The sequence below is a fragment of the Lelliottia jeotgali genome, from assembly GCF_977070485.1.
The window spans coordinates 1-112,912 of the sequence record NZ_CDRVFO010000015.1; the positions used below are offsets into that span (position 1 = coordinate 1).

The 112,912-nt window shown below is 56.6% G+C and carries 111 protein-coding genes and 4 pseudogenes (1 of these 115 cut by a window edge); 56 read left to right on the top strand and 59 right to left on the bottom strand.

Features of this window, described 5'->3' with window-relative positions; all coding sequences use genetic code 11:
- Positions 1–75 precede the first annotated feature (75 nt).
- Genes ACW4TB_RS20405 through ACW4TB_RS20415 form a run of 3 tightly spaced genes read left to right on the top strand, consistent with a single transcriptional unit; the run spans position 76 to position 3,722 of the window.
- Positions 76–315, top strand: coding sequence for a ribbon-helix-helix domain-containing protein (locus tag ACW4TB_RS20405; protein ID WP_003089107.1), 240 nt, complete (start codon positions 76–78; stop codon positions 313–315).
- Positions 315–725 carry a putative toxin-antitoxin system toxin component, PIN family gene (locus ACW4TB_RS20410; RefSeq protein ID WP_003150546.1) on the top strand — a complete coding sequence of 137 codons (411 nt, stop codon included), beginning with the start codon at positions 315–317 and terminating at the stop codon, positions 723–725. The genes ACW4TB_RS20405 and ACW4TB_RS20410 overlap by 1 nt, the downstream gene beginning before the upstream one ends.
- 3 nt (positions 726–728) lie before the next feature.
- Positions 729–3,722, top strand: a complete 2,994-nt coding sequence (locus tag ACW4TB_RS20415) for a Tn3 family transposase (protein WP_003089110.1) — start codon at positions 729–731, stop codon at positions 3,720–3,722.
- 12 nt (positions 3,723–3,734) lie between these two features.
- Here ACW4TB_RS20415 and ACW4TB_RS20420 read toward each other — a convergent pair whose 3' ends face one another.
- Genes ACW4TB_RS20420 through ACW4TB_RS20430 form a run of 3 tightly spaced genes read right to left on the bottom strand, consistent with a single transcriptional unit; the run spans position 3,735 to position 4,593 of the window.
- Positions 3,735–3,947, bottom strand: a complete 213-nt coding sequence (locus tag ACW4TB_RS20420; RefSeq protein ID WP_003089113.1) for a GDCCVxC domain-containing (seleno)protein — start codon at positions 3,945–3,947, stop codon at positions 3,735–3,737.
- A gap of 7 nt (positions 3,948–3,954) precedes the next feature.
- Positions 3,955–4,230, bottom strand: a complete 276-nt coding sequence (gene merP / locus ACW4TB_RS20425) for a mercury resistance system periplasmic binding protein MerP (protein WP_003150552.1) — start codon at positions 4,228–4,230, stop codon at positions 3,955–3,957.
- Between the two features lie 12 nt (positions 4,231–4,242).
- On the bottom strand, positions 4,243–4,593 hold the full coding sequence (locus ACW4TB_RS20430) for a mercuric transporter MerT family protein (protein WP_009682418.1): 351 nt from the start codon (positions 4,591–4,593) through the stop codon (positions 4,243–4,245).
- 74 nt (positions 4,594–4,667) lie between these two features.
- On the opposite strand from ACW4TB_RS20430, the gene merR reads away from it, so the two are divergent.
- The 5 genes from merR (at position 4,668) to ACW4TB_RS20455 (ending at position 6,948) form a co-directional block, all read left to right on the top strand.
- Positions 4,668–5,066 carry an Hg(II)-responsive transcriptional regulator gene (gene merR, locus ACW4TB_RS20435; protein ID WP_455828510.1) on the top strand — a complete coding sequence of 133 codons (399 nt, stop codon included), beginning with the start codon at positions 4,668–4,670 and terminating at the stop codon, positions 5,064–5,066.
- A gap of 59 nt (positions 5,067–5,125) precedes the next feature.
- Positions 5,126–5,980 (top strand): LysR family transcriptional regulator, encoded by an 855-nt coding sequence (locus tag ACW4TB_RS20440; RefSeq protein ID WP_280093858.1) that lies wholly within the window; start codon positions 5,126–5,128, stop codon positions 5,978–5,980.
- 7 nt (positions 5,981–5,987) lie between these two features.
- Positions 5,988–6,245, top strand: coding sequence for a sigma 54-interacting transcriptional regulator (locus tag ACW4TB_RS20445; protein WP_323370650.1), 258 nt, complete (start codon positions 5,988–5,990; stop codon positions 6,243–6,245).
- Positions 6,246–6,440: 195 nt separating this feature from the next.
- Positions 6,441–6,698, top strand: coding sequence for a hypothetical protein (locus tag ACW4TB_RS20450; RefSeq protein WP_009682452.1), 258 nt, complete (start codon positions 6,441–6,443; stop codon positions 6,696–6,698).
- Between the two features lie 10 nt (positions 6,699–6,708).
- A complete protein-coding gene (locus ACW4TB_RS20455; protein WP_009682451.1) occupies positions 6,709–6,948 on the top strand; it encodes a hypothetical protein in 240 nt (79 codons plus the stop codon).
- Here the strand turns inward: ACW4TB_RS20455 and ACW4TB_RS20460 are convergent.
- The 15 genes from ACW4TB_RS20460 to ACW4TB_RS20530 all read right to left on the bottom strand — a co-directional run bounded on the left by ACW4TB_RS20460 (position 6,945) and on the right by ACW4TB_RS20530 (position 22,634).
- The gene (locus ACW4TB_RS20460; RefSeq protein WP_009682450.1) at positions 6,945–7,334 is read right to left on the bottom strand and encodes a hypothetical protein; all 390 of its coding nucleotides are present in this window, start codon (positions 7,332–7,334) and stop codon (positions 6,945–6,947) included. The two genes, ACW4TB_RS20455 and ACW4TB_RS20460, sit on opposite strands and share 4 nt — an antisense overlap.
- Positions 7,335–7,380: 46 nt before the next feature.
- Positions 7,381–8,292: a hypothetical protein gene (locus ACW4TB_RS20465; RefSeq protein ID WP_172828426.1), complete on the bottom strand. Its 912-nt coding sequence runs from the start codon at positions 8,290–8,292 to the stop codon at positions 7,381–7,383.
- 25 nt (positions 8,293–8,317) lie between these two features.
- Positions 8,318–9,082: a hypothetical protein gene (locus tag ACW4TB_RS20470; RefSeq protein ID WP_031325694.1), complete on the bottom strand. Its 765-nt coding sequence runs from the start codon at positions 9,080–9,082 to the stop codon at positions 8,318–8,320.
- A 28-nt stretch (positions 9,083–9,110) separates the two neighbouring features.
- Positions 9,111–9,617 (bottom strand): hypothetical protein, encoded by a 507-nt coding sequence (locus ACW4TB_RS20475; RefSeq protein WP_009682447.1) that lies wholly within the window; start codon positions 9,615–9,617, stop codon positions 9,111–9,113.
- Positions 9,618–9,738: 121 nt separating this feature from the next.
- Complete coding sequence (locus ACW4TB_RS20480) at positions 9,739–11,916, bottom strand: DotA/TraY family protein (RefSeq protein ID WP_455828509.1); 2,178 nt, start codon at positions 11,914–11,916, stop codon at positions 9,739–9,741.
- On the bottom strand, positions 11,913–12,506 hold the full coding sequence (locus ACW4TB_RS20485) for a hypothetical protein (RefSeq protein WP_009682444.1): 594 nt from the start codon (positions 12,504–12,506) through the stop codon (positions 11,913–11,915). The genes ACW4TB_RS20480 and ACW4TB_RS20485 overlap by 4 nt, the downstream gene beginning before the upstream one ends.
- Positions 12,506–13,750, bottom strand: coding sequence for a conjugal transfer protein TraW (gene traW, locus ACW4TB_RS20490; protein WP_023662981.1), 1,245 nt, complete (start codon positions 13,748–13,750; stop codon positions 12,506–12,508). The genes ACW4TB_RS20485 and traW overlap by 1 nt, the downstream gene beginning before the upstream one ends.
- Positions 13,747–16,830, bottom strand: coding sequence for a conjugal transfer protein TraU (locus ACW4TB_RS20495; protein WP_023662980.1), 3,084 nt, complete (start codon positions 16,828–16,830; stop codon positions 13,747–13,749). The genes traW and ACW4TB_RS20495 overlap by 4 nt, the downstream gene beginning before the upstream one ends.
- A gap of 9 nt (positions 16,831–16,839) precedes the next feature.
- On the bottom strand, positions 16,840–17,559 hold the full coding sequence (locus tag ACW4TB_RS20500; RefSeq protein ID WP_033690307.1) for an HNH endonuclease: 720 nt from the start codon (positions 17,557–17,559) through the stop codon (positions 16,840–16,842).
- A gap of 45 nt (positions 17,560–17,604) precedes the next feature.
- A complete protein-coding gene (locus ACW4TB_RS20505; RefSeq protein WP_009682439.1) occupies positions 17,605–18,051 on the bottom strand; it encodes a DUF6750 family protein in 447 nt (148 codons plus the stop codon).
- Positions 18,052–18,070: 19 nt separating this feature from the next.
- Positions 18,071–18,604, bottom strand: coding sequence for a conjugal transfer protein TraQ (gene traQ / locus ACW4TB_RS20510; RefSeq protein WP_009682438.1), 534 nt, complete (start codon positions 18,602–18,604; stop codon positions 18,071–18,073).
- Positions 18,605–18,614: 10 nt separating this feature from the next.
- Positions 18,615–19,340, bottom strand: coding sequence for a hypothetical protein (locus tag ACW4TB_RS20515; protein WP_009682437.1), 726 nt, complete (start codon positions 19,338–19,340; stop codon positions 18,615–18,617).
- Positions 19,341–19,361: 21 nt separating this feature from the next.
- Positions 19,362–20,717 carry a conjugal transfer protein TraO gene (traO, locus tag ACW4TB_RS20520; protein ID WP_023662978.1) on the bottom strand — a complete coding sequence of 452 codons (1,356 nt, stop codon included), beginning with the start codon at positions 20,715–20,717 and terminating at the stop codon, positions 19,362–19,364.
- Between the two features lie 8 nt (positions 20,718–20,725).
- Complete coding sequence (locus tag ACW4TB_RS20525; protein WP_009682435.1) at positions 20,726–21,874, bottom strand: DotH/IcmK family type IV secretion protein; 1,149 nt, start codon at positions 21,872–21,874, stop codon at positions 20,726–20,728.
- 10 nt (positions 21,875–21,884) lie between these two features.
- A complete protein-coding gene (locus tag ACW4TB_RS20530; RefSeq protein ID WP_009682434.1) occupies positions 21,885–22,634 on the bottom strand; it encodes a DotI/IcmL family type IV secretion protein in 750 nt (249 codons plus the stop codon).
- An 879-nt stretch (positions 22,635–23,513) separates the two neighbouring features.
- On the opposite strand from ACW4TB_RS20530, the gene ACW4TB_RS20535 reads away from it, so the two are divergent.
- Positions 23,514–24,734, top strand: coding sequence for a replication initiation protein (locus ACW4TB_RS20535; RefSeq protein WP_280093859.1), 1,221 nt, complete (start codon positions 23,514–23,516; stop codon positions 24,732–24,734).
- Positions 24,735–25,607: 873 nt separating this feature from the next.
- On the opposite strand, the gene ACW4TB_RS20540 is transcribed toward ACW4TB_RS20535, so the two are convergent.
- Positions 25,608–27,989: an aldehyde dehydrogenase family protein gene (locus ACW4TB_RS20540; protein ID WP_082422831.1), complete on the bottom strand. Its 2,382-nt coding sequence runs from the start codon at positions 27,987–27,989 to the stop codon at positions 25,608–25,610.
- Positions 27,986–29,635 carry a GMC family oxidoreductase gene (locus ACW4TB_RS20545; protein WP_054902275.1) on the bottom strand — a complete coding sequence of 550 codons (1,650 nt, stop codon included), beginning with the start codon at positions 29,633–29,635 and terminating at the stop codon, positions 27,986–27,988. The genes ACW4TB_RS20540 and ACW4TB_RS20545 overlap by 4 nt, the downstream gene beginning before the upstream one ends.
- A 67-nt stretch (positions 29,636–29,702) precedes the next feature.
- Between ACW4TB_RS20545 and ACW4TB_RS20550 the strand changes: the two genes are divergently transcribed.
- Positions 29,703–30,341: a TetR/AcrR family transcriptional regulator gene (locus ACW4TB_RS20550; protein WP_121757885.1), complete on the top strand. Its 639-nt coding sequence runs from the start codon at positions 29,703–29,705 to the stop codon at positions 30,339–30,341.
- A gap of 352 nt (positions 30,342–30,693) precedes the next feature.
- Positions 30,694–32,391, top strand: a pseudogene (locus tag ACW4TB_RS20555) (Tn3-like element IS1071 family transposase); the annotation flags it as partial.
- Between the two features lie 144 nt (positions 32,392–32,535).
- Here ACW4TB_RS20555 and ACW4TB_RS20560 read toward each other — a convergent pair.
- Positions 32,536–33,321 (bottom strand): annotated as a pseudogene (locus ACW4TB_RS20560) (IS91-like element ISCR8/ISPps1 family transposase); the annotation flags it as partial.
- Between the two features lie 408 nt (positions 33,322–33,729).
- Here ACW4TB_RS20560 and chrA point away from each other — a divergent pair.
- From chrA to ACW4TB_RS20580, 4 genes are all read left to right on the top strand, one after another.
- On the top strand, positions 33,730–34,935 hold the full coding sequence (chrA, locus tag ACW4TB_RS20565; protein ID WP_017735062.1) for a chromate efflux transporter: 1,206 nt from the start codon (positions 33,730–33,732) through the stop codon (positions 34,933–34,935).
- 10 nt (positions 34,936–34,945) lie between these two features.
- Entirely contained in the window at positions 34,946–35,251 is a 306-nt protein-coding gene (locus ACW4TB_RS20570; RefSeq protein ID WP_017335982.1) for a PadR family transcriptional regulator, read from the top strand.
- 582 nt (positions 35,252–35,833) lie between these two features.
- Complete coding sequence (locus ACW4TB_RS20575; RefSeq protein ID WP_017735063.1) at positions 35,834–37,321, top strand: SulP family inorganic anion transporter; 1,488 nt, start codon at positions 35,834–35,836, stop codon at positions 37,319–37,321.
- An 11-nt stretch (positions 37,322–37,332) separates the two neighbouring features.
- On the top strand, positions 37,333–38,184 hold the full coding sequence (locus tag ACW4TB_RS20580; RefSeq protein WP_017735064.1) for a universal stress protein: 852 nt from the start codon (positions 37,333–37,335) through the stop codon (positions 38,182–38,184).
- Between the two features lie 102 nt (positions 38,185–38,286).
- On the opposite strand, the gene ACW4TB_RS20585 is transcribed toward ACW4TB_RS20580, so the two are convergent.
- The 3 genes from ACW4TB_RS20585 to ACW4TB_RS20595 are packed head-to-tail and all read right to left on the bottom strand — an operon-like array spanning position 38,287 to position 41,933.
- Positions 38,287–41,280: a Tn3 family transposase gene (locus ACW4TB_RS20585; protein ID WP_017335985.1), complete on the bottom strand. Its 2,994-nt coding sequence runs from the start codon at positions 41,278–41,280 to the stop codon at positions 38,287–38,289.
- Between the two features lie 3 nt (positions 41,281–41,283).
- A complete protein-coding gene (locus ACW4TB_RS20590; RefSeq protein ID WP_017335986.1) occupies positions 41,284–41,694 on the bottom strand; it encodes a putative toxin-antitoxin system toxin component, PIN family in 411 nt (136 codons plus the stop codon).
- On the bottom strand, positions 41,694–41,933 hold the full coding sequence (locus ACW4TB_RS20595; protein ID WP_017335987.1) for a ribbon-helix-helix domain-containing protein: 240 nt from the start codon (positions 41,931–41,933) through the stop codon (positions 41,694–41,696). Before ACW4TB_RS20595 ends, ACW4TB_RS20590 begins: the two co-directional genes overlap by 1 nt.
- Before the next feature lie 149 nt (positions 41,934–42,082).
- On the opposite strand from ACW4TB_RS20595, the gene istA reads away from it, so the two are divergent.
- Together istA and istB are read left to right on the top strand one after the other, a co-directional pair.
- Positions 42,083–43,588, top strand: a complete 1,506-nt coding sequence (istA, locus tag ACW4TB_RS20600; RefSeq protein ID WP_121757886.1) for an IS21 family transposase — start codon at positions 42,083–42,085, stop codon at positions 43,586–43,588.
- A 20-nt stretch (positions 43,589–43,608) separates the two neighbouring features.
- The gene (istB, locus tag ACW4TB_RS20605) at positions 43,609–44,364 is read left to right on the top strand and encodes an IS21-like element ISPre4 family helper ATPase IstB (RefSeq protein ID WP_034000379.1); all 756 of its coding nucleotides are present in this window, start codon (positions 43,609–43,611) and stop codon (positions 44,362–44,364) included.
- Between the two features lie 52 nt (positions 44,365–44,416).
- Here istB and ACW4TB_RS20610 read toward each other — a convergent pair whose 3' ends face one another.
- Positions 44,417–44,743, bottom strand: coding sequence for a hypothetical protein (locus tag ACW4TB_RS20610; RefSeq protein WP_225786277.1), 327 nt, complete (start codon positions 44,741–44,743; stop codon positions 44,417–44,419).
- Between the two features lie 928 nt (positions 44,744–45,671).
- On the opposite strand from ACW4TB_RS20610, the gene ACW4TB_RS20615 reads away from it, so the two are divergent.
- Positions 45,672–46,757, top strand: a complete 1,086-nt coding sequence (locus ACW4TB_RS20615; protein WP_020302085.1) for a hypothetical protein — start codon at positions 45,672–45,674, stop codon at positions 46,755–46,757.
- Between the two features lie 60 nt (positions 46,758–46,817).
- On the opposite strand, the gene ACW4TB_RS20620 is transcribed toward ACW4TB_RS20615, so the two are convergent.
- The 3 genes from ACW4TB_RS20620 to ACW4TB_RS20630 form a co-directional block, all read right to left on the bottom strand.
- Positions 46,818–48,104 (bottom strand): OmpP1/FadL family transporter, encoded by a 1,287-nt coding sequence (locus ACW4TB_RS20620; RefSeq protein ID WP_020302086.1) that lies wholly within the window; start codon positions 48,102–48,104, stop codon positions 46,818–46,820.
- Between the two features lie 121 nt (positions 48,105–48,225).
- Complete coding sequence (locus tag ACW4TB_RS20625; protein WP_010799689.1) at positions 48,226–51,255, bottom strand: Tn3 family transposase; 3,030 nt, start codon at positions 51,253–51,255, stop codon at positions 48,226–48,228.
- The gene (locus ACW4TB_RS20630) at positions 51,239–51,841 is read right to left on the bottom strand and encodes a recombinase family protein (RefSeq protein ID WP_010465829.1); all 603 of its coding nucleotides are present in this window, start codon (positions 51,839–51,841) and stop codon (positions 51,239–51,241) included. The genes ACW4TB_RS20625 and ACW4TB_RS20630 overlap by 17 nt, the downstream gene beginning before the upstream one ends.
- Positions 51,842–52,032: 191 nt before the next feature.
- Here ACW4TB_RS20630 and ACW4TB_RS20635 point away from each other — a divergent pair, with 191 nt between their 5' ends.
- The 5 genes from ACW4TB_RS20635 to ACW4TB_RS20655 are packed head-to-tail and all read left to right on the top strand — an operon-like array spanning position 52,033 to position 53,794.
- Entirely contained in the window at positions 52,033–52,410 is a 378-nt protein-coding gene (locus ACW4TB_RS20635; protein ID WP_003151133.1) for a type II toxin-antitoxin system RelE/ParE family toxin, read from the top strand.
- Complete coding sequence (locus ACW4TB_RS20640; protein WP_001172026.1) at positions 52,391–52,726, top strand: helix-turn-helix domain-containing protein; 336 nt, start codon at positions 52,391–52,393, stop codon at positions 52,724–52,726. The genes ACW4TB_RS20635 and ACW4TB_RS20640 overlap by 20 nt, the downstream gene beginning before the upstream one ends.
- 14 nt (positions 52,727–52,740) lie before the next feature.
- Complete coding sequence (locus tag ACW4TB_RS20645; protein ID WP_000741275.1) at positions 52,741–53,076, top strand: hypothetical protein; 336 nt, start codon at positions 52,741–52,743, stop codon at positions 53,074–53,076.
- 23 nt (positions 53,077–53,099) lie between these two features.
- Complete coding sequence (locus ACW4TB_RS20650) at positions 53,100–53,426, top strand: hypothetical protein (RefSeq protein ID WP_000091614.1); 327 nt, start codon at positions 53,100–53,102, stop codon at positions 53,424–53,426.
- Positions 53,423–53,794 (top strand): hypothetical protein, encoded by a 372-nt coding sequence (locus ACW4TB_RS20655; RefSeq protein WP_023103794.1) that lies wholly within the window; start codon positions 53,423–53,425, stop codon positions 53,792–53,794. Before ACW4TB_RS20650 ends, ACW4TB_RS20655 begins: the two co-directional genes overlap by 4 nt.
- 29 nt (positions 53,795–53,823) lie before the next feature.
- Here ACW4TB_RS20655 and ACW4TB_RS20660 read toward each other — a convergent pair.
- From ACW4TB_RS20660 to merT, 6 genes and pseudogenes are all read right to left on the bottom strand, one after another.
- Positions 53,824–54,330 (bottom strand): annotated as a pseudogene (locus ACW4TB_RS20660) (EAL domain-containing protein); the annotation flags it as partial.
- 35 nt (positions 54,331–54,365) lie between these two features.
- Positions 54,366–54,602, bottom strand: coding sequence for a broad-spectrum mercury transporter MerE (gene merE, locus ACW4TB_RS20665; protein WP_003132004.1), 237 nt, complete (start codon positions 54,600–54,602; stop codon positions 54,366–54,368).
- Complete coding sequence (merD, locus tag ACW4TB_RS20670; RefSeq protein WP_000995360.1) at positions 54,599–54,964, bottom strand: mercury resistance co-regulator MerD; 366 nt, start codon at positions 54,962–54,964, stop codon at positions 54,599–54,601. Before merD ends, merE begins: the two co-directional genes overlap by 4 nt.
- Before the next feature lie 17 nt (positions 54,965–54,981).
- Entirely contained in the window at positions 54,982–56,667 is a 1,686-nt protein-coding gene (gene merA, locus ACW4TB_RS20675) for a mercury(II) reductase (protein ID WP_003156770.1), read from the bottom strand.
- Positions 56,668–56,738: 71 nt separating this feature from the next.
- Positions 56,739–57,014, bottom strand: coding sequence for a mercury resistance system periplasmic binding protein MerP (gene merP / locus ACW4TB_RS20680; RefSeq protein WP_003131987.1), 276 nt, complete (start codon positions 57,012–57,014; stop codon positions 56,739–56,741).
- 12 nt (positions 57,015–57,026) lie between these two features.
- Entirely contained in the window at positions 57,027–57,377 is a 351-nt protein-coding gene (gene merT / locus ACW4TB_RS20685; protein ID WP_003131974.1) for a mercuric ion transporter MerT, read from the bottom strand.
- A gap of 71 nt (positions 57,378–57,448) precedes the next feature.
- Between merT and ACW4TB_RS20690 the strand changes: the two genes are divergently transcribed.
- The 10 genes from ACW4TB_RS20690 (at position 57,449) to ACW4TB_RS20735 (ending at position 66,345) form a co-directional block, all read left to right on the top strand.
- Positions 57,449–57,883 (top strand): mercury resistance transcriptional regulator MerR, encoded by a 435-nt coding sequence (locus tag ACW4TB_RS20690; RefSeq protein WP_003131969.1) that lies wholly within the window; start codon positions 57,449–57,451, stop codon positions 57,881–57,883.
- Positions 57,884–58,392: 509 nt separating this feature from the next.
- Positions 58,393–58,692: a hypothetical protein gene (locus ACW4TB_RS20695; RefSeq protein WP_023662976.1), complete on the top strand. Its 300-nt coding sequence runs from the start codon at positions 58,393–58,395 to the stop codon at positions 58,690–58,692.
- Positions 58,693–58,950: 258 nt separating this feature from the next.
- A complete protein-coding gene (locus ACW4TB_RS20700; RefSeq protein WP_023662975.1) occupies positions 58,951–59,802 on the top strand; it encodes a hypothetical protein in 852 nt (283 codons plus the stop codon).
- Between the two features lie 347 nt (positions 59,803–60,149).
- Positions 60,150–61,106 carry a replication initiator protein A gene (locus ACW4TB_RS20705; protein WP_009682532.1) on the top strand — a complete coding sequence of 319 codons (957 nt, stop codon included), beginning with the start codon at positions 60,150–60,152 and terminating at the stop codon, positions 61,104–61,106.
- On the top strand, positions 61,107–61,529 hold the full coding sequence (locus ACW4TB_RS20710) for a hypothetical protein (RefSeq protein ID WP_009682531.1): 423 nt from the start codon (positions 61,107–61,109) through the stop codon (positions 61,527–61,529).
- Between the two features lie 136 nt (positions 61,530–61,665).
- The gene (locus ACW4TB_RS20715) at positions 61,666–61,980 is read left to right on the top strand and encodes a hypothetical protein (protein WP_009682530.1); all 315 of its coding nucleotides are present in this window, start codon (positions 61,666–61,668) and stop codon (positions 61,978–61,980) included.
- Positions 61,981–62,080: 100 nt separating this feature from the next.
- Positions 62,081–62,272 carry a hypothetical protein gene (locus tag ACW4TB_RS20720; protein WP_125854362.1) on the top strand — a complete coding sequence of 64 codons (192 nt, stop codon included), beginning with the start codon at positions 62,081–62,083 and terminating at the stop codon, positions 62,270–62,272.
- Between the two features lie 269 nt (positions 62,273–62,541).
- Positions 62,542–63,681, top strand: coding sequence for an AAA family ATPase (locus ACW4TB_RS20725; RefSeq protein ID WP_009682528.1), 1,140 nt, complete (start codon positions 62,542–62,544; stop codon positions 63,679–63,681).
- A gap of 124 nt (positions 63,682–63,805) precedes the next feature.
- Positions 63,806–64,801, top strand: coding sequence for a ParB/RepB/Spo0J family partition protein (locus ACW4TB_RS20730; RefSeq protein WP_009682527.1), 996 nt, complete (start codon positions 63,806–63,808; stop codon positions 64,799–64,801).
- 632 nt (positions 64,802–65,433) lie between these two features.
- Positions 65,434–66,345: a DNA cytosine methyltransferase gene (locus ACW4TB_RS20735; RefSeq protein WP_228393790.1), complete on the top strand. Its 912-nt coding sequence runs from the start codon at positions 65,434–65,436 to the stop codon at positions 66,343–66,345.
- 185 nt (positions 66,346–66,530) lie between these two features.
- Here the strand turns inward: ACW4TB_RS20735 and ACW4TB_RS20740 are convergent, their stop codons facing one another.
- On the bottom strand, positions 66,531–66,836 hold the full coding sequence (locus ACW4TB_RS20740; RefSeq protein WP_009682525.1) for a hypothetical protein: 306 nt from the start codon (positions 66,834–66,836) through the stop codon (positions 66,531–66,533).
- A 14-nt stretch (positions 66,837–66,850) separates the two neighbouring features.
- Here ACW4TB_RS20740 and ACW4TB_RS20745 point away from each other — a divergent pair, with 14 nt between their 5' ends.
- Together ACW4TB_RS20745 and ACW4TB_RS20750 are read left to right on the top strand one after the other, a co-directional pair.
- A complete protein-coding gene (locus tag ACW4TB_RS20745) occupies positions 66,851–69,289 on the top strand; it encodes an ATP-binding protein (RefSeq protein WP_009682524.1) in 2,439 nt (812 codons plus the stop codon).
- 110 nt (positions 69,290–69,399) lie between these two features.
- Entirely contained in the window at positions 69,400–69,891 is a 492-nt protein-coding gene (locus ACW4TB_RS20750; RefSeq protein WP_455843065.1) for a single-stranded DNA-binding protein, read from the top strand.
- 323 nt (positions 69,892–70,214) lie between these two features.
- On the opposite strand, the gene ACW4TB_RS20755 is transcribed toward ACW4TB_RS20750, so the two are convergent.
- The 3 genes from ACW4TB_RS20755 to ACW4TB_RS20765 form a co-directional block, all read right to left on the bottom strand.
- The gene (locus ACW4TB_RS20755; RefSeq protein ID WP_009682522.1) at positions 70,215–70,685 is read right to left on the bottom strand and encodes a hypothetical protein; all 471 of its coding nucleotides are present in this window, start codon (positions 70,683–70,685) and stop codon (positions 70,215–70,217) included.
- Between the two features lie 96 nt (positions 70,686–70,781).
- Positions 70,782–72,065, bottom strand: a complete 1,284-nt coding sequence (locus ACW4TB_RS20760; protein ID WP_009682521.1) for a Y-family DNA polymerase — start codon at positions 72,063–72,065, stop codon at positions 70,782–70,784.
- Positions 72,055–72,483, bottom strand: a complete 429-nt coding sequence (locus ACW4TB_RS20765) for a LexA family protein (RefSeq protein WP_009682520.1) — start codon at positions 72,481–72,483, stop codon at positions 72,055–72,057. Before ACW4TB_RS20765 ends, ACW4TB_RS20760 begins: the two co-directional genes overlap by 11 nt.
- A 156-nt stretch (positions 72,484–72,639) precedes the next feature.
- On the opposite strand from ACW4TB_RS20765, the gene ACW4TB_RS20770 reads away from it, so the two are divergent.
- Positions 72,640–73,140, top strand: coding sequence for a hypothetical protein (locus ACW4TB_RS20770; RefSeq protein ID WP_009682519.1), 501 nt, complete (start codon positions 72,640–72,642; stop codon positions 73,138–73,140).
- An 80-nt stretch (positions 73,141–73,220) separates the two neighbouring features.
- On the opposite strand, the gene ACW4TB_RS20775 is transcribed toward ACW4TB_RS20770, so the two are convergent.
- Entirely contained in the window at positions 73,221–73,622 is a 402-nt protein-coding gene (locus ACW4TB_RS20775; RefSeq protein ID WP_009682518.1) for an AsnC family protein, read from the bottom strand.
- Positions 73,623–73,851: 229 nt separating this feature from the next.
- Between ACW4TB_RS20775 and ACW4TB_RS20780 the strand changes: the two genes are divergently transcribed.
- From ACW4TB_RS20780 to ACW4TB_RS20795, 4 genes are read left to right on the top strand one after another with little or no spacing between them, the layout of a single operon-like run.
- The gene (locus ACW4TB_RS20780) at positions 73,852–74,706 is read left to right on the top strand and encodes a DNA sulfur modification protein DndB (protein ID WP_255751494.1); all 855 of its coding nucleotides are present in this window, start codon (positions 73,852–73,854) and stop codon (positions 74,704–74,706) included.
- Between the two features lie 53 nt (positions 74,707–74,759).
- A complete protein-coding gene (locus tag ACW4TB_RS20785) occupies positions 74,760–75,173 on the top strand; it encodes a hypothetical protein (protein WP_009682516.1) in 414 nt (137 codons plus the stop codon).
- A gap of 30 nt (positions 75,174–75,203) precedes the next feature.
- On the top strand, positions 75,204–75,440 hold the full coding sequence (locus tag ACW4TB_RS20790; RefSeq protein WP_009682515.1) for a hypothetical protein: 237 nt from the start codon (positions 75,204–75,206) through the stop codon (positions 75,438–75,440).
- Complete coding sequence (locus ACW4TB_RS20795; protein ID WP_125854363.1) at positions 75,437–75,778, top strand: hypothetical protein; 342 nt, start codon at positions 75,437–75,439, stop codon at positions 75,776–75,778. Before ACW4TB_RS20790 ends, ACW4TB_RS20795 begins: the two co-directional genes overlap by 4 nt.
- Here the strand turns inward: ACW4TB_RS20795 and ACW4TB_RS20800 are convergent.
- The 7 genes from ACW4TB_RS20800 to ACW4TB_RS20830 form a co-directional block, all read right to left on the bottom strand.
- Complete coding sequence (locus tag ACW4TB_RS20800) at positions 75,760–76,707, bottom strand: tyrosine-type recombinase/integrase (RefSeq protein ID WP_009682513.1); 948 nt, start codon at positions 76,705–76,707, stop codon at positions 75,760–75,762. The two genes, ACW4TB_RS20795 and ACW4TB_RS20800, sit on opposite strands and share 19 nt — an antisense overlap.
- Entirely contained in the window at positions 76,707–77,231 is a 525-nt protein-coding gene (locus tag ACW4TB_RS20805; RefSeq protein WP_009682512.1) for a hypothetical protein, read from the bottom strand. The genes ACW4TB_RS20800 and ACW4TB_RS20805 overlap by 1 nt, the downstream gene beginning before the upstream one ends.
- Before the next feature lie 71 nt (positions 77,232–77,302).
- Positions 77,303–77,551, bottom strand: a complete 249-nt coding sequence (locus tag ACW4TB_RS20810; RefSeq protein WP_009682511.1) for a hypothetical protein — start codon at positions 77,549–77,551, stop codon at positions 77,303–77,305.
- Positions 77,552–77,586: 35 nt separating this feature from the next.
- Complete coding sequence (locus ACW4TB_RS20815) at positions 77,587–78,087, bottom strand: hypothetical protein (RefSeq protein WP_009682510.1); 501 nt, start codon at positions 78,085–78,087, stop codon at positions 77,587–77,589.
- Between the two features lie 99 nt (positions 78,088–78,186).
- Positions 78,187–78,816, bottom strand: a complete 630-nt coding sequence (locus tag ACW4TB_RS20820; protein ID WP_009682509.1) for a hypothetical protein — start codon at positions 78,814–78,816, stop codon at positions 78,187–78,189.
- A complete protein-coding gene (locus ACW4TB_RS20825) occupies positions 78,809–79,513 on the bottom strand; it encodes a nucleotide-binding protein (protein ID WP_009682508.1) in 705 nt (234 codons plus the stop codon). Before ACW4TB_RS20825 ends, ACW4TB_RS20820 begins: the two co-directional genes overlap by 8 nt.
- An 11-nt stretch (positions 79,514–79,524) precedes the next feature.
- Complete coding sequence (locus ACW4TB_RS20830) at positions 79,525–79,953, bottom strand: hypothetical protein (RefSeq protein WP_009682507.1); 429 nt, start codon at positions 79,951–79,953, stop codon at positions 79,525–79,527.
- Positions 79,954–80,199: 246 nt separating this feature from the next.
- On the opposite strand from ACW4TB_RS20830, the gene mobA reads away from it, so the two are divergent.
- The 6 genes from mobA to icmT are packed head-to-tail and all read left to right on the top strand — an operon-like array spanning position 80,200 to position 85,537.
- A complete protein-coding gene (mobA, locus tag ACW4TB_RS20835; protein ID WP_009682506.1) occupies positions 80,200–80,502 on the top strand; it encodes a plasmid mobilization protein MobA in 303 nt (100 codons plus the stop codon).
- The gene (gene traI / locus ACW4TB_RS20840; RefSeq protein WP_193936644.1) at positions 80,502–82,715 is read left to right on the top strand and encodes a TraI/MobA(P) family conjugative relaxase; all 2,214 of its coding nucleotides are present in this window, start codon (positions 80,502–80,504) and stop codon (positions 82,713–82,715) included. The genes mobA and traI overlap by 1 nt, the downstream gene beginning before the upstream one ends.
- 60 nt (positions 82,716–82,775) lie before the next feature.
- A complete protein-coding gene (locus ACW4TB_RS20845) occupies positions 82,776–83,234 on the top strand; it encodes a DotD/TraH family lipoprotein (protein WP_009682502.1) in 459 nt (152 codons plus the stop codon).
- 14 nt (positions 83,235–83,248) lie between these two features.
- Positions 83,249–84,109: a type IV secretory system conjugative DNA transfer family protein gene (locus ACW4TB_RS20850; RefSeq protein ID WP_009682501.1), complete on the top strand. Its 861-nt coding sequence runs from the start codon at positions 83,249–83,251 to the stop codon at positions 84,107–84,109.
- On the top strand, positions 84,106–85,284 hold the full coding sequence (traJ, locus tag ACW4TB_RS20855) for a plasmid transfer ATPase TraJ (RefSeq protein ID WP_009682500.1): 1,179 nt from the start codon (positions 84,106–84,108) through the stop codon (positions 85,282–85,284). The genes ACW4TB_RS20850 and traJ overlap by 4 nt, the downstream gene beginning before the upstream one ends.
- Positions 85,274–85,537, top strand: a complete 264-nt coding sequence (gene icmT / locus ACW4TB_RS20860) for an IcmT/TraK family protein (protein WP_033690317.1) — start codon at positions 85,274–85,276, stop codon at positions 85,535–85,537. Before traJ ends, icmT begins: the two co-directional genes overlap by 11 nt.
- A gap of 41 nt (positions 85,538–85,578) precedes the next feature.
- Here icmT and ACW4TB_RS20865 read toward each other — a convergent pair whose 3' ends face one another.
- Entirely contained in the window at positions 85,579–86,271 is a 693-nt protein-coding gene (locus ACW4TB_RS20865; RefSeq protein ID WP_009682498.1) for a hypothetical protein, read from the bottom strand.
- Entirely contained in the window at positions 86,258–86,788 is a 531-nt protein-coding gene (locus ACW4TB_RS20870; RefSeq protein ID WP_009682497.1) for a hypothetical protein, read from the bottom strand. Before ACW4TB_RS20870 ends, ACW4TB_RS20865 begins: the two co-directional genes overlap by 14 nt.
- 212 nt (positions 86,789–87,000) lie before the next feature.
- On the opposite strand from ACW4TB_RS20870, the gene ACW4TB_RS20875 reads away from it, so the two are divergent.
- From ACW4TB_RS20875 to tnpC, 5 genes are all read left to right on the top strand, one after another.
- Complete coding sequence (locus ACW4TB_RS20875) at positions 87,001–90,117, top strand: LPD7 domain-containing protein (RefSeq protein ID WP_455828505.1); 3,117 nt, start codon at positions 87,001–87,003, stop codon at positions 90,115–90,117.
- Positions 90,118–90,152: 35 nt separating this feature from the next.
- Entirely contained in the window at positions 90,153–90,662 is a 510-nt protein-coding gene (locus ACW4TB_RS20880) for a hypothetical protein (protein ID WP_009682495.1), read from the top strand.
- A gap of 398 nt (positions 90,663–91,060) precedes the next feature.
- Positions 91,061–91,393 carry an IS66-like element accessory protein TnpA gene (tnpA, locus tag ACW4TB_RS20885; RefSeq protein WP_009682494.1) on the top strand — a complete coding sequence of 111 codons (333 nt, stop codon included), beginning with the start codon at positions 91,061–91,063 and terminating at the stop codon, positions 91,391–91,393.
- A complete protein-coding gene (gene tnpB, locus ACW4TB_RS20890; protein ID WP_009682493.1) occupies positions 91,390–91,725 on the top strand; it encodes an IS66 family insertion sequence element accessory protein TnpB in 336 nt (111 codons plus the stop codon). The genes tnpA and tnpB overlap by 4 nt, the downstream gene beginning before the upstream one ends.
- Positions 91,726–91,786: 61 nt before the next feature.
- On the top strand, positions 91,787–93,334 hold the full coding sequence (gene tnpC, locus ACW4TB_RS20895) for an IS66 family transposase (RefSeq protein WP_034128274.1): 1,548 nt from the start codon (positions 91,787–91,789) through the stop codon (positions 93,332–93,334).
- Positions 93,335–93,466: 132 nt separating this feature from the next.
- On the opposite strand, the gene ACW4TB_RS20900 is transcribed toward tnpC, so the two are convergent.
- The 11 genes and pseudogenes from ACW4TB_RS20900 to ACW4TB_RS20950 all read right to left on the bottom strand — a co-directional run bounded on the left by ACW4TB_RS20900 (position 93,467) and on the right by ACW4TB_RS20950 (position 108,912).
- Positions 93,467–94,015 (bottom strand): methyl-accepting chemotaxis protein, encoded by a 549-nt coding sequence (locus ACW4TB_RS20900; protein WP_230633870.1) that lies wholly within the window; start codon positions 94,013–94,015, stop codon positions 93,467–93,469.
- A pseudogene (locus ACW4TB_RS20905) lies at positions 94,010–94,786 on the bottom strand (PAS domain-containing protein); the annotation flags it as partial. The gene ACW4TB_RS20900 and the pseudogene ACW4TB_RS20905, both read right to left, overlap by 6 nt.
- 152 nt (positions 94,787–94,938) lie before the next feature.
- Positions 94,939–97,008: a putative bifunctional diguanylate cyclase/phosphodiesterase gene (locus ACW4TB_RS20910; protein WP_033690316.1), complete on the bottom strand. Its 2,070-nt coding sequence runs from the start codon at positions 97,006–97,008 to the stop codon at positions 94,939–94,941.
- 586 nt (positions 97,009–97,594) lie between these two features.
- Positions 97,595–102,610, bottom strand: a complete 5,016-nt coding sequence (locus ACW4TB_RS20915; RefSeq protein ID WP_023662969.1) for a DEAD/DEAH box helicase family protein — start codon at positions 102,608–102,610, stop codon at positions 97,595–97,597.
- A 98-nt stretch (positions 102,611–102,708) separates the two neighbouring features.
- Positions 102,709–103,014: a hypothetical protein gene (locus ACW4TB_RS20920; RefSeq protein WP_009682487.1), complete on the bottom strand. Its 306-nt coding sequence runs from the start codon at positions 103,012–103,014 to the stop codon at positions 102,709–102,711.
- Positions 103,015–103,249: 235 nt separating this feature from the next.
- Positions 103,250–104,701: a zeta toxin family protein gene (locus ACW4TB_RS20925; protein ID WP_228393789.1), complete on the bottom strand. Its 1,452-nt coding sequence runs from the start codon at positions 104,699–104,701 to the stop codon at positions 103,250–103,252.
- 75 nt (positions 104,702–104,776) lie between these two features.
- Positions 104,777–105,220, bottom strand: a complete 444-nt coding sequence (locus tag ACW4TB_RS20930) for a hypothetical protein (RefSeq protein WP_197884355.1) — start codon at positions 105,218–105,220, stop codon at positions 104,777–104,779.
- On the bottom strand, positions 105,213–105,596 hold the full coding sequence (locus ACW4TB_RS20935; protein ID WP_009682483.1) for a hypothetical protein: 384 nt from the start codon (positions 105,594–105,596) through the stop codon (positions 105,213–105,215). The genes ACW4TB_RS20930 and ACW4TB_RS20935 overlap by 8 nt, the downstream gene beginning before the upstream one ends.
- 8 nt (positions 105,597–105,604) lie before the next feature.
- A complete protein-coding gene (locus ACW4TB_RS20940) occupies positions 105,605–105,973 on the bottom strand; it encodes a hypothetical protein (RefSeq protein ID WP_009682482.1) in 369 nt (122 codons plus the stop codon).
- Complete coding sequence (locus ACW4TB_RS20945) at positions 105,970–106,383, bottom strand: hypothetical protein (RefSeq protein WP_009682481.1); 414 nt, start codon at positions 106,381–106,383, stop codon at positions 105,970–105,972. Before ACW4TB_RS20945 ends, ACW4TB_RS20940 begins: the two co-directional genes overlap by 4 nt.
- Positions 106,384–108,912, bottom strand: a complete 2,529-nt coding sequence (locus tag ACW4TB_RS20950; RefSeq protein ID WP_009682480.1) for a type IA DNA topoisomerase — start codon at positions 108,910–108,912, stop codon at positions 106,384–106,386.
- Between the two features lie 138 nt (positions 108,913–109,050).
- Here ACW4TB_RS20950 and ACW4TB_RS20955 point away from each other — a divergent pair, with 138 nt between their 5' ends.
- The 5 genes in view from ACW4TB_RS20955 to ACW4TB_RS20975 are tightly spaced (at most 10 nt apart) and all read left to right on the top strand, a layout consistent with a single transcriptional unit that may run on beyond the window.
- A complete protein-coding gene (locus ACW4TB_RS20955) occupies positions 109,051–109,467 on the top strand; it encodes a lytic transglycosylase domain-containing protein (protein WP_023662967.1) in 417 nt (138 codons plus the stop codon).
- Positions 109,468–109,475: 8 nt separating this feature from the next.
- The gene (locus tag ACW4TB_RS20960; protein ID WP_009682478.1) at positions 109,476–110,609 is read left to right on the top strand and encodes a secretion/conjugation apparatus DotM-related subunit; all 1,134 of its coding nucleotides are present in this window, start codon (positions 109,476–109,478) and stop codon (positions 110,607–110,609) included.
- A complete protein-coding gene (locus tag ACW4TB_RS20965) occupies positions 110,606–111,595 on the top strand; it encodes a DsbC family protein (RefSeq protein ID WP_009682477.1) in 990 nt (329 codons plus the stop codon). The genes ACW4TB_RS20960 and ACW4TB_RS20965 overlap by 4 nt, the downstream gene beginning before the upstream one ends.
- Before the next feature lie 9 nt (positions 111,596–111,604).
- Entirely contained in the window at positions 111,605–112,888 is a 1,284-nt protein-coding gene (gene dnaG / locus ACW4TB_RS20970; protein WP_009682476.1) for a DNA primase, read from the top strand.
- Positions 112,889–112,898: 10 nt separating this feature from the next.
- A protein-coding gene (locus ACW4TB_RS20975; protein ID WP_009682475.1) for a hypothetical protein crosses the window boundary here: on the top strand, positions 112,899–112,912 show its 5' portion. The gene runs 2,227 nt beyond the window's last position; 14 of the gene's 2,241 nt are visible here — the first part of the coding sequence; the start codon lies at positions 112,899–112,901; the stop codon falls past the right edge of the window.

The following is a 112,912-nucleotide window of genomic DNA, read 5'->3' on the forward strand; positions in this document are numbered from 1 at the left end:
TCGTTTTGTCGAACCATTGCATCGCCCTTTGTGATTGGCGTATAAACACACAAACACCTATTAGCGGAGAACGCTATGAATACCATTCGCTGGAATGTCGCCGTCTCGGCCGACACCGACCAGTCGCTTCGGATGTTTCTGGCCAGCCAGGGCGGCGGCCGTAAGGGCGACCTGTCGCGCTTCATCGAAGAAGCGGTACGGGCACACATCCTGGAGCTGAGCGCTGAGCAGGCCAAGGCCGCTAACGCCCATCTGAGTGAGGCAGAATTGACCAACGCGGTTGACGAAGCGCTCGACTGGGCACGTAAGCGCTGATGCGGGTCGTGTTGGATACCAACATCCTGTTCAGCGCCCTGATCTCGCCACATGGCGCGCCCGATGCGATCTACCGTGCCTGGCGGGCGGCGCGTTTCGAGGTGGTGACCTCGCGGATGCAACTCGATGAAATTCGTCGAGCCAGCCGCTATCCCAAGCTTCAGGCCATCCTACAGCCCGCCAAGGTGGGCGCCATGATCAATAACCTGCAACGGGCTGTGGTACTGGAGCGCCTGACCATCGAGGTCGAAGCCGATGATCCGGATGACTCGTTTTTGCTGGCCATGGCCTTGGCGGGCGATGCGGACTACCTGGTAACCGGTGATCGCCGCGCCGGCCTGCTGCAACGCGGGCACATCGAACGCACGCGGATCGTCACGCCCGCCGTGTTCTGCGTCGAGGTGCTGTGATCAATGCCGGTCGGTTTTCTGACTCAAGAGCAACGCGACGGTTTTGGCCGCTATGTTGATTCGCCCAGCCGTGAAGAGCTGGAACGTTACTTCCACCTGAGCGATGAAGACCGTGAAGCCATCCAGGTGCTGCGGGGTAGCCATAACCGTCTGGGTTATGCCGTTCTGCTGACCACCGTCCGCTTCGTTGGCGTTCTGCCGGACAAGCCCGCCGCCGTGCCGGTGGAAGTCCTGCAGGTGCTTTGCCGACAACTGGCGATTCCAGACCCCGACTGCCTCCAGCGCTATAGCGATCATCGCCGCTGGATACATGCCACCGATATTCAGAACCGCTTTGGCTATCGTCATTTCACCGATCCGGGCATCGGCTTTCGCTTGAGCCGCTGGCTGTATGCCCTCTGCTGGACGGGCACCGACCGGCCGGGAGTGCTGTTTGAGCGAGCCACCTCGTGGCTGTTCACACAGAAAGTCCTCCTGCCTGGTGTGTCTCAACTAGAGCGCTTTATCGCCCAGTTGCGCAGTCGGGTCGAAGAACGCCTCTGGTTTACGCTGGGCCGCAGCGTGACTGAGGAACAGCGATTGCAACTGCAAGACTTGCTGACGGTGGCCGAAGGCAACCGCAGCTCCCGGCTGGATCAATTGCGCTCCGGCCCGGTCATGGTCAGTGGCCCCGCGTTGATTCGGGCACTGCGCCGGCTCGATGACGTGCGCGGCATCGGCATCACCTTGCCGGCGGCGGCGCACATCCCTCCCAGCCGTATCGCCGCCCTGGCCCGCTTCGCCAACACGGCCAAGGTCACCGCGATTAATCGGCTGCCGGCGTCGCGGCGGATGGCGACACTGGTGGCCTTCGCACTCTGCCTGGAGGCGACTGCGCACGACGACGCACTGGAAGTCCTGGAGGCCTTGCTGCGCGACCTGTTCAGCAACGCGGAGAAGGCCGACAAGAAAGCCCGCATGCGCAGCCTGAAAGACCTGGATCGGTCGGCCGCGACGCTCGCCGCCGCGTGCAAGGTCGTGCTGGACAGCTCGATCAGCGATGACAACGTGCGCGCCCGGCTGTTCAACGACCTGCCGAGGACCACCCTGGAAAAGGCCCTGGAAGAGGTCAACGCGCTGATCCGCCCGGTAGATGACGTCTATTTTCTTGCATTGGAAGCGCGCTACCGCAGCGTGCGCCGCTTCCTGCCCGACCTGCTCAAGCACATCCGCTTCGGCTTCAGCCCGGCCGGCAAGGGCGTGGCGGCTAGTCTGGAGTGGCTGCAACTGAACCTGCCGCGCCGGAAGCCAGAGGATGACGCGCCGCAGGAGATCGTGGCCAAGGCTTGGCAGAAGCACATCACCCGCGAAGATGGCTCCCTCGACATGGGTGCCTATGTGTTCTGCACGCTCGATGCGCTGCGCACGGCCCTGCGCCGCCGCGATGTCTTCGTCTCGCCCAGTTGGCGCTATGCCGACCCGCGCCTTGGCCTGCTCGACGGTGCCGAATGGCTGGCGGCGCGACCGATCATCTGCCGGTCACTGGGCCTGACCATCGACGCCAAAACCACCCTGGACGCCTTGTCCGTCGAGCTGGATGCAACCTGGCTGGCAGTAGCCGCGCGCCTGCCCGACAACCCGGCGATTCAACTGAGCGAGAACACCGAGGGCAAGACCGAACTGTCGCTCGGGGCGCTGGACAAGCTGGACGAGCCCTGCTCGTTGCTGCAACTGCGGGCGGCCGTGTCTGACCTGATGCCGCGTGTCGATCTGCCGGAAATCCTCTTGGAAATCGCCGCCCGCACTGGCTTTTCCGAGGCCTTCACCCATGTCTCCGAACGCAATGCACGCGCCGACAACCTGGTCACCAGCCTCTGCGCGGTGCTGTTGGGCGGGGCCTGCAACACCGGCCTGGAGCCCTTGATCCGCACCGACAACCCGGCGCTGCGCCGTGACCGGCTGTCCTGGGTCAGCCAGAATTATATCCGCGACGACACCCTGTCAGCGGCTAACGCCATCCTGGTCGGAGCGCAAAGCCAACTGGAACTGGCCCAAGTCTGGGGTGGCGGCGAGGTCGCCTCCGCCGATGGCATGCGCTTCGTCGTACCGGTGCGCACCGTGCATGCCGGCCCCAATCCGAAGTATTTCGGCACCGGCCGGGGTGTCACCTGGTACAACCTGATTTCCGACCAATTCTCCGGCCTCAACGCCATCACCGTGCCCGGCACGCTGCGCGACAGCCTGGTGTTGCTGGCGGTCGTGCTGGAACAGCAGACCGAGTTGCAGCCGACGCAAATCATGACCGACACCGGGGCCTACAGCGATGTGGTGTTCGGGCTCTTCCGCCTACTTGGCTACCACTTCAGTCCGCGGCTGGCCGATGTCGGCGGTACCCGCTTCTGGCGCACGCGCCCGGACGCGGACTACGGCAAGCTCAACGGGCTGGCCCGCCAGTCGGTCAAACTCGACCTGATCGCCGAGCACTGGGACGACCTGCTGCGCCTGGCCGGCTCGCTCAAACTCGGCCGGGTGCCGGCGACTGGCATCATGCGCACGCTGCAAACGGGAGATAGACCCACCCGGCTGGCCCAGGCGCTGGCCGAATTCGGGCGGATCGAAAAGACTCTGCACACGTTGACCTATATCGACGACGAGTCCAAGCGCCGCGCCACCCTGACCCAGTTGAACCGAGGCGAAGGCCGGCACAGCCTGGCCCGCGCCGTGTTCCACGGCAAACGCGGCGAGCTCCGCCAGCGCTACCGCGAAGGCCAGGAAGACCAGCTCGGTGCTCTGGGCCTGGTGGTGAACATCATCGTGCTGTGGAACACCCTCTACATGACGGCGGCCGTGGAACGGCTCAAGCAGCACGGCTATCCAGTGCTGGAAGAGGATTTGGCCCGGCTATCGCCGCTGATCTACGAGCACATCAACATGCTCGGGCGGTATTCCTTTGCGGTACCGGAAGAAGTTGCGCGCGGCGAGCTGCGGCCACTGCGTAATCCAGACGACGACCTGTGATCCCCCTAAACGCTATGAGCAACACCCAAGCTGCTGCTGGATCGGCGGGCACTTCACCGAGCCGAACGAACAGAAAACGCAGCAATCCCCTGGGTTGGGGCGCAGCAGCGCCTTGCAGTTGCTGCACTCGTAATAGAACTGGCAGGCGTCCGTGGGCATGGTTTCCGGCTTGGCGAAGCCGCAGCGCGGGCAAGTCAGCACGGACTCAAGGACAATGGCGCTCATCGTGACCTCACTTCTGCACTGTGGAGGGGTATCCCGCGTTCGCGGTCGCCTCAGTCAGTGCCTCGGGCTGGGCCTTATCGGGATCGTAGGTGACGGTCGCCGTCTTCTGGTCGAAATTGACCTGGACGTCACTCACGCCGGACACCTTCTCCAACGACTTCTTGACCGTGATCGGACAGAGTCCGCACGTCATGTTCTGCACGTCGAGCGTGACGGTTTTCGGGGGAGCCGCCAGCGCCACGAAGGGCAAGGCGAAAAGCACGGCGATCAGCAGTTTGCGCATGGTTAATCTCCTTCAGTAGAACAGCGGGGCGAGCCACGGCACGGCCAATAGGCCGAGCAGCAGCACGCTGACGATCCAGAACACGAGTCGCTGTCGCACGAGCGTGCGCGGATTGGCGCAGGGTGTACCTGGCGTACAAACCTGTGGCACCAGGTAGAGCTTGCGGAATGCCAATCCCAGGAACAGTAGAGTCAACCCGATGAAGAGGGGGCGTAGTGGCTCCATCATGGTCAGAGCGCCCACCCACGTACCGCCGACACCGAGTGCCAACAGCACCAGTGGCCCGACACAGCACACCGACGCACCGATGGCGGTCAGCGAACTCGCGACCAGCGAGCCTTTCCCGGTGAGTTGCATCCCCATTCCCATCTCCTGAGCCTGATTGCCTAGGTGCTATTCTAAACTCCGTACCAAAGTACGGAATCAAGGAGAAAGTGATGGCCACAGAGCTGACCATTGGCAAGCTGGCAGACGCCGCCGGGGTGAACGTCGAGACGATCCGCTACTACCAGCGACGCGGGCTGCTGGATGAACCAGCCAAACTCTTGGGTGGCCATCGGCGCTATCCGGTGGACATGGTGAAGCGACTGCGTTTCATCAAGCGGGCTCAGGCGCTGGGTTTCACGCTCTCGGAAGTCGGTGGACTGCTGACGCTGGATGAGTCGTGCGCCTGTGCCGAAACGCGAGCACGGGCTGCACGCAAGCTCGCGTTGATCGAGCAGAAGATGGCCGACTTGGTCGTCATGCAGCAACTGTTAGGCGAACTGGTGCAGCAATGTGATGCGGGAGACGGCGGAACGATCTGCCCGATCATCGAGGCACTGATCAGAGAGTAATGCCTGGCGGGTGAGCTGGAGATCGGAAAGCCCCTTTACGGTGGGATTCAGAGCTTACGTTGGTTTTTGGTTCCATTGCTCCCCAAACCCCTGCCTCGGCTATTGATCGGCAGATTCTTAAGGTTGAGGAAGAGCTTGGAGTGCCCTTATTTGAGCGACTCCCAAGCGGTTTGAGGCTTACGTCCGCGGGCGAATTAGTATTGGCGAATGCCCGTCAGTGGCAGAAAGAATATGCTCGAACTCGTGAGCAGATCGACGAGATGCAAGGGTTGCGCCGCGGTCATATCGATATTGGATTGATCGACGCGCTTAGTGAGGGAATGGTGGCTGAAGCCATCTCGTCTCTCATGCAGCAGTACCCGGGCCTCACATTTGGTATGAAGGTTGCTGACAGCCAGAATGTCGCAAAAATGATTGCCTCTGCTGAGGTGGACTTCGGCTTCGTTCTGGATGCTGTTGCGGGGGCTGAGCTGTCGGTGACCGCGAGTGCGGTGATCAAGATGGGTGTTGCCATGCCCACTTCCCATCCACTGGCGGGAAGGAAAAGCCTACGTCTGAGCGATACTCAGGATGTGACAGTGATCTTCCCTGCTGCTCCCTTGGTTGTACAAAAGCACGTGCATGCGCTTCACGATCATTTGAGGCTTGATGTTCGGCAGCGAGTAGCGTGCAACGATTTGCGTATGATGCGTTCGTTAATTCGCGCCGGCGTGGGGGTGGGGATTCTGTCCTGGTTGGATGTCGCAAGCGAAGTAGAAGCGCAAACCATTGCCTTCGTTCCTCTTGACGGTATCCACGTCAGTCATCCAGTTCTTTCCATTTGTGTAGCTCCTCATCGCCAACTCTCACGTGCGGCACTGTTGGCATTATCGGATCTACAGAAACGTATGGCCGACCTGATTAGATCTCATTAATCGAAGCATTTCTGTGGACTTCCGGCTGGTAAGTGCATCATTACGTGAGTTGGACCGATTGATCCACGAGCAAGGTTTTCGTGAGGATTTGTACTACCGAATTAATGGCATGCGAGTGGTGATCGCACCGCTTCGCGAGCGTCAGGATATTCCCGAACTTATTAAGAAGTTGTTGCAGCAGCTCTCGCCAAACGAGCCCAAACAACTATCAAGCGAGGCTAGGCGCCGGTCCGCTCTCCTCTGCTGCAGCGCTGACTGTTGCTAGTAGCAACAGCACCAATCCTCCCCCTACCGAGATTGCTTGTTTCATTCCCTTCTCCTTCCGTGAGCGGTGATGCCAATTGGATCTAGAGATTTCTCTCTTTTGGCTGACAAGTCGTGCAACAAGATCTATTATAAGTACGTACGTACGTACTTTCAACATTCAAACGGGGCGGCTACCCCTCTCTAGGAGCAAGCGATGGAACTCAAAATCTCATGCGGCAATGTTTCCCAAGCACTGGCTGAGTTGAAGCCTGGTGAATCTCTGATCGTGCCGTGCAATGGCAAAACCACTCAATCAACTCAGTCGAGCATCGGGTCGATGCTCGCCCGCCGTCAGCTGGCCAGCGCGATGTACAGCCAGAGCAAAGCCCTGGTCGTACGGGACGAGCTGTCCCTTCCCATTCCGGTGATCATCGTTACCCGGCGTGCGGCAGAAATTGCCGGCGCAGCGTGAGGAGAAAATCATGAATACTCATCGTTGCGTTTTATTGCAGGGCGTTCAGAACATCAAGAATGCCTATGCACATCTGCTTCAGGCCCGCTCTGACCAGGCTTGCCAATCAAGCGCGTTGATCATGGTCGACGGAGTGGTCTGTACAGTCCCGCTGGGTCAAGGTCTCATTGACATCGACCGAGCAGAACCGGTGCAAGCAAAGGGCAAAGCCATCTGCCACAGCGTGGCCTGCCCTTTCATCATCCTTTAAGGGGAAGGCGCCCCTTTGGGCGCCTTGTACCTCGCCATTGGGTGTCTATTCAGTACGACCATCCCCGTCGGATGAACGTTAAACTCCAAGTAACTCGACTCGTAATCAGCCTTTGTAGCTCCGTCGAATACCGAGTCAGCCAACCACGCGGCCATAGCGGCTTGAATGGCGTGACGCCCCATGGCCTGCTCATCATTTTCTTCCATTGCTTTGACCAGTTCGCTGGCCCAGAACGGAACTGCACTCTGCGCAAAAGACTTCCCTTTTTCCCGAATCATTTCGCGTTTTGACTCTGCAACAGCAACCAATCCGCTCAGATCTATTTCGGTTTGAAAGAGAGCGGTTTCTTGTTGTTCGGTGTTGAAAAACTTGAATTGTAGAATCACATGCTTGCTCCAAATGAACGAGAGGGCCGTAGCCCTCTCTGGATGGTTATGCTGGCCGTGGAGCCCTGGGCTTCGGCGCTGGAGGGGCTTCCTTCCAGTGAATGCCATGCTCGGCCTGCCGCTGTCTGATCAGCTCAGAATGCCTCATCACCCCCACTGTCTTGTCGATGCTCTTCCCAGCCTCCTCAAAGCTATGGAACACCCCATGAGGCTTGCGCTCACCATCCACTGGTTTGCCTGGGATTCCAGTGCTGTAAGGAATGTGCGTGGAGGTTCGTACCTGGAACACTTCGAACTTGTCGCCCGGGCCTTCGGTATTGTGGAAGACGTCGAGGCGTTTTCCGTGGACAAGCCGGCCAGGCTCCCCGCGTTCGTTGAGCTTTGAAGGCTCGGACGTATGATCGAATTCACGTGACTTGAAAATAGTGGTACCGGCGATGACGCGTTCCCGCAGACGTTCGTCGCCCTCTGCAGGCGCTGCGGGCAACTTTTCAACGTTGAACACCCGATTCAGGCCTTGATCGCGAAAGGGAGCTTCGGATTCGTGCCCTTGGTGCTGAGCCAGCTTGGCCACCAACTGACGCGCTATGTGCTGGCTTTCAATGTCCTTGGGCTGCGCCTCGATCGCGGCGATGACCTCTTTGTATTCGCTACCCGTCAGGCGATGCCGTTTTTGTTCAGCAATGTCCTGCAGGACGCCTTGCCATTCTTGAATCGAGCTCGCACTCATCGAAGTCTCCTTCCCTTGTAAAATCCCGGTCGAGGGCGACGTAGAGTGCGGCGGCACCCGGCATCCCTTTCGGTTTTGAATTTCTTCATCGCTTGGGCGATTGGCCTGGTCGAACGAAAACGATCCATCGTCGTAGCGTTCGAGGTAGCCCCATGTGCAGTCTTTGTCACTTTGCCCAGGTTTGGGCGGTTGAGCCCACCACGGTTCGCGAGTCACTAAATGCTTCATAGGCCACCTCCTTTGCTTTGGATCGTCACATGGTGAAGTTCGCCATAACCTGATTAGTTTGTTGGTCGACCAGGTCGATCGAGCCGCGCACGATCTGACCGACTGCGGTGTTGCCATCAGCTTCCGGGATGTACAGGTACAAGGTGCCTCGAAGGTCAAGGCTGCCTTTTGCCCGGGCTTCTTCGATGATCCGAGCCTGGGCAGAGTCATTGACTTGCAGGCTGCATGGGAACGCCGATGGCTTAACCTGCAGGTTCATTCCTTGAGCGTTGCGAACAGGATTCGCCCAGCAGTACTGCCCGTAGCTGGTGAGGGGGAACGAATGCGTATTGAAATCGTATGGACCGACAGAAACGTTCTGCATGCTCAACACGCTTGATACCCCAAACCCGGAGATCGGCAGCGAGTAGTAATCATTGGCAGCATAGGATTTCAGCGAGGCCTCGAATGCCGGCCACTGGGCTGACTCGATGTCCTTGCGCTTGAAGGCGTCGCTGGTGGCCAGGTAGTCGGCGGAGAGGTAGCCCATCTTGTCCTCCGTCGTGGCCCCAGGCGCCTTAGCAAGCACCAGGAACGTGAGTGGCTTGCCGTTGTTACTCGCCAAGTCCTGGTACTGGTTCAGCGGAACAGAAGTGTCGATCACTTGTGCAGGCTTTTCCGGTGCCGCGGGAGGCGTCTGTGCGTTCTGGCTCTGCTTGGGTGTGGATACTGGTGCAGGTGCTTCCTTGTCATTGCATCCAGTCAGGAGCCCCATCACAACACATGCTGCAGCAGTCATTTTTAGGTTCATAAAGCATCAATTCCGTTGAATTTTTTGGTCAGCCGAACAAAGTGTGCATATCCGACTTCCAGGCCCCGAACTGGTTCGCCTTGATGCGTACCCCGATTTCATGCAGGTTCGGAACACGAGTGACTAACTTAAACAGCAAGAGCGGGCTTTTATCGGGTACCAGCTCCCAGCTGGACACCTGATCAAAGTCAATCAAGGTCGCGCTGTTCAAGTTGACGTCTACGTACAAGGCCTTCTTTGCTGCGGCATCAAAGCCGACGTAGCGGTTGAACATCACCGAGACGACTTCATGGCTCGGGTTGAAGCCCGTCATCTTGGCCTTCTCGACCATGCGATCGAGGCGCGATTTGAAATAACGTGGAGCCACCGAGAACAGCAGGTAACCGAGCCCGAAATAGACCAGCGCGATGGCCATGATCCCCAGCGATACCTCTGTGTCCCTGGAAAAGTGGGCACAGGCGATCAGGAATACGGCAATCACTGGCAACAGACCGAGCCAATAAAAAGGACGAAGGACCCACCAGATAATGTTCATATCGACCCCCTCAAAAGTCCGTATGAGATACACAATACGGAATTAGGTTAGGTTCATTCTACCATGACCCATTGACAGGTCAATCCTCAATTGATAAGGGGCCCGAAGGCCCCCGATTTGATCATCCCTTGATCCCATCTCCTCCCTGGGTGCGTCTGTTGTCGCCCCCAGCTCCCCCTCTGGGCGCCAAGTGCTCGAGGCGGCTACCGAAGATGTTCATCGCGTTGCGCATCCGCTCATTGTCCTCACGGCCCACCGATGCAGCGGCGTGACCACCGACCCAGTTAATGACCTGGTCGGGAACGATCAGGATCAGGTTGAAGCAGCTGTGGACCAAGGTCAAACACATGCTGCAGTAGATCGCCAAGTAGAAGATGATCGAGAACAATCCCGTCACAGAGTCGAACTGAGCATTGGCCAGGGCAATCCCGAAGCACTGGTTGAGCAACGTGCCTCCTGCGATCAGCGCGGCCCCGCCCAAGAAGAACCCGACGACCATCAGTGCAGGGCGGATCATCACGTTCAGCAGGAAAATATAGCCATGGGAGGTTTTGTGGCCCATGCCCTCCCCTTCGCTACCCAGATGCGTAAAGGCCCACAGTGGCGCCGCAATGATTGCTTCGCCAACCACTACCAGCCAGTTGACCGCGGCCCCAAACCAGATGATGAATGGAACCATGGGGAGATATGTCGAGAGCGTACCGCCCAGAATGAACATCGCCAGGACGAGGCCAATGATGAATGGTGATACACCTTCAAGCACGCCGCTCAAAGCATCTCCAACCGATGTCACGGCGTTTGCCACCTTGGCGAATACGCCGGCAACACTCCAGCCATCCTTGACCTTCTCGATGGCCTTCGCGGTCACATAGGCGCCCATGGCCGTTTCTGCCGCAACCATCGTGTAGTCGCCCAGGTTCTTCATCTTGATCAGGGGGTTGAGCTGACCCAGCCCTTCGCCGCCGGCATTCACGTCGATCAGGTAGTTCACGATTCGCTGGCCAGGCGCAGCGAACATACTCCCGATGATGTTGCCCGCATCCGCGCCTACGACGCCTTTGGAGTAGTCGCCGGTAGCACTGGTGCCTGCCGTAGGGGTGTAGGAGGTTGTTTCCTGCTGGGCCTTATAGGCCGCGTAGGCTTCGTCGTATACGGATACGACTGAGGGATCTCCGCTGGTCGACATACCGAACACAGTTGCTTTTGCGGCCATGGCGTCAGAAAGTTTGGTGTTCGCTTGAGCGAAAGTCTGATACCAGGCACCCAATACCCACCATCCCGATTTGCTGATGTTTGAGCTGAGTTCCTGAGCAAGTCGCTTGATGTCCCCTTGCTTAGTACCGGCGACCTTGTTCACCGAGTTTTCATAGGTCTGCGCTGCGATCTGGATGGCGTACTCGCTGTCGGGCAGAGCCGTTTTAGACCCACTGGCTCGTTGGACAGAGGCATTCACAAACGACTGGGCCGACTGGCTCAGGGACGCCTGCATAGCCTTCAGCGCATCCAGGTGCGCCTGCCTGATATCGGCTACATCGATCGTGCCGCTGATAATGTTCGTGGAGGCCGGCTGTGCTGTGAGGTCGCCACTGATGTCCGCTCCACCACAGACAAAGCTGTTGTTTTTGAGGATGAACCCTTTGTTAGTAGCGGTCTGTTGAATGTAGCCGCCCGGAATGACCAGGCCACCGCTCGCTTGGGCTTGAGCGATGCCGGCATTGATACCGTGCAAGCAAAGGTTGGCTTCATACACACTGTGCGCCAGAGCGGCAGTTGAGGGCATTACTGGCTGCACGACCATCGATTGGCCATCTTCAAAACTGGAGATCGCAGCATCGACGCCGAGGTTGGCCACACCAACCCCCATTACTGACGCCGACCACAGCATCAACAGCTGCGAGAGCGACCAACCGTTGGCAGTAGGGACCAGCGACACGACACCCCACACAAGTCGCACAGGTCCCCACGACGAGGACTGCTGACGGTCGAAGATCGATCCATCGTGGGCAGTGCGCGTCAGCTTGCGGAATACGATATAGCAGGCCCACATCGCACCCACGACAAGCAATGCGCTGTTAAACACCTGGAAGATATTCGCGAGGATGGTGTCGCCACTTCCGCCGGCCGAGGCCAACGGGTTGTTCACGACCTGGCCATAGATGGAGACAAGCGCTTCACGCGATTTATCGCCGCTGCGCTTGGCCGCTTCCGAGATTTCGCCCAGTGTGGTGCTGTCAGCCCAAGCCAAGGTGCTGCAGAGCATGGCAGCAATCACGGCAAATGCTTTGTGCTGAATTCTCATGGCCGGCCTCCTTTCCCGTGGCCGTATTCAGGATCGAGCAGCTGCCGGAACCAGTTCCGGTTCTCCCGAATGAAGTCCTTCAAGCCACCTTTTTCCTCCTTTGAAAGGCGCTGCGTCTTGAGCTGCCATAGCCGCAGCTGGGCGCTCAGAGCCATTGCGAAGAGTAGAGGCATTGCCGTGGCGATCGAGAGCAAGCCCTGGACCACCCCTTTCGACGAGTCGAAATGGACTCCAAGCAAAATGCCGAGCACTGCGAAGAGTCCCAAGACCAAGGCTGCCAGCTGGCAGGCGCGCTTGCGGGACAGAAAGTAGCGATAGAGCTCAGGAATGGACATGGCTCCAGGCTTGCGATTTTTCATCGCCTCGCTGAATGACAGCTGCTCACTATCTGCCTTTTCACGGCGGTCGCGCAGTGTTTCCTTTGCTTCGGCCGACAATTGCCGAATGACCTCTAAATGCTCCTTGGACCTGGAGACTTCGTTTTTGGCCAGTCGATAAGTCTGACGCATGGCCCAGAACGGAATCACTAGGTGGAGCCCGATGGACAGCCCCCGACGGACCTTGGAAGACTGCAGCTTTTCTTCACTCATCAGTTGGCCCCCCCCATACGACCGTTAACAGCCCGGTATTTTTCACCCAAGACAGGCTCGAATTCCTGCCGTGCAGAGCTGGCCAGGTTCAGACCGTTGATGATGTTCCCGCGGGTCACATCGTTGCGCAGTTCGAGTAGCAACCAGTTGGTCTGCGTTTGGACGCGGATCTGCTCACGCACCAGGTTATCGCCTGTCATGTTCTGCAGATCAGCTTGGTACTCTGTGTTTGCGTAGCGACGCCCCACCTCGAAATACTCGAATTCGCGGGCCGACATGGTTCCCGTGCGCTTAGCTTCTGCCGAGGCAATCTTTTGGTAGTAAGACTCAGCCGATTTTGAGGACCGTGCTTCTTTAAGCAGATCTTTAGTTGAGTCCAGTGGTTGGCTTGCGGCGATCATTTGATCTTGAGGATCCGTCGCAGCGGAGATGATCGAGTTGTACTGGTTCATCAGGCCGATGTACTGGACACCAGCGTCAGATTCGGCCTGCCCCTTCTTGAGCTGGGGAGCCACTGAACGCCGCGCGGAGTTCTGCGTGTACATCCTGGCTGCGTCGGTTTGCGCCTGAGTAAAGGTGAGGTCCTGGTCCTTGCCATCCTTGCCGGCGCCGATAGTCAACGAGTCGAGGCGTTTGTCGGCCCCGGGCATGGTAGTCGAAACGGCTGGGCAAGCTGTTGCTCCACCATATGCAGCGTAATCATCGGTATCGCAGTAGTCAGCATGAATGCTTGCCGAGCGCATGGCATCGATCGAGGGCGGCTGGGCTGGAGCAGTAAGAGCCTGGTTGATTTTGGTGCTGGCAGCTTTCCCCCCTCCACCTGTGCGGATAGAGGCTTTTACTGCGGCAACCCCCGCCCTGACTTCATTGAAACCGCCCGAACCGGATTCGCTGCAGATCGAGTTGGGCACGTAGTAGTTCTGGCGGGCATTCTCGTAGCGACGGCTACGCTCCTGATTCGCGTCAAACTCCCGTTGAACCCGAGCAGCAGTTTCAATGGTATTGGCAACCTTGCTTGCGCCTTGGGTAGTCGCGGTACCCACCTGGTAAAGCAGCTGGCTAACCGACAGGTTCATGGCGCTCACTGAGGCTGTTGTAGCGGCGATCGCCCCGGTCAACGTGACAGTTGAGGTTCCGATCGCGCCTACAACGCAGCCGTCGCAAAGTGCGTAAGCGGGAGTTGAAGCTGCGGAGCCGATCAGGAGAGCTACGGCCAGAGGAGTAATGCGGAATATGGTCTTCATGCGTGTTCTCCCCGGTGGCTTTGTTCGGCGTAGTACTCGGTTACCAGATCCTCTGCCAATTTCTTCACGACGCTCACCTTGGCGTTGGAGGTAGACGCGTACTCGAGTGCCTCAATGTGAGTCTTGGCAGAACCCAGAGGGAACCGCTTGGCGAGGACCTGGCGAGCAGCCATAGGACCGATCCGGTTGTACAACTCTTTTCGTAGCGCCATATCCTGCTGGGTGGTAGACATTGCCCAGAGTTCAAGCGGACCAGTTGTATTGGTCAAAATTTGGGTGATCGTGCCTTGGTTCGTCTTGAATAGGGCCAGCATATTTGCGCCATTGCGCCCAGGACCTATGCACTGCAGGTGCAGCTGCTGGATCGTTTCGTGAGAAACCTTGAAGGTTTCGCGCAGCACGTTTTCGTCATCCACATTTCCGCCGCGCAACACATAGACCGATGTGGCCGCGTTGAGCAGGGCCTGGGGAAAGTCTCGCAGATACTGTGAAATCACCATGATTCGGATACCCCACTTCCGGCCTTCACGACCGTCCTTCTTCAGCGTTTCCACTGGGGTATCCATGCCTTCGGTGTTGTGCCATTCGTCATAGGCTATGGTCTTCTGCTGCGAAGCCACATCTTCGGCACGCTTCAGGTGGTAGTCGAGGTACAGCGGCGGAGATACAAGGCGGATGTCTTCCTCGCGCAGGAAATAGTTCTTAGCCCCTAGGTGGCGGGCAAACATGTACATGCAGGAGGTTCTGATCGAGCCCTCTGGTGTTTTCGATCCAATTACGTCGTTGAGGTCCACCGAAATGACTCGTGTCGTCGAGTCAACTTCAAATCGTGTACGGCCGGAAAAGACCGCGTACGTCGTCGATGCTAAGGTGAAGCAACGCCCCATGTACTTCAGGAGTGACTCGCCGCCGCTGGCCATCTTGATATCTCCGAATGTCTGACGCACGCCTTCGTTGTTCAGCATCGCAGTGAAGTCGGGCAGTACAGGGGCCGCTTGGCGGTGAGCGTAGGTTGCTTCACGCACATAACCGGCAGCGAACAGCATGTCAGTCACTTCGTACCAGGTTGCAGCACTCCACCATTTCTCATCATGCTCAGCGCTGATCCCCGACTCGGCTAGCACCTTGTCCACCGCAGGCACTACATCAGGTTCATACAGATTGGCGCCTCGACCCGCTTTGTCGTCATACACAAGGGTCATCAGCATTTCGTTGACCGCGGCACAGTCGGAAGGCGTGCGGGCTTTAGCCCCGCCTTGACCATCACTGGCGACGCTGGCACAGAGCAAATTCAAGAAGTCGACGCAATATTCGCGTTCTCGGCGAGTGGGTTGACGCGCCCCAAGCTGAGGATCAAAAGGATTCGATGCGAAGTCGCGATTGTTCTGCAGCCTGATGTACGCCGCTTCGGACTTCCGATGATCTGGAAGCGAATCCTGGATCATTTGAATCAGACCTGAGGAGGATGGGCCAACATCCGCAATCGTTAGCAGAGGGAGCTGGGTCGCACCTGGACGATGCAACGTTGCGTTGTGCATGCAGTTCGCAGCGACCGACTTACCCGAGCCTGGGATGCCTGAGACAAGTTCGATCCAGGTGTCTTGGATCGAGCTGCCTAGCCCAATCGGATAAATCTTTCCATCCGGAGTCCGAGTGATCCACGAACCGTTATCTGGCCACGGGGTCGCAGGCCGCTGCAAAGGCAACATTTTCATGGCCTCTTTCAACGGTGGCAGAAGACGGTTAGCGGTGTTTTTTGTCGTGAAGCCTGGGATCGAGGATGCGAGAGCGGCCATGGGGTCGCCATGTGTTTTCTGTACTTGGCAGGTGCCCCAAGACTGGATTGCCTTCTCCAGGCGGGAAAGCCTGGTTTCGAGATCTGTCTTGGTATTGCTCCAGCAAGAGGCCATGACCTTCATCGACATGACGGCCTGATCTTTCGAAATTGCCTCTAAGTCTTTGAAAGAATCGCGGATCGCCCTGTTGTCTGGCAACACGCCGACAAAACCGACCATCAATTTGCGCGCACGCATCATTGAAAGCCCGCCCGGCGAGATATCGAAACGAATGCGCCACGGATCCTTTTTACCAACGGCGTCAAAAAGTTTTGAGAAGTGAACGACGTCTTGCGGGCCAAGCTCCATCGCAAGCGATCCATGCCACAGGCTGTCAGTCTTGACGTAGTTACCAACTGGCTCAACGTCGTTGCTGCAGACTTGATAGCAGAGGCGCGGGGGTACGAGTTCCGAATAGTCTTTGGCGTCGGTCGAGCCGCGAAGCATGAAACGGTCGCCGACGATTTGGGGCCGGAACTTCTGTGAAGTGCCTTCCCGATTCAACATGATCCTGATGCGCTTGATCGCCTCGTGGGCGCTCAATGGCTTCATCATGATCCCTTTCTTGCCCTCAACCCCACACGAGATGAAGTCGTCCATGAGCCGATCAATCATCGTGTCATGACGGTACTTGAGAGCAGCCAGGGCAAATGCGGGATTTTGCCCATAGGTGAGCCGCGGAAGCTTGTGCTTCGAGGCACTTTTAGCCAGTTCGCCGAGTTCGCGATCCTGTTCTTCCTTGCTCAAGGACGTGAGGTGCGTGTAGACGACCAGCAGGTTTTGCTCCCAGGCGCAATGCGGAGCGTTTCGCTTCACTCGATCAAGAATGATGTCCTCGCTTTTGAGGCCGATTCGTCGGGCGGTATTCAACAAGGGTTCGGCGAGGCGCATAAGCTCATCGGTAGCACGCTCAGGATCACGCTCGAAGCTGAACGTCAGGCTATGGCCCTTTTCACGCATATATCCGGTCATGCGGATGCGCAGGGACTCCAGCATCTCTGAAAACTCAGCTTCAGAAAGCATCTGGTACGTGCCCTGCAGATCGAATACTGTCAGCAGCGAGTAGTCACTGTTGACCAAGGTGTAGGGATCCTTCAGATCCGGGGATTTCTCGATATCAGCATCGGTCAGCCCCACAGCAGTGGCCAGTTCGCAGTAACTGGTCATGTCCTTGTGAATGAAGTGTTTTGCGAGGTACTCCAAGGTACCTTCCAGTGCGTCTACGCACTTATCGAGAAGTCCCATGCTGCCTCCTTAGCTCGGCGCGTTCATCACATCGTGATGTACTTGGGCCCACGTAGAAGTGGGAGCTGCGCCATACGCATCCTGTGCCCAACCCTTAACGACCTGGCTGAACTGAGCGGGATTGAAAATGACGCTCAACCCTTGGAAAACGAGGGAGTTAACATCGGCGTCAACCTTGCCGAGGCGAGTCATCGCCTCAGCGAAAATTTTGGGCGAGTGAGTGCCCCAGGCCTTTTCGGTGTATTCCCGATGGGAAGCCATCCAGTTGAGGATTTTCTTCGCGTCCGCCTTCGTTTGTTCGTCCCCGGTTTCCAAGGCGATCATGGTGGCTCGCTGCAGATGATTCGCATCCTGGGGAGACAAGCCCGGGAGGTAGGCGATGAAGGCTTGGCCGTCGTCGATTTCACCCAGGTGCTGCCACCCATGACACAGCGGATCTACAAGCCGGAGATTTTCCGGCCGCAGATCCTGATGGTTATGGTTAATGTTGTGAACATGACCGGCACGAGCGCGTACACCGCAGAAATAGCACTGCCCCTGCGCCTGACGGGTAATGGTCGCCCGCATTTCGGCCGTCAGTTGCTCCGGGTTGGGCTCGATCGCATTTGGAGTGGCATCCCCCCAAACCCGCGCTTTCGTGGCCATGGCCATCAGCGGAAGAACGGGTTTCTCGAAGTTTTGGCCAAGCCCCGATACCGGTACTGTCTGATCCTGTTTCACGTCGCTCATGCAGTCTCCAAGGCAGCCATGTTTCAGGCTGCCAAGTGGTCTTGATCAGTTAGGAACTTTGCCGAACTCGCTACCGCTGATACCCACTGTCTCGCCGGCAGTGGTCATCATGAAACCAGTGCCGCCCAGCGCTGCCCCGGCGAGCATCGGGCCCCAGATCTGCTTGCCAGTAATTCGCGAGTTCTCGTCGTTGGTTTTCTTCCACATGTTCATGCCACCGAAAGCAGCGCCGGCGAACCCAAGCGCCAGGAAAATTGGACCAAGGCTCTCTTTGATGGAGTCGCCCTGTTCACTGCCCTTCTCAGCCATACCGGCGAGACCGTCGGCATAAGCGGTTTTGGTGACCAGCAACGTTGACATGGTGAGGCCGGCAGTCATGAGCATGAGGCCGCGCTGCATGGGGTTGGCTTTGTATTCCTCAGCTTTGGTCAACAGGCGGATATGGCCACGACGCACAGCATCAACTGCAAACTCGATAGGGTTAAATTTCATGATGACGCTCCTTGTTTTGTTACCAGTAGAGTTGGAAGGTGGCCTGGAAGGCCTCGATCACCTTGTCGACATGTGTCAACGCAGCGCCGAAAATCATGTGGGTTAGGCCGCGCCAAATGGCGTCGTCGCCCCCCTGTGAGCTTTCTCCCTCTAGTGCTGCTTTCTTCATCAGCAGCAGCCCTTTGAAGAAGAAGCAACCGCCTGCAAATGAAGCAAGGGTCAGCACCGCGTTTACAGCATCCTTAAACCTGCCAAAGCTATCGGCTCCGCTGTAGGAAATGGCCCCGTAGGTGGTAGAGCCGCTACCAAAGCTCGTCCAAGTTGTGCTGATCATCCCGGACATGTTGAACAGAGCAGCGCCAATCACGAGCACTGCGAATGTGCTGCCGAGCGTGATTGGACGGTGGCCAGGTTCAATGGTGGCAAGCTGCATCCGACGCAGCACGGTCCCGGCGTAAACCATCCCGGCGAGAGCGCTCAAGGACCAGAGCAACCCCCACAGAACGGCGACCAATGAGTTGGCCGCCGAGATGATCATGCTTGCCAGATCCATATTCGGTTCCTTAGCGGATCACGCCACGAGAAGTGGTGACTCGACGTGCCACAGGGTCAATCCCCGTGATCTTCACGCCGTCTACGAGATCGCCTACCTGGACTACGAAAGTTTTTTCTCCGTGCTGAATCCAGGCTTGGTCTGAGTAAACGGTATTCAGGGTGTAGCCAGCCATTGCCGATGGTTGGCTCACCTGAGCTTGACGGCGTACAGCGGGGGAATGGACAACTTTCTTGCCCGCATCAGCTTTGTCCGATTCGAGAAGAGCGACCTTTGCTTCTAATTCGCTGATGGTTTTTTGCAGACCGACCACTACACCGCTCAGGCTCCCCACTTGCTCATTGAGGCCTTTCAGTTGTTCGGCAGATAGAGCGGACTGTTCCGGACTCGCTGCCGGTACCACTGCCTCTTGAGGCTCCGGTTCAGGGGCCGTCAAAACGTTGTTCACAGCGGCTTGTTGCACTGGAGTGGGCTGCTGTTGCGCGCTGGTTTGATGTTTCGGAAACAGCTTGGGCACCATCACGAAGAGGACTGCCAGCACTACTGCCAGTACCAAGAAATGCCAGCCCTCAATCCGGTTGACGAAATTGAAGATGCGCTTCTTGCGGTCGCCCTGGATCGCGTTAGCTGGAGATGTTTTCTTTGACGGCTCTTCGGCTTTCGGCGCCTCAACCGGTTTACCCGACTGAGCGCCAGTTTTGAAAATGTCCAACTCTTCCGCTGCTTGTGTAGTCATGTGAAAGTCCTCTGCCCTAACTCAGTAGCGAGTGGGATCGACGATGGTTGGCTGGCCCATGTACTGCTGGCCATATCCTGGCGAGACACCCTGGTACCCACCGAACCCGTTCGAGTTAGTAGCACCTGCGGCATTTGGTGAGAGGCGATACTGCTGCTGAGGCTGGCCACCTGGTTGGCCGAGGGTATTCAGCTCGGCTTTCTGGTTCGCCATCAGCGCGTCCTTTTCTAACTGGTCACTGGCCAGCACTGGTCCAACGAATTGAACACCGATCGTGGAGTTGATTGGACGGATCACTTGTTTCTGCGGCATGTTGGCGGCGTCATTGGCCAGCACCTGCCCGGCCTGTTGGCCGATACCGCCGGCAAAGGTGCCCGCGACGGCTTGACCACTAGGCGTCGTTGGATATGTCTGAATCACGGCGCCTTCGCTCGTGATGATGTTCTCCGAGGCGGAGCGCTCGTACAGCTGACCAGTTTTGCCGATCGCCAGAGCCAGGGCAGGGAGAATGATTCGGCTGAAATAGCGGTTGTTCACATCACCCGACAGCGCCGTACGCATGCTTTCAGGATCAACCGCTTTGGCTGTGATCTTGTAGCTACGGCCCTTCCACTCCATGTAGGTAAAGGTCATATCAATGGTTTCGTTGAGGCGCTTGTAGCCCATCGCGAACACCCTGGCGCCTGCGAGTCGGCCACCCGGGATCTCAGCTGTAACCATCGAGTTTTCGTCAGTGTCGAGCTCGGTTTTAAGCAGCGCAGGCGTGAGGAAGAAACCGTCCACGACAACCTGGTCCTGTGCCTTGCCAGCACGCGAGTTCGTAGATTGCGCAGTGCTCGCGGTACCAGCAGCACCTCCTGCGCTAGTCAGGGACGCGGGTTTGATAGACTGCGAGTACGCCTGTTCCTGGGTCGTGGTGCCGGTCCCATGGGTTTTCACCGTCCAGCCGGTCATGAAGGCACCCACCTGATTCGCGACAAGCTTGTCCATTTCTTTGTTGCGCTCGACGGGCTGTTGGGGCTGTGCCGCGGCTTGGTAGTAATAGTTGACCTGAGGCTGCTGCTGGCCCGAACCTGCCTTATCCGCAGTTCCCGCAGGGTTCGCTTGGGCGGTTGACATGACGGACATGTAGGACTGCCCGTTGGACTCTGCCTGCTTGGCGTTGTTGTGGTTGTATTTCTCCAAGACCCGGCGATAGGCCTCACTCTCTTCAGTGGTGCCCCCCTTGCCATCACCGTTGATTACCCCGAGGTTGGAGCTGGTTTGATGGCGGCTATTGAGCCAGGTGTAACCGGCATAGCCGAGGGCTGCGACAGCAATTACTGCCGCGAGGATGGTTACCTTGGTCTGCCTTCCAATGTCAGCTTGAGTGCTCATGCGCTACCTCAGTAAATGTCGAGTTGGAGGGTGACTTTTTGACCCATCTGGGAGAGGGTGATGAAGGGAGTCACGGGTAAGCGGTACACACGAGTACCGTCGCCGGCAGCGAGGGTGTTATCGAATGCAGTTTGAAAATCCTGGCGAGTACGGACGTAGAGATTTCCGTCGTATTGCCAGATCTGGGTATGCGAAGGCACTGCGCCTTGCGCCTTCACCTGTTTGGCGTCTTTTGGTGGAATCCCATCCAGAAAGGCCTGCAGGAGGTCGTCGTAGAGGGCAATCTTCCCCGGGCCCATCACAGCCGCCTTGGCCAGCGGGCCACGGCCTGGAACACGCAGATCAAGCCGAGCGTCATACACACGGGCTCGGTCCTTCTTCCCATCGGGTTCGCCACTGACGATTTTGACGATCACCGGTGTTGTAGCCCCTTCCAAGTACAGAGCTAGGCTGCCGGTCTCGTAAGCCGATGGAGTCGACACCACTACTGTATGGGTACCCTGCAGCCATTCCGCGCTATAGAGATCGGGGTTGGAAACACGAGGCGTAGCGGCCAGCGGCCACGGAGCTCCCGTTGAGTCCAGCACGATGAGGTTGGACAGCTCACCGGGAACCACGCGCAACACAGGCATCGACGCGCCAGGGCTCAAATCAACCGATACGCTGGAAATACGGGGGATTCCCCGTACTGGCTGCCAGGCCTTCGCCTTTCGCGTGTTCTCCAACGCCTGACGCATTTGCTTGATTTGCTCAGGGGTGAATGGCTGAGCGACCTCCATCGCCTCGTCGAAATGATCATTTTCAGGCGGGTTCAGGGGAGGCAGTGGAGCTGTACCGTTTTGCTGTTGAGGATCTCCAGCGGGTTGCCCTGCCACGGCGTAATTTGCTGGCCCGTAGTTGGTCTGTGGGAAAGCATTCTGCATCTGAGGATTCACGCCAGGCTGTGGAGCACCTGGCGCGGCGGGAAAGCCCGACTGCCTGCTAGGACCTTCAACCCGGACCCATTGCCCCCCGTTCGGCGCTTGAATGGGCTGCTGTTGGCCTTGCGTGGGTTGGCCTTGAGGTTGGGCTTGCGCACCATTGCCTTGTTGCTCTGCCTTAGCCGTGCCGATCGCTAGCGTCAAGACTGACGCGACGAAGACTGATTTCATCATCATGGGTTCCTCCTTACCGGGGCGTGGTGACAATGCCGTCCAGCCCTACGCCCACGATGGAATCCAGTGTGGGAATACGTGCGACAGGCACTTTGGCGATGAATCGCTTGGGTTGAAGGTCGGTGGTTTGGCCGACCAGCTTGATCTCGATCGGAACTTCGATATGGCGGACGAAAACACCGTCAACAATCTCGGATTTCACTAGCACGCCGGTTTCAGTGGTAACCGTCATGTTCATGCGCTTGGATTTAACGAGGTCCAGGTAGCCTGCTGACTGCAGCTGCTCCAAATACTGTGCAAACCCGCGCTTGGTCCAATCGCCACGTACGTCTTCAAGCTGTTGCCTGTAGTCGGTGAAGTTGATCGTCATCGAGCGGTTCAGCGCATCCCGTGCGAATTGAATCGCCTCGGCGTCGGTGATGTACGGCTCTTCAAGAGGAACCAGCCTGACGATCCGGAGGCCGTCGGCTGCGAAGTACACGTAGTGGGGGTGCATCACAAACCAGCCGAACACACAGTTCAGGCCTATCGAAATTGCAAGTCCCCAAGACAGGACCAGGTTTGATTTGACGATGCTGGACGTATGGCTGGCCAACTGCTTGCGATCTTCCAGATCACGTGCAACTGGATCGACTGCATCCTGGTTTTGATGCAGTTTTTCAGCGATTTCTATCAGCTCTTGTTCGTATGCTGCACGTCCGAGATCCTCCCTCGATCCAGGATGTTCGAGATGCGGCGCTGCTGCGTCCCTGATGTTGGTCATGTCTGGCCCTCCGTTTTCCGTATTCTAACCATGATGCGGAATCGGTCAACACAAAAAAACTTTTTGCCTGACCCGTAATAACGGGGGCCGTATGCTTTCTAGTTTTACGGCATACCTACAATACGAAATTGCCAGTAATGGCATTGTGATTTCATTACGACTCGTACTTCACCGATATTTTCTGGTATGGGTCGTATTTCACCGATGAAATGTGCGCAGGATTTGGCCTTCAACCCCCCCAAAACAGGGGCTTGCAGGTCAAATTTCGGGTGATCAAAACCCGCCCTGGGGCAGTGGCCTGCATTCGTACATCACCGATGCCAGTCGTATATCGCCGATGCTGTTTTTTTTCACTTGCTGTGGCTCGTATATCGCCGATTTTTCGGTTCGTACATCACCGACAGTTACGTCGTATATCGCCGATGCGAAATTTCGTATTTCACCGACGTACGAAGCGTTCGGATCCCCCGACATACAAGGGCAGTCGTGGGGAGGGGGTTCGGGATCAATGCGGCTACCCGCTTAGACAACGCAGCCCATTCTAATTAGAAAAACGGTTCTGAAATTTGGAGGGAACCCAGTAAATACGCGGGTTTCAGCGGGTTGACGGGGCGAAACTGAGCCTCTAGCCTTCGCCAAAACTTGCTCAACGAATGCCACTTTTTAGGAAGGTTTTATCGAAAGGTCGAGCGATTAAAAGAGGGATCCGGCCACCGTTGCCGGGCAAAAAAAAAGAGCCCACACATCTGGTCCTGGCAGATCGATGACGTGAGGGCCCCTTTCAGGTAATTCGAGTATGGACACCTGCACTCTGCTGCGCAATACGCGGCACGGGTTAATTCGCCCTGAATTTGTCAGCTTCTTCATTGAGGCCTGCTTGTGAGCAACCTCATCACGGCAGCTTCGACGGCGCCTGCGCACCCGGGTTATTACCAGCCGGCGTCAGCGATGAGCCGTATCCTCGAAGAGGCTTCTTATCTCGCACGCTGCAGTGACAATAAAACGGCGATGAGAGTACGGCCGCGTGAATACGCGATCCGCTACCCCTACATGCAGGTGAATCGTCCTGGCCGTGTGTCATGGCTCGTTTTCGATCTCGACCATACCAACTCCCTGATTTGGGAGGAGCATGGGCTTCCCCCCCCCAACTTCATTGTCCGTAACCGAAACTCAGGCAACTCGCACCTCTATTATGCGATTGCTCCGGTGTGTACCACCGAGCGAGCCCGTGAAAAGCCGATCCTGTACATGAAGGCTGTCTACGACAGCATGGCCGCACTGCTCAAGGCTGACCCCGATTACCACAGTGGTCCAGTTGCCAAGACACCAGGTCATCCTTGGTGGATCACCACCGAGCTGCACAATCATGTCTACGACTTGGGCGATCTGGCTGAAGAACTCGACTTGGCCAGGCCGATGCCTTTGTGGTCCAAAGGACCCGACATGGATGCAGTGTCCCACTCCAGGCATTGCACCTTGTTCGAACGTGTCCGTTTCTACGCATACAGCATCGTCAATGCTGAGCGAGCTGGAGGTTACTTCGAGTCGTTTTACTCTCGGGTCCTTGCGCAATGTCACAACGACAACCGTTTTCGCACGCGAGAACGTTGCAACGACCTGCCCTTGTCATCAGTGCGCGCCACGGCTAAATCGATTGCCCGATGGACCTGGTCCCATTACCGCGGAAGTGGTGACTATCACCGTGGTGTGATGGAGCTTGATCGATCGCTGCCACTCGAGGAGCGCCAGAGCCTCGCCGCCAAACGGACCCATGCAGTCAGGCAAAACCAGACCGCAAACAAGATCCGTGGGGCTTGCCGGCAGTTGATCGCTAAAGGGTCTCATCTTACCTACACCGCTATCGCCCTGACTGCAGGCGTCTCTCGCCAAACCGTGGCCAAGTACAAGGCGGTCATCACAGAAGCACAGTCGCCGTCGGTTGTTCCCCTTCGCCCTAAGGAGACCCCCCAGACCACCCCAGCAGCACAACCAGCCGGTCCAAACCATGGGGCTGAGCCAATTAAACCTGGTGTAAAGGATGCTGTATATCAGGTACCTGCCCCTACCGGGGCTGCTTTGCTTCCGCCTTTGCCTGATTAGTTATTCAGATGGTGGGTGTGCATGGGGAGTGATTCGACACACTGAACCTCCAGCCTGCTCTACATAACCTGCTCTCCTCCGTGCCACCTTCATTCCATCCTTGAATATCTCCGTTAGGTGCGGTGCCGCTCTTGTTAATGGGCGTGCTCCTACGTGGAATCTGGTGCATCTCACCCTTACGAATCGCTCAGATTGCAGCGTAGAGCGCCCTCTTTATTTCTGAGATGGACTTTGAGCTGGCATTTGTCAGGGATTGCCAGGTTGCTGCCTCGATCACGGACAGCGTGGTTAATCGGAAACCTTGCGGAATGTGTGGGTTCTTGGGCGGATGATCATTGACGTGGCCGGCGTCGTGACGAATCAGATTCGAGCGGAAATAACCCAAGAGGATTTCGAATCGGTCGTGACGGCAAGCTTCCAGTCACCTTCCAGGCCCAGGAGTGCCTTCACATGTACGACCGAATCATTCAACTGCTCATGCTGGCCGTTGCGACGACTAGCTTGATCATCACGTTGTTGCCTCCCCCTGCACCTATCTCCATTCCCAGAACCCTCTACGCGGGCATTAGCCCCGTTGCCGCCCAGGTATCGGCTCGCCCCGCCTATCCGCCGTGTGTCTGAGATCAGAGGGGAGCAGTGTTTCAGCACACGTAAGCTGGGCTTTCTTCTTAGGAGGGGGGCATAGAGAAAACGGAAAAAATCGTACGATAAGCCCTGCTGACAGCCTGCAAGCCCTTAGGTTGTGTAGTCGGTGTCCGAATGGGGTATAGGTCAAGCTGACACTATGTGGATTGTAAAATTTGCTCATTGCTGACTGCCATGAGTGTCAGTTGCTCGAAGTCCTGGTGAGGGCTACTTTTGAGTGCCAGTTAGTCATTTCGCGGCTGGCTTCATAGTGAGGAACTCTTGGGCAACCTTGACGGTTTCCAGCGGGGCCTCTTCCTGAGGGACATGACCGAGCCCGTTGAAGAACATGACCGTGCTGCCAGGAATGTCATGATGGAAACGTTCGGCATACTCAAGTGGTATCAGCCTGTCCTTTCCGCCCCAGATGATCAAAGTCGGTTGTTTTACCTCCTTGATCTCTCGCTCGAATTCGCCGCCCTTCATCTGGTTGAAACGGGCAACAACAGCCTCTCGATTGCCCGCGCGTAACGTGGTCTCGTAGTAGCGTTCAATCAACGCAGGCGTCACTTTTGACGGGTCACCGTACACATTGCGTACGCTGTTGGCGACGATGCTCTTTGGCAATATATGGGAGATGACTGGACTGAGGAGTGGGATGCGAGCCAGCCTGAAGCCGAGGGGAACCGATTGCGACTCGTATTTGTAGCCAGCGGCATCAATCAGAATCAATTTCGTGATTCTGCTCGGGTAGTCCACGGCTGTCTTCCACGCCACATAACCCCCCAGCGAATTACCCACCAGCACCGCATGCTGCACATGCAACTGACTCATCAGTGATGCCACAAAATGAGAGTAAGTCTCAATGTCGTACTTGCCATTGGGGTTCGGCCCCGTGAGACCGAAGCCCGGTAGGTCTACTCGGATCACGCGGCGCTGCGACTTCAATTGAGACACCCAACCATCCCAGGTATGGAGGCTGGAGGAAGTGCCGTGTAAAAGCACGATGGGCTCGGAATCGTCGCTTGGCCCTTCGTCTCTGACGTGTGCTTTCATTCCATCCACATCCATGAACTGTGATGGCGCAGGTCCCAAGGTAGGAATGAGTTCTTCAACGGGACGGTCTGGTGCCCAGACGGAAGCGATGCCAATAGCTCCGACGACCAGCAAGGCGGCTGTGATCTTGATGACTCGCCTGGACACTGGCGATGGATGTTTCACGGACTTGCCTATGAGGAGTGTCGCCATGCGATCCGTCCACTTGGTATAGGGCGGCTTGGTCAGTTTTCCAAAAATGTTTGCCGTCAGATCGCTCTGCAGAAGAACTCCCTTTTTCTTGGAAAAGGTGACGAAGCCATCAAAACCGTGGTACGCACCCTGTCCGCTTGGCCCGATTCCGCCAAACGGTAGGTCATGCTGCGCCAGGTGATAAATGCAGTCATTGACAGTGACACCGCCAGACACCGTTCGATCAATTACGCTGGCGATGCGGCGCCGATCATGATCAAAATAATACAGCGCCAATGGCCTGGGCCTGTCGTTGACCCACTTGATGGCATCCTCCATCGTTCGGTAGGTAAGCACTGGCAAGATCGGACCAAATATTTCCTCCTGCATCACTCGCATGGTGTCCGTAACCCCAACCACAATGACTGGTGCGAAAGCGCGATTTCCCGCAGGACGTGTCTCTTCGTTCTGAACGAGAGGTACGACAGTCGCCCCCTTGTCAAGAGCATCCTGCAGAAGCGCCTGCATCCTGTCGTACCCTGCTTGATTCACCATCCATGCGTAATCGGCACTCGAAACGGGGTTGGCATGACGGCGGAACGCCACCTTGGCAGCCTCCGCTTGAAATGCTTCAAGCTGATGTTCATGCACCAGGACGTAATCTGGCGCCACACAGGTTTGGCCCGCATTCCAGAACTTCGCGGAGCAGATTCGGTCGGCAGCCACTGCCGTGGAAAACGATTCGTGCACCAACGCCGGAGACTTGCCTCCCAATTCCAAGGTGACAGGCGTCAGGTTGGCCGCCGCCGCTTGCGCCACCAAAGTGCCCACCCGTGTTGACCCCGTGAAGAGGATGTGGTCAAAGGGCAATGCAGCAAACGCCGCTGCGAGGTCAGATCCCCCGGTCACGACGGCGACATGATCGTTCGCAAAACACTGCTGGATCATTCTGTGGATGACGTCTGCGGTGGCAGGGGCCAGTTCGCTAGGTTTGACGATCACCCGGTTGCCCGCAGCCAACGCGTTGGCCAATGGCGAGAGCGTCAGCATCACCGGGTAGTTCCATGCGCCTATGACACCGACCACCCCCAAAGGCTGATACACCACCCTGGCTTTGCTGGGCAAAAATTGCCAGTTCACGCTGGCACGCCGGGGCTTCATCCACTTGTGGAAATGGCGGCGGATATAGCGAATTTCGTCGACGACCGGCATGATTTCCAGAAGACGGGTTTCCTGCGTTGGGCGACGGCCGAAGTCCTGGTGCAGCGCGTCGACAAGTGCCCGCTCATTGGCAAGGATTGCGTTAAGAAGCCCGCCCAACGCTGCCATGCGTTGGGCGTAGTCAAGCACGTTTTCACGCGAGGCGTGCCGTTGCCGTTGAAAGAGGTCGTGCAGATTGTTCATGTGGCGTTCTCCATTCCAATGGCGTTCCAGTCCTGATGCTGCGCGTCAGGGATTTTTGACATTGCACGCTCGGTGAGCGCGGTAATGGTCAGACTCGGGTTTACGCCTAGATTGGCTCCCAGCATCGATCCATCGCAGACATACATGTTGCGGTAGCCAAACACGCGGTTTTGACCGTCGCACACGCCTTCAGCGGCGTTTCGTCCCATGGCTGCACCGCCCATGCAGTGCGCAGTCATGGGAACGTTGAGCAGGATTTCGGAGAGGGTTGTTTGCGCGATGCCGCCAGTGGCGCGGGCAGCCTTCACGGCAAAGTCATTGGCGGCAGGGATGAACGTCGGTATGGGCTGCCCGTGCGTCATGAGCGTCTTCTTGAACGGCCAGAACCATGGTCGCTCCCACCGCATCGTCAAATGCCCGTCCAGCGTTTGCATGCAAAGAAAGATCATGGTCTCGCGAGCGAAGCCGAAGGGCGACATCGCCCGTAACGTGGTCACTGGATGGGTGAGCAATTGCTTGGCGAGGGTGCCAATCCAAGTGAATACCCGTGTCCATCCCGGACGCCCCAATGTCATGACCGTGGTCATCAAGCCCATGGAATCAGACCCTTTGGGGTAGCGTACTGCTTCGATATGCGTGTGCGCGTCGATGTGGAGGCCTGATCCGATGCCAATGCCCTCCGAGAGGTCAAGCTTCGAGCCCGGGAATCGCACTGCGATGAGCGACTCTGCATTCGTTCTCACCCGTTGTCCCAAAGCCAGCGAAATGGCAGGCAACGAACCGCACTCTCTCAGCTGGAACAGCAATTCTTGCGTACCCAGTGACGAGGCCGCAAAGACGATACCTCGAGCGCGCATCTGTTTGCGCTGCTTTTTGCCACCGACGGCCGTGGAAACGGTTTCGATGATGTAGCCATCGGTGCCGTCTTTATTCCCGGCTGGTCGAACATCGACGACCTTGGTTTCTGGGAAGACCTTTGCGCCGCGTCGCTCGGCCAGAAATAGGTAGTTTTTGTCCAGCGTGTTCTTGGCGTCGTGTGGGCATCCCACCATGCATCCGCCGCACCCGATGCACGATTTACGTGATGGGCCCTCTCCGCCAAAGTAGGGATCGTCATGACTTGTCCCTGGCGTGGCGCCTTCTGGGCCAAAGAAGACCCCCACGTCAGTGGGATAGAACGTCGATTCGGCACCGACCACCTTGGCCATTTCCTGCAGTCGATGGTCGACGGGCCCCAAACGTCGGTTGACGGTCACACCCAACATGCGCTTGGCGCATTCATAGTGGGCGGGCATCTCCTTTTGCCATTCGCCCAGTCCCGCCCAACTGCCTTGCTGCCAAACATGCTCAGGGGGAACTAGCAATGTGTTGCCGTAGGTGATTGACCCACCACCCACCGCGCAGCCATGAAGCACGACCACATGCCGAAAGAAGCGCATGTTGAAGAACCCGCGCAGGCCCAAGGCGGGACGCCAAACCCATCGGGCGAGATTCCAATTGGTTCGAGGCAGATCTTCAGGAGTCCAGCGCCGCCCCTGCTCCAGCACTGCAACGCGGTAACCCTTCTCGGCCAAGCGAAGCGCAGAAACGCTGCCGCCAAAGCCTGAGCCGATCACAACGAAATCAAACTCACCAGGCGTCGTCACGAATGCACTCCTTGCCAAAGACTTTTATTGGCGATAAGTTTATCACCAATTGAGGTACAATGCATCTATGCCTCGTCTTCGGAACCACCCTGTCAATGTCGCTGCCAACCGTGCCACACGGGAACGACTGCTTGATGCAGCCTGTGAGGAGCTGGTGGAGGTCGGCTACTTTGAGACCGATACCAACAAGATCGCCAGACGCGGGGGCTTGGCACCCGCCACCTTCTACAAGCACTTCAGGAACAAGACCGAAGTCTTTGCCGCAGCCTTTGAGCGGCTGGCAGTGGCTGAGGCGCAGCAGCTCGGAGATGCCTGCTTGTCTTATCTGCAAGCGGGGACCGCTCTTGACGACGTAGCAGCACGGTTCGCGCAGGCACTCATTGAAAGCCGTCGCCACCTGGTCGTGCTGCGGTCCCACGCGACCGTACTTCAGAGCACTGAGCCTACGGTTCGAGAGGCAAAGGTGACGGTCCGTCGGCTTGCGGTCGAAGCGGCCACGGGATATGCCGCAATGGCAGGCTTGGAAACCTGTTCCTTGGAAGAACTTCACGTCCGGATGTACGTCATTGATGGTCTTGCAGACGCTGTAGCTCGCGGTGACTTCGGGCAACACGGCGTCACCGACATGACTGCGCACCGCGAAATAGTGACGCAATGGAAAGCTTGCTTTGTGTTGCCAGGAACATTCGAGCCCGACCAATCATGATCATGGTGTACCGGCCAGGTACGCATGATGCCCCTCGCCAGTCGACGGCAACCAGCAGCGTGCACCGCTACGAAACGCGGACTGGAGCGATTGCCGCAGAGACTTTGCTGTAATCGCCGGTACCGCATCAGTTCATCGACCAACTCGCTGGCGGCTGGCATCGGTCAGGTCTTAGCACCTTTGCCCAGAACCTCGAGCCACCAGCACTCCCGACCATCACCGCTGCGGCGTGCGAAGAAGCCTCCTATGGAGGCGCAGCAGCACCCAGATCGGCGCGGGCAGTTCAGGCCACTACGACGACCGTTGCAACTAGCTTAGCGTGCTTTATTTTCCGTTCTCTGAGGCGACCCCTTTATATCTCAAAGGATCCAGAAAGCTGCCAGTTGAAGTGGTGGCACCAAGTCTGGGAATGATCTGGCAGGTTTCGATCTCCAGCCCAGACCGGGAACGGGCGTTTCAGGCGTTGGAGGTGGCCACCCTGTTTGCCCTGCGCCGCGCGGTGCGCAATGGCTCGGTCTGGATTGAGCACAGCCTGAGCTTTCGGGGTCGTGCGCGCTTGTTCTTCACGGACGAGCGTTGGCAGGCAGAGTCCAAGAAACACTATGCCCGTCTATCGTTACCCAGCAAGGCTGCCACTTTCTTGAAGCCTTTGCTGGCCAGAGTAACTGCCGGTGTCGATGCGGTGGCCGCTGCAGCCCGCAGTGGCGTACTGCGCGTGGATGATGAACTCCATTTGTCGCCATTGCCCGCAGAGGACGAAGACCCAGAAGTGACCAAGCTGCGCGCGGCTTTGGATCACCGCATCGGTGAGGTTCAATTGCCGGAAGTGATTCTGGCCGTTGACGCCCAGGTGCGCTTTAGCTGGATCATGCTCGGACGTGAGCCGCGCTCTACCGACGAGCTGCTGATGGTCTATGCCGGCATCATGGCCCACGGCACCAGTCTGACTGCGGTCGAATGCGCGCGCATGATTCCGCAATTGTCTGCCACCAGCATTCGCCAGGCCATGCGCTGGGCGCGGGACGAACGGCGTCTGAGCCAGGCCTGCCAGGCTGTGCTGGAATTCATGCAGCGACACCCGATTGCCGCCACCTGGGGGCGGTCCGATTTGGCATCTTCTGACATGATGAGCATGGAGACCACCAAACGGGTGTGGCAAGCCCGGCTTGATCCTCGGCGCAACACACCTTCCATTGGAATCTACTCCCATGTAAAAGACCGGTGGGGCATCTTCCATGCGCAGCCCTTTGTGCTCAATGAGCGCCAGGCGGGCGTGGCCATTGAAGGTGTCATCCGCCAAGAAAAGCTGGAGACCAGCCAGCTTGCTGTGGATACCCATGGCTACACCGACTTTGCCATGTCACATGCCCGTTTGCTTGGTTTTGATCTTTGCCCGCGGTTGAAGGAACTCAAACAGCGCCACCTCTTTGTGCCACGCGGCACCAAAGTGCCCGCAGAAATCGCTGCGGTGTGCGAAGCCAATGTCGACGTCGCTTTGATCGAAAAGCATTGGGATAGTCTGGTGCACCTGGCAGCCTCGGTCATGAGCGGACATGCCAGTGCGGTGGCAGCTCTTGCGCGGTTCGGTTCTGCCGCCCAGGGCGATCCAATCTATGAGGCTGGCGTGCAATTGGGGCGGTTGCTGCGTACGGCGTTTTTGGCTGACTACTTTGTCAAGGACGCTTTCAGGAACGAGTTGCGCCGGGTGCTCAATCGGGGCGAGGCTGTTAACGCCCTCAAGCGCGCCATTTATACCGGCCGGATCAGCCCGGCGCAGGCCAAACGTGTCGATGAAATGCAGGCTGTGGCCGATGCGTTGAGCCTGATGGCCAACATCGTGATGGCGTGGAATACCTCACAGATGCAGGCGGTCCTGGATCGCTGGTCGAACCGCCGCCAGGTCATTCCACCGGAACTGATCGGGAAGATTGCGCCCACCAGGCTGGAGAGCATCAACTTGCGGGGTGTGTTTCGCTTCCCGGTTGACCGCTATGCTGACCAAATCCTGCCTTCGCGGCCAAATGCATCGATAACTGGCACCAATGGATGAAACCGACCACGGTTTGACGCCACGAATCGCAGATTTGAAAGTGAACAGGAAAGTCAATGAAATCAACGATCTACCAACACCACCTCCGCGCCAGTGCTAGCTTTTCGTACCGTCACTTATTGCACTGAAAACGAGGAGACCCCGGTTCAGGATGTGGCGGATTTCGGCGCTGTGGGTGATGAAGGCAATGATGCGCATCTGCCCACCGCACATGGGGCACAGCAGCGGAAATGCCTCGTAGATGCGGGCAATCAGCACCGCCCACAAGTAATGCGCCGCTCGCTTCGGGCGTGCTTCAGGTTCGGGTGTGGGTGTGGCCGCGTTGCCCGGCGCCGCCACCCCAGGTACGCCCGCGCCAGGTTGTGCAGTCTCCACCGTGGCTGGTTGCGACGCAGCAGGCTGAGCCAGCGCCGTTACCGCCGCTCTCAGCGGCGAGTTTGGTGCCAGCACACCAAAGTAGCGGTGCCGGTGGGTGCGTGGCGGTGGCACCAGCGCGGCGATGCGGTCGATCAGTTCCAGCGGTGTGAGGTGCAGCTCATCTGCCTTGGCACCACGCTTGTCACTGGTGGGCTCGCTGCGCTGTTTGGCACAGCGGTACACCAGTTTGCTTCCCTCTTTGCGTAGGCGCTCCATGGAAAACGGTGGACGCGCGCAATAGCGCAGCAGCCGCTCCAGCGCAGCGCGGTCGTGGGCTTCGATGCACACCCCCGCATCCACCGAGAAGCCGCTGTGTTTGTAGCCCAGCATGTCTTTGGCGTCACAGTTCTCCAGCAGGCCCCGAGCAACGAAGGCGCGCAGGATGCGTTTTTGCAGTGTGGTCTGCACTGGGGCCACGGTAGCCGCATCGATGCCGGTGGCCGCGTGAAAGATGACACCCGGCGATGAGATTCGAGGGGTCGCATCAGCATCGCCCTCGCCCTCCACTTCCTGGGGTTTGGGGAGCAATGGAACCAAAAACCAACGTAAGCCCGACTAGCTCCGTTCAGAGCCCTCTTCCCAGGCATCCGACTCGATAAAACCATTGCGCAACTTGACCACCCATTGGCGCCGTTATTGACCAGCCGGCTGCATTCTTGACCAGTTATTTGCATTCGGAGTGACCAGGAGGGGGGCAATAGAGAAAACGGAAAAAATCGTACGCTAAGGCCAAGCGTGTTTTGCTAATGAACTGTGCTAGCAGACAAAACCAGCGGCTAGCACAACATCGATTACTTGCATTGCGACACCCAGTACGAATTGCACGGTACTCCAGTCGTTTTGGGCAGCTATAAAATCGAATTTCGTTATCGAAGTTCGATTATTATGGATTAATCTGTGGAAAATCAGGTAGGCCAACGCATGACTAATACCTCCACCGATGACCGCAGCCCATGGTCGGTTTTTCTTATTTTTCTACGCCTTGGATTGACCTCCTTCGGCGGCCCCATCGTGCACTTAGGCTATTTCCGTGACGAGTTCGTCACACGACGGCGCTGGTTGTCTGAACGCAGCTATGCTGATTTAGTGGCGCTGTGCCAATTTCTTCCAGGCCCAGCAAGCAGCCAGGTCGGCATAGCGTTGGGGCTATCACGGGCTGGATATAGCGGGGCGCTGGCTGCTTGGACAGGCTTTACGCTGCCTTCGGCCGTAGCTTTAATCCTGTTCGCGCTGGGCATTTCCAACTATGGGGATTCCGTTTCGCCGGGCGCGTTGCATGGCCTAAAAGTGGTGGCCGTTGCCGTAGTCGCCCAAGCGGTATGGGGCATGGCGCGCAACCTGTGTACGGATGGGCTGAGAGTCACAATAATGGCGATTGCCGCCTGTGCTGTCCTGCTCGTACCGTCCGCGTGGGGGCAGGTTGGTGTGATTGCTGCCGCAGGCATCATAGGCCGACTATTGTTCAAGCCAGCACATACTGTTGAGCACGACCCACTACCTATCACGGTCAGTCACCGGGCCGGCGCACTTTGGCTATCGTTATTTTTTGCCCTGCTGATTGGCCTACCGATCTTGGCAAAATTGCTGCCAAGTCCAACGATGGTGGTAGTGGACGCCTTCTATCGTGTGGGGTCACTAGTGTTCGGTGGTGGCCACGTTGTGTTGCCGCTGCTGCAAGCCGAAGTGGTGTCCTCCGGCTGGGTCAGTAATGAATCCTTCCTCGCGGGGTACGGGGCGGCTCAAGCGGTGCCCGGCCCATTGTTCACATTCGCCGCGTTCCTTGGTGCTTCGATGAGCACCGCTCCCTCTGGCTGGGTCGGCGGTATTGTGTGCCTACTGGCTATCTTCGCACCCTCTTTTCTGCTGGTTGTGGGAGCCATGCCATTTTGGGAGCGCCTGCGTCGCAATACAGGCATGCAAGCCGCGCTGGCTGGGGTCAATGCGGCGGTGGTTGGCCTGCTGCTGGCCGCGTTCTATCACCCTGTATGGACTAGCGCCATATTTCAGCCGCAAGACTTTGTCTTGGCCCTGGTCGCCCTTGTCGCACTGATGTTCTGGAAGCTCCCGCCGTGGCTAGTTGTCGTCGGCAGCGGTGCAGCGGGTTGGCTGTTGAGTATCGCGCTGTGAGGCACGAAAAATGACAGATAAAGACCTGTACGGCGGGTTGATCCGCCTGCACATACTTCACCATGCAGCCGAGAAGCCCGTCTTCGGACTGGGAATCATCGAAGAACTGCAACGACACGGCTACGAGCTGAGCGCCGGGACGGTATACCCAATGCTGCACGGGCTGGAAAAGAAGGGCTATTTGACCTCACGCCACGAACGCACCGGGCGACGTGAACGGCGTGTCTATGAGATCACTGAGCAAGGCCAAGTTGCGCTGGTCGAGGCACGTGCAAAGGTTAAGGAACTGTTCGGCGAGTTGATCGAAGGTTGCTGAGTTTACGGCTTCAACTCGGCGTCAGGCGGTTCACTGGCACCGCGTCAGACTAGGGCCGCTTTCTGCATTTTCTGACGCCAAGGCGTCAATCTCTATGGCCTCAACCTGACAGGCCGAATGCTTAGCGTACGATTTTTTCCGATTTCTCTATCGACCCCAGGAGGATCTGAATTGATCTCTCCACCATGTGTACACTGCCTGACAGCGGAGTTCGTCGCGGTTTAATCTAGAAAGACTTGCCCTAGGGAGATCAGCACGGCTGGAAGAACTGACCCAAACGAGGCAGCAGGTCGCATTTGACGATATCTTCACTGTATACTTTATCGCTCAGCCATACCTCTTGAGCTACAGGAACACCAGCATGACTGTACTCCAAACGATCTACTGGCAGCCTACGCCGCCTTAGCGCTACGCCCCCTCGCAACATCTCGCTTCCGCTAGTTTCGCTCGCGGTCGCGTACTGCTGTATGCCCGGTTTTTACACCCAAGGCACACAGCCAAATAATCCTCACAACTTGAATTCGTATCGACGCGCTCGCCATCTGCCTGGTGTGCGTGTGGTGCATTGCCTTGGATATTCTGATGCTGCAATCGCTCAAACAAACGTGGTTTTCCAACGTCCGTGGAGACGTGCTCGCGGGGATCGTGGTCGCGCTCGCGCTGATCCCGGAGGCCATTGCTTTCTCTATCATTGCCGGCGTCGACCCCAAGGTTGGTCTCTACGCCTCCTTCTGTATCTGTGCTGTCATCGCCTTCGTCGGCGGTCGACCCGGCATGATCTCGGCAGCTACCGGTGCGATGGCACTGCTGATGGTCACCCTGGTAAAAGATCACGGGCTTCAGTATTTGCTGGCAGCCACCTTGCTCTGCGGGGCGCTTCAAATCCTCGCTGGATACCTGAAACTGGGCTCTCTGATGCGCTTTGTTTCGCGCTCGGTAGTCACAGGCTTTGTGAATGCATTGGCGATTCTGATTTTCATGGCGCAGTTACCTGAATTGACCAACGTGACCTGGCACGTTTACGCCATGACCGTAGTGGGCCTCGGAATAATCTATCTGTTTCCGTATGTACCGAAGATCGGCAAGCTGATTCCCTCGCCGCTGGTGTGCATCCTGGCCCTGACGGCCATTGCTATTTACCTCGGTCTGGATATCCGCACTGTGGGTGACATGGGCGAACTGCCGGACACGCTGCCGATTTTCCTGTGGCCTGAAGTCCCGCTGAACGTTGAAACTCTGCGCATCATCTTCCCGTACTCAGCCGCCTTGGCCGTAGTAGGTCTGCTTGAGTCCATGATGACCGCGACCATCGTCGACGATTTGACCGATACCACCAGCAACAAAAACCGTGAATGCAAGGGTCAAGGCATTGCCAACATCGCTGCCGGGATGCTCGGCGGTATGGCAGGCTGCGCCATGATCGGCCAGTCGATCATCAACGTGAAATCCGGTGGACGTACCCGTCTCTCCACATTGTGCGCGGGCATTTTCTTGCTGCTGATGGTCGTTTTCCTCGGCGAATGGCTCTCCAAGATCCCGATGGCTGCATTGGTTGCTGTGATGATCATGGTATCCATCGGCACCTTTAGCTGGGATTCCTTGCGCAATCTGAAAGAGCACCCACTGTCGACCAACCTCGTCATGGTCGCGACCGTTGTGGTGGTCGTGGCAACGCATAATCTGGCTTACGGCGTGTTGGTCGGCGTACTGCTGGCTTCGTTGTTCTTTGCGAACAAGGTCGGACATTACCTCGATATCAAGAGCAGTCTTGAAGAGACGGAGTCGCATCGGACTTACCGCGTGGTAGGCCAGGTGTTCTTCAGCTCGGCAGACAAGTTCACCGAAGTTTTTGACTTCAAGGAAGCGCTCAACAAGGTCACCATCGATCTGACACAGGCGCATTTCTGGGATATCACCGCCGTCGCCGCGCTGGATAAAGTGGTAATCAAGTTCCGTCGCGAGGGCGCCGAGGTTGAAGTGCTGGGTCTAAATGAGGCCAGCGCCACAATCGTTGACCGCTTTGGCGTGCATGACAAACCTGGCGCCATCGACAAGCTCATGAGCCACTAAGGAGATCGACAATGACCCACGTAATGGCATGTATTGATAACTCACAATCCTCATTGGCGGTCTGCGACTACGCAGCATGGGCGTCGCAGCGACTCAACGCGCCTCTTACCTTGCTTCACGTATTGGATGAAGAGAAATACCCAGCAGCAGCTGACCTAAGTGGAAATATTGGTCTCGGCAGTCGAGAGCATCTGCTGGAGGAGCTGGCTACATTGGATGCCCAACGCGCCAGACTCGCTCTGGAACAGGGCCAACACATGCTGGAAAAGGCCAGGGAGCGAACGGTCATTTCCGGCGCTGCGTTTCCTGAGCTGAAGCAGCGCCACGGACACTTGGTAGAAAGTCTGAGCGACCTTCAGGAGGATATTCGACTGTTGGTGATAGGAAGAGTGGGTGAAGACAACTCACGCAACGCGCACAGCCTTGGCAGCCAGATAGAAGCTGTAGTGCGAACAATTCACCGGCCTATCCTGATCACAGCCAACAGCTATAAAAAGCCCGAAAAGGTGATGCTCGCATTTGACGGCAGCTCCACAGCCTACAAAACCATCCAAATGTTTGCCGCCAGTTCGCTTTGCAAAGACTTGCCCATTCATCTTGTTACGGTCGGTGCAGATTCGGTGAGCAATCACGAGGCACTGGGAAAAGCACAAAGCATGCTTCTCTCGGCTGGCTTCCTAGTCCAAGCTGAAATCAGACAAGGTGAGGTGGAGTCGGCTCTGCACGATTATCAGACAGAGCACGGCATTGATCTGCTGGTCATGGGTGCCTATGGGCATTCACGCATCAGGCAGTTTTTGGTAGGAAGCACGACTACGACGATGCTTCGAACAGCCACCATGCCTGTATTGCTGCTGCGCTGAGATAACTCTCTAAGCCACAGTGTTTCTACTTATTGAGAAATGCTGTGGTCAATCCCATCTAAGCTATCTGACAACATAGCCCACTGAGTTCGACCTGCGCACCTAAATATCGTCGTCTGGATTACGCAGTGGCCGTAGCTCACCTCGGGCGACCTCTTCTGGTACCGCGAAGGAGTACCGTCCCAACATATTGATGTGCTCGAAGATCAGCGGCGACAAACGAGCCAGGTCTTCGTCCTGTACCGGGTAGCCGTGCTGCTTTAACCGCTCCACGGCAGCCGTCATGTAGAGGGTATTCCATAGCACAATGATATTTACCACCAGGCCCAGGGCACCGAGTTGATCCTCCTGGCCTTCTCGGTAGCGCTGGCGAAGCTCGCCTCGTTTGCCATGGAACACGGCGCGAGCCAGGCTGTGTCGGCCTTCGCCGCGATTCAGTTGGGTCAGGGTGGCGCGGCGCTTGGACTCATCATCAATGTAGGTCAACGTATGCAGGGTTTTCTCGATCCGTCCGAACTCTGCCAACGCCTGGGCCAGACGGGTCGGACGATCTCCCGTTTGTAGGGTGCGCATGATGCCTGTCGCCGGCACTCGGCCAAGTTTGAGTGAGCCAGCCAAACGCAACAGGTCATCCCAGTGCTCGGCGATCAGGTCGAGCTTGACTGACTGGCGAGCAAGTCCGTTGAGCTTGCCGTAATCCGCGTCCGGGCGGGTGCGCCAGAAGCGGGTACCGCCGACATCAGCCAGGCGCGGGCAGAAGTGATAACCGAGCAGACGGAATAACCCGAACACCACATCGCTGTAAGCACCGGTATCGGTCATGATTTGTGTGGGCTGCAATTCGGTCTGTTGTTCCAGCACAACCGCGAGCAATACTAGGCTGTCGCGCAGGGTGCCGGGCACCGTAATGGCGTTAAGACCGGAAAACTGGTCGGAGATCAGGTTGTACCAGGTGACGCCCCGGCCGGTACCGAAATACTTCGGGTTAGGGCCGGCATGTACGGTACGCACAGGTACGACAAAACGCATGCCATCGGCGGAGGCCACCTCGCCGCCGCCCCAGACCTGAGCCAGCTCCAGTTGACTCTGCGCAGCCACCAAAATGGCATTGGCTGCCGACAGGGTATCGTCACGGAGATAGTTCTGGCTCACCCAGGACAGCCGGTCACGGCGCAGCGCTTGGTTGTCGTTGCGAGTCAAGGGCTCCAGGCCGGTGTTACAGGCTCCTCCCAAGAGCACTGCGCACAAACTCGTCACCAAGTTGTCGGCCCGCGCATTGCGTTCGGACACATGGGTGAAGGCTTCAGTGAAGCCGGTACGAGCGGCGATTTCTAACAGGATTTCCGGCAAATCGACACGCGGCATCAAGTCGGCCACGGCTGCACGCAGTTGCAGCAACGAGTTGGGCTCTTCCAGCTTCTCCAGCGCTCCGAGGGACAGCTCGGTTTTGCCCTCTGTATTCTCACTCAACTGGATCGCAGGATTGTCGGGCAGGCGAGCGGCGACTGCGTACCAAGTCGCATCCAGCTCGGCAGACAAGGCGTCCAAGGTGGTTTTGGCGTCCACAGTCAGGCCCAGTGAGCGACAGATGATCGGTCGCGCCGACAGCCATTCTGCACCATCGAGCAGACCGATACGCGGGTCGGCATAGCGCCAACTGGGTGCAACAAAGACATCGCGGCGGCGTAGGGCCGTGCGTAGTGCATCAAGCGTGCAGAAGACATAGGCGCCCATGTCGAGGGAGCCATCTTCGCGAGTGATGTGGTTCTGCCAAGCCTTGGCCACGATCTCCTGCGGCACGTCATCCTCCGGCTTCCTGCGAGGCAAGTTCAGTTGCAACCAGTCCAAACTAGCCGCCACACCCTTACCCGCCGGGCTGAAGCCGAAGCGAATATGTTTCAATAAGTCAGGAAGGAAACGGCGCACGCTGCGGTAGCGCTCCTCCAGAGCGAGGTAAAACACATCGTTGGCCGGACGGATCAACGCATTGACCTCTTCCAGGGCTTTCTCCAGCGTGACACGTGGCAGGTCGTTGAACAGCCGGGCACGGACATTGTCATCGCTGATCGAGCTATCCAGCACGACCTTGCACGCAGCGGCGAGCATTGCCGCCGAGCGATCCAGGTCTTTTAGACTACGCAACCGAGCCTTCTTGTCAGCCTTCTCTGCGTTGTTGAAGATATCACGCAGTAGCGCTTCCAGAACTTCCAGAGCATCGTCGTGCGCACTGGCTTCCAAGGAAACCGCGAATGCCACCAACGTCGCCAACCGGCGCGACGCCGGCAGTCGATTGATGGCCGTGACCTTCGCGGTGTTGGCAAAGCGAGCCAGGGCGGCAATGCGGCTGGGAGGGATATGCGCAGCTGCCGGTAAGGCGATACCCAACCCGCGTACATCATCCAGCCGACGCAGCGCCCGAACCAGTGCAGGGCCACTGACCATCACCGGGCCGGAGCGTAGTTGATCCAGTCGGGAACTACGGTTGCCTTCGGCCACCAGAAGCAAGTCTTGTAGGTGCTGTCTTTGCTCCTCGGTCACGCTGCGGCCCAAGGTGTACCAGAGGCGTTCTTCAACCCGGCTACGCAGTTGGGCAATGAAGCGCTCTAACTGGGAAATTCCGGGCAATAGGACTTTCTGTGTGAGCAGCCATGAGGTAGCTCGTTCGAACAGCACGCCAGGACGATCAGTACCAGTCCAGCAAAGGGCATACAGCCATCGGCTCAAACGAAAGCCGATGCCTGGGTCAGTAAAGTGGCGATAGCCATAGCGCTCTTGAATATCGGCCGCATGTATCCAGCGACGATGATCGCTATAACGTACAAGACAGTCAGGGTCGGCGATTGCCAATTGCCGACAAAGCACAAGCAGGACTTCCACCGGCACAGCCGTGGGTTTGTCCGGCAAAACACCGACGAAGCGAACGGTAGTCAGCAGAACGGCATAGCCCAAGCGGTTATGGTTGCCCCGTAGTACCTGGACGGCTTCACGGTCTTCATCGCTCAGGTGGAAGTAGCGCTCCAGTTCATCACGGCTGGGCGCATCGATGTAGCGACCAAAGCCGTCGCGTTGCTCCTGAGTCAGAAAACCAACCGGCATCGATCACAGTACCTCGGCGCAGAACACGGCGGGGGTGACAATCCGCGTGCGTTCGATATGTCCGCGCTGCAAGAGGCCTGCGCGTCGATCACCGGTTACTAGGTAGTCCGCATTGCCCGCCAAAGCCATGGCCAGCAGAAAAGAGTCATCCGGATCATCGGCTTCAACCTCAATGGTCAACCGCTCCAATACCACGGCGCGTTGCAGGTTATTGATCATGGCCCCCACTTTGGCAGGCTGAAGGATGGCCTGAAGCTTGGGGTAACGACTGGCGCGACGAATTTCGTCGAGCTGTGCCCGTGAAGTCACCACCTCGAAGCGAGCTGAACGCCAGGCCCGATAGATCGCATCAGGAGACCCATGCGGTGAGATCAGCGCACTGAACAGAATGTTGGTATCCAATACAACCCGCATCAGCGCTTACGCGCCCAGTCGAGCGCTTCTTCAACCGCTTCGGTCAGTTCGGCCTCACTCAGATGGGCATTGGAAACCTTGGCCTGTTCGGCGCTCAGCTCCAGGATGTGTGCCCGCACCGCTTCTTCGATGAAGCGCGACAGGTCGCCCTTACGGCCACCGCCTTGGCTGGCCAGAAACATGCGAAGCGATTGGTCGGTGTCGGTGGAGACGGCGACGTTCCAGCGAGTGGTATTCATGACTTTTTCCAATGTTAGGTGTTTATGTGTTTATACACTCGATCCTCACTGCGCCGCAACGGTTCGATAAAACCCTGGTTTTATCGTACTCCCCAGACAGAGCGCTGGTTTGCGGGCAGGTACTGGGCTTAAGTGCGTTTACTGTTCCATTGCTCCCCGAACCCCGTCTAAAGTTCGACGCTGGCCTGTCCGTGCGCAAGATCGCCGCCAGCCTGCGCATCAGTAGCGGCAGTGCGGGCAATTACTTGCACCGTTTCAACGCTTGCGGGCTGAGTTGGCCGACATTGTTATCGGATGCCGAACTGGAGCGATGCCTGTTCCCTCCAGCACCAACAGTTCCCAGCGATCAACGTCCGATGCCTGACTGGTCTTGGGCGCATGCCGAGTTACGCCGCCCCGGCGTCACTTTGGCCCTACTCTGGCAGGAATATCGACTCGCTCACCCGCAAGGCTTCCAATACAGCTGGTTCTGCGAGCACTACCGCCTCTGGGCCGCCAAGGTCGACGTTGTCATGCGCCAGGAGCACCGTGCCGGCGAAAAGCTGTTCGTCGATTACGCCGGACAGACCGCGCCCATCATCGACCGACAGACCGGTGAAATCCGTCAGGCCCAGATCTTCGTCGCCGTCCTCGGCGCGTCCAGCTACACCTTTGCCGAGGCCACCTGGTCGCAGAAACTGCCCGACTGGCTGGGCTCGCACGCCCGCTGTTTTGCTTTTTTCGGCGGCACATCGCAGATCCTGGTGCCCGATAATCTGCGCAGTGGCGTCACCAAGGCGCATCGCTACGAGCCGGACATCAACCCCAGTTACCGCGATCTCGCCGAGCATTACGGCGTAGCCGTACTGCCCGCGCGTTCGCGTAAACCCAAGGACAAAGCCAAGGTTGAAGTGGGTGTGCAAGTGGTCGAGCGCTGGATCCTGGCAGTGCTGCGCAACCGCCAGTTCTTCTCGCTCGGAGAACTCAACACGGCAATCAGCCTGCTGCTCGAACGCCTCAATCAAAAGCCCTTCAAGAAGCTGCCCGGCTCACGCCGCTCGGCCTTCGAGACCATCGACCAACCCGCACTGCAACCGCTACCAGAACATCCGTATGTCTACGCCGAATGGAAAAAGGCGCGGGTGCACATCGACTATCACGTCGAGGTCGAGGGCCATTACTACTCGGTGCCGTACCAGCTGGTGAAGCACCAACTCGAAGTGCGGCTAACCGCTAAGACCGTCGAGTGCTTCCACGCCAACCAGCGGGTGGCCAGTCACCTGCGCTCGCTGCACAAAGGCCGCCACACCACCCAAACCGAGCACATGCCCAAGAGCCACCGGGAGCACGCCGAATGGACACCGCAACGGCTGATCCGCTGGGCCGAGCAGACCGGGCCTAACACCGCTGGCGTTATCGCCTACATCCTTGAGCGCCGAATCCATCCTCAGCACGGCTTCCGCGCCTGCCTGGGCATCCTGCGCCTGAGCAAGCAGCACGGCGAAGAGCGGCTGGAAGCCGCTTGCCAGCGAGCGCTGGCACTGGGCGCGTGCAGCTACAAAAGCCTTGAATCGATCCTGCGCCAAGGGCTGGAAAAGCTACCGCTGTCCCAGCAAAACCTGCCGCTACTGCCCGACGAACACATCAACCTGCGCGGCCCTGGCTACTACCACTGACCTGAAAAAGGAGCACCAAAATGCTGCCCAACCCGACACTCGACAAGCTGCAAACCCTGCGCCTGCACGGCATGATCAAGGCGCTGAGCGAGCAACACGCCACGCCCGATATCAATGATCTGAGCTTCGACGAACGCCTCGGCCTGATGGTCGACCGCGAGCTGACCGAACGTGAAAACACGCGTCTGAGCAGCCGCCTGAAACTGGCACGACTGCGCCATAACGCCTGCCTGGAAGACATCGATTACCGCAGCCCACGCGGCCTGGACAAGTCCCTGATCCTGCAACTGGGCAGCGGCCAATGGCTGCGCGACGGCCTGAACCTGATCATCGGCGGCCCAACGGGCGTAGGCAAAACCTGGCTCGCCTGCGCGCTGGCTCACAAGGCCTGCCGCGACGGTTACAGCGTGCGCTACCTGCGCTTGCCGCGCTTGATGGAGGAGCTGGGCCTGGCTCACGGCGACGGCCGTTTCGCCAAACTCATGGCCGGCTATGCCAAGACCGACCTGCTGATCCTGGACGACTGGGGCTTGGCGCCGTTTACCGCTGCGCAGCGGCGCGACATGCTTGAACTGCTGGACGACCGCTACGGCAACCGCTCGACGCTGGTCACCAGCCAGATGCCGGTGGACAAATGGCATGCGCTGATCGGCGACCCGACCTTGGGCGATGCGATCCTCGACCGGCTGGTGCACAACGCTTATCGGATCGAACTGAAGGGCGAATCGATGCGCAGACGCGCAACGAAATTGACGGCGACAGAGACTTCAGACTAACAATGCAAACCTGCGTCGCTGCGCTCCGACTGCCTGTCCAAGTGGACGTGGATCAGGTGTCCAAGTGAGCATGGAACGAGTGTCCAAATGATCGTGGGCTGAGTGTCCAAGTGTCGTGGAATCCGCACTCCAGAGAGGCAATACCCAGCGGACGCTGTCTGCCGTCGGCTTTGGGGATATAGACTCGCCGCGACGGCGTTGCCCGATAGGCTCCACTGTGAAGCCTTCCGTGCAAATCGTTCACCCGCTGGAGAAGACCTTCCTCATATTCTCGCCACGACATGCCGTCCACGCCCACCGCTGCATCGCGGCGCAGGGCATAGAAGCTCTGCGCCAATAACTGCGGTGTGATGTGGTGAAGCAATGCCGTGAACTGCATGCCCTTGTTCCTTCGGGCTGCTTCACGTACACCGTCAAGTCCCATCGACGCGCAGCTGATCCGGCTCAGTGTCCGGGGCGCGGGAGGCCTGTTGGTGTTTCCCTTGGCTACGTCCCTTTCCTCCACTATCTCCGCAGGGCCAGGCCCTTTGTTCGATGGCTTCTCAGGTACTACGGACGTATCCGACTTCTCAGCGACGTGAACAGCAGGGTTACGGCTTTTGGCCTTTCCTGCTCCGCCCGGTGCTTGCGCACTGGGCACCGCTGAGATCTCCCAGTTTCTGTGCGGAGGACTTCCCGACGTGCACAGGGTCTCCGACCGCGCGGGATCAGAGCATGACTGGCGTATAACGCCATGCTCCGTGTTGCCTTCTGCTTCGCTTAACAGCATCGGCATCCCGAATTCCTGATTACGCGGCTCAATGGCTGGCCCATCGGTTTCCCCTGTCAACGCTTCACCCTGCACCTCACGGTGCAACATGCATGACTCGGGGTCTGGTTGATTCGCCATTTCTTACCAGTATCGAACTTTCATCGACTATCCTCCGCCAGCTTTAACTGGCGCTCTAAGCGTCCGGGAAACACACCTAACTGATGCCATCGCTTGAGGCTATGGTGTCCACTCAAATTAAGTGGGCACCATTTTCAGCCATTCTAGGTGGGCATGCGCATTGGCACTGAAACCGTAATGGCGCGGGCTGTTGTAATGTTAGGTGCGGCGAGTAGGTACTGTGCTCATCTGTTTGCCAATTCCCGCACGACACGGCTCTGAAGCCGATTGGATGCCGAGCAACTTCAAGCTCTCGTGCTGGGGTGGGTAGCCTTGGAAAAGAATCGGTGCTGGTAGCTCAATCACGATGTTTTAGGCCATGGCCTTGGGGCCAATCTGTTAGTCGCCGCTGAGAGTCTGCTCTGGCACAATCAGCGGCATGATTTCTTCGACCAACCTCGACCAGGTGCCCCCAGAACAGTTTCGCGCCATGGCCGAACGGGGCATGCAGTTGCTGTTCCTAGTCGATGCCACCGGCAAGAAGAACCACCGTCTGAAACGAGTGTTGAATCGCGACGCTTTTCCGAAAGAATTGACTAATAAGAAACGATTTATGAGCGAACGAGCCCAACGCAAGTCAAATAGCCACAAACTGAATGAGATCCCCGAAGCTGTGATCCTGCAACTCGGCAAGCGCTCGGATCGCGATCTTTCGGTTGAATGTGGTATTTCGGCTTACTTCTTGAAGCAGAAGCGGCTTGCCTTGGGTATCGACCAGTTCAAACGTGGTGTATACCCGGAAGAAATGGTTCAGCTGCTGGGGAAGGTTACTGACCGGGAGGTCGGTGAGCAGTTTGGGTACCATATCGCAACCGTCTGTGCACTTCGAAAAAAAATGGGCATAGCCTCCACGGTTAAGCCTGCAACCACACCAACTCAAACGCCCAACGCAAAAAAACGCGAGATAGTAAAATTGCCGCAGGAGCTGGTCAGTCAGCTGGGGGTGCGATCTGATCAGGACCTATCCACTGAGTTCGGTTTCACCCTGCACTACCTGAAGAAAGAGCGCAAAGCCCGGGGCATTTCGAGTGTAAATGTGCCTAAGTACCCCGAAGAAATGTTGTCCTTGCTTGGGAAGGTAGCCGATCGTGATTTGGTGGCCAGGTTTGGCTACTCATCAACCACACTTTCAATACTTCGAAAGAAGTTGGGGATCAAGCGGCACCATAAGGTCTGGACGGCCGAACGCATTGCGTTACTGGGCAAAATTAAAGACTCAGAGGTCGCGGCCTTGCTCGGCGGCGCATTTACAAAAGGATCGGTCGGTCAATGTCGTCGCTCCCTGGGAATACCTATTTGCCGAGGACCAAGAAATGGCGCCCCAACTGCCCTTTTCCTCTCGCTCAGTCGGGGCTTAACCAGCGGGAAGATGGAAGCATTGCCAAGCGCACAACCAGGTGAGACCGGACAATTGACTCAATTTCCGCTAGTCCCTGGTTCAGAAGCCAATTCGTTTCAAGCCTAAGCCAAAGGATTAAAAAAAGCCCCAGCACATGGCTGGGGCTTTTGTTAGACCAACTAACGCTTAGAAGCGATAGGTCAGGCCGAGGCCGAGGCCGTGTGCGCTGTTTTCATACTTGGCGTTGTAGGTGGTGTTTACACCTGGGGCAAGAGGCTTCGAGCTGCTGACTTTAACGTCTTCCTCCATCAGGTAGGAGTATGCCATGTCGACAGTGATGTCTTCGGTTGGGCTCCAGCCAGCACCAAGGCTGAACACGGTGCGGTCGCCGGTCGGGATCCGTGGCGAACGATCTTCGTTGTTGGTAGGCGACTGGTCGACCGAGAGGCCGGTACGCAGAGTCCATTCTTTGTTGACCTTGTAGCTAGCACCGATGGCGTGGGCCCAAGTGTCGTGCCAGTTCTGTGGCTCACTGATAGTGCCAATTGCGCCAGAGCTGCCGCCCAACTGCGCAGGTACGCCACTATTGTTGACTGTGATGTCCTCCAGGCGGCTCCAGCGGGTCCAGGTGCTGCCGACGTAAAGGGTCACGTCGTCGGTCAGCTCGTGGGTAACCGAGAAATCCACGGACTCAGGGGTCTTGATTTTCAGTGAGGCATCAAACTTGGTGCCACTGAAAACGCTGAACGGAGCACCAGTGATCCTTGTTTTGCCGTCGAGCTTGTAATCAACCATCGAGTGGTAGGTTAGACCTAGACGCGTGCTGTCAGTGGCCTGGATCATGACGCCGATGTTGTAGCCAACGGCAGTGTCGTCCCCGCTGATTTTCACTTCGCCGTCGTTCGTACCAGCAAAGTTGCTGCGGACATCAGACTTCAATGTGCCGTCAATACGGTTGATGGTCGGACCGAAACCGATCGAAATCTTGTCATTGAAGGCGTAGCTGACGGTCGGCTGCAGAGTCACAACCGAAACTTTGCTGTAGCTACCGAAGTAACGGCCGGCAAATCCGTTTTCATAATCGGTGGCCAGGCCGAACGGTGCGTAAATACCAAATCCGACCGCCCATTGATCATCAATTGGCTTGACGTAATAGCCCATCGGTACGCCAACGGTGGGAACCATGTCGCCATCGAAGCTGCCGCCTGGGGAATTGCTGCCGTCTCTGCTGATATCTGACTTGGCGAGAATGGCAGCCGCGCCTACGGTCACTTGTTCCCGCTTAAGGCGTGCCATACCGGCTGGGTTACCAAATACAGTGCTGGCGTCATCGGCAGAAGAAGAGCGGCCGGCAAAACCAGTGCCCATCCCGCTGATGCTTTGTTCGTTAAGAGCGAATCCAGCGGCGAAGAGTTGAGTGGATGCCACGGCCACAGCGAAACCGATGGTGTTCTTGAGAAGCACTTTTTTCATTATTATTAATCCTTGGTGGTCAGCGCCGACGAAATTACCAATAAAATGCTCGCAACGCCATAGCCTGTATTGCCTGTATTGCCTGTATTGGGGTTGTACGCCGGAATCCCAGAAATTTCCGTCAGCCCAGCTCCAGTCCCGCCACGAGCGCATCCAGGTCGATGAACTTGCCGTCAGTCTGGAAGGTGTAATGCCCGTTCAGCAGGATGTGCCGCCAGGCCGCTGGCGACATCTGCGTGATCAACGCCAGCGCCTTGGCATTGCCAGCTGCCTCGTACTTCGTCAGCAGCAGGGACAGGATCGCCGAGTTGTAGAAGATGATCGCGTTGCCGATCAGCCTGGCGCACTGGTTGCTGATCTCGATTTCGATGTCGGTGCGGCCGGTCAATTCCTTCTTCCCACCGACTTGGGCGATGGTCGAGCGTAGCTGGTGATAGGACTCAATGCGGTTCTGCGAGCGGTGAACATTACGCTCCAGTTGCGGGTCGCGCAGGTAGCGCAGTGTGTAGATACTGCGGATGAGCTTGTCGAACTCGAAGATTGCGCGCCGCGTCGGGTTCGGCGCCGTATAGGTGCACAGCTTGCGGATCAGCGTGCCCTGCGTCATTTCCTTCAGGCCCAGTGTGGCGACGATTCGGTCGATGTTCGCCTTCTCACCGACGATGAGTTGCCGGTCGATCTGGCCAGCCGGCCGGATCAGGCATTTCTCGTACAATGCCAGATCATCGGCGCAATACAGCTCCTGCAACTGGTCGTCGAGGTCGGTGAAGCGCGGCTCGAAACGAAGTCCGAACCAGTGCAGGATGGCGAAGTTGGCCTTGTTGATGCTGTGCATGTCGCCGGTGATCGCGCTCGGCACGATGTCCGACGTGTTGCGGTACCAGATGTCGAACACGTGGTGAGCCTCGTACTCGTGTGCGCCTATCAGGTAGCCGTTCAACGGCACGTGATTGCACAGCAGCGTGTAGGCGACGACGCCCTTGCCGCGGCCGAAATATTTGCGCGAGTAGCGCGCCTTCACAGTTGGTCGCTCGACGCCGAATTTCTGCCCATCAACGGCACCGTACAACGAATCGAGGTCGAACGAGTAATGCGGGAAGATCGGCAGTGCGGCGATGGCGTTGCTGATGCAATCGTTGGCCACATGTAGCGTCGCCTGGCGCAGGTACTGCTGGTAGGTACTCTCCAGGACGTGGTACGGGATGTCGCTGGTACGTGCCATAACCTGGTTGCCGTGGTTCATGGCTTGGGCAATGATCACCGCCATCAGACTGTCGGCGTCGGCTACCTTCTTCGCATAGCGTGGCTGCAATGGTGTCAGCGCCGACAGGAACTGGCACTGACCGTTGACGAAGCGAAACACGTCGGCGACATCGCAGTATGGCAGTTGCTCGTAGAGAGCTTGCTCGCGCGCCTTCTGGTTCTCCCCCTTGGGCTTGCGCCAGGTCAGTCTCTGCGTGTCCTTGTCGTATTCCAGGTGCGTCAGCTTGCCCTGTTTCAGCTCGCGATTGAACGCCACCCATTGCGCACGCAACTCGGCCGCCAGTGCATCGAGCTGGGCACTGACCGGCTGCCGCAGGAAGGGGATGTCCATCTGCGCGAGCACGGCGGCTTTCTCGTCCATCGAAACCAACTCGTCGGACAAATGCCGGTGCTGCAAGCTGTCGTCAATGTAGAGCTCGCCCGCCTGGAAGCGTTTCCTGACCTGACGGTAAAGCCAGAATTCGTAACGATCGGCATGCAGGCCTGTCGGCGTGCCTTCGGCATCGAACATCAGCAGGTACGGACGCAAGCGTTTCGGCAGCGTTGCCGCCGGACATTCGTCGAGTGGCCGTTGTGATAGGCGCTGCTGCTTGGCGAACACGCTCTTGGCCCAAGTCAGCGCCGCGAGCCATGGGTTATCGGGGGCCGTGCCGGCGAAGTCGAGCGCGACGTACAGCGGCCGTAGATGGCGTCGAATGCGTTCGGCCAGGCCGTCCACCGCCTGCCAGTGCAGCGCCAGTTTGTTCAGTGGCTTGACGCTCATGCGCTGCGCCGTGTTTTGCAGCAATTCCCTGGACATGATTTTGTAGGCGCGTTGGCGCACCTCGCCGAACGGCGTCGGATCGGCCACGCTGTCGTCCACGTACAGCGACAGCAGGCGGCCAACCTGCGGCGTTTCCTGATGGCGTCGCAGCTGTTCGGCGACAAAGGACTGTTTCGCACCCGTGCGGCTCTCGTCCTCAAGTTTTTTCATGTGGAAGGCCATCGCGTCGACCAGGTTGTCGGTGAGCTGCCGGTAACGTACCCAGGCATAGCACAGCAGGTAGAGCCGGGTCTGCTCCGCCTTCAGGTGGCGCAGGTCATGGACGGTATAGAAGTTCGCCAGGCTCGCGTAGTACAGCAGGTTCTGCTGCGAGATGCCGAGCTTGGGCAGCAGCGCCTTGGCGATCCCGTGCAAGGACTTCAGCGTGGCGCGCTTCTCGCGCTCCCCTGCCATCTGACGCCAGCCGAAATCTTTAGCGTCCTGCTTGAGCGCTGCCAGTTGAGACAGGGTGTCGTCACGCACCAGGAGCTGGCCCAGCGCAGCTTTGGCCGATTCGTCCAACACTTCTGCCAGCAAGCCGCCCAAGCGCCTGCGTTCGGTGGACAGGGCTTCACTGACCAGCTCTTGTAAGGTGGTGTGGCCGGGCCGGATGATTTTGTGCTCGCTGAGCCAAACGATCAGTTCGGCGGCCACGAATCCTGGCATTACGTCGCGCCGCACGATCTGTTCAGCCTGCTGTGCCAGTTGCGGCAGGAAGCTAGCCGCCCACGACCGGTAGCCGAACAGTTCGGCGATCTGACCCCTCTGGCTGTAGTGCTCATGCTTGGTGATCGCCTTGCGTTCGAACGCTTCGCCGTGGAAATAGCGACTCAGCACGAAGGCGCAATCGTCCTCGACCTCATGCCAATCGAAGCGGAAGAAAGCATGCTTGGCCTTGAAGTAGCCGATCTGCAAGACGCAATAGACTTGGGCCTGCAGGCTAGGCCGGCTGCTGGCGAACGCCAGTTCAGATTCGGTCAACGCCAGGTATTCCAGCCGCTGAGCATCGTCGAAGTCCGGTAGGCCGTACAAGGCTTCCTGCTCTGCGTCAGAAAAGACGGTGAGTAGCTTATTCTTGTTGCTCATCGACCGTCCTTCCCGCACCACGCCAACCTGCTCGCGTCAATGTTTCGATCAACGTAGTGCGCTTGACATTGAAGTTGCGGCACACCGCCGCCTTAGACATGCCGCCATCGAGCGCGGCGACGATGGCGTCCAGCTTCTCACCAGTGATCGCCTGCGGCCGGCCGCCGATCCGGCCGCGTTTGCGTGCGGCGGCCAAGCCCGCGACGACGCGCTCCTGAATCAAGGCGCGCTCGTACTGCGCGAGCGCACCGAACACCTGGAACAGGAATTCGCCCGAGGGCGTCGTAGTGTCCAGGTTCTCTGTCAGCGAGCGGAACGCCACCCGCTTGTCCTTGAGCGAAGTCACAATGGCGAGCAGGTGCGACAGCGAGCGACCGAGCCGGTCGAGTTTCCACACCACCAGCACATCGCCGGCTCGAACGAACTCAAGCGCCCGCGCCAAGCCGGCACGGTCATCCTTCGCGCCAGAGGCACGATCCTCAAACAGGTGACGCGGATCGACGCCGGCGGCGAGCAGCGCGTCGCGCTGCAAGTCCGTGCTCTGGCGGTCGGAGTCCGACGACACGCGCATGTAGCCAACCAACATAGGCGGATAACCATCAAAAACAGGTTTCCGCATAATAGTGAATAGCGATAGAGTTTTCCGTACATTTTTGAGGGGGTGTTGCACAGGTAGCACAGCGGCGGCTGACAGCCTGTCGCAAAACAAATGTTTTACGACACCTCCTTGAGGTTGCCGCGTTTACATCATTACCTGAACAGGTATAAAATTCCGTCATGACAAACAAAGAAAAACCGCTCGAATGGATCGCGAGCAGCCACAAGGATTTGATGGCGTTGCCGTCCGACGTGCGTCGCCGTTTCGGTTACGCGCTCTCGTTGGCGCAGATAGGCGATCAGGATGACGCAGCAAAGGTGCTCAAGGGGTTCGGTGGTGCCGGCGTGCTGGAGGTCGTCGAAGACGATGCCGGCGGCACCTATCGAGCGGTATACACGGTCAAGTTTGCGGAAGCGGTGTTCGTCCTGCACTGCTTCCAGAAGAAGAGCAAGAGCGGAATCGCCACGCCAAAGGCCGACATGGACATCATCCGCGCTCGGCTGAAGGTGGCCGAGGTATTGGCACAGGAGCTACGAAATGCAAAAACGAATCATTGAAGGCGTCGAGGTTCAGCGCAGCTCGGGCAACGTCTTTGCCGACCTTGGACTGCCTGACGCTGAAAAGCTCAAGATCAAGACCGGCCTGGTGGTCGAGATCAGGAGGGCCATGCGCGCCCTTGGGCTGACTCAACAAGCGGCGGCCAAACGCATGGGCATCCCGCAACCGAAGGTGTCGGGCATGATGCGCGGCGACTTCACCAATCTATCCGAACGCAAGCTGATGGATTGTCTGAATCGCCTCGGCTACGACATCGAAATCAAGGTACGGCCAGCAGCCGAGCCGATCGGGCATCTAACGCTCGCAACCGCTTAATCGGAGCTCTCCTGATGGCAGCCCGCATCACCGACGACGAATGGGACGAACTGACTCCCGAGAATTTCGATACCACGGCACTGCTGCGTGCAGTCGATGCCGTGGACGTGCTGCGCGGCGATTTGAATGACAGCGCAGACGGCGCACCTCCGCAACTGCGCACCGACCTGTTGAAGCTGCATCAACTGGCAATGGCCGCGTTCAACGAGGGATCACGCAGCCGAGTGGCTGAGCTATTTGATCTCGCCGTGGATCTTCAGGATCAGGTTGATCATCTGATGACCTCGCTGGAACAAGTGCAAGAAACCCTGTCCCGGTTGACGGCGCTCTACCCAGAAAGCCTGTCCTGAATGTTCTTGGAGACAACCACATCATGAGCCGCAGCCGCCGCAAAACGCCCATCGTTGGGCACACGACCTGCCGTAGCGAGCGCGAGGACAAGAAACTCTGGCATCAGCGCTGGCGAACTCACGAGCGCACCGCGCTGGCCAGCGCGTCGCCGGAAGCTCTATGCGCCCATCTGCCTCTACTGGAAAACCAGGTCAGCAACGTCTGGTCGATGGGTAAGGATGGCCGCTCCTACTGGCCCATCAAGCGCCAGGCCGCCACGGCGGATCGCATTGCCAACCACAAGGGACGCAATCCGCAAGAGCGCGCCTCCCTGAAAAAGCGTCTGCTGCGCAAGTGGATGAGCAAATGAACCTGTCCACCATCGAGGCGCTGGCTATCGCTTGGGCGCGAATCGCTGAAGAAGCAGAACTCCCAGCCGGCTACGAGGGCACGGCGACGCCAGAGGCGCATCGGGCCTGCGAGGTGATCCAGGAGCGGATTCGAGAGCACGTCGTCGCCACCAATGACATGCGGCTGTTCGGCCTGCTGCACCTGCTTGGGCAGGCGTCGCTGCGCATGGAGCAAGCGCTGTGGCCGGAAGAATATGTGCGGATGACCCGCGAGGTCGAGGAAGCTCTCCGAGAGGCCGACGACCCCAACGCCAAGTCGTACACCCACGAAGAAGTCATGCGGGCGATGCAGGAACTCATCGACCAAGCGCGAGACAAGCCATGTTGATCGGCTGACGGAAATTTCTGGGTTTCCGGCTTACAACCCCTGATTGGGCAGCACTTCAGATGTTGCAGACAGGAATACCCCGTCCCGAAGTCATCGGCGGCGAAGCGCACACCGATCTGCCGCAAGGCGTCCAGGGCGGGGAAGATCGCCGGATCACCAAACGCGACCGATTCGGTCAGCTCGATTTCGAGATACTCGGCGGGCAACTCGGCATCAGCCAGCACGCCCTTTACCCACCCGTCGAAGTCCGGTCCCACTTGGCTCGCCGAAACATTGACGGCCAGCCGGAACGGTCGCCATGCCAGCATTCGCCAGTCACGCATCTGGCGGCAGGCTTCGCCCAGCACCCAAGCGCCGATTTCAGGCATCAGGCCGGACGATTCGACCACGGGCAGGAACTGGCCCGGTGGCAATAGTCCAAGCGTCGGATGACGCCAGCGCAACAGGGCTTCCGCGCCGACAATCCCACCACTGCGCAGATCGACGACGGGCTGGTAGTGCAGTTCAAGCTGCCCGCGCTCGACCGCTTGGGCCAGTTCCGGCGTCGTCCATCCATCCGGCCGGAAAGCGCTCATTCTCTTTCCCTGAATGCCCGCAACGCCCGCGACAGGGACAGAAGGAACAGGCCGGTCAAACCGAGCGCCGCGATGACCCAATGCTCGCCGAGGAAAGCACCGGCGGTTGTGCCGGCCAGCACGACAGCGAGGATGGGCAGGTGGCAGGGGCAAGTCAGCACAGCCAGTCCGCCCCACAGGTAGCCGGTGATCGGTTTGTGCGTCTCGGACGGCAAGCGCTCGGGGTTGTTCATGGCAGACTCTCCGCGTGCTGTGCCGGCTCGGTCGGCAGGGTGGCCAACTGCACTTCCAGATCGGCCAACGCTTCGCGCCGACGCTCGACGAACTGACGCAGCAGGGCAAGCTGCGCGGCCGCTTCGTCGCCGTCCGCCGCATCCAGCGCCCGGCACAGCCGCGCCAGCGCGTCGAGGCCGATGCCCGCCTCGAAGGCCGCCCGCACGAAGCACAGCCGTTGCAAGGCGGCGTCATCGAACAAGCCGTAGCCGCCTGGTGTGCACGCCACCGGGCGCAGCAATCCGCGCAGCAGGTAGTCGCGCACGATATGCACGCTCACCCCGGCATCAAGAGCCAGCCGGGACACCGTGTAGGCGTTCATTGAACACCTCCTTTTTCTCACCCGGCGCAGCAGGAAAGCTGCTTCACATCCTTGTTGAAGGTCTGCGCCGCGAGCTTCAACCCCTCGACCATCGTCAGGTAGGGGAACAACTGGTCGGCCAGTTCCTGCACCGTCATGCGGTTGCGAATGGCCAGAGCCGCCGTCTGGATCAGTTCACCCGCTTCCGGCGCGACCGCCTGTACGCCGATCAGCCGATGGCTGCCTTCCTCGATAACCAACTTGATGAAGCCGCGTGTGTCGAAGTTGGCGAGCGCACGCGGCACGTTGTCCAAGGTCAAGGTGCGGCTGTCGGTCTCGATCCCGTCGTGGTGGGCTTCCGCCTCGCTGTAGCCCACGGTCGCCACTTGCGGATCGGTGAACACCACGGCCGGCATTGCGGTCAGGTCGAGCGCCGCATCGCCGCCGGTCATGTTGATCGCGGCACGGGTGCCGGCCGCTGCCGCCACATAGACGAACTGCGGCTGGTCGGTGCAGTCGCCGGCCGCGTAGATGTTCGGGTTGCTCGTGCGCATGCCTTGGTCGATGACGATGGCACCTTGCGCATTGACAGTGACCCCCGCTGCGTCCAGCGCGAGGCTGCGCGTGTTCGGTGTCCGACCGGTGGCAACCAGCAGTTTGTCGGCGCGCAATTCACCGTGCGTGGTGGTCAGCACGAATTCACCGTCCATATGGGCGACCTGGCTGGCTTGCGTGTGCTCCAGCACCTCGATGCCCTCGGCACGGAAAGCGGCTGTCACCGCCTCGCCGATGGCCGGGTCTTCACGGAAGAACAAGGTATTGCGCGCCAGGACCGTGACCTTGCTGCCCAGCCGGGCAAAGGCTTGCGCCAGCTCCAGCGCCACCACCGACGAGCCGATTACGGCAAGGCGTTCGGGAATGGTGTCGCTCGCCAGGGCCTCGGTGGAAGTCCAGTAGGGTGACTCTTTCAACCCCGGAATCGGCGGGACCGCCGGGCTGGCACCCGTGGCGACCAGGCAGCGGTCGAACATCACGACGCGCTCGCCACCCTCGTTCAAACGGACGGTAAGGCTCTGGTCGTCCTTGAAGCGCGCCTCACCGTGCACAACGGTGATGGCCGGATTACCGCCCAGGATGCCTTCGTACTTGGCGTGCCGCAGTTCGTCGACGCGGGCCTGCTGCTGGGCCAGCAGCTTACTGCGGTCAATCGTAGGCACAGTTGCCGCAATACCGCCATCGAACGGGCTTTCCCGGCGCAGATGGGCGATGTGGGCGGCGCGGATCATGATCTTGGACGGCACACAGCCGACATTGACGCAGGTGCCGCCGATGGTGCCGCGCTCGATCAGCGTGACCTGCGCGCCTTGCTCGACGGCCTTCAGCGCCGCCGCCATCGCGGCTCCACCGCTGCCAATGACCGCTACCTGCACCGGGGGCTCGTTGCCACTGTGCTTTTCGGCGGCGGCCATCCATCCCCGCACCTTGTCGAGCAGTCCGACGCGGTTGTCCGCCAGTGGCGCATCGGCTAGCGTTGCCTTGTAGCCCAGTCCGGCCACGGCGGCAGTCAGCGCGTCCGGCGATGTGCCCGGCACGATGGCGAGTTGCGCTGTGCCCTTCGGATAGGACACCAGCGCCGACTGCACGCCTGGCACTTTTTCCAGCGCTTCCTTGACGTGCGCCGCGCACGAGTCGCAAGTCATGCCGGTGATTTTTAGATGGGTCATGCAACAGATCCTTTATCGTTTGTGGCGCCAGACAATGACGTCCGTTGTGCTGCGGTGCCGTTTTCAGTGACTCACTGCTTGACGCTGGACGGATAGCCCGCGTCTGCGGTTGCCTTGGTCAGCTTCTGCACGCTGGTCTTGGCATCGTCGAAGGTGACGACCGCTTGGCGTGTCTCGAAAGTCACGTCAACTTTGCTGACGCCTTCGACCTTGGAAATCGCCTTCTTGACAGTGATCGGGCAGGCGGAGCAGGTCATGCCCGGTACGGACAGCGTGACGGTCTGGGTGGCGGCCCAGACGGGGGCAACAACGGCGGCGAGGGCGAGGGAGGCAAACAGTTTCTTCATGGTGAACTCCGATCAGTAGAAAAATGGCATGACGTAGGGAAATCCGAGCGCGACCAGAACCAGCGCGGCCACGATCCAGAAAATGAGCTTGTAAGTAGCTCGCACTTGGGGAATCGCGCAGACCTCACCCGGTTTGCAGGCCGCTGCCTGCCGGTAGATGCGCCGCCAGGCGAAGAACAACGCCACCAGCGCCACGCCGATAAAGATGGGGCGATAGGGTTCCAACACCGCCAAGTTGCCGATCCAAGCGCCGCTGAACCCCAAGGCGATCAGAACCAACGGCCCGAGGCAGCAAGCCGAGGCGAGGATGGCGGCAAGCCCTCCAGTGAAGAGCGCGCCGCGCCCGGTTTTTGGTTCAGACATGCGCTTGTCCTTTCGAATTGAAATTGGATAGCGTAACCTTACTTCCGTACTCATGTACGGAGTCAAGCGATATGGAAAACAATTTGGAGAACCTGACCATTGGCGTTTTCGCCAAGGCGGCCGGGGTCAATGTGGAGACCATCCGTTTCTATCAGCGCAAGGGCTTGTTGCTGGAGCCTGACAAGCCCTATGGCAGCATCCGCCGCTATGGCGAGGCGGATGTAACGCGGGTGCGCTTCGTGAAATCAGCCCAGCGGCTGGGCTTCAGCCTGGATGAGATCGCCGAGCTGCTGCGGCTGGAGGATGGCACCCATTGCGAGGAAGCCAGCAGTCTGGCCGAGCACAAGCTCAAGGACGTGCGCGAGAAAATGGCTGACCTGGCGCGCATGGAGGCCGTGCTGTCTGAGTTGGTGTGCGCCTGCCATGCGCGAAGGGGGAACGTTTCCTGCCCGCTGATCGCGTCACTACAGGGTGGAGCAAGCTTGGCAGGTTCGGCTATGCCTTAGCGTGCTTTATTTTCCGTTTTCTGAGACGACCCCTTAGAAAGCCTAGTCAAAGAGCTGTCACGAGAACACCGTTAGCTTAGCGTACGATTTTTTCCGAATTCTGCGGTTCCCCCTCCAAGAGGTGCTGCGGCAGAACAGCGAGCTTATGACTCGCTTGAGCCCGACCAAAAGCCGGCATAGCAGTGCGACGGAGAAGCCTTCTGCCGGCAAACCTGATGAACCCAAGTAAGGATGCCCGGAAGGCGACCTTGAAAAATGGACTTACAGGGAAGTGAACACAGCATGAAAACGTCTACAAAGTTGATCCTGATCGGCACGTTCCTCATCGTCGGATATGGGCAGCAGAGGTACGAAAAGACAGCTGACCAGGCTGCGTATGAGGCGGAGTGCGCGGCGATAGCGGCTAACCCAAATCACCCCGCATCGCCGTGCGTGACTCCGAAGCGACCCGATCACCCGTTACCTGCACGCGGGTAGCGAATTGGAAACCCTTGTTGATGGAGGTTTTTATGACTCGTTCAGCAGCAATCATTGAACGGTTGACGACCGAAGAAGCCGAGCATCCCGGGCTCCCGCATTACGACTGCAAACCTGATGTATCGTGCTGGCCACTACAACCTGATGACGTCAAAACCGCGGGGTATTGGAAGAAGGAAGGTCGACGCGTCCCCAAGGGGGCGGATCCAGTTGCATTTGTGATCAGTGGCCAAGGCAGCTCTTTCCATGGGATCAAGCTGCTTACCCGCTGGATGCCCGCCTATCACCATAACCAGACTCTGCCGGTGAAGGCCAAGGCTAAGGCTGAATGATGAAAAAGGGGCCGCGCAATCGGCCCTCGGGGTTTCAGGCACTGACCGACCCCTCCTCCCTCCCTCCCCTCCTCTTACCAGCCCCGAGCTGGACCCGAAATTCAACTACCTAAGTTGATATCAACTGCGTTTGCACCAGGTGTCCGTGGTGAAATCTATTTGCTCTTTGCGTACGTACGTACGTATGTTATTCTTTGTTTTGAAGCGTTCCTGCTTCCCCGGCGGCTACCGGGTTGAATTTCTCTAGGAGTGCAGAAGATGAATCCTGTGCAAATGGGCTTGAGTTTTGATGAAACTGTCGCTGAAGCTGCTTTCGGCGGTAGCGAGAGCTGGTGCTCGCCTGAATATACCCATGATGCCTATAAGGCGATGCTTGACACTGCAGCTGCCCGATTGCATGACGTACCCGCCGAAGTCCGACCGCTGTTCGAGCAGAGCATCGAATCATGTCTTCAAGCATTGCTTCAGGAAAAGCGCTGCGGTACCGACACCGTTCAAACTGGCTCGTTTATGTGGCGATCGGCATTGCCTGTGTCCATGGACCAATGGGCGGATTTGTCATTCCTTGCAGACGCTGGTGGTGTGAATGGTTGCCGTTTCAAGCAGCGCCGCGCACCGCGCTCGCAAACCTTGGGCATCCATGTTCCTGGCGTCGGCTCAATAGTCGTGCAGGCCTGGCTGAAAAGCGCTGAACAGCGTTGCTGGTGTGAGTTCGTACCGTGGGAGTCGAGTTTCTTTCGGGCCAGTCATCGTGACGTTGTCCACCTGCATAAGCTTGACTCTCACCGCTGGGATGGTGCTGTTTGCCCTGCAGCGTTCGCAGAGGCGGGCGACAAGGTCCCGACTGTTCCAACGGTGAAGGTTAATGGCCGACAATTTGTGATCATGGGCGCTTCATATTCCCGTGAGTTTCGGGATAGCCATGGTTGGACGTTCGTTCGGCATTGTGACTGGCCGATGCAGACTTACAGCTATGCGGAGCTGTGCAAATTGTGGGATGCAGGTGTCCTGGAGCGAGGCGATTGCCGCGGCTTAATGGCCAAGGTGCAGGGGGAGCTGTGTGTAATGGCTGAGATGGTCATGCTCTACGACGATAAAGTCTTGCCGTAAGCAGAGCGAAGCCCGGTCGGCGGCTACCGGTTCCGGGCTTCTACCAGAAATGAACTCGTCTAGGAGCGTCTGGGTTCGCACATGATAACGACTGCAACCAGGTACCTCAACCGACCCTATTACGCTAGATGGGAACGTGGTGCGCGTTTCTACGAGCTGCGGATCCTCGTCGATCTGATTGGTCACACCGTGGCAATGCGGAACTGGGGAATCTCTGGAGAGCACGGTGTCGGTGAAATACGAACCGTATTGGCCTCGGATGAGGCCTGCACAAAACTGATACACAGGGTGAGTCGGCAGCTGCACAAGCGTTGCTATCTACCTGTGTACAATGGCGGGAACGCGTAATGATCGAGATGAAGATGGCCGATATGGCAGCGGAAGATGATAAGCCTCTCAAGAGAGGTCGAAAAGCGAACGTAGTACCCTACGTACAGACCGACATGTTCCAGGCGAACATTGTTGAATGGCCAGTTAAGGATGACCTGGCCAGCATGGAGTTTCCGCTTTTCAGCTTGTCGACCAAACCAGATACGAGCGTTCGTGAGTACAGCCAGCCCGGAACGAACAAGCGGGTACGCATCATCCCGCCAGTGATCGGTGCCGCCACCGTTTTCGACAAAGACCTATTGCTGTTCCTCGGATCGCAGATCATCGAGGCACGCAAAGCAGGGATGCCAATTTCCAAGCGCGTTAAGTTCGACACATACGATTTTTTGACAGGTACATCCCGCGATCCTGGTGGAAACGCGTATTCGAACGTCCTGGACATGCTTCGGCGATTAAAAGGGACTCAGCTCGAAACCAATATCGTTACTGGTGGTCAAGAGCAGACCAAGGGATTTGGCTGGATCGAGGACTACACCGTCACCAAGACCGCATCCAATGGCAAAGGCGTGTTGGAATGCGAAGTCGTGCTGTCAGAGTGGATCTACAACGCCTTCCTGCATTTTGAAGTGATGAGCATTGATCGGCGCTACTTTGGGCTGCGGATGCCTCTTGAACGGCGGTTATATGAACTCGCTCGTAAGCACTTGGGTAGCAAGATGATTTGGGCCGCGGACATTGTTGCGCTGCAGCAAAAATGTGGCTCAAAACAGAGCCTCACCCATTACAGAGCGGAGATCCGCAAGATTATTCAGCGAGACCTGTTGCCGGACTATCACATGGGGTTGGATACCAGTGTGAAGCCTCATCGGATCGTGTTCTACACGCGCGATGAGCAATCGCTCCTCGAGGAGCTGGCTGCCAAAGGGGAATTGGATTGGTTCGCTGCGCTTGAAAAGCGAGACATGGAGGGTTGAATGCCGGCGCGATCTAGGCTTGAGCAATACGATCATTTGATGGGGGAACGGACTGACCAGGCCATTGCTGAATTAGCTGACTGCAGCACGGAAGCTGTTCGGCGGCGCAGGCTCAAGATTGGCAAAGAACGATTTGCCCTCGCCGAGTCCACCCCCCCTGCCCTTCTCAAGTATCAATATCTTCTAGCAAAGCGCCCTGTGGCTGAAATCGCCGAGCTCGCTGGCGTATCGGCCTACTTCGTCATCAAGCGTATGAAGCAACTGGAGAAGCCCACCTTCAAGCGATCAGCAATCGCTAACTTCGACCATTTGCAGGGGGCGATGTCTGACCAGGCCTTGGCTGATCTTGCTGGCTGCTCAAAAGAGTGCGCACGGAGGCGTCGGCTCCAGCTAAATGTCTCAGCAAACCGCGACACCCGATAGAAAAACTAGCCGAGTCGTCGTATATCGCCGACAAATAGTGTTGTATGCGTACGTACATACGTATAGTGTGTGTAAGGAAACCCACCGAGTTGTGCCTGGCGGCTACCAGGCTAACCAAGCGTCTAGGAGCAATATCATGAAGCGCATTTCGCTATGGTCCGTTGATCGCGACGATACCCTCCACATCGATGATGAAATCAAAAAACTGGAAGAAGCCCATTCAGTAATGATCTCCGCGAATCGTGCCCTAGTAGAGGGCGATGATTTGGGCCTTACTCGTTTGGGATTCGATAGTGACCACATCGACGATCTGAAAGTGCGTCATTCCGAGGGTAAACCAGGCTTTCCTGCATATGTCTTGCGCAACCTCCAGGACACTATCCAACAGCTGTCCGACTTGAAGCGTGGCGCCAATGACGGCCGCGGTGCGAGGTTGGTTGAGCAGCAGTAAGGGGCTTAAATGATGCGTACGCATTGTACGTGCGTACGTATCTATAAATAAGCAAACGGTTTATCATTGTCGCGACTTCAATCCATATGGGGGCCTGTTCATGGCATCACGTAAAGACGCTGCGCCAGCACCTTCGCAACCTAAGCGGAGCGCCAAAACGATCACCATGCGCGACGACTACCATGAGCGCCTTCGCAAGCAGGCATTCGAACAAAACACTGCTATGTCATTCCTGATCGAGCAGGCACTTGAGATGATGTGGGGCATCGAGTCAACTCCACCCACGAAGTAACCCCTCAAAGCGGGTTCGCAATGAGCCCTGCTTAGCGCCTTTTTGCCACAAATCCCCTCCCCCTCCCCTTTCAGATGCTCTCAGCCTTCGCTTGCTGCGGCGTAGGCGCCTGCGCGAGTGCTTGGGCCGCTCATATCGTTGCTACTAGCAACACAATCGGCCAAAAGATTCAGGTTATCAGGCTAAAAAATGAAAATAACCTGAATTCCACGGTTTACAACAGGAGTTCAGGATCTATACTGAATGCAACAGCAAAACGGAGAAGTGCTATGAACTCGAATGTGGAAATGGTCGAAGATGTTGCAACCTACGTGGATTTCAATGAGTTGTTTTTCACGCCCCGTTTCGCCGCGGACTGCTTTGGCCTTACGACTCGGCGCCTGAAAGACATCGAAGAATCGAACAACATCGAGATCCGTCGTGTGCCGCGCGGAACCGTGACCTCCCGGGTTTATACGCCATCGGACCTTTTCGATTTGGCAGCACTTCGCCGTGAACTTGGTCACTTGAAGGGCTTGGCGCGCCAGGTGGTCATGTCCACCTACATCTCGAAGGGTGGCACCAACAAAACCACCACAGCGGTCGGCCAGGCCATTACCTGTTCTCTCGCCGGGTTGCGCGTTCTTTTGGTCGACAATGATCCCCAGGGTGATACGTCGAGCATGCTCGGCTACGACCCGGACGCTACTCCAGAAGATCTGCAGGAGCTTGGAATTCCTGCTGACCGCATCGTTGATGGTCACCTCGGCCACTTGATCAGCCCAATGCTTCGCATGCGTTCGTTCCAACCCAAAACGCTTGATGAAGTCATCAAGAAACCCTTTGGTGAAAATGGCCCCCACCTGATCCCAGCCGACGCATCGCTAGAAGACCTGGGCGTGGCGTTGGACGCAGCCAATAATTCGGATATGTGGTACGCGAAGTGGGTTGAAGATGGTAAAGCCGGCAAGATTTCAGGCTGCGACCTATCGCAATACGACGTCATCATTTTCGATAACGCCCCCGCAGGCTCGCGCCTGACCAAGAACTCGGTAGCGGCAAGCGATCTGCTCATGAGCCCAGTTCGAATGGACAAATTCTCATTCAAGGCGATCTTGCGACTGCATGACTGGTGCGCTGGTTTCGCACGCGAATACGGTTTCGCCCCTGAACTGGTAGCTGTGCCGACCATGTTTGCAAAGGGGCGTCCTCGGATGTTGAACAACCTGTACAGACTGAACCAGCTTTTCCCAGGTCGCGTGACAGAGGAAAAGATTTATCACTCTGCAGACTATGTGAACTCCCTCGATGACGGTGTCCCCCTGATGTTCTGGAAGGGTGCTAATCGGGACACCATCGACAACGCTCGCGCAGTGCATGCCGAGGTTCTGGAGAAGATCCGCCGTGTTGCTGCTCAGCCCCAAGAGTGAGTGTTGCTACTAGCAACAGGGCTCATATTCTCAAAGGTGTTGCTACTAGCAACACGCAACGATTTTGTTGCTAGTAGCAACAGCAGATTGGAGTGTTGCTAGTAGCAACACAGGAGGGTGATTAATGAAATCCACCGACTACCCAGGCAAGCCAAGCACGGCAATGGCATCACTGCGCAAGCCTACGGAAATGCCGCCAACCACAGGTAGCCGTGGCAGCAGGGCGGCGATGCTCCAGCAGGCCATGGGATCTGAGCATGAGACTGATAACAAGCATCTCATTGCTCAAGGCGCTCAAGAAGGTCAACTCATACTCAAGGACGAATGGCTCGAGGAGGTCCTGGTTGAGCAGATCGATCCCTCGCCGTATCAGCCAAGGATGTTCTTCGATCAAGCCAAGCTTGAAGAGCTCGCTGGCTCGATTGACTCTGTGGGCCTGGGTAAACCGATTACAATCCGGCCTGTAGGGGAGCGTTTCGAGCTTATCGGCGGTGAATGCCGATGGCGGGCTCACAAAATGCTGGGTCGCGACAAAATCATGGCTCATGTAAAGCCAATGTCAGACGACATGGCGATGCTTTTGGCAATCACCGACAACCTCCAAAATGAGCTCACTGATTACGAAAAAGCTGTGAGTTATCAGCGATACATGCTGAAAGGCGCTGATAAAAGCCAGCGGGCATTGGCTCGACGCCTTGGTGTAGATCACACAGTCGTGAACCGCTGCCTTGACCTTATTCAGCTGCCCGAACAGATCAAGGAAATTCTGGACACCAAACCCCACTTGATTACAGCGAACTATGCGAAAAAGTTTGTAGAGCATTCAAAGGCGGATGTGAACATCGTCCATCGCATTGTGATTCAAATGGCCGAGAAGGGGACTGGCCAGGAGGCCGCGCTTCGCATGATTGGGCAGAAGCTTGCTGCTTGTAGCGGTCCTAAGCCCATGATGGCAGAACCTCGGAAGCTGCAAGGGGTTGGCTCAGTTCGTTTGAATGGGCGCAAGCTTGAATTCAAGATCGATAAGGAAGTGGACCCTCAGAAAATCATGGACAAGCTCGCAGCTTTCCTTGATTCGATTGATGCTTCTGAATTTGCGACACAAGGCACGCGAAATTGAGCATGGCCAAGCCCGCCCCGATCGGGGTGGGTTCAATCAGCTAACGGAGCGAAACGCATGGGAATGCCTAGTGAACCACATCACGTCAGGTACGTTCTGAGCCTGGCTAGGCAATGTCCGTTTCCAGACTGGCTCTTGCTAGAGCTGCCAAGCGGCGAGTGGGGTGCATTCTGGCAAGCAGGGCTTGATGGAACATGGGCGACCGCTGTGTGGGAGGGGGATTTTACCGCGTGCTCGTTGGTGCATGCTGATAGACAAGTAGTGCTTAGCCACATGGAAAAGTACCAGACAATGTAACTCGGGCCAGCGTGGCATACTCGCATTAATATCATTGAATGCGTACGTACGTGTAAAATGTTCTTGTGTTAGACATCCTGCAGGCGAGGCGGCTACCTCCCCTGCAGGCCCACCAGTCTAGGAGCAAGAGCATGAATGGTTTTTCTCCCGTCCGATCTTCCCCAAGCAGTGCCCCAGAGCATCAGCGCTCACTCACACCAATTCCAGTGAGCCAATTTGTGACCCCATATGCTTCAGTTCTTCAGCAAATGTCGGAGGAGGGCGTTCATCGCCTATTCACAGCCCCTTTGGCAAGAGAGGTTATCCGACTCAGCGCCAAGGCTCGGACTCACGGCATGCTGTCCCTGGACGATGCTGCTGATGTCATCAGCACCTGGAGACAAGAGGCTGTGTCTCAAGGTTCGACGGGCGATAACAGCGATAAAGTTGTGCTGTCGCTGTTTGATAAGAGCGGGCAATGGTCTGACCCTTGGGTTGAGGCCGGCTACCAGGTATACCGGTTTGATATTCAAGACAACCCAGAGCTGGGTGACGTCAGCAAATTCGACGTTGAGTTCTTCATGGAGTACTTCGGCGACTTCGAAGGGGCAGAGGTGTACGCGATCATCGCAGCTTGCCCTTGCACTGATTTTGCGAACTCAGGGGCAAGGCACTTTGCAGCCAAGGATCTCGATGGGCGCACTGCGGCCTCAATAGAGCTGGTTCATCAGACTCTGCGACTGGTCGAGTATTATCGGCCGTCGATCTGGGCGATTGAAAATCCAGTAGGTCGAATCGAGAAGCTAGCTGGTCTTCCACCGTGGCGCCTCAGCTTCAACCCCTGCGATCTCGGCGAGCCTTACACGAAGAAAACCCTCATATGGGGCCGCTTCAACGCAGACTTACCCGTTGCACCTGTCCATCCCACCGAGGGCTCAAAAATGCACACGCAGTACGGTGGGAGCAGCCTGGCCACGAAGAATGCACGTAGCGTGACACCAGCAGGATTTGCTTACGCCTTCTTCATGGCCAACAACGCCTATCACCATCCAGCCTTGGAAATTGCCGGGAAATATGACCGCATCGATCCTCGGCTCCTATCGATGGCCATTGAGAACGGTTTGAAGCTTCAAGATCTCTCCAACCTCTTGGACGATGCCTACTATGACTGCGATGACGATGCCGTGACCAAGCTGTTGAGTGACCTTCTGGTCGAAAAGTCCTTTTCGGTGGTCGAGTCCACCGGGCAATTGGCAATGCTGATCTAGGTAGACGCCTGATCCGCCTAGTGCGCCGGGCGGATCTTTCCAAGTGTTGCTAGTAGCAACAGCTGAATGTTGCTACTAGCAACAGCCTGAATGGCTGTTTTTACAGAGTGCGAAAGGGCAGGGCACAGGCCTTTTTTTGTATGCTATATTCTGTATTCAAGACATTATACGGAATTAGCAATATGTCACTTGAAACCTTCAACCACGACGAATTGCTCCAGGAAGTGAAATTGATCCTGGATGGCTCTCATCCCACCTACAAAGGCAGAGAAGGTGCCGGCCGGTTCCTGCGGGGTGTAGGCCGAGACTTCAATTCGGAAGAGTTTGCCAAAGATCTCGACCAGCACCGGGACGATTACGCCCAGCGGTTCGGACTGGACACACCCCAAATCGAATGGATCGCGCAACAGGTGAGGGCTGGGTGTGAAACCCCGGATCGTCCTCGCCGCCGTATGCGCTGAGATGTGCTTTGCAACCATTTCGAAACCCATGAAGGAGGTGCCTCGTGCTTCTACCTTTTGAGCTTGACCCGCAGATCATTCATCACATCATCTACAGCCAGGCCGGTTCCATCGGCAAGGCAGTGATCGAGTTGATCATGAACTCGGTTGACGCAAAGGCCACCACGGTGAGGCTCACCATGACCAAGGCTGGATTCGATTGCGTCGACGACGGTACCGGTTTTGCGAGCCGTGAGGATGTTGTGCGCTACTTCGGCCGATTCGGCACGCCGCATCAAGAAGGCGATGCGACTTACGGGCGGTTCCGTCTGGGGCGCGGCCAAATCATGGCGCATGCCAGGACTGAGTGGGTATCCAATCGCTGGTCGATGCAGGTTGATACTCGGGTCATGGGGTACAGCTACGAGCTTGAGGATCTCCAGGAACCGTCTAACGGGTGCAGTATCACCGGCACCTGGTACGAAGCCCTCAATGACCTTGAGCTGATGTCTGCGGTGCAGGAGATACGCGATTTGGTTCGTTACACGCCCATTAGCGTTGAGCTGAACGGGCGTGTCATTACGCGCAATCCGGCAAGTGAAAAATGGGATTTCGAGGACGACTTTGCTTACTACCGGGCCAAAGAAGAAGGCCCCGTCTCGATCTACAACCAAGGTGTGCTGATTCGACATGATTCTTCTCATGTCTGGGGAGCTGGAGGCCTGATCGTCTCGAAAAAGGCTATCAACCTTAACGTTTCCCGCACAGAAATCCTGCGCAAAACCTGCCCCGTATGGAAACCGATCGCCAAAGAGTTCAGGCGCCTGGCCGAGGCTGTATCGGCAAAGCTAGGGGATCACCGTAAGACCGAAGCCCGTCGGGAAAAATCGGCGCGATCGTTGCTCAGCGGTGACGAGAATATCTGTGAAGTGTTTGCAAAGGAGGAGGTGATCACGCTGCTCCCTGGCAAGCGGCACATCACGCTGATGGAGTTCCGACTCAAGGCATTCAACTGGCACAAGGGAACATACACCCTGATCGAGCATGGGGACGATATTCCCAAGGGCGAGGCTATTGCTCGTGAAGGTCTGATTCAAATTGTCCACCCTAAGACCTTGGAACGGTTCGGCTGCCACAATCACATCGATTTCGAGGAAGCGCTTGATCGCGCCCTTTGCAACGTCAGTGAGGCAGCACAGGCCTTCGAAGAACGCGGCGAACGTGCTCCATGGTTCTGGCGTGGAAAAGCGCTCGATGCGCCATCTCTGGCCGCATATTCCACGTTCCGAAATGCCTTCATCGAAAGAACGCAGATCGTTGACGACCGCCAAACGCTGGACAAGGAGACGCGCAGAGCGTGGACAGCGCTGCGGTGGTGCCTCCAGCACTATGCCGGCGCATGTATTGGGGCAGAACGATACAGGGATGGAACCCTTCGCCACGGCGAAAAGCGGATGCAAATCCTGCTGGGTGAATCGAACACTGCTGAGGCTTGGACAGATGGGCGAACCTACTTGGCTATCGGTAGCGATATTGTCAAACGGCTCAATAGCAAGCCACTAGAGACAGTTGCTTACATCTTCGGCCTGGTCGAACACGAAGTTGCTCACCAGGGCGACAGCATCGCATGTGGCCATGATGAGGCCTTCTATCAGCGTTACCACGATATCTCGATCCGAATGGCCCCCGAGCGTCAGCGGTTCATGCACAAATGGCTCATGAAATACACCATGAGCTTGGAGCGGGAAGGGCAGAAAAGCCGGGGCAGGGCATGGAGCGAGCGATATCTCGTCGACCGAGTAGGCAGCGGCCGTATGAAGCGCGGACTTTCCCCGGTCATTGAGGACGTGTCGGCAGATCCTATTGTCACCGAAGCCGTTCCAGAGCAAAGCATGGCGTTGCTGAATATCATCAACGCTTCATTGGTTCAGACAGGTGCATGCCCCGAGCCGCCGAACTGGGAGGCGGTTCGGGAGCAGGCGCGCATCGATCAACAGGCTGTTACTGAGCGTGCGCGTGATGCGCATGAAAAACGAAAAGCGGAAGACGCCGAGTTGGAGCGCTACATCAACAGCGTTGAAGACGACGCCGCCGCCGATGTGCAAAAACTCCTCGAGCTCGAAGCGGCAGAATTCCCCCAGGGCGTCCTGGCTTATCTGGTCAGCTCCATGGTGTATGGAGGGTACTCTGATGACGACATCAAACGCGCTTGGGCAAACAAGGAATGGGAACAGCAAGATCACCCAGGTGAGTATTACCACGAAGACTTCGACCCAGACGAACCTATCGATCCGGAGCTTGAAGCCGCTATGGAAGCAGAATTCGAACGCGAAATGGCGAAGGAAAAGCCGATCGCGGACGAGCTATGGCGCGTCGACGAGGATTGCCGCGAGTTCGTCTATGAAGGTGAGAATTTCTGGTTGCTTGAGCGTAATGCCGCAGCTGCTGGATTCAGTCGCGTCGAGACTTATTTGAAATGGCGGCACCAAGAGTCCGAGGCCTAGCGCGCCAGGTGGCTTGCTGGCCGGTGCTATCCAGCGCGACAAGTCACCCCGTCTACCACCGGCTCTACCAACAGTAATTGGCACGAGGTCGTGTCGAGAAGAGGAGAGACATCATGGCTCGAGGAGTAAACAAAGTCATTCTGGTCGGCACCTGTGGCCAGGATCCCGAAGTCCGCTACCTGCCTAATGGCAACGCCGTCACCAACCTTAGCTTGGCTACCAGCGAGCAGTGGAATGACAAGCAGTCGGGCCAAAAGGTCGAGCGTACCGAGTGGCACCGTGTGTCGCTGTTCGGTAAGGTAGCCGAAATCGCCGGAGAATATCTGCGCAAGGGTTCGCAGGTTTATATAGAAGGCAAACTGCAGACCCGGGAGTGGGAAAAGGACGGCATCAAACGCTACACCACCGAGATCATTGTCGACATCAACGGCACCATGCAGCTGCTCGGTGGCCGTCCGCAAGGCCAACAGCAGGGCGGCGATCAGCATTACCAGGCTGGCCACCAGCAAACACCACGTCAGCCGCCGCGCCGGGCTCCCGACCAACCAGCACCCCAACCGGAGCCTGACTTTGATAACTTTGATGACGATTTGCCGTTCTAGCCTTTAGGGTCTGCCGTTTCGCATTTAACCTGGCCCCTATTCAACTATCCGTTGAATAATCGCTCAGGGGTTGGTAGAGTTTGTCTTGAGGACTGCAAACGCGCATTTCCGGGCTTGGCTGTCCAGTATTGGCCCCCCGGACTTTCGGCAGCAGTGAAACTGGTACTCACTGACGTAGGGACAATCGATAGGCCACCTTCGTATGGCTGCTTGACTCGATTGGATTCTGACCCAAGAGACACGGAAACGAGCCTCAAAGCTAAAGAATCGCTGCGACTATAGCCTCTCGAACCAAGAAGAAAGCGGCCCTCGGGCCGCTTTTTTCATGCCCGGTTTTTGGCAATGGTGCCAACCTGAATGCCCATGGGCTTGGTGCGCGGCGTCCAGGTGACCACTGAATAGTGAAACCCCAGGTTGCGATCCATCAGCGGCTCCAGCAGCAATGTCCCATCCTGCGTGCGCAGGATCGTGATGCGATTCATCGCCGCTCGAGGATGCGCGGAATCATGGTAAAGCTCTGCGCCCAGGACAATGAGATTCGCCACGAACAGCGGCACATCGTCAGCCTTGGTGCAGCCTCGACTGCGCAGCTCCTTTTTCTTGCCTTCCCAGATGTGCTTGACACCGTAGCCAGCGGCGGGCTGTCCGGGCCTCATCCGGTGCAGGCCGGCCTTCAGGTAGACGGAAGCTTCAGCAGCGCCCAGACGGACAATCTCCGGAATCACGCCGAACACATGGCCCCCATTCGGGTGCTCGATCAGCTGGTTCGGCTTGAGTTTAAGAATTCCTGTCACGCGGCCCCCGAGTCATTGTGGTGGCATATTACCTTCAAGCCTGTCTGTGCGGGCTTTGTTTTATCTCCCCCGCATGCCTTGAGGATGCTTTTTTTGTCACCGGCATCCGACCTTCCAAAGTTGGTCCCAGCTGGTCATATAACTGGGGCTTAGCAGAGCCCGGCGCATACCCCAGTCCGGCGTCAGCGGAACGGCAGCAGTGCGCAAGCAGTCATGCCCCCACCGACGATTGATCCGATCCATGGCAGCCATGAGTGCGTCGGAGCGCTCAGGCTGGCTCGGGCTGAAAAGGTCCTGCGTGAACTCCCCTCGCTTGCGCAGATCCATCAGCAAGACTTCGGCCTTGCTGTACGCGAAACCTGGCCGGTAGATCTGCTCGACCGCCTGCAGGGCGCATTTGGTCAACTGGCGTACATCGTCGGTAGGGTAGGGCGGTATGCACGTTGCCGCGTTCGCATACTTCGCCCCGTCCCCGTGAAACGAAGTCTGGATGCCTATCCGCATGGCCCCGCACAGCGAGCGCTGCATGCGCAGCTTCTCGGCGGCACGGTGTATGTATGTCGCCAAGGCCTCCTGTAGGCCTTTGAGCGTATGGACGCGCTGACCGAACATTTTGCTTGAGCAGATCGATTGCTTGGGCGCTACGGATTGCTCCAGGTCCATGCAGGACTCGCCCTGCAGCTCACGTATCGTACGTTCAAGCACTACGCTGTATTTGCGTCCCATGGCCCTGGCGTCCGCCCGGGAGAGCTCCCAAGCTGTGCTGATACCGTCGCTTGCGAGGTTTTCCCGCATGCGTCTGCCAATGCCCCATACCTCATCGACCGGCATGCGTCTGAGCAGCCATTCAACGGCTTCCGGCTTGCGCAGGTCGACGACGCCGCCAGTTCTTTCCCGCCAAACCTTTGAGGCGTGCTGCGCAGCCTTGGCTAGGGTCTTCGTGTGACCGATGCCAATGCCGACCGGCAGCGCTGTCCACTGCAGCACGCGGGTTTGAATGGCCCTGCCAACATCAGCGATCGGCTCAGGTAGCCCGTCCAGTCGAACAAACAGCTCATCGATGGAGTATCGCTCCCAGTCCGGCACCAACGACGCGATGGCGACACCGCATCGATGACTCAATTCCCCGTAGAGGGTGTAATTACTGCTGAACACGGCGACGCCATGCCGCTCCAGAAACGAGCGCACCTTGAAATAGGGATCTCCCATTTTCAGACCGAGCGCTTTCGCTTCAGGGGTACGTGCCACGATGCAGCCGTCCGAGTTGGACAATACGACGACTGGGCGCTGTCGCAGCTCTGGTCTGAAAATGCGTTCACAGCTGCAGTAGAACGAGTTGACGTCCACCAGGCCGAAGATAGGCTGATGATTAGTGTGCATGGGGCGTCAGGTCCCATGTCACGACGCCGAACACTTCAATGGTGCCATATTCGCTGGGAGCGATGCTCTTGTACGCTGGATTTGCCGACTCCAATACCCACCCTGCAGCTGACCTGGCCAGCCGCTTCACTAGAGGTTGATTGTCGACGTAAGCTAGTACGATATGGCCGGCAGTCGGAGAAATTGATCGGTCGACTACCAGGAGGCTACCATCGAAGATGCCGGCGTCGCGCATGCTGTCACCTTCAACCTGGACGATCCAGACGTGAGGAGCACGAATATTCATGCGCTCATCCAGGGACAGAGGGGCTTCGTAGTAGTCAGCCGCGGGGCTTGGGAAACCGCCCGCTGCAGTACCAGCCAAGACTTGGAGCAGCTGCGTCGACGGCGCCAGTGGATACGGCGTGAGGGCATTCATAAAAGACACCAGCAATTACTGTTTGCATATACAGTAATCCAGCAATCGCTGCGCGACTAGCGTCGGTTAGACAAAAGGCGTTTCCAGGAGCTGACAGTCCCTGAGATTTCCGCCTATAGTACCCTAACAGATATATGCTTTAGTTAGGGCAAAACTATGCAAGTGCTCGAAAAAGAAAGGCTGTTACAGATCTATGAAGAGGAGATAGAGGCCGCGTATGCCGAGCTTCTTGATGCGTTTATGAACATGCTGACGCTTGGGGTAGGGGATCCCAGGTCTATGGCTGGTCGATGCGGCGCACGGGTTGCTGCAGCGCACAAGCGGTGCAAGCGAGGATTAGTGTTTTCCGAGCTGGTGATTGCTCGTGATGCTGGCTTGGACATCACCCCTACAGTTGCTGAGCACGTGTGTGAACGGCTAATCGGCCGTGGGGTAGATTTCCGAAAGGCGCTAACTTTCTTTGGTACGCCTGGCCGTACCGCAGCGCAAAAATCTGGCGTGGTCCAGGAAGACATGGCCAGTATTGAAGCGCAGCTGTCTCCGCAGGTGAGTTTGCTCATATACGAGATGACGGTGATCCGTGAGCGCCACAAGGAAGAGTACGTCGACCGCGTCGAGGCCGCGGTCAAAGAGCTCCAAGGAAATTCAGGAGCCTAATAAATAGATGCGTTAGTTAGCCTAAAACATATATGTTTTAGGCTATAAATGGGCAACCGTCGCGCTAGGGAGGACAGGCTTCACACGATCAGTCTCTTGCGGCGCTGGGCGACAGCTTGTCTGGAGCAGCCTGCGCGGCGTGCAATCTCCGCGTTACTTGTGGTCGGGAGAAGATGATCGAAATCTTCCAGCTTTTGCCCTTGGCGGGGTTCGTAAATATCCACTTTCAATAGCCGTCGCCGGCGGCCAATTTCGTACGCAGTGACGCAGAATATTTTTGCCAGGGCTACGTCCGACATAGTGCCCAAGAGCGGGTCATAGGGTTTGCTGATCGTTTTGTCGTCCGCATATGGTGGGATGCCTTTATTGGCCCGACGGATCTGGACCGCATTAGTAGTCGTGCCCGCCAGGTAGGCCACAATGCGGTCGTAGCATTGGCCAAGAAGCCAGTCGTAGGGTTCGATCTTGGAATATTTGGGCATCGCTGCTTCCAGGCTGGATGTGACCGGTTGAAGTGCTTGAAGACGCGCACGGTAGCGCAGTAGAAGAAACTTAGCCTAATACATATATGTGTTAGCTATGCCGCCGCGCCATTGCCTTCACATAAAAGTATGTACATACGTACGTACGCATATTATCATTTGTGCATTCTCACCAGGTAATCGGAGGCTGGAATGTACGACGCAGTGATCGCCAAAGAAGCGTGCTCCCTTGGGCACGCTACACATTCCCATGAGCGCCACCATGCTGATCAATGATGGGCAGCACCGGCGCCTGGCTATCGAAATGGCACTGCGCAACGACGAGACGCTGCGCCATGAAACGGCGCCGGTACAGATTCACTTTGACCAAGGCCTGCAGCGCTCTCAACAGATCTTTGCTGACATCAACAGCAAGGCGGTGAAGCCGTCCAGCGCGATCAATGCGCTGTATGATCATCGCAATCCATACAACACCTGGCTCCAGGATCTCCTCACACAGCTTCCTGCGATCAAGCGCAAGATCGACTTCGAGAACGGTACTCCGGGCATGCGTTCGTCCAAGCTCTGGAGCCTGATTGCCTTCAAAAAATTCGTGACACTGCTTACGGGGCTCAGTGAGAAAACTATCACTGGCCTGAGTGATGATGAGCTAATGGACTGCGCCGATCTTGTGCGTGAGTTCCTCGAAGGTTGTGAGAAGTACATCCCCCAGTGGGGCAATATGGTTTCCGGCAAGATCGCTGCCTCGGATGTGCGTGAGAATTTCGTCATTGGACACGCGGTCTTCCTGGAGGCGCTTGGGACGTTCGGTCGTGAAGCGCTGTTTTACGGTACGCATCTATCGCCTCAAGAGAAGAGCGCCAAGGTCATTGATCCAGGCAAGGCCAAGTGGCATGTGTTGAGACCGCTCGAGGCGCTTCAACCGTCAAAGAGCGACGGCATGTGGGAGAATCGGTGCGTGGTATTGGGCAAAATGCAGAAGACGGTCGACGGGACCAAAGCCACTGCCGCTCAGCTGCTTTCGATTGCCAACATTCCTATGCCGGAATCGCTGGCCGAATTGCACCAGCGCATCATCAAGTGAGTACACCGCAGCGAGGCGCGTAGGCGCCTCGATCACACTTCAAGGAGATCGATATGTCTGTAGGAACTGAAAGGCTGATACCGGTTGGTACTGCGCTGGTGGCTGTAGTCGCTGCGGCTTTCACGCACGGTGTGCTGCAGTTGCTACCGGAAGTAAGCTTTGCCGCACACGCCTGGATGATGCTCGGGGTGCTGATTGCGGTCGGCATACTCGGGACAGGTCTCTGGTGCGAGACCCAGCCTGATGGTATTGGAATGATCACTGCCGTAGGTGTTCTACCGCTGGCAGTTGGGTCGATCTGGGGAGGGCTTTGGCCTGGGATGACAGAGTGGGGAGCGGTCGGCCTTGCGTTTCCAGGGCAGACGCCACCGGTTGCTTGGTGGGCCTCGAGCGCGGTGAAGTGGGTAGGGCTCGCAGCGATTCTGGGTGGCGGGTACTACTGGCTGTATCGGAAAAATTTCCACTAATCCCGGGATGGATTGTTCGCGGAGGAACTCATGGAACTTGAAATCAGCACCCTTCAGAAGACAGCCCAGAACTGGCGCGATAGCAACCAATGCAATCAGGGAGGAATCGTCCTGGTCTGGCAGGGGACCGTATACGGTTGGAAAAATGAGTTGCGCGACCCTCAGCATGAGCAGCCAGGCGCTATCGCAGTGGACCCTGCCGGTCAGGTGTTCATCGCTGAAGGGGGGGATGCCTACAACGGTGCCACGCACTGGTCGCCAGTATGAAGGAGCTCGAAGAAATGGAGAGGATGTGGCTCGCGGCCGATACCGCCAGGAAAGTTGCGATCCGTGCTGCGCTACGCGACCGGATGCTTTGGCGGGACCAGCTGGTCAATGTCGTTTGCGGTGCAATCAAGGCTGTTTGCATTACGGTTGCACTCGGAATGGTGATTGAGCGAATCGGCTTGCCTGGGGACATCTCTCAAACGTTCGCAATTTATGTTACCGGCCCGTTTCTGGCTTTCAATCCATGGGCAATCTTCTGGCGCAATCTGTTCCGTGAACGTGCGAACGCGGCGTTTGATGATGCCCTGGAGAATCCGCGTCAATATTTGACCTTGTAGGTCGGCGAATCCTCCGGCCGCTGGCCACGCCGATCGTAAAGGCGCGTCGTGCTGATATTGGAATGTCCCAGCCAGGTCTGGACCTTCGCGATATCAGCCTCGTGCTCCAAAGCATTGGTTGCGGCAGTAGCCCGCAGCCCATGCACACCAAGGCCAGCCACCGCAATGCCGGCCGTTTTGGCCCAAAACCCGATGATCGAATAAATACCGTTGGCCAGCAAACGCGCCCCTGGGGTCCGTCCGCGAACAGAGCGAAACAATGGGCCCGTGGTCCGCTCGCCATCCGCTTCCAGGTATTGGTGGATCCGCTCTGCAGCCACTGGATGGAGTGGCAGGTAGCGCACCTTGCGACCTTTGCCATGCACCTTCAAATGACGAACGCCGCGGCGTTCCTGCAGGTCGTCGACATCCAACATAGCTGCCTCCTCACGACGCAATCCGTGGTATAGGAGAACCGCCAGCAGGGCTCGATCGCGAAGCCCCTTCACGCTATCCAGATCTGGAGCATCAAGTAGTGCCTTGGCCTGGTCGTCGCCCAGCGCCGGCGTTTTACCTTCATTGCTTTCATTCGGAGGCCGCTTGACGCCATGGACGGGATTGCCTCCCGCCACAGCGTTGCTGTCCAGCAGGTGATCAAACAGGCTGGTCAACGCAGCAAGCTTTCGCCGGATGGTTGCGGCGGACAACACTCTGCGCTCGAGGTCAGCTCGCCAAGCTAGAACATGGGCGCGTTGAACCTCTCTGAACTGGTCCGGATGGACAATGCCCACGAAAGCGGTGAAATCGCCGATATCGATGCTGTAGGCACGGCGGGTCTGCGGGTTATCAATGTTGGCCAACCACTCGGTAGCAGCTGGCACCTCAGATAGAGCCAGGTACTGCGCTTCAGTGAGTTTGCCAGGCTGCCTGGTTATCTGAATGTCTTTCATCAACGCATCCGCCGTCGTCTATTAGGCGTGCTGGTATCTACAGGATCGACAGGCTTAGCGTTCAGTAATCGCTCCCACCGTTGAGTTTCCGCATCCATCTCATCTTCACCACGGATTTCAGCGGCAATGGAGCCACCAGACTTTGCCAAGGCGGATTTTGCCTTCGACCAAAAGCCTAGTGCAGATCCCCAGACATGAACCGGCACGATCGGAACCCGGTGCTGTTCATGAAGCACTTTTAAAGTGGCCAGGCCATGGCCATTTGCGCGGTGCTGATCGTCCACATCAATCTTGTGAACGTACACGCGGTCGAGGATCGGGTTCAAACCGTATTCGATACTACCCACGCGCGTAGCGCCGGCATAAATGCCGGCGTAAATGGTCGGAGACGGATAACCAAATTGGAGCGGGTGCGAACTCTCCCGTTCAGTCACTAACTGAACGGATTGTTCGAGCTTGGTCGTTTTTGGGGATTTCCGGCGCGTGTGTTCGAAAAAATCACGCAGAGGGTCAAACCAGTCCACAAAACCTCTCCCTGTCCAAAATTGGTGATAACGTATTTTATCACCAATTTATGAACGCGGGGGGAGGGAGGCTATGCAGCGCTCAAGCGCGCTTGAAATGCTTCCATTTCTTTCATTGTGCTGATGTCTGGCACAAGCCTTGGACACAGGTTGAGCTGGGCAGAGATGTAGGCCAGGGTCCGAACACGGTCAACCGAGGTGTTCATTGCTTTTGCTACTCGTTTGGCTGCACCTGGTCGATTCAGGGCGCAATGCGCGGCTTCCAAGATTTCGGCAAGCAGGTCTTCATCGAGCTGTCTAAGCATGTCTTTCAAGTCCATAGGGTCCATCCTTCAGTGATCGGGCATCAAATGCCCTACAGGGCGGCAATTTCCGCATTCATGACGCAGGCCAGATCCGGGCCCAGCTGACGACGAATACGAGCAATCGAGGTGTCACTAGGAGGCGCTTTATAGAAGGAGAATTCTGGTGAGTTCGAATGCTGCAGGACGATCAGATGAGTCTTGCCGAGACGTTTCAATCTCCGCAGCTGGGCAACTTCATCGATCATCTGGGTGATGGCCATGTCGAGCCATTCTGGCGTTTCAGTTGGCTCATCCATAGCGTGCCCTTGGAAGGTCAATTGAAGTTGGTAGCCTTGCGCTTTCAACTGCGCAACCAAGTTCGTTTGCTGAGCATAATCGATTTCAACCCGCGTCATGCCGCCATCGCCATTGTTGGATACAAGCCCAAGCATTTTTTTGTGGAGATACACTTTGCAGGACCACGCGAGGCCTCTGGAGGCCTCAGCTTCCTTGTAGCCCTTGATGTCCAGGCCGACACTGCGATACGCCTTGATGTTTGAGTACGCTTCCATAATTGACCTCCGTATTGACGTAGAGTCATTACACATCCTAATTCCGTATAGTATGTATCATACGGAATAAATGGGCCAAAAAAAATAATGGCCCACTTGTCATAGTACAAACCCCAGGGAAAGCAACGATAAGGCCAGCAATAGCCCCAGCAACAAGACCGACCTGATTGTAGGTTTTTGATATATGAATGTTGCTCCGAATAACTCAGCAGCGATAATGGGGAGTAGCCACCCGACGGGGGCATTGAGGATTATCGTGACGATATTGAAGAGTGGTCCCCTTGCCGAGCCAATTTGAGCCCAATAAGGAACCTGCCCGCTGCCAAGCACAAACCCGACAGTCATGCACAAGCCGGCAAAACAGAGAAGCGCGAATAAAACGAATCCCCAGGCTCTCCATCGAGCGGCATCAGCAACTTTCAGCGCAACAGCTTGACTAGCTTCGCTTACAGCAACGGACAATGTAGAGAGCGCCTTTTTTGTTTCTGCGTCTGCCATCTCGGCGAACAATGACTTATGCTTGTCAACTTGTTTGTCAACCTGCCTGGCAATCAGCTCTGGATACTTTGCATACATCGTGTCGTAGGACTGCAAGGCCATTAAGATTAGCCAGAGCGAATCATTATTATGCAGATTCAATGCATTTTTAACCCTATAGAGATCCTGCACCTCTTTATCAGAGGCTTGCCTCCCTAAGAGTTTCTCGAAAGCTACCTCAATATCATCCATTGATAACCTCCCCCATCACCTTATTCACATCGCGACGCCACCTGGTCAGTTCAGCGCGATTTCCGATTGGTAATTCTTTCAAAGCTTTTCCGATCGAAAGTCGTTTGCTGTACAAATCATCACTCACCCGATCGGCCAAGTCTGGCAGCATCAGTGACTTTCCGCCTGCGCCCTCGATGCTTTCCCTGATGTTTGAATTGTTGTAAAGCTCAAACTTGATTTCATCACCGAAGTAAGCATTTCGGATAACATGAGTAGTTGATCCTGGCAGCGCTTCTCGATATTCCTTGAGCAGTTCCAGACTGTCTCGCTGTCGGTTGATCACCCAGAGAGTGATGAGTTTCCGGTTCAGTTCACCGAGCGTGCTGTTCAACGTTTCTCCGTACGCAGCTACGCCTTTATTGTTCCGTGCTGCTGTGTTGACTACCACAACGTGATCGCGGAATTCGTCGCAGACGTTGACCAGGTCAATCCAGCCGTTTGCGTCGTCCAGATCAATCAGCCTGCACTCTATTTCGTCTTTATACATCTTCCAAACATCTGGATTGGAGGTATCCGATTCAATCAGCAAGACCTTGAATCCAGCTTGGATCAAAGTGTCAACCAAACCTATCGTAGTGAAGCTTTTGCCTACGCCTCCTTTGCCACCACCGCTGACGTAGATTTGACCAACCTGGGTAGTCGATTTTTCTTTCATAGGGTTGCTCCTCAAATGTCATCCGTATCTGTTTTCGGTTGGAAACCGGGATTCCCATCTCGTGTTACCCCGGTTGTTACCTGACGTACACCCTGAGCCGCCTTCGCGCCGGCCTGAGTGGATTTTTCTTTCCCGCCTTGGCGATCCTCGCCGGAAGACTTAACCCGGGCTTTTGGCGTGCGCCGGGTTTTGCCTTTCACAGAACCCCTCGCCCTAGTGAGATAGCTTTTCAGCGTTGTCTCAGAAATTTGCATTCCACCTGCAGTCAAAATTTCGGAAATCTTCGCCAGGCTGTAGCCGCGTGATTGCAGCTCTTTTATCGATCCTTGCATCATCTCGACTGCTTTCAGCTTTGAGACCGGCTTGTCCGGTTGTTCTACCTCTGGCAGGTTTTCGAGATCGCCCATGAGCTTCTCGATTTGCGAAATGGTGAATCCCATTTTGCCGTCCCCCTAACGTCCTCTATGCCCTGATTCTATGGGCATCCCTTGCGTAGTCAAGTTCCGTACGATAGCCTTGATACGAAACTAGGTCTACAGTTTTGGACAGGGTAGGGTTTGTACTCCCGCCATAAATGGCGTCCGTCCAACCGGCATCGCTGACAGTCGTTTCACTCCCTTGCGATGCCTACCACCCTGCTCAGGGCTGCGCCCCGAGACCCCTTGGAACACCTGAGGATCCTGCTTATGAGTACCAGTGAGCAAAGGCGTCGCACCGGTCGGCTACCACCTATCCGGTGCTTCGAGGATGAAGAGGAAATCGTCCGTGACAAGGCGAAGGACTGCGGCCAGAGCGTGGGTCAATTCATGCTCGCAGCTGCGCTTGGGAGACGTACCAGGTCTAAGGTGGAGGGGCATATCCTCAACGAACTGCGGAGGCTCGGAGGCCTCCAGAAACACTTGTTCAATGAAGGCGGTGGGAAGCTTTCAAAAGAGTACGCACAGATCCTGGTGGCGTTGAAAGCTGCTATCGAAAGGATCGGTTCGTAATGCTTGCGAAGGTTCCACCGAAACGGGCCGATGGGAGCTCAAGCTTCTCGGCGTTGGTCGACTACGCGACAGAACGTGACGAAGAAAAGGAGACACAAACGGATGAGCTCAATCCAGGCCACACCCGAAGAGACGACTCAATTCTTGAGTCTGCTCGAGAACATATCGAAAGAGCAGCAGACCGTTTGCGAGAGATTGGACGAATTGATGCTGCAACTCAAAATGCCATCCGAGAACGTGCTCGAAGTATTGGAATTGCTCTTGATTCCAATTGGCGTCGATATCAACAGGATCAACACCCAGTTCCAGTCCGCATTGACGAGCCTGGACCCATCACAGAACGAGGGGTAAGCGCTGATGGACATGAAAGCCGTCTTGCCGTTGCTCAGCACCATCTTGCAGCAGCAGCAAACCATCTCCGACAAGCTGTTAGAAATCATCCTGACTTTGCGGCAAGAGCAAGATCCCGTGGAGCCAACCTTGCGTTTCATGCTGCAGCCGCTCAAAGAAGGGATGCAGGAGATGAGCTCAATGCTATCGCCGAGCTCGAATCCGGACTCCTCCTCGGAGCACCAGTAAGGGAAGTTACACGTTCCGGTGTATCCTGCCAGCACAACTGCTTGAGCTTGGCGACAGCCGCGGCAGAAATGAAAGCAGTCGCGGCTCAAAATTCACGTGTTAAGGATCCTGTTTACCATGTCATCTTGAGCTGGCCGCAATCAGAGAAACCAACTGATGATCAAGCTTTCGATTGTGCTCTGCATGCAATGGATGCGGTCGGTATGGCGGAGCACCAGTATGTGTTTGCTATCCATCATGACACGGACAATGTTCACTTACACATGACGGTGAATCGGGTTCACCCCGATTCGTATAACGCGGTGTACCCGGATAGAGATTATTTTAAGCTCGATTATGCAATGCGAGAGCTTGAGCTTCGCTATGGTTGGACTCATGACAATGGTCCCTACAGTGTCAAAGACAAAAAGGGCTCGCCTGAAATTGCCTGGTCAGCGCCTAAACCCAAATTTCAAGGTAAACAGCCTACTCGTGCTGCGGATATGGAACGTCATCTTGACCAGGAAAGTCTGCACACTTATTCTCGCGGTGAACCTCGCGATGCAATTGCAACGCTTCTGAAAAAGAAAAGCCTTACCTGGCAGAAACTGCACGCGGAACTAGCGCGATTTGGGTTGGGGATCAAACCCAAAGGTCGCGGCATGGGTATTTATTCGCTTGAAGAACAGAGCTTGGTGCCTATCAAAGCAAGCGACATGCACGAGGCCTTGTCTAAGGCTCGATTGGAAAAGCGTCTTGGTGACTATGAGGAGCGTAAAGTTACACAAGAGCTGATGGCTCTTATGAGTTACGAAAAATTCGCAAGCCCACGACGGAATCCCGAAGATCGTCAGCAGCGCCGCACAGAGCGAGCTAATTTGCGCAGGGCACTACGTGCCCGATACGAAGCCTATCGGACAAAATTTGTATATCGCCGAGTTGATAAAGAGTGGGTCAAGCAACAATTCAAACGCGTACGCGATGACTCCAGACAGCAGCGCCTGGATATCAAATTGCGTATTAAAAATCCAAAGGATCGAAAAGCATTTTACAGTATCTTGGCGTTCGAGACACTAAGAGCTAGAGAGGAACTGAAAACTAAGATTTCAAAAATGCGCGCAGATTTAAAGAATGATCCTTCTAATAAAAGGCTCAGTTATCGTGAATGGGTTGAGCAAGAAGCAGCCACCGGTGATCCAGGGGCAATCAGTCAGCTGCGAGGTTTCACATATGGCGAGAAACGCGCAGCGAAGGCTGAAGGAGCTAACGGTTTCGAATTTGCCCGGGATCTCGATCCTAAATATCAGTCGATCGATGGAATGCTCGGTGTAGTTAGGAGAAACGGCACAGTCATTTACCGGCGGGCCGCTGGCGATCCGGGATTTGTAGACCTTGGCGGCCAGTTCAACTTCCCTGGCCAAGCGGTAGACAGTGAGCTGATCACCCGCGCCTTACGCGCGATGCCGAACACGGCACCACCTGGTCCGTTGCGGATCACCGGCAGTGCCGAATTTAAGCGCTCGCTGATCGAGGCTTTGGTCGATGAACGATACAGCGGTGCGCTAGCAGATCCAGAGCTCGAAAAATTGCTTCGTGAGCTCAAGGCCGAGCGGGACGCACAGCAGAGGTCAAGAAGCGGCCCGCGGGGGGGATAGTGTTTGCTTGTGCTCATTCCGTATTATAGTATCTATACGAAATCAACGGAGGGTTTGATAATGGCCAACACACGTTACCCACTGGCACTGGTTGCCTTGGCTCTTGCCCTTGGGGGCTGCGCATCGAAGAAACCGGACGAATCGGCCCAGCAGCTGATCGACCAACAGATCCTCGAAGCGTCGCAACGCATTGAGATGGCTCAGGCCGACCTATATCAGCAGGGCGCGATTAATAGCCGCGTGGTGATGCGCCTTCCGTCGACCATCGTGGACGACAAGCAGCGTGTGTCGCTCAAGTGGCAGGGCGATGCAGTCGAACTGTTAGCAGCCTTGGCTCGGGATCGTGGGCTTGAGTTCTCGTTCATGGGCGTGCGTATGCCGCTGCCGGTCGACATCGATGTAAACAAGGTGCCCTACAACACCTTGATGCTGATGATTCGCTCCCAAGTTGGCTACCGCGCCAATGTGACCCAGACGCCCGGGAAGTTGGAACTTCATTACAACCGGCCTCAGGCCTGAGCTGGAGGTACGCTATGAAGCGGATTTTCGCATTGTTGCCTCTGATGGTTTCGCTTGCTGTCCATGCGGGTGAAACCCCCGAGCTTGATGCCAGCGGGCAGACAAGCGCTCCAGTCGTTGAAACGGCACCGCCTGATCTCGACTCGTTGCTGAAACCACAGTCAAAAGCGACCACCAAGGTCACCGACATTCGCAATCAATTGCTGACCGACATGGGTAACACTGTCGGCTTCCGCGGCGGTATGGCAGCTCGAGCTCGTGAGCTGGTTGATGGCCTTAACGCACGATCGCCGTCACTCGATGCAATGTTCAAGTTCGCTCCCATGATCGCTAAGAACGGCACGCTTCCACCAGTTATCGTAGAAGCCCGGGACGTTGCTGCGTTCTCTCAAGACCAGGTCCGAACAGCGAATCGCGTCTACAAAATTGAGCGGGAGGAACGGTTTGTGAGTGTTCCCCCTACTTGGCGTGACTACCTCTATGTTGGCCTGCCTCTGAATGCCAGTGTTGAACTGCCCGACTTCGAAGCACGCCCTCAAGACAGTGACGAGGCTGAAATCTGGGAGGTAGCAGTCCGTAAAGGTTGGGACGATGGTTACAAACAAGCGGACGCTATCCTCGCCGCCAATTTCAATCGTTTGACCCGCGATTACCTCGGCATGCACCTCTATTCCTCTCTTCTGCAGAACGACATGATCAGCTCGACCAGCGTGGCTGAAAGCCAGCAGACTGTTACGGGTGATGGTAAGCAAATGATGCTTGGCGACAAATTGCGTCGCGTAACCGGCCGTGCGACGTTCGAGACTGATCCTAAAAAATGGCGCCCTACGGTCAAAACGCAGTACCGGCAGACCGGTGATGGTGCGACCAAGTGACGAGTCCAATATTCGATCCGTACAATTTCGAGGGCGACTTGTCTCCCGATAATTTCATGCGCTTTCTGAAGCTGTGTGCGGATCGGGGGGTGTCTGACATTCTCGTACAAGGCGGCGACTACATTTGGGTCGAGCTGCATGGACGGCAACTGAAAGCGTCAACGACGACAATCAAGCAAGGTCAGCTATCACCGTTGATGGCGTCGGCTTGGTCCGCTGAAATTGAAAGCATGATCAAGCAGGGTGATGAGGGTGTTGACCGTGCCTTGGAGCTGGCTGGAGAAGAGTTTGGGCTGGCTCGGGGTACCACGCTTCGCTTTCGGACCAACTTTGTTCAAGCGCGCATAGCCAGCATCGATGAGGCTTATTCGATCACCATGCGGGTGATTCCGTCGGATCTGCCTGATATCGATAAAATGGGAATCGAGCCCGACTTGATCCGGGGCTGCTACGCAGAAATGGGCCTGGTTCTGGTCTGCGGACCCACTGGGTCTGGAAAAACAACTTTCCTCGCGGGCCTGTACAAGAAGGCAGGGACAGAAATGCCCGACCGGAAAGTGATCACCTATGAGGACCCCATCGAGTATGTACTTGGTGGTCCGCACTGGTTGGGACCGCAACCGTCGCAATCGCAACTGCGTAGAGACATTGGCGACTTCCCGAAAGCACTTCGGAATGCCATGCGTCGTAAACCCAGTATCATCGGTATCGGTGAAGCTCGGGACCGCGAGACGATCGAGGCAATGACTGAGGCTGGGCTGACTGGTCACTTATGCTTTGCCACCATGCACACCGAGTCTGTTGCTGAGACGATCAACCGTGCAATTCAAACCTATCCACCTGACCAGCAAGCCGGTATGGCTTCACGCCTGGCCGGTGCCTTACGTGTCATTCTGGTTCAACGCCTGCTCAAAACCACGGACGGCAAGCGAGCTGCGATCCGTGAGTACCTGGTGTTCGATCGTGAGGTGCGCAATGAACTACAGTCCCTTCCTTACACGGACTGGGGCCGGTTCATTCGGGGTTTACTGGAGAAGGCCGAGGCCACCCTGGATGACAAAGCCTGGCGTTTGTTCCAAGCGGATCGCATTGATGCTGGCGAGTTCATCAGCCTGGCCGGCGCTAAAGAGTTCAAGAAACGCTGGGAGTTGGAGGGTCTAAACCATGGCATCTAGCTGGAGAGGCGCATCAATCTCACCCAAGGCCTTCGGCATACCCTGCGGGGCTTATCTGCCGTTGATGGCCTGTCTGTATGTAGGGCATAAACCGTGGGTATGGATCACCGCAGTGATGATCATCGTCTGCTTCGGCGTCATGGCTCATATTGGGTGGACCCTGGATGTTTGCTGGAACAAGTTCCTGGGCTTCATGCGCGGAGGTCGGATCGTGTCACGGCCGTGGTGGTACAGGAACCGATTCAGAGATTAGAAAAAAACCGCCCTGAGAGGCGGTTTTTTGATGTCAGTCGTTCAGCGTGCTCGAGGACCTCGGTCCCTGCTGGCTTGTGCAGCCAATGGTGCAGCGTCGGTACTGGCTGGCCCTGGAGGTTCTAACGTGATCCGGATACCGGGGTTGAGGCGGCAAGTCGCCTCCTTGATTGCCGACCAGTGTTTATGGGGGAGCACTCCTACCGTCAATGGCTTCTCACTGAAGGCCACCTTGGCAGGATAGGCAATTACCTTCATATGTTCCCAGTCCGGAGCGGCCGTCAGTGTGCTCAACAACTCGGGGCGTTGCTGCAGCAATAGATGAGGCTTCGCCAATTCAGTCTTTGTCGGGGTCAAGCCTTCGCAGACCAACCTTTCCCGCAGAAGATCCTGCAGATCATCCATCATGCTCCTGGACATTCTGGCAAACGACACAAAGTCGTGGTTGGCCAGGTCCTCCGGCTTCATCATGAGTGGATTCTGCTTGTGATCAAGCTCCACCAGGAAATCGATAACAGTAAAATGGAGTCGGTTTTTGTCAGCGTACGCCCGAGCCGCCATAAAGCCGTCCTGCTTGCTCTGATACCCGTACAGTGCCGGGAACACGTCCCCAGGTTGCCCGTTGAGTAGCGCGCCGCAGTCCTTCAAGGCGATCGCCCGCGGCGCTGGGCCAGCGTAGAAGTAAACGCTGGAGAGCTCGATAATGTGCGAGTCTGTTTTCTCAGTCGTGCTCACCAATGCCACCTTTTGACCAACCCTGAATCAAGACCCTTTCCACCTTCTGTCGTTCACCTACCTTACTTACGACATCCTGCATCACGCGTTTGCACTGTTTAGGTGTCAAATCCATGCGCTTCAAGGCCTCAACCCACTTCATGACCGGCCGACCGGGCTTGCCATCATGAAGCATCAAGCGGTAAACCGAGGGTGGCGATCTACCAATAAGGGTGGCAAACGTATCTCGATCTTGAGGCGAATCTTGCAGTCCTAAATAGTCGTAAAAATCCTTGATATCCAACGGCGGTTGCACCGGTGAAGACTCAGGATGCGTTCTGTAGAGAAAAAGCAGCATAGCCACCACGGGGTCGTTGATCTGCTCAGCCGACTTATCCGGGCCTGTTAGCTCTTCCCACTTCGCTTTCTGCAGGCCAAAGGCGTCTGCAGCAGCAACCTTGGTCAGACCGTTCTCGATCCGCCATCTCTCCAAATCCGTCCCACAAATTGGCTGAATTTCATCAGTTCCAAAGGACATTTGATCCCCTCAAATGTAGCAGACGTAGCCCTCCTGGGCCTTAGGGCGCGGAGCTTCCCATTCCGCTGAATTTTGAATAATATACACAATACGAAATTTCAGCAGTCACGGTCCAGCCCAGAGCGACGCGCTAAACCCAACTTTACCCAGCCCCTCCACGGGGGGCTCAGGGCAACGGACTACCCCACCATCCGGAAGGAGGCAGGATTGCCATGAGCGAAGTAAGCGAAGCCTTGATGCAAGAGTTCCGCCAAGCTGTCTACGAGCGATTGAATTCGCCGCAGGCAACGGAGGCCTCTCCCCGTGAAGCGATCGAACGTCGTGCTAAGGCGTACCAAGCCTGGCTAAATAGCCAACCTTCCGAAGAAGAGGCTGCGGCCGTCCCTACTGCGTTGGTCAGACATTGGGTTGCTGCAGACCTGTCGTCATGGCGCTCAATTGACGCCAAGAATACAGCTGAAGCAGCAACTACCGTTTATCAGAATATTTTCGCATACGATACATATGCGGAATTGCTAAAGGAACTAGACCAGGCCCTTTACAGCGAAATTATTTCGCATTTGAGGGGGCATGAAGCATTCGGTAACGGTTTTGGCCGTGGAAACCCTGATTTAGATCAAGAAAGTGTTGATCAGGATCCAAAAATCCAGATTAGCGAGCTCTTGAAGGAGATCACCTACAAGGAGCGGCGCGATGGCAGCGTCCTCTATTCCCTGCATGACAGACCTATTTTCATCGACCATGGGCAGCAAATCCTCATGGTGGCTGAAGCAAAAGATGATGAGATGGCCATTCTCGCCGGCCTCTACATGGCGAAACAGAAGTTCGGTGGGTCTATCGAGCTCACTGGCAGTGAAGAGTTTAAGCGCCGGGCGATCGCGGTTCTGATCAAGCATGAGGTTCCGGTAGAACTCAATAACCCCGCACAAGAAGCTATTCGCCGCGAACTGCTCGGCTTGCCACCCATTGCAGCTGTACCAGACAAAGCCGCCGCGCAAACTGAAACGCCGAAACCGACCGAGGCAACCGCTGAGAAGGTGGGCACCTCCAGCGAAGAAACGGCATCACCTGCAGAACCGGCCGCAAATGATCCTACACCTGTGAATGCCCGTGAGGGTGTGATCGTAGATTTCGGCCCGGCGCCGTATCTTTTCGACAAGAAGCAAAGCAAAAGCTTCTACGTGAAGTTGCGCAATAGCGACGGAGAAGAGCGTGTTACCTGGGGGGTAGATCTGGCCCGAGTGTTCCGCGAGAACGAAATCGCAGCAGGCGATACCGTCACGTTGAATAACTTGGGTCGTAAGCAGGTGACGGTAGAGGTGCCGGTACGTGGCAGCGATGGCCGTGTCGAGCGTTACGAAGAAAAAACGGTTCATCGTAATGAGTGGGAAGCCGTTCTGCTTGCTAAAGCTGATCGTGAGCAGGCCCCCCCAGTCGAACCGTTGGCAGCTGAGTCCCTCACAGTTGCTGGACGCGATGCGAGATTCGTTGAGTCAATCGGTCTGCCTACAGGTGATATCAATGACTACCCTGATTTGCTGCCGTATCGGGCCGAGGATCACGCTATGGCAGTCATGTGGGAGCATGACAGCTCTCCGGAAGGACTGCGGACAATCGAAAGCTGCATGGCCGAGGCAAAATATCGCGCCGCGTTCCAAGCCAAGCTGGACAGTGAGCTCGGCAAGCTCAATACGCACTTCCGCGGGCAGATGGAAGCATCAGAGGGTTACGCCATAGCTAGAGAGCTGCTGGCAGACGCTGATAAGCAGTACGGGCCACTGCCCGAGCCTGGCAGCAATGAGTTTGACCGGATGTACCAGTTAGAGAATTGCTGGGATCCAGATGAAGTCATCGAAGCAATTGAACAGATAGATGCTGCTTATCTGGCCTCACTGAAAAATCATCAAGGCACAGATATCCCCCCTCGCTCCTCGACGGATTCAATTCCGACAGAAGTTTTGGAGTCGTTCACGCTGGATAGCTACAGCCAGTATCCCTATGACTCAGATACGACGCCTTCAGCTAGGTGGGAATTGCTGAACAGCGAGGCTGCTAAGCACGGCTACACCGCGAAAATTGGTCTAGTGAACGAATCGGAAAGGGTCGATGGTGTCACGTACTCCATTGCCTATTTCGACCGTGAAGGGCAACCGACCGGTATCCACACTGAATTGTGCGGGACGGGCAAGCTCGAGAGCGCTCCTGCAACCTTCCTTAATGGTCAGCGCATCCCCCAGCCAATGATCAACGATCCAGGCGCGGATATCGCCGTGCTTGCTGGTGCTATCTCCGAGTACGAGAAGTCCAGAACTCTGGACTGTACAGGAGAAGCTCCACAGGCTGCTGATGAAGTAGAACTGGGGGATTTAGCTGCAGCAGCGGTCGAGCAGCGACATTTCCAGGCAACTGAGGGAGTGCCATTTGGGGAATCCGATCTGCAACAGGCTGAGAACCTTGTTGCGGTAAACGCCGCCGCCTGGTGGCGAGATCAGTCTGAGGCCATCAGTACCTGGAGCAAGTCGCTGGAAGAGCTTGAGCACGATCTGGCCGCTCTTGGGCCAGAGCCTGCGACCGATCAGTACTACTGGTTCGACAAAACAGGCCGTCCTGTGCCGGCACCAGTGAACGAGTACGACTGGATCATGGCGAAAGCCTTTATCAAGGATGAGCATACCCCCGAATCCCAGATTGAAGGCTTTGGCGCTGGCCTTCAAGGCAGGTCGAGCAACTCCGGTGTACCCGGGGACATTACCGGCGCTTCAACCAGTGACTCAACCACTCCTCAGGAGGTTGGTATGGCAAACGCTGACAGCAATACGGGACAGAAACTCATCCTTCGCGGTGTGACCAAGCTGGATAACGATCAGTACGACACCACAGTGCTCCTGTACCAGGGCAGTGGGGATTACCTACAGGGATACGTGAAGGTCAACGGTGAGAAGCACCAGGTCCTTGCGTTCATCAATGAGCGTAACCCCGACCCAGGTACCGGTGAGATCAAGCCTAACTTTATCACCCTGTCCCAGCCGAACAACGATGGAAGCGACCAGAAGTGGACGCAGATCGGCTTCGGGAACGCGGTTAATCGCCGCGGCGACGGGAAAGCCGTTTACTTCGATGAGGTGCTTTTCAACGTTGATAACCAGATCCTCAAGGCAAAGGTTACCAAGCACGTTGATGAGGATATGCACCGCAAGCTGGGTTTCCTCGAGCAACGTAAAGAGCGGGAGAAATCAAGCGCTTCCCCAAAGCCCGAGGCTCTGACGGAGCCCGTCAAGCAACAGCCCAGCCCGGCGCAACCCGCTGTTAAATCCCGGGCACGAGCTTGATGCTCCTGGCCGTTGAATGTTCTTGGAGGACTGGTATGAAGACACTGACCCGCGCGTTACTCGTTGTGCTGCTCATGAGCTCGGCTGTGACAGCCCATGCTGCCACCTGCCGTAGCGGAGAAGCCGCGGTGCGTGGTGGTGAGGCCGGCCTGGCTCGAGATCAGGACGCGGCCGACACCAACCAAACGGCTGCTCAGACATCGTCAGACATTTTGGGCAAATGTGTCGGGGGGATCACCGGCATATTCAGCACCACCTCTTTCCCTGATCTGTCTGCCATCTGGCAAATGATCAAGGACAAGGTTTGCTCGATCGCCAGCTCCTCAGTAAACGGTGTGATTTCCGAGGTGAATGGACAGATCAACGGAGTCATGAGCGAGGTTAACGGGGCCGTAACTGATGCTGTCAATCAAACGGGCGTCAACGATACCGGCCTTGGCACCGTTGTCGGTAGCGGCGATACGCATATCAGCAACCCTGTAGAGGTCGGACACACCAGTGACGCGGCCGATTCGTCGACAAATTGGAATGAGGTTTGGAAATAAAAACCATCGAGCCCGCGGATTCGCGGGCTTTTGGTTTTCGGAGTGAAGAGTTACGGCCGGCGCGGCGGCGCTTAAGGAGGATCGGCCATGAGCGAAGTTTTTGTCAGCACGGTTCATCCGGCTATCGGAAGGTTGTACTGGGTATTCACATCCAATGCTGATTGCAATTACCCCGATCATTACAGCTTGACCGACTGGAGTGAGCTTGCGACTCGGTTTCCAAAAGGATGGCGAGATCATGACTACTACCACTGGCTGCATCGATCACATATCTCGAAGGTTTTCGAACCGGATGGTATGCGTACGGCCAAGTCATCTACCCAGCCCTGCAAAGCCAAGACATGGTGTGCACTTACATTTAAGTGGGCACCAGTTCTAGCCTTTTAAGCGGGTATTTCATGCAGCCAACACGCCGTTCCTATTCCAAATCCTTCAAAGCTCAGGTCATTCAAGAGTGTGCCCAGCCCGGTGCTTCGATTGCCAGCATCGCACTCAGCCATAACCTCAACGCAAACCTCGTCCACAAATGGATTCGCCTGCAAGCGCAGAAAAGCACGGCGCTGCAACCTGCATTTATTCCGTTACCCGTGCCGCTGGCAGGGGCGAAATCCCACACATCATCATCGAATATTTGCGTTGAAATACAGCACCCGCGTGGCACCGTCACAGTGAACTGGCCCACTGAAAATGCTGCTGCCTGCGCGACCTTTCTTCGAGACCTTCTGCGATGATTCGCATCGACTCCATCTGGCTCGCCACCGAGCCGATGGACATGCGCGCTGGTACCGAAACGGCATTAGCCAAGGTGATTGCGGTGTTCGGTGCGGCGCAGCCGCACTGTGCTTATCTTTTCGCCAACCGCCGCGCCAATCGCATGAAAGTGCTGGTGCATGACGGCTTCGGCATATGGCTGGCGGCGCGCCGGTTGAGCCAGGGCAAGTTCCACTGGCCAAGCATTCGTCATGGCTCTGAAATGCAGTTGGACACCGAGCAACTCCAAGCCTTGGTATTGGGCCTGCCATGGCAACGAGCAGGTTCCGGCGGCTCGATCACACTGCTTTAACGGCTGCCATTAGCCTATCGGTCTATCGCCGCGAAGCGCCTGCTCTGGCAAAATTCGGCGCATGACTTCTTCTCCCAATCTCGACCAAATGACTCCCGACCAACTGCGTGCCTTAGCTGCGCAATTGCTCTCGCAAGTCGAAACAATGGGTAAGACGGTCGAAACCATGGGCAAGAAGATCAACCGCGATCAGACGGTGATCGAGAAGCTGACCTTCGAAATTGCGCAGCTCAAGCGCTTGAAATTTGCCAAGCGCAGCGAGCAGATGAATCCTGAGCAGGCCAGTTTGCTCGATGACCTGATCGATACAGATATCGCAGCGATTGAAGCAGAGCTTCAGGCCTTGCAAACAGTGCCAGCGGCGACCGAGAAAAAGCAGAAGCCCAAGCGCACTGCATTGCCGGCTGAGTTTCCACGCACACTGATCCATCACGAACCTGACAACACTCACTGCCCATGCGGCTGCGCGCTGAAACGCATCGGTGAAGATGTCAGTGAGAAGTTGGATTACACACCGGGCGTGTTCACCGTCGAGCGTCATGTACGTGGCAAATGGGTCTGCGATGACTGCGAAACGCTTATCCAGGCACCGGTTCCGGCTCAGATCATCGACAAGGGCATCCCAACCGCTGGGCTGCTGGCCCACGTCATGATTGCCAAGTTTGCTGACCATTTACCGCTTTACCGTCAGGAATCGATCTTCGGTCGAGCGGGCCTGGCGATTCCACGCTCAACCTTGGCCGAATGGGTTGGCGTGACTGGGGTTCAGTTGCAGCCGCTGGTCGATGCGCTGCGCGAAGTGGTACTCGGGCAGCAGATTATTCATGCCGATGAAACACCCGTGCAAATGCTCATGCCGGGAACAAAGAAAACCCACCGTTCCTATGTTTGGGCCTACGCCACCAGCCAGTTCTCGGATGTGGCAGCGGTGGTTTATGACTTCAGCCCCAGCCGTGCCGGAGAGCATGCTCGCAACTTCCTGCAAGGCTGGAGGGGCAAGCTGGTCTGTGACGATTTTGGCGGTTACAAAGCCAGCTTCGAACTCGGCGTGACCGAAATCGGCTGCATGGCCCATGCACGGCGCAAATTCTTCGAGCTGCACGCTACGAATAAAAGCACGCTTGCTGAGCAAGCCCTGCGCTATATCCAGTTGTTGTACGAAATCGAGAGCGAAGTCCGCGATCTGGAGCCGGATTTACGGCGGCGAATACGGAAAGAAAAAGCCGTCCCGGTAATGGACATGCTACATGTCTGGATGAGCGCCCAGCGCGACCTTGTGCCCGAAGGCTCAGCCATCAGCAAAGCACTCGATTACAGCCTGAAACGCTGGGCAGCGCTGTCGCGCTACCTCGATGACGGGGCTGTACCCATAGACAACAATTGGGCAGAGAACCAGATCCGACCATGGGCTCTTGGACGCAAGAACTGGCTCTTCGCAGGGTCGCTACGCAGCGGAAAACGGGCGGCGGCGATCATGAGTTTGATCCAGTCTGCGCGGCTCAACGGTCATGATCCGTATGCCTATTTGAAGGACGTGCTCACACGCCTGCCGACGCAGCGGGCGAGTGAAATCGATCATTTGCTGCCGCATATTTGGCAACCGGTCTAATTGCGTAAGACGTGATGCTCGGATGCAAACGTTCAGTTGCGCCCAGTAAGCAGCGATGATGTCATATTGGACAAGCACGCTTATCGTGAGAAATTGGAACAGCCTTACGAGGTTGTGCCCGATACAGTTACATCAGAGCTCTTCCTTTGCCTCGGCGAACTGGCGCACGGCGTCGACTACTTGCCGTGCTCCGCTCTGAATTTCCTCTATCACAAAGCCGGCTTGGCTGACCAAATCGACGCCTTGATCGACCTTTTGGCGACTAGCCTGCATGCTCTCCACAGCATCCTGCGCTAGTTCATGGTTGCGCTTCACAACATCGACGATTTCCACGGTGGCCTGCGCCGTGCGGGCTGCAAGGTTTCGTACTTCATCGGCGACCACCGCAAAACCTCGGCCTTGTTCACCCGCCCTTGCAGCTTCGATAGCAGCATTTAGAGCAAGTAGGTTGGTCTGCTCGGCGATACCTCGGATGGTCTGCACGATGCTGCGGATCATCTCTGACTGCTGATTGACTGCAGTGATGCCTTCAGCCGCTCGTGAGAGCTCGGCTGCTATGCCTTGTACCACCTCGACCGTTTCACTAATGACCTTGGCACCATGGCGAGCGCTTCTGTCCGTCTGCTGGGATATATTGTAGGCGAGCGTGGCTGCATCGGATTCTGCCTGCTGCTGGCGCACTTGGGACGTAATATCACGGGCAAACTTAACTACTTTGTAAAGCCGGCCACTGGCATCGAATACCGGGTTGTAGGTTGCGCTCAGCCAGACGGTATCGCCATGCCGGTTGAGTCGCTGGAAGCGTCCAGAGAAGAACTCACCACGGTTCAGTCGCTCCCAGAAATCGCGGTATTCAGGAGAGTCCGCTTCACCTCGTGTGCAGAACATGCGGTGGTGCTTTCCCCGAATCTCATCCAGGCGATAGCCCATGGCCTGCTCGAAGTTTTCGTTGGCGTCGAGAACCTCACCTTTCAAGTTAAAGGAAATCGCAGCCATCGAGCGACTGATGGCCTGAACCATGCTGCTCTGCTCCTGCTCACGGATCACCTGAGTAGTAATGTCGGTGGCCAGCTTCAGCACGCCTTCGACGCGACCATCGGCGCCTCGGATAGGGTTGTAGCTGGCTTCGAGCCAGACCTCCAGGCCTTGCTTATTACGCCTCAGGAAACGTTCACGTATGTACTCGCCACCAGCCAGGCGCTGCCAGAACTTACGATAGTCGGCACTCGCCTGGTAATCAGGAAAACAGAAAATACGATGGTGCTGTCCGACGATCTCCTCCAGTCGGTAGCCCATGGTGGTAAGAAGGTTCTCATTGGCACCTATGATGGTGCCATCGGGTTTAAATTCAATTGTTGCCGTCGAACGGTCAACGGCCACGGCCCTTGCTTCTGCGGCCTGAAGCTTTTGCAGAGCCTCAGCCAAGGTCTGCTTGATTGCCTTGTTGAACATTGATTAGCCTTAGAGTGAATTTTACTATCGGACGAATGAGGAGAAGCCGTAAATCCCAATTCGAATGTTTAACTGATGCTTAAATCAGGTGATGTAGCGGGTCTGCAAATTGCACCAGCAAGCACCAACTTGAATCTATGGCTTGTGCAGTATCACGCTAGAGTCTTGGTCGCGCTTAAGCTTTCCAGCATCCTCTCTGCGCTCATCGGCTTGCCCAGCAGGTAACCTTGCAAAATGTCGCAACCCAACTCGGTAAGCATCTGTTGTTGTTCAGCGGTTTCCACACCCTCTGCAACGATCCTCAGCCCCAGCGTTTTACCGAGCGCTACTATGGCCGAAACGATAGCCGCGTCATCGTTACACTTAGCCAGCTCGGTGATAAAACCTCGGTCGATCTTCAGTTCGTTGGCTGGTAGGCGCTTAAGATAAAGCAGGCTGGAATAACCGGTACCAAAGTCGTCGATGGAGATATTCACGCCCAATGCTGCCAATTGATCAAGAGCAATCAAAGCAGCTTCAGCGTCCCGCATCGCCGTAGATTCGGTAACTTCCAGTGTCAGGAAACGGGGGGGCAGGCCACTGCTTTGCAGGGCATTGCGCACGACATCAACGAGCTTTGCATGGGCCAGTTGTACCGTCGAAATGTTGACCGCAATACTCCATTCGTCTTTACCTTCGCCTAACGCTTGCCATTCGGCCATCTGCCGGCACGCCTCATGGATTACCCAGCTACCGATTGGCACGATCAATCCAGTACGCTCTGCCAAGGGCAGGAAACGGACGGGCGGCACCAAGCCAAAACCTGGCTTGTTCCAACGCAGTAAAGCTTCAACGCCGATCATAGGGCCATTTGGGGCGAGCATCTTCGGCTGGAAGTGCAGGATAAATTCATTCCGATCCAGTGCGCACCGCAGATCCTGTTGCATTTCCAACTGCAGGTGAGCGTTAACGTTCATAGCTTTTTCAAAGAAGCAGTAGCCATCGCGGCCCTGCTCCTTGGCGTGGTACATAGCCGCATCGGCATTGACCATCAGCTCATGCTCGGTTAGGCCATTTTCTGGGAATATAGCGATACCGATGCTAGCGGACACATGCACTGTCTGCCGCCCAAGTACGTAAGGTAATCGAATATTTTCCACCAAGCGTTGCGCCAACATCGCAGCGTCTTCAGGTTCGCCGGGATCGATAAGCAGAACGAACTCGTCGCCTCCGAGGCGAGCCACCGTATCTTCGCCGCGTTTGGCGTCGTTGATTCGCTTTGCTACTTGCAGAAGCAACTGGTCGCCAGTGTGATGACCGTAAGTATCGTTAACAGCTTTGAAACCATCCAGATCCATGAAGAGTACGGCAAAGTGGCTCTTCTGCCTGATGGCTTTATGAATCGCTTGCTGAAGACGGTCGTTTAGGAGGATACGGTTAGGGAGGCGAGTAAGATTGTCGTGAAGAGCTAGCTGCACCAGTTCACTGTTTGCGAGGTCAAGGGAGCTGGCAAGTATGCTGGTGCGGACGTCAAGCATTGATACGATCAAGGCAATAGCGCAGACAGCCAGCGTGATCAGAATCACCAAAACCATTAGCCAGTTGCTATCAATGCCTGCATTGACCGCTCCGCACACGCTCCCGATAGGAAATTGGGCAGCCGCCATTCCGGTATAGTGCATTCCAACAATGGCACACCCCATAATTAACGAGGCGCCGATGCGTGTACGATTGATGTACTGACCTTCGCCACGCAGGCGGAAAGCGATCCACAAAGCCACGCCCGAAGCAAGGATAGCAATCAGCACCGATAGCGCGAACAAAGACGGAACGTATTCCACTACAGGATTCATCAGCAGCGCCGCCATTCCAACGTAGTGCATGGATGCAATTCCGATACCCATGAGCACCGCACCAAGCAGCAAACGCGGCAGTGGCATTTCCGTCTGGCATGCTAGCCACAAAGCAAAGGCGGAGGAGGCGATGGCGATCAACAACGATAAGCCAGTCAGCGTCGGGTCGTAACCCAGCTCGATGGGCAGTTGGAAGGCCAACATGCCAATAAAATGCATCGACCAGAGGCCCGTGCCCATGGCGGAAGATCCACCGGCAAGCCAAAGTGCCGATGCTTTGCCTTCGGTACGGGTGACTCGACCAGTCATGTCCAGCGCGGTATAAGACGCCAGGATCGCTACGGCGAAGGAAAACAGCACATACACGCTGTTATAGCTGCTTACTAGCATTGAAACCCCGAAGGTTGAATTTGGCTCCTCTGGGCCATCGGCGGCACGAGCAGTTTCTGAAGAGTACGCTTCATCCTATCGTCAAAAATTTTACAAAAAAAAGCGTCATGCCAGCCTTGCGACTTCCACGGGCACGCTTACGGCTGAATGCGATGCTGGCAATTGTAGTGCCGTGCTGGGCACCCATATTGAATGACCTGGGCTTTGAAGGCCTTGGAATAGGAACCGAGTGTTGGCTGCATGAAATACCCGTTTAAAAGGCTAGATCTGGTGCTCACTTAAATTTGAGTGCACACGATGTCTTGGCTTTGCGGGGCTGGGTAGATGACATGGCCGGACGGTTACACCGGATGACCCCTACAGCGACTATGTCGAGTACGAGGACGAAGAAGCTGGGTGTCTGGAGCAGCGGCTTTCGGGATTGCTTGCTCGCCTACAGACCAAAAGCGGGCAGACAGTTGAGGAATTCAGGCACTGGATGTTTAGTGCAGTTTGGGTAGACGTCCCTGCGCTACGCATTGTTGAGAGCTGAATGGCGGGCGCAAATGATCAGTATGAAAAAGGGCGCCATGGGCGCCCTTTTTCATTACGCTCGCATTTTACTCCGTCCGGGAGCTGCGGAACCTTGTAGGAGGACCGATTTTGGCTCCCACTTCGACTGATAGGAGTCGTCAGCTTGCATCAGTTTCAGTTCCCGAAGCACATCCCGAGCATCCTCGCGCAGGTAGTCAAGCCGAGTCTGCTGCAGGAACGGCTTCGCCTTCTCTTGGATCGCTTTGTTGAGCTCTGACAGCTCGCGTCCCCGCGTCGACTCGGCCTCATCCCTCCAGCCTTCCAGGCGCTCCAGGAAGTTGTCCAATCGGCTGATGAACCCGCTGATGCTGAATTTGTCGTCAACGCGATACACCAGGTTGTCCGGCTCGTATGAGTCCCGACCGGTGACGGTGAAGTGGATTTTCTGCCGCTCGCATGACACTTGAATTTCGAAACCTCGATAGCTTCCTACGGGCACAAGCTCTGCGCGCTGGAACGTGTCTTCAGACCGCCGCTCGACGGCCCGCTTCATGGCGGTGGCGAATACCGCGGCCAGTCTTTCCTTGTCCGCGTCTTTGTAGGGTCTGCCATTCGCCGAGAACTCGAATTCAGGTTTGGTGCCGGCATCGCGCCGCTGGATCTCACTTGACCAACGGGCGATTGCCCGATCGGCACGTGAGTCGGCGTCACGCAGCCACGCAATGCGGCTGTCGAGCGAGTGCTGGCCACGTTTGAAGTTGGAAAACAATGCTTCCACCTTCTTGAGGTCTGCAGCGATTTGCACCTGCTGGAAGATCAGAGGATTACCGGTGGCCGCGGCTTTCATCTCGGCGGCGTTGGCTGCCTCGCTGGCCACATCCTCGATCACACGCTGGAGGCTGTCCCCCTTGCGGAATTGTTCGATGCCAGCTGCCTTGAATTCGATGGTCTGCCACATGCGGCTATCGTAGGTCTGTTTCGTTGCGTAGCGCAGAATCTCGATCTCGAATCCGTCAGGATCCATCTCATAGAAGAGGTTACCTTGCCGCTCGATGCGACCATCGCGTTGCTCCAGGTCGCTTGGGCGCCATGGTGCATCCAGGTGGTGGAGAGCGACCAGGCGGCGTTGGACATTCATGCCGGCACCCATCTTCGCTGTTGACCCCAGAATGATCCTGACCTCGCCGGCATTCATCTCCGCAAAGAGCTTGGCTTTCTGCAGATCTGTGTTGGCCTCATGGATGTAGCGAATCTGGTTCGCCGGGATCCCGCGAGCGAGGAGCTTTGATCGAATGTCGTCGTATACGCTGAACGAGCTGGCACCTGCCAGAATATCGTCCATAGAGATCGAGGCTTCTCCTTCTTCTTCGTCCTCTGAGCTCACAGCAGCCTGTTCTGGGCGTTTTGGACCTTTTGGCGTGGATAGGTCACAGAAAATCAGTTGCGTGCCTTTACGGTCGTCCCAGTCCTGCCAAATGCGGAATGCTTGATCGACACACGCATTCACTTTGCTACCTGCGAAATCCCCAGCGCCGGGATCGATGAGTCGGAAATCCAACCCCGCTTTGCGCGCGTCGTTGGTGATCTTCAAAGGATTGTCGAGGCGTGGGTCTTTCGGCAAATGCTCCATGCGATGGATGATCGATCCATCGTTCCAAGTCTTGAACGTCGATCCATCCGCTTTAAGCAGCGGATTACCCTCTGCGTCGATCGCCTCTTGCTGAATGCCCATGTACCAAGCTTGAGCCTCCGATCGATCCACAATCACGTTCTGCGGGCGACCGCCTTTCAGCTTCGGTACTGGGAATCGGGTACCGCGGGCCTCGGCCTGGTCCTGTAGATCCTTGCGTGTGATTACATCAGCGAAGGTTCGATACATCGCCGTCAGCTCGGGAACGTTCTGGAACTTTGCAAAACGCGAGTTGAGCTTGTAGTTGACGCCGGTAGCGTCAAGCTCCCAGCCGGTTACAACCTGGCCGAATGTCGAAGCCCAGGCATCAAAATGAATGATGCCCCGGGCCTTCATTTCATCGTACTGGAGGTATCGTTGTACGGTGTAGAGCTCAGCGATCGTGTTGCTCAATGGGGTACCCGTGGCCAGAAACACGCCTCGGCCGTCGTTCCGTTGCTGCAGGTAGCGACACTTGACGAAAAGATCGAATGCTTTTTCCGATCCTGCCAGATTACCCAGCCCCGATACCCTGCTGAGCGAGGTCGTGATGAACAGGTTTTTGAATTCCTGCGCCTCATCTACAACCAAGGCGTCAACACCCAGATCGGCAAAGCTGACAGCCTGGTCTTTAGAACCGGTGTCGGCTTTCTTTTCCAGTCGCTCGGTCATCCGCTCTTTCGCCTTTTCCATCTCCTTGATGGTCACGCGATCGCCCTGGCTGCTCTTGAGGTCCAAAATGGCGTCAGTGAGATCCTGGATTTGCTCCTGCAGCAGCTCCTCGAGCGTCTCCGGGGGCATGCCAATTTTTTTGAACGAGCTGTGAGCCACCACCACAGCATCCCAATCCCCGGTAGCGATTCGGGCAAAGAGTCGCTCCCGGTTTTCTTTCTTGAAATCCGTCTTCTCAGCAACCAGCACGTTGGCGTTAGGGTAGAGGTCGTAGAAGGCATCCTTCCACTGCAGTAGAAGATGATTCGGTACCAACACCATTGGCTTTCGGAAAAGCCCCATCCGCTTGCTCTCCATCACGGTTCCGACACACACCAGCGTCTTACCGGCGCCGACTACGTGATCGAACAGTGCTGTGCCGTCCTGAATTCCGCGCCAAATTGCGTCCTTCTGGTGCGGACGGAGCGTGATGTCCAGCGAGGTGCCGGGCAGCTGCAGGTGTGAGCCGTCGTAGCGGCTGGGAATATTGGTGTTGAACCGATCGTTGTAGAGTCGCGAGAGGGATTCACGACGATCCTGATCCTCCCAGATCCAGTCGGTGAACGCAGCGCGGATCTCGTCCGCCTTTTGGTTGGCTGCAGCGGTCTGAGTTTCATCAACCTGCATGATCGGATGGCCATGATCGTCCTTTCCGACCTCCACTTTCACTTGGATCGGGCGGTTCGTTAAAACCGCCTCTACCAGCTTGTTTGCGGGGTACGCTTCGGTGCCCCAGGTGACGCGCATGGTGGTGTTATCCCCCTCGGAGATGTTCACCATCCACTTGCCCAAGGCCTCCTGGTAGTCGATGCGCCGGCGTACATCCCCCATCAGGTGTACGACGAAATCATCGATTGTTTTCGCCGGTACCCAAGTCGAACCCAGCTGCACGGAAATGTCGATCGGCTCGATGTCTGCTGGCTGTATCGGACGCAGCGCCTCGACGTTCTCCAAGAACTTTGGATCGTGTTCCGCGGCTCGAAGCGCTCCCCTGAGTTTCGCTTTCACGTTCCCGGTCAGGTACTGATCGGCTGTTTCCCAGCGATCCTTGCCCGGATTGAAGTAGACAAGTCCCTTCAGGTCACGAAGGAGTTCAGGCTCACTCAGACCGCACAAGCGGATCATGCGCTCGAGGTCTACACGGCCCACCTGGTTCATGCTGACAACCAGTGCATCCTTAGCGGATTCGACGTGCCGAATTTCTTCGCGTGGGCTCATCACGCGGCGCGAGAAGATTGCGGCTTTATCAGCTGTGGGATTGCGCGCCGGCACTCCGTGCTTGCGTGCCATGTCAGCCGATACGCCGCGATCGTAGTTGCTCTCAAGCGCATTGAGCAGAGGGTATTCAGGATCCTCCCCCATCGCCAGGCGGTTGGCTTGGCTACTCAGGTGGCCAAATCGACGGACGTACTTGTCGTACAGTCCATTCAAACGGCCGCGCAAGGTTTCCAGATCTTGAGGGTCAACGGACTGCTCAGCATTCATCAACGCGCGCAGAGCGTCACGTACCTCAATCATGCCGCGAATTCGTTGGCCTGCCCGCTCGGTTTTCGGGGTAATGAACTGGTAGTCGTGGGCTGCAAGCTGATCTGGCAAGCGACGGGCCAAACGGTCGTCAGCGGTCACAAAGTAGGAACCCACTTTGGTATTCGCTGGCAGGTCGACCTCGGGTTTACCTAATTGGCCATCAGTTTCATGATCAAGAGGCTCGCCTGTGAAGGTGCGGATAACACCTGCAGGCAACGATTGAAGTCGGGCGCTGATCGCCGCGCTCAGGTCCTGGCCTGGCTCCGCCATCAAATCAGCGGCATCGCGGCGCATCTTCCCGGTGAGGGCCATCCGGCCGGCCATCTGCTCGGGATTGTCGATGAAATACTGGTTGATCGTGATTGGCTCACCCGATTCGCGATCTCGTATTTCACCGACATCTACCCAGCGGCGCTCCGGTTGGTCTCCGGGGAGTGCCTTCTGGAAGAACACGATATCCGTCGTTACTTCGGTCAGGGCATTCTCTTTGAACGCCGTGTTGGGTAGACGAATAGCGCCCAGGAAGTGGGCCGTATCTGCGATATGTTCACGCGCCTTGCTATTGGCGGCATCGAGGAAATACCGACTGACAACGGCTCCCATCACACCACCAGGTTTGAGCGTATTGAGCGATTTAGCCAGGAAGTAGTTGTGGATCGAGAAACCAGCCAATTCGCGGTGGTGCGGGTCATACAACGATTGCGAACCGAAGGGCGGGTTCGCCACGCAGGCATCGAAGTATGCGCTTGGGATAGCCACATCCTGCAGACCGCGATTGATGAAGGTGGATGATGGATAAAGATGAGCGCCGATCTGCGCTGTCAGAGGGTCAAGCTCGATGGCGGTGATGCGACTGTTGCTCCGCATTTCTGTCGGCATCAGGCCGATGAAATTGCCAATGCCGGCAGCTGGTTCCAGAACCTTGCCACCTTTGAACCCTAGTCGCTCCAGACCCTCGTAAATGCCGTCGATTACGGTGGTTGAGGTGTAGTGCGCGTCCTGGGTGGAGCGCCTGGCCCTCTCGTACTCATCTTGGCTGAGCAGTGAGGCCAGTTCCTGGTACTCGGCACGCCAAGCATCATTTCGATGATCGAAAGCCTGCGGCAGTCCACCCCATCCTACATATCTGACCAGCGTGGATTGTTCGTCTGGGGTGGCGCCACGGCCTTCCTTGTGCAGCACCTGCAGCAGTTGAATGGCAGCGACGTTATCGCGGAATTTCGATTTTGGACCGCCAGAGCCCAGTGAATCAGCACCGGTAATCGCATAGTCAGAGGGGGCTACAGGTCCGTTTTGATCTCCAACATTTGCAAGATCTCGTGCTCGGTCAGACCCTGCTTGCTGTCCGCTGGCAGGCTGTTGATGGCCGTCAATTCCAGGGCTTGCTGCTCCAATAGCCGGCTGAGCAGTTGCAGCTCGCCCTGAAGCTCCATCGCCTTGAGGCGTTCCGGGCTGTTCAGCGCCCAGCGATCCAGAATCTTCCAGCCTTGGAGACTGAACGACGGCGACTGGCGGATCGATGCGAGTGTCTGTTGGCTCAGGACTCGTGCGGAGATTTCCAGGGGCTGTGTTTGGTTGGTGATCATAATGGCGGTCTCCTTGGTCTTCGTCGGAATCGAGGCCGGCTTGCAGGTCCTCGATGGTATTTACCGTCTCTTGAAAAGCGAAATCGAACGTCATCTGCCCCTGATTCTCTGGGGTCTGCCGCCGTTTTCTAGGCATTGCCGTCGCCTCCTATTCCAGTTTGTATAATAGTCATTATACAAACTACTGAAGACACGACAATGTGCGTTTCTAACTCACTGTTTTTAAAAGGTACTGTTAGTAGCCCGGCTTCGGCCTTTTCAGGAAATCTCCCTGGCTAAGATCGGTCGGGTACTTGTGACGGTACTCCGATCGGATGCCATCCAGCTCAGCATGCTCGCTCGGGGCAGCTCGCCGTACAAGCATCTTTCCCTCGATCACTTCCAGGTTGTAACTGAAACCGCGAATCTCCTCGGGAGTCCAGACGCGCTCGCGTTCTTGAGTGATGCGCAGTCGGCCAGCTGCTGGAGTGCAATCCACCTCAGAGAGGCGACGCGCATACAACTCGGTACCGTTGCGGCTAAACACCTGCAGCGTATGGACTAGGTTATCTGATTCTAGCCGTTCGACGGTTACAGGCAGGCCTGCGTAGGCCTGATCATGCTTATCTCGATTCGACCAACGACCAAATCCGTTGGCTTCTCGCTGCAGCTCGTAGCGCATATGAATGCTCATGCGGCTGACGAGGGGATCTACTGCCAATACACGGGCTTCGACCCGATAGCCAGCGGTGTGAAGGCGAGAGCACAGCCTGGCGAGACTATCGGGATCCCGCATGGTCCCGTCGATCAAGAGATTCCGCCGATTCTTGATCGCCAAATTGGTGAGCTTTACCGACCATGCGCCGGCGTCCGGATGAGTACGATCGGCGGCCAATCGATCGTTCTGCCGCATCAGCTGCAGGTATTGCGGATGGTGCTTGCGCAGCTCATCAGCATCAACCTTGATGGTGTTACCACCGAACTCATCCAGTGCTTTGCTGCTGAGTCCGGCCTTGCCTGCACCAGGTTGTCCCCCGAGAAGAACGGCGGTTGGATGGTTGACAGGTTTGGTAGTGGAGAGCGCCAGGAGGGCGATGTCGTCAAAAATGGCATCGTGGTCTTCGGGGGACAGTCGGAATTGCGACTGGTCGTCCTTGGGAAACGTCATTTGCTGTCGGTGTCCTTCCTTGATACCAGCAGCGATTGCCTGAGCTTCAATGCGCAGCTCGCTGATAGTAAGCCTACCGTCTGAAAGTCCGACGGCCTTCAACATGCCTTGTAGGGCATTGCGGGTGCGGTCCCATGCTTTTCCGAGGAATGAACGCTCCTCCTCCGCGACAAATGCGAAGACCTCTTCTGCACGATGGATGCCGGGGAGTTTGGCGTAGTGCTGATCCACGTACGCCCAAATATGGGCTAGTGAAGGTTCGCCGCGCGTTTCAAGAACGCGATCCAGGAATTCCCGCTTTTCTTCGGGATTGAAGGTGTTAAGCCCATAATGCCCGAGGAGCTCGTGGCGCAGCGCTCGTCGCACGGCCCCTTCATCACCCATATTGGAAGCGGCAAGGGTAAAGATGGCTCTTGCTGGGTGGTAGGCTGCGTCAATTCGGTATCCGATTTTTTCTCTTGCGGCGTCGGGTCCATAAATTTCCTCCTGCGTGGCCTTGATAATAGCAGTCACACCTATGTGACCACGATATTCGGCCATGAATCGATCCACTATCGCCTGGGCCTGAGCAACGGTAAGGCCAACGTGATCGGGAGATGCCATGAGGTATCCCCTTCAAACCGAAGCTTTGACAATCGGCCCGTAGCGCTCTATTGCGTGCGCTACCGCCAAATTGTCGTCAATGCGAAGCCGGGAGCGCTCGACTACGAGCTCAGCTTGCTCGGCCCTCAGCTGATCAATCAGGGCCTGGTTCGGTTCGTCCTTGCTGCGCTCGTTGTGAATGTCGCGAGCTTTGAGGGCGATCATGTTGCCAATGGTTTCCATCGCGGCTTCAAAGGCCGCAAGCTGGTGATCCGTCCACTGTGCCGGCATGGAATTGTCCTTCTTTTTTGGTGTGAAGGCCTTGGTGATCAAGGCGAGGCCAAGTATCAAAAATATCGCAGACTGAAGCCAATCGGCTGTGGTACTGAGTTCATTGAGTCGAGAGTTGATCGCCATGGCCAGGCCCACTAAGGCACTCAAAGCACCTACAAATAACCGCATGATTCGATTATTCATCGCTTCCCCTTGCGGCGATGTCTTTGACCAAGGACAGCTCGAAGCAGTCATTCAACACGGTCATCAGTTGTTCCGCAGTAGGCGCGCTTTGGCAGCGGAACAGCACGATGGCCAACTCTTTAAGGCCATGGGCTCGGTTGATGCTATTGACCGCCAAGGCACGTAAATCATCGGTGTCATAGACGTTCGCCAATGCCACCCCCTCCGCGCCTGTGATACCTGCCGTGCGATCGATGGAGGTCTCAACCGACGGCGGCAAAGCAGGTTTGTGATCCGCATCCACCAGCATCAGGGAGACGATAAATGGCACCGACATTCCTGCAGGATTTTTGGCGAAGTAGGCCGGGACGACCTTCATTTCAGTCTCGTTGAACATTTGATTCCCTACCGTTTGACGTCGAGCGCCAGGAATGGCCCTTTGAAGCCAACCTGCTCGTCTACTGAACTGAACGCTGCTATCCCTTTGGCTCGTTCTTTGAGCCACCGATCAAACAGCTTGCGAGCTTGCTTGTCATCGACACGAACCAATTTTCCGTCCTCAGCAAAGAACACTGGCATGCGGAACGTATTGCTGTCGTCTACCGAAATGGCCATCTCATACCACTGATTCTGACCCTCGGTGACTTTAATAAATTGGGTGTGCATCCCCTGGATAACTTCCCTGTGTTCGCCAGGCTCTTTTGATGCCCCTGACTCCTGGTTGCAGCCAGCCAATAGGATCATCAGCAGGATCGGCAATGTGCGGCGAATCATGAACGATCTCCTTCAGCCCACCCTGGCGGGTAGGCTGGATAAGTGATTGAAGCCTCGAGGATTGACGATGTTTCGGGAGCCATGGCCCATGCGTAATAGCCAGTGCCCTCAAAATAGAGCACGGGTTGTCCCCCGAGCTGGCCTATGACGCTGGACCCGGCGGCATAGGATTTGGGCAAGTCGCCCAAACCCAACGTTGGCAGGTTGAGTGATGCGTGCAGCACCTCCTCGTGTTTGTAGAGGCTTCGCGCGGCGGCATCTCCCCAAGCGCTATTGTCCCGGGCGATGGTTCTGAACCTCATCCACTCCAGCGCAGGTAGCGCTCGCATGTGCTGCAGCACCAGATCCTGGAAACCCTTTTCGTGGGCCAGCAGCTGCCGGTCATGTTCGTTCAGGAAATCGGTGATCATTCAGCCCACCTTCTTGCCGAAGTCGAATTCGACTTTCCAGCTATCCCGGTTGAGTTTGAGGTAAGCGGTGAATGGGCGCTTTTCACGGTTGAGAAATCCAGAGAGCTTCTCCGTAATCCCGCTCTTGAACAGCGCATCCGCTTCAGAAGCACTCAGCGGCCTACTGGCGATCACTGCACCGACTTTGAACTGGCACGCTTTGCATTCAAAGTGACCTGGTACCGCTGCAATCTCACCTGAGCAGCGTGGGCACTCAAGCTTGTTGGACGACATCGCCGGCACAGCTGGAGCTGGACGATCTGGGGTGCTGGGTGCTGAGTCGAACACGAACGTCGTTTTTCCTGTGCCGGTGTCCAGCCTCAGCTTCGCGGAAAACTTGGACTGCTTTTGACGACTCACGAAGCCCTTGATGACAGGTGTTTCACCCTTCACCAACAACAGTTCGACCTGGCCTGGAGTGAGAGTCTTTCCTGATACCTCGTGCCAAAGCACGAACTCGCAGCTGGAACATACGGTACGCTTGCCCCGGTTTTGCAATGCGCTCTTGCAGTTAGGACAGGGAACGCCTTCGCCAGCTGCGGGCGGGAGGGGCGTGATAGAGGCGTCCTTGGCCGTGGCTACAACGTCACGAACGAATTCCTCGGCGTAGCGCATGAAGTCGCTCAGGCTCATCGCTCCATCAGCGACTTGATCCAGCGAGCGCTTGAAGGCACCGGCTTGTGCGGGGTCTTTAACGCGCATGGGCAGAGCGTCAATCAAGCTCCTGGCTTCAGGGCTGGTCATGAGCTTTTTGCCCTTTCCCCCCGCCGGCACAAACAGGCTACGTCGCTTCATGTCGGCGATGATGCCTGCACGAGTGGCAGTAGTACCTATCCCCTCACCCTCTTTGAGCCGCTTTTTCAACTCCACATCGTCTACGTATCGATGCAAGTTTTTCATTGCATCGAGGAGCATGTTGTCGTCAAAGCGCGGTGGCGCAGTAGTCACCTTGCCTGTTGCACTTACTTCCAGCCACTGCAACAGATCGCCGATCTGCACATTAGGGAGTTCACCCTCGGGCCCTTCATCTTCGGCGGGCGCACCATCCAGCGGTGGGGGTTCCTTGTAAACAGCTTTCCAACCTTGCTCGGTTGGGCAGACACCAGTTGCGGCGAACACCTCACCAACCTGAACGCGAATGCGCAACACCATCGACCGATACCGGTAATCGGCTGCAAACTGGGCAAGATACGCCCGCACCACCATGTCGTACACGTTCCGCTCAGGCTCCGACCAGTCAGCCACATTGACTGGATTTTCCGGGATTGAAGGGATGATGCCGTGATGCGGGGTGGGTTCCCCCGTGGGAGTACGCATTTTCGCATCATTGAAGGCTGCTGATTTGCGGTATGGGTCCAGCTCACGAGCAATGGCCTGCAGATCTGGCCGCAGCTGTATGATGCCGGCGATCACGCAGGGCGCCTCGGCATGATGGGCTTCAGAAAGGAAGCGCACATCGGTACGAGGATATGTCATGACCTTGTAGGTGTCGTAGAGCTTTTGCGCGGCCTCCATTACCTCGTCACCGGTGTAGCCGAAGCGGCTGAAACCTTCCATTTGCAATTCATTCATGGACAAGGGAAGTGGGGGCTCCTTCTTCTTGTCGGTGACCGAGTGCTCGATGACTGAGGCTTCCCCGGGCACACCATCCTGCAGGCGTGCAAGGAGGGATTTAGCAACCCCTTCGTCGACCAGGCGACCGGATTCATCCAGGCCAGCCTGGTCATCCTGTGGCATCCAGCGGCCGCGGATTGAAATCCCAGCTTCGGCTGTGAAAACGGCAGTGATGTCTTGATAAGGGACAGGCTTGAAAGACTCGATCGCTCGGTCCCGCTCGCGGACGACGTACAGCAGAGGGCTTTGCACGCTACCAACGGGCAGCAATCCTTGGTGGCCCATGTCGCGCCCTCGAAGGGTCATCGCCCTTGTACCGTTCATGCCCAAAAGCCAGTCATAACGGCTCCGAGCAAGCCCCCACAACCGCCATCCACTGAACAGCGGGTCAGAGTTGTCACGCATATTGGCGAGTGCTTCGCGGACCTTGCTGGGGTTGTAGTCGTTGATCAACACCCGTTTAACAGGCTTGCGGCAGCGATAGTACTCAAGCGCCTCGTCGACCAGACTTTGTCCCTCGCTATCCGGATCGCCAAGGTGGTACACAACGTCACACCAGGCCAGAAGCTCTTTCAGCTTGCTGAGCCGGGGCCGTTTGCGAGGATCAGGCAGAATTTTCCATTGTTGTTCTGGTGGAATAATTGGCAGATCTTCCATCCGCCAAATTTTCCGACCCTTGCCGGTAGTAGGCAGATCGTCCGGCAAATAGTCATCAGGCGTCGCCTGTTGGAAGGCATGTCCATCCAGCCATACGCACCAGTCGTTACCATGTTTCGTCCAGCCTGCCCCACGATCAGAAGAGTGTCCATTGAGCACAGGGAATACACCCTGCGATAGCTGGGATTCTTTCTCAGCGATCCAAAGAATTTTTTCCATCAACCCTCCTTACCCTTAAGTCTGGAGCCGTCTGGACCTACCCAGCGACTGGTATGGTTTGCCTTGCCTTGATTCCGTAGAATAGCTATCATACGGAAAATCATAAACCATCACGGGTTATTACGGAAGGATTGCCTAATGGTTCCAATTCCCGCTCCACCGCCTGATGTCGCCCAAGACCTGGTACCTGCCTGCATGGTGCAGGCTGCTCGGGATTACAGCCTGCCATTGCGTGGCCTAATCGCTGTATGGCTTACCGAGAGCGGCAGCGGTGAACCGTTGAAGAGCGTGAACAAGAACGGGACGGTCGATCACGGGCCCTTCCAGATCAACACGGTTTGGGCAAACCGCCTGCAAAGCGAGTTCGGCGTCCCGCCCGAACTCATCACGAGCGATTTCTGCTGGGCGGCAAGGGCCGGCGCTTACATCCTGCGGTACGAAATTAATCAGGCCGGTGGGAGTTTTTGGGACGGTGTTGGGCACTACCACTCAAGAACTCCGAAATTCAAATATCCCTATATACAGCGCGTATATAACAACTCATTGAGATTCTAGGAGGGAATATGGCGCGCCATAACCAGGGTGAGTCTGATGGTATGGGAGTTGTGTGGTTGGTGATGATCGCACTTCCTGTTGTGTTTGGCTGGATGTGCTGGTCTCGCTGGCACGGCACGATCAGCTACTGGGGGTTGAAATGGGCTTGGCACCAACTTGGTGTGTTTGATTGGTCATTTATGCCAGATCAAATTCGCCTGTGGCGATACGAAGCGGCCCAGCTTGCGATGAACCCCTCGCAAGTAAAGTTTGCTGACTTGCTGCGTCTGCTCAATATTTCCGGGTACTTTTTCATTTTCATCCCCGTCATATTAGCGCTACGTGGATTTCGTGCGGCGCATCGGCACGCGGCTAACAAAACTCGCCGAGTTATCACAGTAGAAACGCTGCCATGGGTGATGTCTAACCATTCGCCCGCAATCATCCCGTCCTTGTATTACGGCGATCCGCACACGCTGCTTTTGAATGAAGATCCTGAGGAGCATCGCAGCGCGATCCATCCCGAAGAATGGGCTCTGCAGCGTGGCCTCATCGTCAACCGACGGCTCGACCGGGAGCGCTGCCGGGAGCTGCTGGTGAAAGACTTGGGTAGCCGGATCAAAAGCCTGAATGAGCTGAGTCCTACCGAGCGAGCCCTGTTTGCAGTGTTCGGCGCCAGGCTGTTATCGGATGGGCGCGATATGAAAAAGGCCCAGGAGCTGCTGGACGCTCTGAATCGTTCATGCCACCACAACACCTTTGAGGGAAAAAAGGGCTACCCCGATTTGAGCTTGGCTGACGATGCTTTCAAGAAGTATGCCATACACCCGGAAGCTCAAACTTTTCTTGATAAACACCCCTACCCTAGAACAATGCTTTATGCCATGCACCAGCAAGCTAGTAATTTGGGAAAATTGCCATCGTCTCAGTTTCGTTGGTTGAAAGGGATGGACCGCCCTTTGTTTTACGCGCTGAATTTAGGTAAGCGTAAAGCTCCGCTTATAGAAGCGGGAGCAGTTTACACGCAGACCCACTGGGAAAGTTACGCCGATGACACGGGTTATAGATTAACCGAGCCATTTATCGAAGATGCAATCGACGGGGTTGAAAAGTATCTGGCCAAGCTTGGTCTCGTCGACCTCAATACTGGAGATATCCAATGAAGAACCGAGACAAGATTCGTCAATACGACAACACCCTTCACATTCACTTCGGCTCGACTGGTGAAGAACGGAGTGTATCGTTGTTGCCCTTGGAGCGCGGGCTGTCTCTGAAGCGTGAGGGTAAGCAGATCCTCGTGACCAGCGCATTTGGCGGGAAGCTGGAGCAGGTCGTTCTCGAGTCCTTTGGCACCGAACAACTGGCTACTGACGCCTTTGATGCACTCCAGAGCGCTATTGTTTCGCATGGATTGCGCCGGCGCTGGACCTCCCGGGCCAAAGGGATCGTAAAGTGGGGAGTTATCCCCGCTTTCGCAATCATTTTTGCCCTCGGCCTGAACATGTTTGCGGCAAAACTGACCGGGCTGCAGGCGCCTACCGAGGCGCAGTATGGTTCGGGAAGCGGTCTCCAAACACCACAGACCCCTACCCCGACATTTGCCCCACAGAACCCACAGACATTCCAACAGCCTGCCCCAGACCTCTCTAACATCCCCGGCCTTCCCAAACCAACAGACCCGAAAATTGTCCGCGAGGCGATCAAGGCCGGGGTGGCTACCGGCAAGTATTCAGTGAAGCTATCCGAAGGGGCTAAAGGGACTGTCTACGTCTTCTCTGATCCTTCTTGCCCTCATTGCCAGAAATTCGAGCCTGAGCTCGAGCAGCTCGCCGCGGATCATACCGTTGAGATCTTCCCTGTATCGGTGATCGGTGGTGAAGGCTCAGCCAAGCCTATCGCACAGATGCTTTGCGCTCCGATCGAGCAGCGCGCCTCGATGTGGAAAGCCATCGCCAAGGGGCGGCCGATCGATGGGCCTGTATGCGAGGAAGGCCTTACCCATGTTCGGGCCAATGACCAAGTCTTCAGAAAACTGCAGTTCCTGGGCACCCCAACAGTGATCAACCAGCAGGGCGCGCAGACGCCGCTCACCCTTCCCAACCAAGCGGCAGCTATTGCCCAGTGGCTGGAACAGACGCAGGCTCAGTAGGGATCGCCCATGGGGAAGTACGTTAGATACAGTGACGAGTTTCTCGACCGAGTCCGCCAAGCAGCGGATTTGGTAGGGTTGATATCGCGTGACATTACACTGAAGAAATCGGGCAAAAACTTTAGCGCTTGTTGCCCCTTCCACAAAGAAAAAACGCCGTCGTTTAGTGTTTCCCCAGAGCGTAATTTCTACCGCTGCTATGGATGTGACGCGAAGGGTGACGCTATCACGTGGATGATGGACCATCACCACCTGCCCTTCCCTGATGCCGTTGCAGCGGTTGCCGAGTTTTCGGGCATCCAACTCCCTGAGCCCTGCCAGGATACTGCGGCAGATCAAGCCCGGAATGCAGAGTTGGCAGCCATGTACCGAGCCCTCAAGGATGCCCAAACCCTCTATGCCGGAGGCATTCAGAGGAATGCAAAGTCATATGGCTACCTGACTCAACAGCGAGGGTTGAGTTCCGAGACGATCGGTAAATACGGTTTAGGCACCGTAGGTACTGGTATTGCAGATCTCCTGCTGAAGCGCCACGACCGGCAGATCCTGATTGATTGTGGTCTGGTATGTGAAGCCGAAGATGGCCGGTTATTTGACAGATTTCGAAGCCGGATAATGATCCCGATTCACGACCACGGCGGGGCCCTGGTTGGCTTTGCTGGCCGATCTGTTATTGAGAGCCCTGACCGAACGCCTAAATACATTAACTCGCCAGAGACGAAACTTTTTCATAAAGGCGAGGAGCTGTATGCCTTCAACATCGCCCGCCAATTCATCCGCGCTGACAGACATGCGGTGGTGGTCGAAGGCTTTTTCGATGTGTTGAGCCTCCACCAGGCTGGTGATTCGCGGGCAGTTGCTCCCATGGGCACGTCCCTTACCAATGTGCAAATGCGTAGGCTCTTTCAAAACGCAGATACCGTTACATTCGCCTTCGATGGCGATAAAGCGGGACGAAAAGCGGCTTTAAGATCCTCTGCGGTTGTTTTGGAAGAAATGTGCGATGGGAAAAATGCTCAATTCTTATTCCTTCCAGAAGGTACCGACCCGGACAGTGTCCTGCGAGAAAACGGTCTCGAATATTGGATTGAGATGCTGAACCAAGCGCAACCGCTCAGCCGTTTTCTGACCGATTTTGTTAAGCACCGTCTGGATATCGAGATCCCCGAATCCCAGGTTAAAGCAGCGGAGCGCGGTCGGGCTGTCATAGCCCGTATTCGCGATGCGGCTCTCTTCAAAAAAGCGCTTAGCTTGCAATTTGAACGCGCTATTGGCATTACCTTGAGCGCGTAGGAGACGATTAATGGCTATCGATTC

What these genes read in the sequence shown, in the direction of transcription:
- ACW4TB_RS20405 (WP_003089107.1), top strand. Translation starts at nt 76, where the DNA reads ATGAATACCATTCGCTGGAATGTCGCCGTCTCGGCCGACACCGACCAG.
- ACW4TB_RS20410 (WP_003150546.1), top strand. Translation starts at nt 315, where the DNA reads ATGCGGGTCGTGTTGGATACCAACATCCTGTTCAGCGCCCTGATCTCG.
- ACW4TB_RS20415 (WP_003089110.1), top strand. Translation starts at nt 729, where the DNA reads ATGCCGGTCGGTTTTCTGACTCAAGAGCAACGCGACGGTTTTGGCCGC.
- ACW4TB_RS20420 (WP_003089113.1), bottom strand. Translation starts at nt 3,947, where the DNA reads ATGAGCGCCATTGTCCTTGAGTCCGTGCTGACTTGCCCGCGCTGCGGC.
- merP (WP_003150552.1), bottom strand. Translation starts at nt 4,230, where the DNA reads ATGCGCAAACTGCTGATCGCCGTGCTTTTCGCCTTGCCCTTCGTGGCG.
- ACW4TB_RS20430 (WP_009682418.1), bottom strand. Translation starts at nt 4,593, where the DNA reads ATGGGGATGCAACTCACCGGGAAAGGCTCGCTGGTCGCGAGTTCGCTG.
- merR (WP_455828510.1), top strand. Translation starts at nt 4,668, where the DNA reads ATGGCCACAGAGCTGACCATTGGCAAGCTGGCAGACGCCGCCGGGGTG.
- ACW4TB_RS20450 (WP_009682452.1), top strand. Translation starts at nt 6,441, where the DNA reads ATGGAACTCAAAATCTCATGCGGCAATGTTTCCCAAGCACTGGCTGAG.
- ACW4TB_RS20455 (WP_009682451.1), top strand. Translation starts at nt 6,709, where the DNA reads ATGAATACTCATCGTTGCGTTTTATTGCAGGGCGTTCAGAACATCAAG.
- ACW4TB_RS20465 (WP_172828426.1), bottom strand. Translation starts at nt 8,292, where the DNA reads ATGAAGCATTTAGTGACTCGCGAACCGTGGTGGGCTCAACCGCCCAAA.
- ACW4TB_RS20470 (WP_031325694.1), bottom strand. Translation starts at nt 9,082, where the DNA reads ATGAACCTAAAAATGACTGCTGCAGCATGTGTTGTGATGGGGCTCCTG.
- ACW4TB_RS20475 (WP_009682447.1), bottom strand. Translation starts at nt 9,617, where the DNA reads ATGAACATTATCTGGTGGGTCCTTCGTCCTTTTTATTGGCTCGGTCTG.
- ACW4TB_RS20480 (WP_455828509.1), bottom strand. Translation starts at nt 11,916, where the DNA reads ATGAGAATTCAGCACAAAGCATTTGCCGTGATTGCTGCCATGCTCTGC.
- ACW4TB_RS20485 (WP_009682444.1), bottom strand. Translation starts at nt 12,506, where the DNA reads ATGAGTGAAGAAAAGCTGCAGTCTTCCAAGGTCCGTCGGGGGCTGTCC.
- traW (WP_023662981.1), bottom strand. Translation starts at nt 13,750, where the DNA reads ATGAAGACCATATTCCGCATTACTCCTCTGGCCGTAGCTCTCCTGATC.
- ACW4TB_RS20495 (WP_023662980.1), bottom strand. Translation starts at nt 16,830, where the DNA reads ATGGGACTTCTCGATAAGTGCGTAGACGCACTGGAAGGTACCTTGGAG.
- ACW4TB_RS20500 (WP_033690307.1), bottom strand. Translation starts at nt 17,559, where the DNA reads ATGAGCGACGTGAAACAGGATCAGACAGTACCGGTATCGGGGCTTGGC.
- ACW4TB_RS20505 (WP_009682439.1), bottom strand. Translation starts at nt 18,051, where the DNA reads ATGAAATTTAACCCTATCGAGTTTGCAGTTGATGCTGTGCGTCGTGGC.
- traQ (WP_009682438.1), bottom strand. Translation starts at nt 18,604, where the DNA reads ATGGATCTGGCAAGCATGATCATCTCGGCGGCCAACTCATTGGTCGCC.
- ACW4TB_RS20515 (WP_009682437.1), bottom strand. Translation starts at nt 19,340, where the DNA reads ATGACTACACAAGCAGCGGAAGAGTTGGACATTTTCAAAACTGGCGCT.
- traO (WP_023662978.1), bottom strand. Translation starts at nt 20,717, where the DNA reads ATGAGCACTCAAGCTGACATTGGAAGGCAGACCAAGGTAACCATCCTC.
- ACW4TB_RS20525 (WP_009682435.1), bottom strand. Translation starts at nt 21,874, where the DNA reads ATGATGATGAAATCAGTCTTCGTCGCGTCAGTCTTGACGCTAGCGATC.
- ACW4TB_RS20530 (WP_009682434.1), bottom strand. Translation starts at nt 22,634, where the DNA reads ATGACCAACATCAGGGACGCAGCAGCGCCGCATCTCGAACATCCTGGA.
- ACW4TB_RS20540 (WP_082422831.1), bottom strand. Translation starts at nt 27,989, where the DNA reads ATGAACAATCTGCACGACCTCTTTCAACGGCAACGGCACGCCTCGCGT.
- ACW4TB_RS20550 (WP_121757885.1), top strand. Translation starts at nt 29,703, where the DNA reads ATGCCTCGTCTTCGGAACCACCCTGTCAATGTCGCTGCCAACCGTGCC.
- chrA (WP_017735062.1), top strand. Translation starts at nt 33,730, where the DNA reads ATGACTAATACCTCCACCGATGACCGCAGCCCATGGTCGGTTTTTCTT.
- ACW4TB_RS20570 (WP_017335982.1), top strand. Translation starts at nt 34,946, where the DNA reads ATGACAGATAAAGACCTGTACGGCGGGTTGATCCGCCTGCACATACTT.
- ACW4TB_RS20575 (WP_017735063.1), top strand. Translation starts at nt 35,834, where the DNA reads ATGCTGCAATCGCTCAAACAAACGTGGTTTTCCAACGTCCGTGGAGAC.
- ACW4TB_RS20580 (WP_017735064.1), top strand. Translation starts at nt 37,333, where the DNA reads ATGACCCACGTAATGGCATGTATTGATAACTCACAATCCTCATTGGCG.
- ACW4TB_RS20585 (WP_017335985.1), bottom strand. Translation starts at nt 41,280, where the DNA reads ATGCCGGTTGGTTTTCTGACTCAGGAGCAACGCGACGGCTTTGGTCGC.
- ACW4TB_RS20590 (WP_017335986.1), bottom strand. Translation starts at nt 41,694, where the DNA reads ATGCGGGTTGTATTGGATACCAACATTCTGTTCAGTGCGCTGATCTCA.
- ACW4TB_RS20595 (WP_017335987.1), bottom strand. Translation starts at nt 41,933, where the DNA reads ATGAATACCACTCGCTGGAACGTCGCCGTCTCCACCGACACCGACCAA.
- istB (WP_034000379.1), top strand. Translation starts at nt 43,609, where the DNA reads ATGCTGCCCAACCCGACACTCGACAAGCTGCAAACCCTGCGCCTGCAC.
- ACW4TB_RS20610 (WP_225786277.1), bottom strand. Translation starts at nt 44,743, where the DNA reads ATGCAGTTCACGGCATTGCTTCACCACATCACACCGCAGTTATTGGCG.
- ACW4TB_RS20615 (WP_020302085.1), top strand. Translation starts at nt 45,672, where the DNA reads ATGATTTCTTCGACCAACCTCGACCAGGTGCCCCCAGAACAGTTTCGC.
- ACW4TB_RS20620 (WP_020302086.1), bottom strand. Translation starts at nt 48,104, where the DNA reads ATGAAAAAAGTGCTTCTCAAGAACACCATCGGTTTCGCTGTGGCCGTG.
- ACW4TB_RS20625 (WP_010799689.1), bottom strand. Translation starts at nt 51,255, where the DNA reads ATGAGCAACAAGAATAAGCTACTCACCGTCTTTTCTGACGCAGAGCAG.
- ACW4TB_RS20630 (WP_010465829.1), bottom strand. Translation starts at nt 51,841, where the DNA reads ATGTTGGTTGGCTACATGCGCGTGTCGTCGGACTCCGACCGCCAGAGC.
- ACW4TB_RS20635 (WP_003151133.1), top strand. Translation starts at nt 52,033, where the DNA reads ATGACAAACAAAGAAAAACCGCTCGAATGGATCGCGAGCAGCCACAAG.
- ACW4TB_RS20640 (WP_001172026.1), top strand. Translation starts at nt 52,391, where the DNA reads ATGCAAAAACGAATCATTGAAGGCGTCGAGGTTCAGCGCAGCTCGGGC.
- ACW4TB_RS20645 (WP_000741275.1), top strand. Translation starts at nt 52,741, where the DNA reads ATGGCAGCCCGCATCACCGACGACGAATGGGACGAACTGACTCCCGAG.
- ACW4TB_RS20650 (WP_000091614.1), top strand. Translation starts at nt 53,100, where the DNA reads ATGAGCCGCAGCCGCCGCAAAACGCCCATCGTTGGGCACACGACCTGC.
- ACW4TB_RS20655 (WP_023103794.1), top strand. Translation starts at nt 53,423, where the DNA reads ATGAACCTGTCCACCATCGAGGCGCTGGCTATCGCTTGGGCGCGAATC.
- merE (WP_003132004.1), bottom strand. Translation starts at nt 54,602, where the DNA reads ATGAACAACCCCGAGCGCTTGCCGTCCGAGACGCACAAACCGATCACC.
- merD (WP_000995360.1), bottom strand. Translation starts at nt 54,964, where the DNA reads ATGAACGCCTACACGGTGTCCCGGCTGGCTCTTGATGCCGGGGTGAGC.
- merA (WP_003156770.1), bottom strand. Translation starts at nt 56,667, where the DNA reads ATGACCCATCTAAAAATCACCGGCATGACTTGCGACTCGTGCGCGGCG.
- merP (WP_003131987.1), bottom strand. Translation starts at nt 57,014, where the DNA reads ATGAAGAAACTGTTTGCCTCCCTCGCCCTCGCCGCCGTTGTTGCCCCC.
- merT (WP_003131974.1), bottom strand. Translation starts at nt 57,377, where the DNA reads ATGTCTGAACCAAAAACCGGGCGCGGCGCGCTCTTCACTGGAGGGCTT.
- ACW4TB_RS20690 (WP_003131969.1), top strand. Translation starts at nt 57,449, where the DNA reads ATGGAAAACAATTTGGAGAACCTGACCATTGGCGTTTTCGCCAAGGCG.
- ACW4TB_RS20695 (WP_023662976.1), top strand. Translation starts at nt 58,393, where the DNA reads ATGACTCGTTCAGCAGCAATCATTGAACGGTTGACGACCGAAGAAGCC.
- ACW4TB_RS20700 (WP_023662975.1), top strand. Translation starts at nt 58,951, where the DNA reads ATGAATCCTGTGCAAATGGGCTTGAGTTTTGATGAAACTGTCGCTGAA.
- ACW4TB_RS20705 (WP_009682532.1), top strand. Translation starts at nt 60,150, where the DNA reads ATGATCGAGATGAAGATGGCCGATATGGCAGCGGAAGATGATAAGCCT.
- ACW4TB_RS20710 (WP_009682531.1), top strand. Translation starts at nt 61,107, where the DNA reads ATGCCGGCGCGATCTAGGCTTGAGCAATACGATCATTTGATGGGGGAA.
- ACW4TB_RS20715 (WP_009682530.1), top strand. Translation starts at nt 61,666, where the DNA reads ATGAAGCGCATTTCGCTATGGTCCGTTGATCGCGACGATACCCTCCAC.
- ACW4TB_RS20720 (WP_125854362.1), top strand. Translation starts at nt 62,081, where the DNA reads ATGGCATCACGTAAAGACGCTGCGCCAGCACCTTCGCAACCTAAGCGG.
- ACW4TB_RS20725 (WP_009682528.1), top strand. Translation starts at nt 62,542, where the DNA reads ATGAACTCGAATGTGGAAATGGTCGAAGATGTTGCAACCTACGTGGAT.
- ACW4TB_RS20730 (WP_009682527.1), top strand. Translation starts at nt 63,806, where the DNA reads ATGAAATCCACCGACTACCCAGGCAAGCCAAGCACGGCAATGGCATCA.
- ACW4TB_RS20735 (WP_228393790.1), top strand. Translation starts at nt 65,434, where the DNA reads ATGCTGTCCCTGGACGATGCTGCTGATGTCATCAGCACCTGGAGACAA.
- ACW4TB_RS20740 (WP_009682525.1), bottom strand. Translation starts at nt 66,836, where the DNA reads ATGGGTTTCGAAATGGTTGCAAAGCACATCTCAGCGCATACGGCGGCG.
- ACW4TB_RS20760 (WP_009682521.1), bottom strand. Translation starts at nt 72,065, where the DNA reads ATGCACACTAATCATCAGCCTATCTTCGGCCTGGTGGACGTCAACTCG.
- ACW4TB_RS20765 (WP_009682520.1), bottom strand. Translation starts at nt 72,483, where the DNA reads ATGAATGCCCTCACGCCGTATCCACTGGCGCCGTCGACGCAGCTGCTC.
- ACW4TB_RS20770 (WP_009682519.1), top strand. Translation starts at nt 72,640, where the DNA reads ATGCAAGTGCTCGAAAAAGAAAGGCTGTTACAGATCTATGAAGAGGAG.
- ACW4TB_RS20775 (WP_009682518.1), bottom strand. Translation starts at nt 73,622, where the DNA reads ATGCCCAAATATTCCAAGATCGAACCCTACGACTGGCTTCTTGGCCAA.
- ACW4TB_RS20785 (WP_009682516.1), top strand. Translation starts at nt 74,760, where the DNA reads ATGTCTGTAGGAACTGAAAGGCTGATACCGGTTGGTACTGCGCTGGTG.
- ACW4TB_RS20790 (WP_009682515.1), top strand. Translation starts at nt 75,204, where the DNA reads ATGGAACTTGAAATCAGCACCCTTCAGAAGACAGCCCAGAACTGGCGC.
- ACW4TB_RS20795 (WP_125854363.1), top strand. Translation starts at nt 75,437, where the DNA reads ATGAAGGAGCTCGAAGAAATGGAGAGGATGTGGCTCGCGGCCGATACC.
- ACW4TB_RS20800 (WP_009682513.1), bottom strand. Translation starts at nt 76,707, where the DNA reads ATGAAAGACATTCAGATAACCAGGCAGCCTGGCAAACTCACTGAAGCG.
- ACW4TB_RS20810 (WP_009682511.1), bottom strand. Translation starts at nt 77,551, where the DNA reads ATGGACTTGAAAGACATGCTTAGACAGCTCGATGAAGACCTGCTTGCC.
- ACW4TB_RS20815 (WP_009682510.1), bottom strand. Translation starts at nt 78,087, where the DNA reads ATGGAAGCGTACTCAAACATCAAGGCGTATCGCAGTGTCGGCCTGGAC.
- ACW4TB_RS20820 (WP_009682509.1), bottom strand. Translation starts at nt 78,816, where the DNA reads ATGGATGATATTGAGGTAGCTTTCGAGAAACTCTTAGGGAGGCAAGCC.
- ACW4TB_RS20825 (WP_009682508.1), bottom strand. Translation starts at nt 79,513, where the DNA reads ATGAAAGAAAAATCGACTACCCAGGTTGGTCAAATCTACGTCAGCGGT.
- ACW4TB_RS20830 (WP_009682507.1), bottom strand. Translation starts at nt 79,953, where the DNA reads ATGGGATTCACCATTTCGCAAATCGAGAAGCTCATGGGCGATCTCGAA.
- mobA (WP_009682506.1), top strand. Translation starts at nt 80,200, where the DNA reads ATGAGTACCAGTGAGCAAAGGCGTCGCACCGGTCGGCTACCACCTATC.
- traI (WP_193936644.1), top strand. Translation starts at nt 80,502, where the DNA reads ATGCTTGCGAAGGTTCCACCGAAACGGGCCGATGGGAGCTCAAGCTTC.
- ACW4TB_RS20845 (WP_009682502.1), top strand. Translation starts at nt 82,776, where the DNA reads ATGGCCAACACACGTTACCCACTGGCACTGGTTGCCTTGGCTCTTGCC.
- ACW4TB_RS20850 (WP_009682501.1), top strand. Translation starts at nt 83,249, where the DNA reads ATGAAGCGGATTTTCGCATTGTTGCCTCTGATGGTTTCGCTTGCTGTC.
- icmT (WP_033690317.1), top strand. Translation starts at nt 85,274, where the DNA reads ATGGCATCTAGCTGGAGAGGCGCATCAATCTCACCCAAGGCCTTCGGC.
- ACW4TB_RS20870 (WP_009682497.1), bottom strand. Translation starts at nt 86,788, where the DNA reads ATGTCCTTTGGAACTGATGAAATTCAGCCAATTTGTGGGACGGATTTG.
- ACW4TB_RS20875 (WP_455828505.1), top strand. Translation starts at nt 87,001, where the DNA reads ATGAGCGAAGTAAGCGAAGCCTTGATGCAAGAGTTCCGCCAAGCTGTC.
- ACW4TB_RS20880 (WP_009682495.1), top strand. Translation starts at nt 90,153, where the DNA reads ATGAAGACACTGACCCGCGCGTTACTCGTTGTGCTGCTCATGAGCTCG.
- tnpA (WP_009682494.1), top strand. Translation starts at nt 91,061, where the DNA reads ATGCAGCCAACACGCCGTTCCTATTCCAAATCCTTCAAAGCTCAGGTC.
- tnpB (WP_009682493.1), top strand. Translation starts at nt 91,390, where the DNA reads ATGATTCGCATCGACTCCATCTGGCTCGCCACCGAGCCGATGGACATG.
- tnpC (WP_034128274.1), top strand. Translation starts at nt 91,787, where the DNA reads ATGACTTCTTCTCCCAATCTCGACCAAATGACTCCCGACCAACTGCGT.
- ACW4TB_RS20910 (WP_033690316.1), bottom strand. Translation starts at nt 97,008, where the DNA reads ATGCTAGTAAGCAGCTATAACAGCGTGTATGTGCTGTTTTCCTTCGCC.
- ACW4TB_RS20920 (WP_009682487.1), bottom strand. Translation starts at nt 103,014, where the DNA reads ATGATCACCAACCAAACACAGCCCCTGGAAATCTCCGCACGAGTCCTG.
- ACW4TB_RS20925 (WP_228393789.1), bottom strand. Translation starts at nt 104,701, where the DNA reads ATGGCCGAATATCGTGGTCACATAGGTGTGACTGCTATTATCAAGGCC.
- ACW4TB_RS20930 (WP_197884355.1), bottom strand. Translation starts at nt 105,220, where the DNA reads ATGAATAATCGAATCATGCGGTTATTTGTAGGTGCTTTGAGTGCCTTA.
- ACW4TB_RS20935 (WP_009682483.1), bottom strand. Translation starts at nt 105,596, where the DNA reads ATGTTCAACGAGACTGAAATGAAGGTCGTCCCGGCCTACTTCGCCAAA.
- ACW4TB_RS20940 (WP_009682482.1), bottom strand. Translation starts at nt 105,973, where the DNA reads ATGATTCGCCGCACATTGCCGATCCTGCTGATGATCCTATTGGCTGGC.
- ACW4TB_RS20945 (WP_009682481.1), bottom strand. Translation starts at nt 106,383, where the DNA reads ATGATCACCGATTTCCTGAACGAACATGACCGGCAGCTGCTGGCCCAC.
- ACW4TB_RS20950 (WP_009682480.1), bottom strand. Translation starts at nt 108,912, where the DNA reads ATGGAAAAAATTCTTTGGATCGCTGAGAAAGAATCCCAGCTATCGCAG.
- ACW4TB_RS20955 (WP_023662967.1), top strand. Translation starts at nt 109,051, where the DNA reads ATGGTTCCAATTCCCGCTCCACCGCCTGATGTCGCCCAAGACCTGGTA.
- ACW4TB_RS20960 (WP_009682478.1), top strand. Translation starts at nt 109,476, where the DNA reads ATGGCGCGCCATAACCAGGGTGAGTCTGATGGTATGGGAGTTGTGTGG.
- ACW4TB_RS20965 (WP_009682477.1), top strand. Translation starts at nt 110,606, where the DNA reads ATGAAGAACCGAGACAAGATTCGTCAATACGACAACACCCTTCACATT.
- dnaG (WP_009682476.1), top strand. Translation starts at nt 111,605, where the DNA reads ATGGGGAAGTACGTTAGATACAGTGACGAGTTTCTCGACCGAGTCCGC.